Source organism: Neptunicella sp. (assembly GCF_048268085.1).
Taxonomy (GTDB): domain Bacteria; phylum Pseudomonadota; class Gammaproteobacteria; order Enterobacterales; family Alteromonadaceae; genus Neptunicella.
This window is the reverse complement of record NZ_JBLWWF010000002.1, coordinates 115343-230685: the sequence shown is the minus strand read 5'-3', so window position 1 is coordinate 230685 and position 115343 is coordinate 115343. Positions and strand designations below refer to the sequence as shown.

Annotated in this window: 96 protein-coding genes (2 of these 96 running past the window's edge); 45 read left to right on the top strand and 51 right to left on the bottom strand. The window is 44.3% G+C overall.

The genetic code is table 11. The features are described from left to right. Window positions 1-1819: the final stretch of a phosphoribosylformylglycinamidine synthase gene (purL, locus tag ACTD55_RS02410; protein ID WP_438862706.1), read on the top strand. 2060 nt of this gene lie to the left of the window's left edge; only the last 1819 of its 3879 coding nucleotides appear in the window; its start codon lies off the left edge, out of view; its stop codon occupies window positions 1817-1819. 406 nt (window positions 1820-2225) lie between these two features. Then, window positions 2226-2369: a hypothetical protein gene (locus ACTD55_RS02405; RefSeq protein ID WP_438862705.1), complete on the top strand. Its 144-nt coding sequence runs from the start codon at window positions 2226-2228 to the stop codon at window positions 2367-2369. 93 nt (window positions 2370-2462) lie between these two features. Here ACTD55_RS02405 and ACTD55_RS02400 read toward each other — a convergent pair whose 3' ends face one another. Continuing rightward, on the bottom strand, window positions 2463-3341 hold the full coding sequence (locus ACTD55_RS02400; RefSeq protein ID WP_438862704.1) for a discoidin domain-containing protein: 879 nt from the start codon (window positions 3339-3341) through the stop codon (window positions 2463-2465). 157 nt (window positions 3342-3498) lie between these two features. Here ACTD55_RS02400 and ACTD55_RS02395 point away from each other — a divergent pair, with 157 nt between their 5' ends. Together ACTD55_RS02395 and ACTD55_RS02390 are read left to right on the top strand one after the other, a co-directional pair. After that, window positions 3499-3663, top strand: a complete 165-nt coding sequence (locus ACTD55_RS02395) for a hypothetical protein (protein ID WP_438862703.1) — start codon at window positions 3499-3501, stop codon at window positions 3661-3663. A 27-nt stretch (window positions 3664-3690) separates the two neighbouring features. Continuing rightward, complete coding sequence (locus ACTD55_RS02390; protein ID WP_438862702.1) at window positions 3691-4614, top strand: diguanylate cyclase; 924 nt, start codon at window positions 3691-3693, stop codon at window positions 4612-4614. Window positions 4615-4752: 138 nt separating this feature from the next. On the opposite strand, the gene ACTD55_RS02385 is transcribed toward ACTD55_RS02390, so the two are convergent. Both ACTD55_RS02385 and ACTD55_RS02380 read right to left on the bottom strand, forming a co-directional pair. Next, window positions 4753-8895, bottom strand: coding sequence for a PAS domain S-box protein (locus tag ACTD55_RS02385; protein ID WP_438862701.1), 4143 nt, complete (start codon window positions 8893-8895; stop codon window positions 4753-4755). A 141-nt stretch (window positions 8896-9036) separates the two neighbouring features. After that, window positions 9037-9651: an arylesterase gene (locus ACTD55_RS02380; RefSeq protein WP_438862700.1), complete on the bottom strand. Its 615-nt coding sequence runs from the start codon at window positions 9649-9651 to the stop codon at window positions 9037-9039. A gap of 19 nt (window positions 9652-9670) precedes the next feature. Here ACTD55_RS02380 and ACTD55_RS02375 point away from each other — a divergent pair, with 19 nt between their 5' ends. Genes ACTD55_RS02375 through ACTD55_RS02365 form a run of 3 tightly spaced genes read left to right on the top strand, consistent with a single transcriptional unit; the run spans window position 9671 to window position 13112 of the window. After that, window positions 9671-10363: an ABC transporter ATP-binding protein gene (locus ACTD55_RS02375; protein WP_438862699.1), complete on the top strand. Its 693-nt coding sequence runs from the start codon at window positions 9671-9673 to the stop codon at window positions 10361-10363. After that, window positions 10332-12860, top strand: coding sequence for an ABC transporter permease (locus tag ACTD55_RS02370; protein WP_438862698.1), 2529 nt, complete (start codon window positions 10332-10334; stop codon window positions 12858-12860). The genes ACTD55_RS02375 and ACTD55_RS02370 overlap by 32 nt, the downstream gene beginning before the upstream one ends. A 30-nt stretch (window positions 12861-12890) precedes the next feature. Continuing rightward, complete coding sequence (locus ACTD55_RS02365) at window positions 12891-13112, top strand: penicillin-binding protein (RefSeq protein WP_438862697.1); 222 nt, start codon at window positions 12891-12893, stop codon at window positions 13110-13112. A gap of 34 nt (window positions 13113-13146) precedes the next feature. Here the strand turns inward: ACTD55_RS02365 and folX are convergent, their stop codons facing one another. Next, window positions 13147-13512, bottom strand: a complete 366-nt coding sequence (gene folX, locus ACTD55_RS02360) for a dihydroneopterin triphosphate 2'-epimerase (protein ID WP_438862696.1) — start codon at window positions 13510-13512, stop codon at window positions 13147-13149. Between the two features lie 110 nt (window positions 13513-13622). Here folX and ACTD55_RS02355 point away from each other — a divergent pair, with 110 nt between their 5' ends. Then, entirely contained in the window at window positions 13623-14672 is a 1050-nt protein-coding gene (locus tag ACTD55_RS02355) for an AI-2E family transporter (RefSeq protein WP_438862695.1), read from the top strand. Here ACTD55_RS02355 and ACTD55_RS02350 read toward each other — a convergent pair. The 6 genes from ACTD55_RS02350 to ACTD55_RS02325 form a co-directional block, all read right to left on the bottom strand. Next, window positions 14650-15966, bottom strand: coding sequence for an ATP-binding protein (locus ACTD55_RS02350; RefSeq protein WP_438862694.1), 1317 nt, complete (start codon window positions 15964-15966; stop codon window positions 14650-14652). The genes ACTD55_RS02355 and ACTD55_RS02350 overlap by 23 nt on opposite strands. Further along, complete coding sequence (locus ACTD55_RS02345; RefSeq protein ID WP_438862693.1) at window positions 15963-16637, bottom strand: response regulator transcription factor; 675 nt, start codon at window positions 16635-16637, stop codon at window positions 15963-15965. The genes ACTD55_RS02350 and ACTD55_RS02345 overlap by 4 nt, the downstream gene beginning before the upstream one ends. After that, complete coding sequence (locus tag ACTD55_RS02340; RefSeq protein ID WP_438862692.1) at window positions 16637-16930, bottom strand: PepSY domain-containing protein; 294 nt, start codon at window positions 16928-16930, stop codon at window positions 16637-16639. Before ACTD55_RS02340 ends, ACTD55_RS02345 begins: the two co-directional genes overlap by 1 nt. Window positions 16931-17009: 79 nt before the next feature. Further along, window positions 17010-17537, bottom strand: coding sequence for a glycine zipper 2TM domain-containing protein (locus ACTD55_RS02335; RefSeq protein WP_438862691.1), 528 nt, complete (start codon window positions 17535-17537; stop codon window positions 17010-17012). 93 nt (window positions 17538-17630) lie between these two features. After that, window positions 17631-18167, bottom strand: a complete 537-nt coding sequence (locus ACTD55_RS02330; protein ID WP_438862690.1) for a hypothetical protein — start codon at window positions 18165-18167, stop codon at window positions 17631-17633. 140 nt (window positions 18168-18307) lie between these two features. Then, entirely contained in the window at window positions 18308-18748 is a 441-nt protein-coding gene (locus ACTD55_RS02325; protein ID WP_438862689.1) for a hypothetical protein, read from the bottom strand. A gap of 239 nt (window positions 18749-18987) precedes the next feature. On the opposite strand from ACTD55_RS02325, the gene ACTD55_RS02320 reads away from it, so the two are divergent. After that, complete coding sequence (locus ACTD55_RS02320) at window positions 18988-19638, top strand: 1-acyl-sn-glycerol-3-phosphate acyltransferase (RefSeq protein WP_438862688.1); 651 nt, start codon at window positions 18988-18990, stop codon at window positions 19636-19638. On the opposite strand, the gene arfB is transcribed toward ACTD55_RS02320, so the two are convergent. The 9 genes from arfB to ACTD55_RS02275 form a co-directional block, all read right to left on the bottom strand. Then, window positions 19635-20048 (bottom strand): alternative ribosome rescue aminoacyl-tRNA hydrolase ArfB, encoded by a 414-nt coding sequence (gene arfB, locus ACTD55_RS02315; protein ID WP_438862687.1) that lies wholly within the window; start codon window positions 20046-20048, stop codon window positions 19635-19637. The two genes, ACTD55_RS02320 and arfB, sit on opposite strands and share 4 nt — an antisense overlap. A 5-nt stretch (window positions 20049-20053) precedes the next feature. Beyond that, window positions 20054-20353, bottom strand: a complete 300-nt coding sequence (locus tag ACTD55_RS02310) for a YciI family protein (RefSeq protein ID WP_438862686.1) — start codon at window positions 20351-20353, stop codon at window positions 20054-20056. A gap of 2 nt (window positions 20354-20355) precedes the next feature. Then, entirely contained in the window at window positions 20356-20919 is a 564-nt protein-coding gene (locus ACTD55_RS02305; protein ID WP_438862685.1) for a septation protein A, read from the bottom strand. Window positions 20920-21012: 93 nt separating this feature from the next. Beyond that, window positions 21013-21846 carry a tryptophan synthase subunit alpha gene (gene trpA / locus ACTD55_RS02300; RefSeq protein ID WP_438862684.1) on the bottom strand — a complete coding sequence of 278 codons (834 nt, stop codon included), beginning with the start codon at window positions 21844-21846 and terminating at the stop codon, window positions 21013-21015. Then, window positions 21821-23017, bottom strand: a complete 1197-nt coding sequence (gene trpB / locus ACTD55_RS02295) for a tryptophan synthase subunit beta (RefSeq protein ID WP_438862683.1) — start codon at window positions 23015-23017, stop codon at window positions 21821-21823. Before trpB ends, trpA begins: the two co-directional genes overlap by 26 nt. Before the next feature lie 7 nt (window positions 23018-23024). Further along, window positions 23025-24398 carry a bifunctional indole-3-glycerol-phosphate synthase TrpC/phosphoribosylanthranilate isomerase TrpF gene (gene trpCF / locus ACTD55_RS02290; protein WP_438862682.1) on the bottom strand — a complete coding sequence of 458 codons (1374 nt, stop codon included), beginning with the start codon at window positions 24396-24398 and terminating at the stop codon, window positions 23025-23027. Next, window positions 24391-25398, bottom strand: a complete 1008-nt coding sequence (gene trpD / locus ACTD55_RS02285; protein WP_438862681.1) for an anthranilate phosphoribosyltransferase — start codon at window positions 25396-25398, stop codon at window positions 24391-24393. Before trpD ends, trpCF begins: the two co-directional genes overlap by 8 nt. Window position 25399: 1 nt before the next feature. After that, a complete protein-coding gene (locus tag ACTD55_RS02280; protein ID WP_438862680.1) occupies window positions 25400-26002 on the bottom strand; it encodes an aminodeoxychorismate/anthranilate synthase component II in 603 nt (200 codons plus the stop codon). Further along, window positions 25995-27605 carry an anthranilate synthase component 1 gene (locus ACTD55_RS02275; RefSeq protein ID WP_438862679.1) on the bottom strand — a complete coding sequence of 537 codons (1611 nt, stop codon included), beginning with the start codon at window positions 27603-27605 and terminating at the stop codon, window positions 25995-25997. The genes ACTD55_RS02280 and ACTD55_RS02275 overlap by 8 nt, the downstream gene beginning before the upstream one ends. A 367-nt stretch (window positions 27606-27972) precedes the next feature. Here ACTD55_RS02275 and rnm point away from each other — a divergent pair, with 367 nt between their 5' ends. Genes rnm through rluB form a run of 5 tightly spaced genes read left to right on the top strand, consistent with a single transcriptional unit; the run spans window position 27973 to window position 31863 of the window. Further along, window positions 27973-28833 carry an RNase RNM gene (gene rnm / locus ACTD55_RS02270; protein ID WP_438862678.1) on the top strand — a complete coding sequence of 287 codons (861 nt, stop codon included), beginning with the start codon at window positions 27973-27975 and terminating at the stop codon, window positions 28831-28833. Next, complete coding sequence (locus ACTD55_RS02265; protein WP_438862677.1) at window positions 28830-29450, top strand: L-threonylcarbamoyladenylate synthase; 621 nt, start codon at window positions 28830-28832, stop codon at window positions 29448-29450. The genes rnm and ACTD55_RS02265 overlap by 4 nt, the downstream gene beginning before the upstream one ends. 40 nt (window positions 29451-29490) lie before the next feature. Continuing rightward, entirely contained in the window at window positions 29491-30300 is an 810-nt protein-coding gene (locus ACTD55_RS02260; RefSeq protein WP_438862676.1) for a segregation and condensation protein A, read from the top strand. Further along, the gene (gene scpB, locus ACTD55_RS02255; RefSeq protein ID WP_438862675.1) at window positions 30301-30900 is read left to right on the top strand and encodes an SMC-Scp complex subunit ScpB; all 600 of its coding nucleotides are present in this window, start codon (window positions 30301-30303) and stop codon (window positions 30898-30900) included. Between the two features lie 3 nt (window positions 30901-30903). Further along, a complete protein-coding gene (gene rluB / locus ACTD55_RS02250) occupies window positions 30904-31863 on the top strand; it encodes a 23S rRNA pseudouridine(2605) synthase RluB (RefSeq protein ID WP_438862674.1) in 960 nt (319 codons plus the stop codon). 146 nt (window positions 31864-32009) lie between these two features. Here rluB and ACTD55_RS02245 read toward each other — a convergent pair whose 3' ends face one another. Then, entirely contained in the window at window positions 32010-32747 is a 738-nt protein-coding gene (locus ACTD55_RS02245) for a YciK family oxidoreductase (RefSeq protein WP_438862673.1), read from the bottom strand. Between the two features lie 308 nt (window positions 32748-33055). On the opposite strand from ACTD55_RS02245, the gene ACTD55_RS02240 reads away from it, so the two are divergent. Together ACTD55_RS02240 and sohB are read left to right on the top strand one after the other, a co-directional pair. Next, window positions 33056-35599, top strand: coding sequence for a VolA/Pla-1 family phospholipase (locus ACTD55_RS02240; RefSeq protein ID WP_438862672.1), 2544 nt, complete (start codon window positions 33056-33058; stop codon window positions 35597-35599). A 120-nt stretch (window positions 35600-35719) separates the two neighbouring features. Continuing rightward, window positions 35720-36751: a protease SohB gene (sohB, locus tag ACTD55_RS02235; protein ID WP_438862671.1), complete on the top strand. Its 1032-nt coding sequence runs from the start codon at window positions 35720-35722 to the stop codon at window positions 36749-36751. A gap of 68 nt (window positions 36752-36819) precedes the next feature. On the opposite strand, the gene ACTD55_RS02230 is transcribed toward sohB, so the two are convergent. Next, window positions 36820-38166 (bottom strand): dicarboxylate/amino acid:cation symporter, encoded by a 1347-nt coding sequence (locus tag ACTD55_RS02230; RefSeq protein ID WP_438862670.1) that lies wholly within the window; start codon window positions 38164-38166, stop codon window positions 36820-36822. 127 nt (window positions 38167-38293) lie between these two features. Here ACTD55_RS02230 and ACTD55_RS02225 point away from each other — a divergent pair, with 127 nt between their 5' ends. Then, on the top strand, window positions 38294-40501 hold the full coding sequence (locus tag ACTD55_RS02225; RefSeq protein ID WP_438862669.1) for an Ig-like domain-containing protein: 2208 nt from the start codon (window positions 38294-38296) through the stop codon (window positions 40499-40501). Window positions 40502-40592: 91 nt separating this feature from the next. On the opposite strand, the gene astB is transcribed toward ACTD55_RS02225, so the two are convergent. Further along, window positions 40593-41933, bottom strand: a complete 1341-nt coding sequence (gene astB / locus ACTD55_RS02220; protein ID WP_438862668.1) for an N-succinylarginine dihydrolase — start codon at window positions 41931-41933, stop codon at window positions 40593-40595. Between the two features lie 266 nt (window positions 41934-42199). Between astB and topA the strand changes: the two genes are divergently transcribed. After that, complete coding sequence (gene topA / locus ACTD55_RS02215) at window positions 42200-44842, top strand: type I DNA topoisomerase (RefSeq protein ID WP_438862667.1); 2643 nt, start codon at window positions 42200-42202, stop codon at window positions 44840-44842. A 2-nt stretch (window positions 44843-44844) separates the two neighbouring features. Further along, a complete protein-coding gene (locus tag ACTD55_RS02210) occupies window positions 44845-45396 on the top strand; it encodes a DUF2058 domain-containing protein (RefSeq protein ID WP_438862666.1) in 552 nt (183 codons plus the stop codon). A gap of 36 nt (window positions 45397-45432) precedes the next feature. Here ACTD55_RS02210 and ACTD55_RS02205 read toward each other — a convergent pair whose 3' ends face one another. From ACTD55_RS02205 to ACTD55_RS02185, 5 genes are all read right to left on the bottom strand, one after another. After that, window positions 45433-45843 carry a hypothetical protein gene (locus ACTD55_RS02205; protein WP_438862665.1) on the bottom strand — a complete coding sequence of 137 codons (411 nt, stop codon included), beginning with the start codon at window positions 45841-45843 and terminating at the stop codon, window positions 45433-45435. A 108-nt stretch (window positions 45844-45951) separates the two neighbouring features. Continuing rightward, window positions 45952-46719 (bottom strand): 3-hydroxybutyrate dehydrogenase, encoded by a 768-nt coding sequence (locus ACTD55_RS02200; RefSeq protein WP_438862664.1) that lies wholly within the window; start codon window positions 46717-46719, stop codon window positions 45952-45954. After that, window positions 46716-47702, bottom strand: coding sequence for an extracellular catalytic domain type 2 short-chain-length polyhydroxyalkanoate depolymerase (locus tag ACTD55_RS02195; RefSeq protein ID WP_438862663.1), 987 nt, complete (start codon window positions 47700-47702; stop codon window positions 46716-46718). The genes ACTD55_RS02200 and ACTD55_RS02195 overlap by 4 nt, the downstream gene beginning before the upstream one ends. Window positions 47703-47704: 2 nt before the next feature. Next, on the bottom strand, window positions 47705-48898 hold the full coding sequence (locus ACTD55_RS02190; RefSeq protein ID WP_438862662.1) for an E22 family MetX-like putative esterase: 1194 nt from the start codon (window positions 48896-48898) through the stop codon (window positions 47705-47707). Between the two features lie 14 nt (window positions 48899-48912). Further along, window positions 48913-50208, bottom strand: coding sequence for a GntP family permease (locus ACTD55_RS02185; protein WP_438862661.1), 1296 nt, complete (start codon window positions 50206-50208; stop codon window positions 48913-48915). A 272-nt stretch (window positions 50209-50480) separates the two neighbouring features. Between ACTD55_RS02185 and ACTD55_RS02180 the strand changes: the two genes are divergently transcribed. Together ACTD55_RS02180 and ACTD55_RS02175 are read left to right on the top strand one after the other, a co-directional pair. Continuing rightward, window positions 50481-52769 carry a TonB-dependent receptor gene (locus tag ACTD55_RS02180; RefSeq protein WP_438862660.1) on the top strand — a complete coding sequence of 763 codons (2289 nt, stop codon included), beginning with the start codon at window positions 50481-50483 and terminating at the stop codon, window positions 52767-52769. 134 nt (window positions 52770-52903) lie between these two features. Then, window positions 52904-53542, top strand: a complete 639-nt coding sequence (locus tag ACTD55_RS02175) for a response regulator (protein WP_438862774.1) — start codon at window positions 52904-52906, stop codon at window positions 53540-53542. 12 nt (window positions 53543-53554) lie between these two features. Here ACTD55_RS02175 and ACTD55_RS02170 read toward each other — a convergent pair whose 3' ends face one another. The 5 genes from ACTD55_RS02170 to betT form a co-directional block, all read right to left on the bottom strand. Then, window positions 53555-53902 (bottom strand): GFA family protein, encoded by a 348-nt coding sequence (locus ACTD55_RS02170; RefSeq protein ID WP_438862659.1) that lies wholly within the window; start codon window positions 53900-53902, stop codon window positions 53555-53557. Continuing rightward, window positions 53892-54599 carry a 2'-5' RNA ligase family protein gene (locus ACTD55_RS02165; RefSeq protein WP_438862658.1) on the bottom strand — a complete coding sequence of 236 codons (708 nt, stop codon included), beginning with the start codon at window positions 54597-54599 and terminating at the stop codon, window positions 53892-53894. The genes ACTD55_RS02170 and ACTD55_RS02165 overlap by 11 nt, the downstream gene beginning before the upstream one ends. 41 nt (window positions 54600-54640) lie before the next feature. After that, window positions 54641-58000, bottom strand: a complete 3360-nt coding sequence (locus ACTD55_RS02160) for a PAS domain-containing hybrid sensor histidine kinase/response regulator (protein WP_438862657.1) — start codon at window positions 57998-58000, stop codon at window positions 54641-54643. Window positions 58001-58035: 35 nt separating this feature from the next. Further along, window positions 58036-59022, bottom strand: a complete 987-nt coding sequence (locus ACTD55_RS02155) for an NAD-dependent epimerase/dehydratase family protein (protein WP_438862656.1) — start codon at window positions 59020-59022, stop codon at window positions 58036-58038. A gap of 288 nt (window positions 59023-59310) precedes the next feature. Next, on the bottom strand, window positions 59311-61284 hold the full coding sequence (betT, locus tag ACTD55_RS02150; RefSeq protein ID WP_438862655.1) for a choline BCCT transporter BetT: 1974 nt from the start codon (window positions 61282-61284) through the stop codon (window positions 59311-59313). Between the two features lie 284 nt (window positions 61285-61568). Here betT and ACTD55_RS02145 point away from each other — a divergent pair, with 284 nt between their 5' ends. The 3 genes from ACTD55_RS02145 to ACTD55_RS02135 all read left to right on the top strand — a co-directional run bounded on the left by ACTD55_RS02145 (window position 61569) and on the right by ACTD55_RS02135 (window position 66768). Next, complete coding sequence (locus ACTD55_RS02145; RefSeq protein WP_438862654.1) at window positions 61569-64229, top strand: TonB-dependent receptor; 2661 nt, start codon at window positions 61569-61571, stop codon at window positions 64227-64229. A 119-nt stretch (window positions 64230-64348) separates the two neighbouring features. After that, entirely contained in the window at window positions 64349-66358 is a 2010-nt protein-coding gene (locus ACTD55_RS02140; RefSeq protein WP_438862653.1) for a sulfotransferase, read from the top strand. Between the two features lie 68 nt (window positions 66359-66426). After that, window positions 66427-66768 carry an FKBP-type peptidyl-prolyl cis-trans isomerase gene (locus ACTD55_RS02135; RefSeq protein WP_438862652.1) on the top strand — a complete coding sequence of 114 codons (342 nt, stop codon included), beginning with the start codon at window positions 66427-66429 and terminating at the stop codon, window positions 66766-66768. Window positions 66769-66780: 12 nt separating this feature from the next. Here the strand turns inward: ACTD55_RS02135 and ACTD55_RS02130 are convergent, their stop codons facing one another. From ACTD55_RS02130 to ACTD55_RS02075, 12 genes are all read right to left on the bottom strand, one after another. Beyond that, window positions 66781-67449, bottom strand: coding sequence for a peptidoglycan recognition protein family protein (locus ACTD55_RS02130; protein WP_438862651.1), 669 nt, complete (start codon window positions 67447-67449; stop codon window positions 66781-66783). Between the two features lie 107 nt (window positions 67450-67556). Further along, a complete protein-coding gene (locus ACTD55_RS02125) occupies window positions 67557-68033 on the bottom strand; it encodes an FKBP-type peptidyl-prolyl cis-trans isomerase (RefSeq protein ID WP_438862650.1) in 477 nt (158 codons plus the stop codon). A 34-nt stretch (window positions 68034-68067) separates the two neighbouring features. Beyond that, window positions 68068-68877 carry a lysostaphin resistance A-like protein gene (locus tag ACTD55_RS02120; protein WP_438862649.1) on the bottom strand — a complete coding sequence of 270 codons (810 nt, stop codon included), beginning with the start codon at window positions 68875-68877 and terminating at the stop codon, window positions 68068-68070. Then, complete coding sequence (locus ACTD55_RS02115) at window positions 68877-69125, bottom strand: type II toxin-antitoxin system RelE family toxin (protein WP_438862648.1); 249 nt, start codon at window positions 69123-69125, stop codon at window positions 68877-68879. Before ACTD55_RS02115 ends, ACTD55_RS02120 begins: the two co-directional genes overlap by 1 nt. Next, window positions 69112-69345: a ribbon-helix-helix domain-containing protein gene (locus tag ACTD55_RS02110; protein WP_438862647.1), complete on the bottom strand. Its 234-nt coding sequence runs from the start codon at window positions 69343-69345 to the stop codon at window positions 69112-69114. The genes ACTD55_RS02115 and ACTD55_RS02110 overlap by 14 nt, the downstream gene beginning before the upstream one ends. A gap of 194 nt (window positions 69346-69539) precedes the next feature. Beyond that, complete coding sequence (locus ACTD55_RS02105; protein ID WP_438862646.1) at window positions 69540-70208, bottom strand: hypothetical protein; 669 nt, start codon at window positions 70206-70208, stop codon at window positions 69540-69542. 636 nt (window positions 70209-70844) lie between these two features. Beyond that, on the bottom strand, window positions 70845-71747 hold the full coding sequence (locus tag ACTD55_RS02100) for a hydroxymethylglutaryl-CoA lyase (RefSeq protein ID WP_438862645.1): 903 nt from the start codon (window positions 71745-71747) through the stop codon (window positions 70845-70847). 8 nt (window positions 71748-71755) lie between these two features. Next, window positions 71756-73771 carry an acetyl/propionyl/methylcrotonyl-CoA carboxylase subunit alpha gene (locus ACTD55_RS02095; RefSeq protein WP_438862644.1) on the bottom strand — a complete coding sequence of 672 codons (2016 nt, stop codon included), beginning with the start codon at window positions 73769-73771 and terminating at the stop codon, window positions 71756-71758. Next, entirely contained in the window at window positions 73771-74562 is a 792-nt protein-coding gene (locus ACTD55_RS02090) for an enoyl-CoA hydratase/isomerase family protein (RefSeq protein ID WP_438862643.1), read from the bottom strand. The genes ACTD55_RS02095 and ACTD55_RS02090 overlap by 1 nt, the downstream gene beginning before the upstream one ends. A 9-nt stretch (window positions 74563-74571) precedes the next feature. Beyond that, window positions 74572-76179: a carboxyl transferase domain-containing protein gene (locus ACTD55_RS02085; protein ID WP_438862642.1), complete on the bottom strand. Its 1608-nt coding sequence runs from the start codon at window positions 76177-76179 to the stop codon at window positions 74572-74574. 33 nt (window positions 76180-76212) lie between these two features. Then, window positions 76213-77382: an isovaleryl-CoA dehydrogenase gene (locus ACTD55_RS02080; protein WP_438862641.1), complete on the bottom strand. Its 1170-nt coding sequence runs from the start codon at window positions 77380-77382 to the stop codon at window positions 76213-76215. 53 nt (window positions 77383-77435) lie between these two features. Next, a complete protein-coding gene (locus ACTD55_RS02075; protein WP_438862640.1) occupies window positions 77436-77831 on the bottom strand; it encodes a MerR family transcriptional regulator in 396 nt (131 codons plus the stop codon). Window positions 77832-78039: 208 nt separating this feature from the next. On the opposite strand from ACTD55_RS02075, the gene ACTD55_RS02070 reads away from it, so the two are divergent. Then, the gene (locus ACTD55_RS02070; protein ID WP_438862639.1) at window positions 78040-79218 is read left to right on the top strand and encodes a thiolase family protein; all 1179 of its coding nucleotides are present in this window, start codon (window positions 78040-78042) and stop codon (window positions 79216-79218) included. A 21-nt stretch (window positions 79219-79239) separates the two neighbouring features. On the opposite strand, the gene ACTD55_RS02065 is transcribed toward ACTD55_RS02070, so the two are convergent. Further along, complete coding sequence (locus tag ACTD55_RS02065) at window positions 79240-80946, bottom strand: response regulator (protein WP_438862638.1); 1707 nt, start codon at window positions 80944-80946, stop codon at window positions 79240-79242. A gap of 260 nt (window positions 80947-81206) precedes the next feature. Here ACTD55_RS02065 and ACTD55_RS02060 point away from each other — a divergent pair, with 260 nt between their 5' ends. The 10 genes from ACTD55_RS02060 (at window position 81207) to ACTD55_RS02015 (ending at window position 95452) form a co-directional block, all read left to right on the top strand. Further along, a complete protein-coding gene (locus ACTD55_RS02060; protein ID WP_438862637.1) occupies window positions 81207-82697 on the top strand; it encodes a CoA-acylating methylmalonate-semialdehyde dehydrogenase in 1491 nt (496 codons plus the stop codon). An 11-nt stretch (window positions 82698-82708) separates the two neighbouring features. Further along, the gene (locus tag ACTD55_RS02055) at window positions 82709-83866 is read left to right on the top strand and encodes an acyl-CoA dehydrogenase family protein (RefSeq protein ID WP_438862636.1); all 1158 of its coding nucleotides are present in this window, start codon (window positions 82709-82711) and stop codon (window positions 83864-83866) included. Window positions 83867-83873: 7 nt separating this feature from the next. After that, window positions 83874-85001: an enoyl-CoA hydratase/isomerase family protein gene (locus ACTD55_RS02050; protein WP_438862635.1), complete on the top strand. Its 1128-nt coding sequence runs from the start codon at window positions 83874-83876 to the stop codon at window positions 84999-85001. 30 nt (window positions 85002-85031) lie between these two features. Further along, a complete protein-coding gene (mmsB, locus tag ACTD55_RS02045; RefSeq protein WP_438862634.1) occupies window positions 85032-85928 on the top strand; it encodes a 3-hydroxyisobutyrate dehydrogenase in 897 nt (298 codons plus the stop codon). Between the two features lie 3 nt (window positions 85929-85931). Further along, complete coding sequence (locus tag ACTD55_RS02040) at window positions 85932-86693, top strand: SDR family oxidoreductase (RefSeq protein ID WP_438862633.1); 762 nt, start codon at window positions 85932-85934, stop codon at window positions 86691-86693. 233 nt (window positions 86694-86926) lie between these two features. Continuing rightward, window positions 86927-90964: an EAL domain-containing protein gene (locus ACTD55_RS02035; protein WP_438862632.1), complete on the top strand. Its 4038-nt coding sequence runs from the start codon at window positions 86927-86929 to the stop codon at window positions 90962-90964. A gap of 71 nt (window positions 90965-91035) precedes the next feature. Then, a complete protein-coding gene (locus tag ACTD55_RS02030; RefSeq protein ID WP_438862631.1) occupies window positions 91036-91863 on the top strand; it encodes a putative RNA methyltransferase in 828 nt (275 codons plus the stop codon). Continuing rightward, complete coding sequence (gene gmhB / locus ACTD55_RS02025; RefSeq protein ID WP_438862630.1) at window positions 91860-92390, top strand: D-glycero-beta-D-manno-heptose 1,7-bisphosphate 7-phosphatase; 531 nt, start codon at window positions 91860-91862, stop codon at window positions 92388-92390. Before ACTD55_RS02030 ends, gmhB begins: the two co-directional genes overlap by 4 nt. A gap of 54 nt (window positions 92391-92444) precedes the next feature. Further along, a complete protein-coding gene (locus ACTD55_RS02020) occupies window positions 92445-93467 on the top strand; it encodes a LacI family DNA-binding transcriptional regulator (RefSeq protein WP_438862629.1) in 1023 nt (340 codons plus the stop codon). Between the two features lie 359 nt (window positions 93468-93826). Beyond that, a complete protein-coding gene (locus ACTD55_RS02015) occupies window positions 93827-95452 on the top strand; it encodes an alpha-glucosidase family protein (protein ID WP_438862628.1) in 1626 nt (541 codons plus the stop codon). Between the two features lie 53 nt (window positions 95453-95505). Here ACTD55_RS02015 and ACTD55_RS02010 read toward each other — a convergent pair whose 3' ends face one another. The 3 genes from ACTD55_RS02010 to ACTD55_RS02000 are packed head-to-tail and all read right to left on the bottom strand — an operon-like array spanning window position 95506 to window position 97629. Continuing rightward, the gene (locus ACTD55_RS02010; RefSeq protein WP_438862627.1) at window positions 95506-96027 is read right to left on the bottom strand and encodes a DUF1993 domain-containing protein; all 522 of its coding nucleotides are present in this window, start codon (window positions 96025-96027) and stop codon (window positions 95506-95508) included. Further along, on the bottom strand, window positions 96024-96926 hold the full coding sequence (locus ACTD55_RS02005) for a ketopantoate reductase family protein (RefSeq protein WP_438862626.1): 903 nt from the start codon (window positions 96924-96926) through the stop codon (window positions 96024-96026). The genes ACTD55_RS02010 and ACTD55_RS02005 overlap by 4 nt, the downstream gene beginning before the upstream one ends. Next, the gene (locus ACTD55_RS02000) at window positions 96919-97629 is read right to left on the bottom strand and encodes a TIGR01621 family pseudouridine synthase (RefSeq protein ID WP_438862625.1); all 711 of its coding nucleotides are present in this window, start codon (window positions 97627-97629) and stop codon (window positions 96919-96921) included. The genes ACTD55_RS02005 and ACTD55_RS02000 overlap by 8 nt, the downstream gene beginning before the upstream one ends. Before the next feature lie 250 nt (window positions 97630-97879). Between ACTD55_RS02000 and ACTD55_RS01995 the strand changes: the two genes are divergently transcribed. The 3 genes from ACTD55_RS01995 (at window position 97880) to ACTD55_RS01985 (ending at window position 103393) form a co-directional block, all read left to right on the top strand. Continuing rightward, complete coding sequence (locus tag ACTD55_RS01995; protein ID WP_438862624.1) at window positions 97880-100750, top strand: M16 family metallopeptidase; 2871 nt, start codon at window positions 97880-97882, stop codon at window positions 100748-100750. Window positions 100751-100880: 130 nt separating this feature from the next. Further along, window positions 100881-102494: a glutamate--cysteine ligase gene (gshA, locus tag ACTD55_RS01990; protein ID WP_438862623.1), complete on the top strand. Its 1614-nt coding sequence runs from the start codon at window positions 100881-100883 to the stop codon at window positions 102492-102494. Window positions 102495-102745: 251 nt separating this feature from the next. After that, the gene (locus ACTD55_RS01985) at window positions 102746-103393 is read left to right on the top strand and encodes a hypothetical protein (protein ID WP_438862622.1); all 648 of its coding nucleotides are present in this window, start codon (window positions 102746-102748) and stop codon (window positions 103391-103393) included. Window positions 103394-103397: 4 nt separating this feature from the next. Here ACTD55_RS01985 and ACTD55_RS01980 read toward each other — a convergent pair whose 3' ends face one another. Next, window positions 103398-106307, bottom strand: coding sequence for a diguanylate cyclase (locus ACTD55_RS01980; protein WP_438862621.1), 2910 nt, complete (start codon window positions 106305-106307; stop codon window positions 103398-103400). 167 nt (window positions 106308-106474) lie between these two features. After that, a complete protein-coding gene (gene smrB / locus ACTD55_RS01975) occupies window positions 106475-107002 on the bottom strand; it encodes an endonuclease SmrB (protein WP_438862620.1) in 528 nt (175 codons plus the stop codon). Between the two features lie 69 nt (window positions 107003-107071). Between smrB and prmB the strand changes: the two genes are divergently transcribed. The 6 genes from prmB (at window position 107072) to ACTD55_RS01945 (ending at window position 112410) form a co-directional block, all read left to right on the top strand. Beyond that, window positions 107072-107986, top strand: a complete 915-nt coding sequence (gene prmB, locus ACTD55_RS01970; RefSeq protein ID WP_438862619.1) for a 50S ribosomal protein L3 N(5)-glutamine methyltransferase — start codon at window positions 107072-107074, stop codon at window positions 107984-107986. 13 nt (window positions 107987-107999) lie between these two features. Next, window positions 108000-109100, top strand: a complete 1101-nt coding sequence (gene aroC / locus ACTD55_RS01965) for a chorismate synthase (protein ID WP_438862618.1) — start codon at window positions 108000-108002, stop codon at window positions 109098-109100. Between the two features lie 2 nt (window positions 109101-109102). After that, window positions 109103-110293, top strand: a complete 1191-nt coding sequence (locus ACTD55_RS01960) for an MFS transporter (RefSeq protein WP_438862617.1) — start codon at window positions 109103-109105, stop codon at window positions 110291-110293. A gap of 114 nt (window positions 110294-110407) precedes the next feature. Next, complete coding sequence (locus tag ACTD55_RS01955; protein WP_438862616.1) at window positions 110408-110986, top strand: elongation factor P hydroxylase; 579 nt, start codon at window positions 110408-110410, stop codon at window positions 110984-110986. Next, window positions 110970-112103 (top strand): ATP-NAD kinase family protein, encoded by a 1134-nt coding sequence (locus tag ACTD55_RS01950; RefSeq protein ID WP_438862615.1) that lies wholly within the window; start codon window positions 110970-110972, stop codon window positions 112101-112103. Before ACTD55_RS01955 ends, ACTD55_RS01950 begins: the two co-directional genes overlap by 17 nt. A gap of 19 nt (window positions 112104-112122) precedes the next feature. After that, window positions 112123-112410, top strand: coding sequence for a YfcL family protein (locus ACTD55_RS01945; RefSeq protein WP_438862614.1), 288 nt, complete (start codon window positions 112123-112125; stop codon window positions 112408-112410). A 3-nt stretch (window positions 112411-112413) separates the two neighbouring features. Here ACTD55_RS01945 and mnmC read toward each other — a convergent pair whose 3' ends face one another. Then, window positions 112414-114390, bottom strand: coding sequence for a bifunctional tRNA (5-methylaminomethyl-2-thiouridine)(34)-methyltransferase MnmD/FAD-dependent 5-carboxymethylaminomethyl-2-thiouridine(34) oxidoreductase MnmC (mnmC, locus tag ACTD55_RS01940; protein ID WP_438862613.1), 1977 nt, complete (start codon window positions 114388-114390; stop codon window positions 112414-112416). Between the two features lie 164 nt (window positions 114391-114554). On the opposite strand from mnmC, the gene fabB reads away from it, so the two are divergent. Further along, window positions 114555-115343, top strand: partial view of a beta-ketoacyl-ACP synthase I gene (gene fabB, locus ACTD55_RS01935; protein WP_438862612.1) — the 5' portion only. Its footprint extends 426 nt past the window's final position; only the first 789 of its 1215 coding nucleotides appear in the window; it begins with the start codon at window positions 114555-114557; the stop codon falls past the right edge of the window.

Below are 115343 nucleotides of genomic sequence, written 5' to 3'. Positions count from 1 at the left end.
TGATACTTATCATGGTGAAGCCATGGCAATGGGAGAACGCACACCTATTGCTTTACTGGATTATGCTGCGTCAGCGCGTATGGCGGTGGCCGAATCCATTACCAATATTGCGGCGGCTGATATTGGCAATATGAAACGCATTAAGTTATCAGCGAACTGGATGGCGGCCGCCGGTCACCCCGGAGAAGATGCCGGTTTGTATGCCGCGGTTAAAGCGGTAGGCGAAGAATTATGTCCCGCTTTGGGGCTTACTATTCCGGTGGGTAAAGACTCCATGTCGATGAAAACCCAGTGGGATGACACCGCCGTAACGGCCCCGTTATCCTTAGTGATTACTGCCTTTGGCCGGGTGGAAGATGTGCGTAAAACCGTTACTCCGCAATTACGCACCGATAAAGGTGATACCAGCCTTATTCTGATTGACCTGGGTCAAGGGAAAAACCGCATGGGCGCGTCTTGTCTGGCGCAGGTATACAAGCAGTTGGGCCAATCAGCACCGGATCTGGATAAACCCGAATTGTTGAGCGGCTTCTTTAATGCCATTCAACAATTAATCGCCGAGCAAAAACTATTCGCCTACCATGACCGTTCCGACGGTGGTTTGTTTGCCACAATCGCCGAAATGGCTTTTGCCGGTCATTGTGGTGTAGATATTGAACTGGAAGGATTGGGTGACGACATTCAAGCGTTATTCAATGAAGAATTGGGAGCGGTAATTCAGGTCAGTCAGGCTGAAAAACAATATGTATTGGATGTTTTGGCGGAGCAAGGTTTATCAGCTTGTAGTCATGTGATTGGTCAGTTAAATGATACCGATCAGGTACGCTTTAGCCGCAACGGTAATGAGGTACTGGTGAATAGTCGTACTTATTATCGTACGGTGTGGGCTGAAACCACTTATCAGATGCAGGCATTACGGGATAATCCGGATTGTGCCAAACAAGAATTTGATGCCAAGTTTGATGATAAGGATCCAGGCTTGAGCGCCAAACTCACTTTCGATATTAATGAAGATGTGGCGGCGCCTTATATTGTTAAGGGGATTGCACCTAAAGTTGCCATTCTGCGTGAGCAGGGGGTTAACTCTCATGTCGAAATGGCGGCCGTATTTGACCGTGCAGGTTTCAGCGCCATCGACGTACATATGAGTGATATTTTGTCCGGTCGTATCAGTCTGGAGCAATTCCAGGGACTGGTTGCCTGTGGTGGTTTCTCCTACGGTGACGTACTGGGTGCCGGTGAAGGCTGGGCCAAGTCTATCCTGTTTAACAATTTGGCCAGCGATCAGTTTGCTGCGTTTTTTAACCGCGACAATACGTTCTCGTTGGGAGTGTGTAACGGTTGTCAGATGATGTCGAATCTGAAGTCGTTAATCCCGGGAGCGGATTTATGGCCGCATTTTGTGGCTAACCAATCAGCCCGATTCGAGGCACGATTCTCCATGGTTGAAGTGCAAGAAAGCAAATCTGTATTGTTTAGCGGTATGCAAGGTTCCAGAATGCCAATAGCCGTGTCACATGGTGAAGGGCACGCCGAGTTCAGTTCTGCTGATGCGTCGCAAACAGCACTGCAACAACAAGCTGTAGCGCTACGTTTTGTCGATAACTACGGTCAGCCTACCGAACAGTATCCGGCTAATCCGAATGGCTCAGTGGCCGGTATAACCGGGCTAACCAGTGCTGATGGTCGAGCCACTATTATGATGCCGCATCCGGAACGGGTATTCCGCGCAGTGACAAACTCCTGGCATCCAGAAGAATGGCAGGAAGATAGCCCGTGGGTGAGAATGTTCCGCAATGCACGAGTATTTGTAGGGTAGAAGCCTGAATTGAAATGATTTTTTCGGTGTGGCGGTCTAGTTCGATTAACAAGGCTGCCCATTGAGATAATTTGCTCAATGCTTCTGTTTTGTTAATTCCCTTCGAGCGGGATGCTCATTTTTAATCGGTGCCAATGGCACCGATTTTTTTATATTGGCTTATCAGTTGTTGTTGACGAGCCAATAATAACTATCCTAAGCAATTTTCTCAAAACAGCAAAAAAGCGTTAAAAACCGATTATTTAGCGCTTTTTTGGCATTTTTTTGATTTTTTATTTGATTTTTCGTCAATTGTGTCTATACCAGTGTTGTAATATTACAAAATGCTGGTTAGTATCTGAGCAATAACGAGTTTTTTGATTTGTAGCGCATAACAACAATAATAATTAAAACAAAGAGAGTGTTTATGAATCGTAATGCAAAAGGTTTTGGGTTGTACGGTGTGTTTTTTGCGGTGCTATTGCTGATTGTTTCAGCGGTATTTGGTGCCAAAGCCGAATCAGCCGAGTTAACACCTTCATTATCTTCACATCAGTCAAATTATCTTTAATCTAAATTAACCTCAAAGATAACACTGACACTGCAATAGGTATCATTGTCATGATGATGCCAGTGTTATCGGTTCTTGCTGTCCTATAGCCCTTTAGTCTGAGAACAATTCCAGTTCATCGATTTCAATAAACTTGTCACCATAGTTCGATACGACTTTAAGTCTTAATTGTTTTAGGTTGATAGCGGTGTTGAAATTAACTCCCTGGTCTTCAGCTTCGATTAATTGAACTGATTGCATATCGGCAAAGTTAACACCATCGGTGGACGCCTGAATTATCACGTTTCTGGGCAGTCTCCCCAAGCCTAAAGATTTACTGTTGATCATGATCCGCATACCGGTGATTTTTACTGTATTTTGGTAAGAGATCTGTAGCCAGTTGTCTAACGCCATATTGGTATTGGGATCAGTCTCTTTTTTCACTAACCAGATACCGCGGCTGACGGGACTATCCGCGTCTTCATTAATTTGTTCAGAGTAGGTATAACCGTCAAAAGCGCCTGCGGCAATATCGTCACTGTAATGATTACTGGCGCTAAAACTGGCTTGAGTCAACCCATTGGTATTAATTAATGCCACGTTGCCGAGAGAGCCGGTGCGCACCATCGAATCTAGCGATCCACCACCTGAAGCGACTCCGTCGTCAGCCATAATGGCCAGATATTCAATACTACAATTGTTTTCATTACTGGGGGTATATCCTATGCGCAGTGTACTGCCATAATATTTCGCCTGAAATACCAAGTCTAACCAGCTATCTGAATAACTTTCTCCGGCTGGAAAATACATTGGCCAACTTGAATCTGCGCAGCTGATATAGTCATCTTCGCCTAATTCAATGCCAATTTTAACATTACCGGTTTTACCCAGAAAAACGTTGGTAATTTTACCGACATATTCTTCTGTGGTTGACTCACTAGCATGTGATGAAAAAGCCACTATGACGGCTAAACTAAGCAGTTTTTTTAACATAGGATTCCCTTGTCACGAACATAGTTAAATCCATTTCACCGGATCCAAATCATGATCATTTATCTATTGATGGTTAACACAACACAAAAGTATGTGAGCAAAGAATGTGCCTAAACTGATTATTGGGATAATATTGTTTAAATAGTGCGTAGACTGGATGATGTTAACGATATCTGACGTGATAGTTGCCACTATTGCAGTCACCTGTATTGCCGTAGGCAAGCTTTTGCCGGTTAATTGTGGCTTAAACATGAACCATGGCATGCTACTCACGATTGACGGTGTTTGGATGATTGACAAAGTAGTGATGAGTGCAGTTTAAATAACAATAAAATGGGAGTAATCACTATTGAGTGACGATGAGTTTTGGGGAGAGGTTAAAGACCTGTCTCAAGCAACAATATTAATTGTCGACGATCAGCCGATCAATATTGAGTTACTTAAAGGCATACTCGAAGATGATTACCGTATTATGACCGCAGATTCTGGCCTTAAAGCTCTGCAATGCTGTCAGGAAATGATGCCTGATCTCGTTATTCTTGATGTGGTTATGCCGGAGTTAGACGGCTTACAAACTTGCCATATTCTTAAATCAGATCTTAATACGTCTAATATCCCAATCATTTTTGTTACCGCAGTCACCGAGCAACATGAAGAAAATGCCTGCTGGGATGCCGGAGGGATCGATTTTTTGAATAAACCGGTCAATCCCTTAACCCTGCATCATCGGGTCAAAGCGCAATTAACCATTAAATTGCAAAGTGATTTACTGCGCGCCCAAGCCTATATGGATGGATTAACTCATATTTATAACCGCCGCTATTTTGATGATTATTATGCAAAACAGCAGGTGCATGCTAAACGCAGTGGCGAAGCCCTGTGTATTCTATTAATCGATATCGATTTCTTTAAACAATACAACGACCATTTTGGCCACTTACACGGTGATATATGTTTAAAACGTGTGGCATCGATATTAAAAGCGACGTTAAGCCGTCCCTTGGATATCGTTGCCCGTTATGGTGGTGAAGAGTTTGTATGTATATTGCCCGCTACCGATATACACGGAGCATCAGTGGTTGCCGAGAAGTTACTTGTGGCAGTGCAACAGTTAAACATGCCGCATCCTGCTTCTGAACATAATGTATTGACCATTAGTATTGGTGTTGGTTGTTATAAAAAAGCCATTGAAAATGCCGATACACTCATGCAGCTAGCCGATAAAAATTTGTATATGGCCAAGACTGCGGGTAGAAATCGCTATTACGCCTGAATTCAATAACCTAACTAACACAAGACTGTCAGTTTTTTGTTCAGGGTTGTTGTGATCTGAAGCGACCCGTTAGGGCTCAATCGTAATATTCTCAATCGGTTATTTGACGTAGTGCTTACGGGCAGAGTTAAACGGGTATTATTCCTCTTGGGTAATAAAAGTCTGTAGTAGCGGTAACAACGCCGCTAAGTGCCGCTCAAAGTCGGTTAATAACGCCTTTATCAATGGTATATCCTGTTGTTTGGCAGCGGTTTCCATATCGACACACACCTGATGGATATTTTGTGCTTCCAGTTGTGCGCTCACTCCTTTTAAATTATGGGAAATAAATTGGATTTGGTTCAAATCCTCCTGTTCGATGGCGAATTTAAGTTGGCTGGCTTGTTCCGGCAATTGCACCGTAAATTGTGCCACTAATTTGCGTAATAACGCCGGCTTATTGATTGTTCGTTTTAAGGCTTGGGCATAGTCCCAGTCTTTAGGAGCATTGGGCCTGCTCGTTCCAGTGTCGATCGTCCGACTGTTCTTGTCGTTGGTGAACCATTGCTGTAGCTTTTGGCGAAGGGTCTCCAAATTAATCGGTTTGCCCAAATAATCATCCATGCCTGCATCAAAACACAACTGTGCATCGCCGGACATCACGTTTGCCGTCAGAGCGATAATGGGAATGCTTTTACCGGCCTCGCCAGCAACTCCCTGTCTTAATTGTCGAGTCGTTTGATACCCGTCCAGAACGGGCATTTGGCAATCCATCAGGATCAAATCAAAATCAGCAGCGGTTTGGCTAAATAATGACAGTGCAATTTGGCCATTGTCAGCCAGTACCACCGTCATATTAAGCTCTTCCAGCAACGCCATCGCGACTTGTTGATTAACCTTATTATCTTCTACTAACAGGATCCGTTTACCTTGTAGTTTATCCATTGGATGAGACGTTTGAGGGAGACCGGTCACCGCACTGCCCCTATCAAATTGCCCGATACCATTGAGTAAGCCTTCATGCAGTTTATTTAAGGTGACTGGCCAATATAAGCAATTTATCCCGGTGGGTAAGTTGGATGAACTCTGTGCAACAGCCTTAATGATGAATAGTGAGGCATGATTCTGTTGGCACGCGGAGTTTATGCTGGTTAACGTTTCTGGATTAAAGTCTGCCAGTGCAGTGTCGATGAATACAATAAGTTTCGCGTGGTGCTCTATATTAGTTAATGATTGGATAACGTCGCTAAGGCAACCATATTCAACGATATTTATGTTCCAATAACCTAATTGTTGCAGCAGATTTTGACGTCGGTGAGGATCGGCAATCGCGACGATGACCTGACTAGATAAATACGGTTCCGGTAAGGTTTCTATTGGATTGCTGGCTTGAGTGGGATTCAACCTAACGCTGAATTCAAATTGACTGCCACTACCATATTGGCTGCTAAAATGAATATCCCCTTGCATTTGCATACACAGCTTTTTACAAATAGCCAGACCGAGCCCGGTGCCGCTGTATGCGCGTGTCGATGAATTGTCAGCCTGTACAAAAGGTTCAAATAATTGATCTTGTTGCTCCGATTTGATGCCTGTGCCGCTATCACTAATTTGTACTCGTAACAGCACGTGCCGCTGCTCCAATTGGGTGTCGCAGACCAGTTTGATATACCCTTGTTCGGTAAACTTGATCGAGTTACTTAATAAATTAATCAATATTTGGCGTAACCTGCCAGCATCTCCAATCATGTTTGCATGTTGAATACCTGTCATATCGACGGTCAGTGCCAGCTGTTTTTGTTCGGCTAAATAGGCCATGCTACGAATGGTTTCATCAAAAAGTTCGAACAAGTTAAATTCAACACTGGTTAGAGCGAGTTTACCTGTGTCTATTTTTGAAAAATCCAGTATGTCATTAAGCAGCATGAGTAATGATTTTGCGCTTTCAGAGGCAATATTGACCTTACGTAGCGTATCTTCTGCCAACCTGTCCCGTTGGAGTAAATCGAGCATTCCGATAATACCGTTCATTGGCGTGCGAATTTCATGACTCATCATGGCCAAAAAGTCACTTTTGGCATTAGCTGCGCTTTTGGCTTGCTCAAGGGCAATGCTGATGTCCTGTTTGGCTTGTTGCAGTTGGTGTGTCGCATATAAACTACCAAGCAAAGTTGATATCGTGCTGGCGAAGAGTATTTCCGGACGGTCCCATTCCCGGGTGGACTGGGTATTTTCAATACAAATTAAACCACTGATACCGTCTACACCGGGAATAATGGCATCCAGCATGGCTTGAATATTTAATGGCTTAGCATAATTTTCGGTAAATTCAGCGGTGGCCGGATTATCTTGAATCGAATTAGCCACAATAATGGATTGTTGACTCAACGCATTAAAATAGGCTGGGTAGTCGTGTCGCTTAATTTGACCACCTTGAGTGAACTGATCGAGAGACTTTATATATAAGCTAACGCAATCCATTTTGTCCCGATCGAGATTAAATAACCACAAACTACAGCGCTCTACGTCCAATTCATTAGCAATCTGTTTGATAATCATCTTATAGGCTTGTAGCCAATGATTATTGATCACATCGGGATGAGTAATAATTTGAGTGAGTGCATGGTTCAATTGCAGCGATTTTTCATCGATTTGTTGGGCTTTTTTCTGTTCTGTTATATCCAGATGGGTCCCGACCATGCGAATCGGACTGCCATCTTCATTCCATTCGACAATTTTGCCACTATCCAATACCCAGACCCAATGACCATTCTTGTGTCGCATGCGAGACTCGCAGATATAGTGCGCATTATGACCTTGAATGTGTTGCTCTAAAAGCTGGTTTGACTGCTCTAAATCTTGCGGATGAACAAATTTTTCCCAGGTATGAATATCGGTGGGTTGTAATTCTTCCAGGGTGTAGCCAATGATTTGTGCCCAGCGCGAATTAAATTGAATATCATCAGTAATAATATTCCAATCCCAGATTCCTACTGCAGTATTTTCGATGATTAACTCAAGACGCTTTTGTTGTTCTTCAAGGGCTGTTTCACTCGCCTTGCGGGCAGAAATATCTTCGATCATGCTCCATATAAGTTGCTTGCCATTAATATCTTTAATGACAATCCCGTTATGTAACACCGGAATTAAATGGCCATTTTTATGGATAAATTCTTTTTCGAATGGACCATATTGACCGGTACGAAGCATCGCATCGAGTTGCATCGCTTCTTGTTGTTGATATTTTTCCGGAGTAATTTCCGCAAAACTTAAATTGCAAAAATCGTCTTTATTCGAATAACCGGTAAATGTTAGTAAGGTTTGATTCGCGTCGATAAAAGCCCCTGTTTCGAAATCATTTAATGCAATTCCTATGGGAGATAGCTCGAATAATCCTTGCAGGCGATTTTCATTGACCCGTCGGGAGCGTGACAAATAAGTTAAATAGCACAGCAATCCGAGAATAATCACTGCGCAGGAAAGGATAATAATCGTGGTGATAGTGCTGTTTGGGGCCCTGTTTGCCCAACCATTAATGGGCAAAGCGGCTATTTGCCAATGTCCATTAGGCAAACTAATTTGCATGGTGACAGGTTGTTGGTTAAATATGTCCGCATCACCGTAAAAGTTCTCTCCGTTTTCACCTAAGCCATCTCGACCACGAATGGCGATTTGAAGCTGACTGGAAAGCGCATGCAAGCCCGAGTCTTGATAATATTTGTCAATATCAATCACCGCTGATATGAGGCCCCAGAATTGATTATTACCGGTATGTTCCTCATCAATAAATACCGGTATCCGACTAATTAAACCGGTGCCCCCCTGAATAAGTTGGAGTGGACCCGCCAGTACCATCATGCCTGAGTCTCTGGCGCGTTTGGCCGCATCTGACTGGCCTGGAATGTTATTGTAATTCATGCCGATAATTTTCTCGTTACCTTGATAGGGGTAAACCATCGACAGAACCATATTGGGGGCAGCTGCAATATTACGTAATTGATGTTCAGTGTGGAAAATATGTTGGGCAATTTCACTAAATTGTTCTGATGAAATGTCAGGTTGGCTTTGTATTACTGCAACCAAGCCCCGCACGGTCTGTAAATTGGCACTCATCATGCCTTCCAACCTGGCTCGAGTTACACCGAGTTTATCCAGAACCGTATTATGTTGCTGTTGTATATAACTTTGCTTATTGATGTGCAGTACGTATTGTAAGGCAAACAAACTGGGGAGCATTATTGCGGCCAGAAGGACTAAATAAATTGAATATGAAGAGAACCAACGCCACAAAGTTTGTTTCATAAAATATTTATTACTGACCGTATCTAAGGAGTGTCACCTTACATATTAAGTCAGTCCTGTTAAATAGGTGAGATTGCACTCTATTACATTCACCGCAATAGAGTCTAATTTAACCGTCACCAGGGTTAATTTAAATCAACACTAGTGATCTTGGATTAGCGGTTGTAATTGCTGCTGCATAAACTCACTTATTTGCGGTTGAGCTTTAGCGTTGGGGTGAATGCTATCCCGTTGCATCAAGGCTGGGTTAAGTGCGATATCTTGCAATAAAAAGGGGATCAGGGGGATTTGATATTGCTCGGCCAACTGGACATAAGTTTGTTCAAATTGCTTGGTATAGCGCGCGCCATAATTAGTTGGGATGCGCATTTGTTGTAAGAATACCTGGATATGTTGCTGTTGCGCCAATTCAATCATTGCTGCCAAATTTTTGCGCATATTGTTAATCGGGTAGCCTTGCAGACCATCATTGCCACCGAGTTCGATGAGTAAATGGGTGGGCTCGGTTTGTTGCAGCAAACGCGGTAACCTGCCTAGCCCACCATCGGTGGTATCGCCGCTAATTGCCGCGTTAACAACATCGATATTTTGCTCTTTCCATGCATTTTGTAACAAAGTTACCCAACCTTGTTCTTGCTTCACCCCATAGGCTGCACTTAGGCTATCACCAAGAATCAGTAATTTATGTTGCGCCGCTGACAATTGAGTAGACATTATCAGTAAGGGCAATAGTAAAAAAACAACTTTGAAACGCATTAACAGGATCCTCAGTTAGATGATAGAGACCAGAGCTTTAAGCAAAACAGTAACAACTTCAGAAGGCAGTTTGCAAATTCTTCAACCTATTGATGTGATTGTTAAATCAGGGGAATCTGTTGCCATTGTCGGTGCTTCAGGATCCGGAAAATCGACGTTACTGGGATTGTTAGCCGGATTGGATACAGCCACTAGTGGAGAAATATACCTTGATGGCTTGGCGTTGCATAGCATGGATGAAGAACAGCGTGCGCGTTTACGTGGTGACAAAGTGGGGTTTATCTTTCAGAGCTTTATGTTGGTACAAAGTTTAACCGCGCTGGAAAATGTGTTGTTACCAGCGCAAATTAGCGGTTTAACCGATGCCAAACAACGGGCTGATGAAATTCTTAGTTTGGTAGGGCTGGCCCATCGTGCCAATCATTACCCCAATCAACTCAGTGGTGGTGAGCAGCAGCGAGTCGCCATCGCCCGGGCATTTATAACTCGGCCAAAAATTCTGTTTGCTGATGAACCAACGGGTAATTTGGATGCTGCCAATGGTGAGAAAATTGAAAACCTGTTGTTTCAACTCAATCAAGAATCCGATACGACCCTGATTTTAGTCACTCATGATGCCGATTTAGCGGCCCGTTGTGAACGTCAGTTGCATATGCATGGTGGTGAATTAACGGAACCTGATGCAGTGGGAGAGAAAATCCGTGTGGGCTAGTTTAGCGTGGCGACTGTTTCGTCATGAGGCGCGGCGCGGCGAGCTGACTATTATTTTAGTCGCCATTACGTTGTCAGTAGCAGCGGTATTGTCGTTGTCGATGTTTAGTGCTCGGCTACAAGCAGCCTTAACCGAAAAAAGTGCCCAGTTTATGGCCGCAGATCGGGAACTGAGTTCTTCCAAAGCGGTTGATCCTAGCTGGATCAGCGAAGCTGAGGCTCAGGGACTTAAGCATGCCCAGCAACGGGCAATGCGTTCCATGGTATTCGCTAACGATAAAATGGTATTGGCCGATGTGCGCGCGGTAAATCAACATTACCCCTTAAAAGGCAAGATCAAATTTAGTCAAAAACCCTTTGAAATTGCGCAGGAAACCAGCCAATTACCGGCCAGTGGTGAAGTGTGGATTGACTCACGGCTTTTTCAAGTGCTTGGCGTAGAAATCGGCGACAAGCTGGAAGTGGGCGATGCGCTGCTGACGATAAGCAAAGTGGTGGCTGATATTCCTGATCGCGGATTTAGCGTATTTGGTAACGATCATTTGGTGTTAATGCGACTGGTTGATCTGGAGTCGACACATATTGCTGGACCGGGCAGCCGTGTTGGTTACCGCTATTTTTTTAGTGGTGACGAAAATGTACTGAATGATTATTACGACTGGCTGGAACCCAAACTTAATCGGGAATTGCAGCGCTGGTATTCGGTTGCCGATGATGATTCGGCTATTGGTCGTTCGGTACGTCGCGCAGAGCGTTATTTTTTGTTAGCCAGCTTATTGGCCATTGTTTTGGCGTCAGTATCGATAGCGGTTGCCGCCCAACGTTATAGCCAGCGGCACTTTGATCCTGTTGCCATTATGAAAACCCTGGGTGCCAGTCGGGCATTGGTGCAGAAAGTTTATTTATTACAGATATTTTTTATTACCTTATCCGGCATATTGTTAGGTGTGTTATTTGGTTATCTGATTCAGCAAGGGGTGATTCTGGCCATTGCCGAACAAGTGCCGGTCAATATGGATTCGTGGTATTGGCGACCAGTGTTAGTGGCGGTATTTACCGGCTTTGTGTGCGCGGTACTGTTTTCTCTTTATCCGTTACTAAAGTTGTTCTCGGTTCCCCCGTTACGAGTGCTGCGCCGTGATATGGGAGCCAACCTCAGTTCCCGTTTTGTTCAGTTTACCGCTGCCGGTGGCGCAATTTTATTGCTGATGTGGGCCTATAGTGGGGATATAAAGATTAGCTTGATTCTGTTTGGTTGCGGGATTGTGTTAGTCGTTCTGTTGTTGTTAGTGACAATGGGATTGATTCGTATCGGACGTAAATTGGGGCAGGGCAGTATCGGCGCTTGGCAACTGGCGTGGGCCAGAATCCGTCGCAGGGCAATGGACAATGCGGTTCAACTGATCAGCTTCTCGATTACATTATTACTGCTATTAGTGGTATTGGTGATGCGCAACGATATGGTCAGCCAGTGGCGTGATCAGCTGCCCGAGGGGACGCCTAATTATTTTATGGCCAATATTACCCAGCAGCAGTTGCCCGAGCTAAAACAGCATTTTAGTGATTTACAGGTTGAAATGGGCAATCTGTATCCGATGATCCGTGGACGTCTATCGGTTATTAATGGAGAACGGGTTAGAACGGCTGTGTCAAAAGAGGATGATAATGGTCAAAATGAAGGCCGTGCAGGATTAGGCCGGGAAGCCGCGTTAACGTGGATAGATCAGGTCCAGGAAGGCAATAAAATTGTTGCTGGTCAATGGTTTGGACAATCAATAGGTGAAATCAAAGAAGTTTCAGTAGAACAAAAAATAGCTGAGCGACTGGATATTCAGCTTGGAGATAGGCTGACCTTCAATATCGGAGGGCAGATATTAGAAGCCAAGGTTACCAGTTTACGAGAAGTGAACTGGCAGAGCATGAAGCCCAATTTCTATTTTATATTCCAGCCTGCCGCCATGAGGGATTTTGTTGCCACTTATATCACCAGTTTCCATTTGGATGAGGCGAATAAGCCAACTTTAACGCCATTAATGGCTCCTTTTTCCAGTGTCAGTTTATTTGACGTCGATGCCAGAATAAACCAGTTGCGCGATATTGTTGACCAAGTGTCGCTGGCGGTTGAGTTTATTTTAATACTGGTGTTATGTGCAGGTTCTCTGGTGCTGATTGCACAGGTTCAGGCCAGTATGGATGAACGCTTGCAGGAGCTGGCAATATTAAGAACCCTGGGCGCAAAAGGCAGTTTGATCCGTTTTAGTGTTATTTTTGAATTTGTCATTATTGGTGTGGTTGCGGGGGCAATGGCAGCTTTGGCAAATGAATTGACGTTGTATTTGTTGCAAAGCCAAATATTCAATATGGAATTTACCTTGCATTGGCCGTTTTGGATACTCGCCCCGTTGATTGGCGCGCTGGTGGTGGGAATATTGGGGGCCATCAGCTGTTGGCGCCTGTTATCTCTTAATACCAGTCAGTTATTGCGTAATATGGTGTAAATTAATCAATTCAGATAATAAGGTAAATGCATGAGCGATAAACTCAATGACGAAGCTCTGATGGCGTTAAAAATTGCCTTTAGCTATATGCCTAAGGCAATAGAAGTCACTAAATATGAATATGGGGACAATTATCAGCATGTTCTTCAGCATATCGAGACGGTACGCGAAGTGTTGCTGCTTAATGACGTTGACCCCGATGAAGTGGATGGTGAAATTAATCCCGACACATCACCTAATTCCTGTTATTAGTGCGGATATTTAAGGTTTTGCTATTGGAACAAAATTAGTTTTTAGAACAGGATAAACATAACGATACCGAATCAGCGAATCGTAACGCATGTGGCTTATCTATTTCTACTTCAGCATAGGTAACCCATTGATGTTCTGACGCTATTGCTAATACTTCAGCAGTGAGCTTTTCCAGCAATGAAAATCGGTTTTGTTCGACTAGTTCTATAATGCGTTTGGTGATTGTGCGGTAGTTGAGCGCATCTTGAATATCTTCAGAATTGGTGGCTTGTTCAGCGTGATATTGAATTTTAACATTGACCACGACATCTTGTTTATTTTGGATTTCATCCTCTTTAATACCGATAAAAGTGCGTAAACGCAGATTCTTAATACGAATTGTTGCCAGATCCATATTCATTGATGGTGATCCTAAAGATTGTCAGCTTATTATTTTTCAATGGTACTATACAAATCTGCCAGTTTGGCAAATCACATTTAATTTAATTGCTGGTAAACAGGGAAATATGTATGAGTCAGTCGGTTCGAATTTTATTAATACTCGCGTCTATAGTCATTATTTTGGCCGGGATTAAAACCGCCAGCGCCGTATTAGTGCCTTTTTTATTGTCGATTTTTATCGCTATTTCCTGTTACCCGATTGTTGAGTTTGCTGCCAAATATCGGGTGCCTCGCTGGTTGGCGATCATTTTGGTCATTGTCTTGATTGTCATTATGGGTATGTTTCTGGCTGGATTAGTGGGGCAGTCGATGAATGATTTTTCTGCGCGGTTGCCTCAATACCAAGCCCAGTTGGGTGAAAAAATGGTATGGCTGACCAATCAATTGCAAGTTTTGGATATTCGTATCGATAAAAAACAGCTGCTTTCCCATTTTGATCCCGGCATGGCGATGGGGCTAGCCAGTAATTTACTGTCCGGATTGGGTGGGGTAATGGCGAACTTTATGCTGATATTGTTGACTGTGGTGTTTATGCTCTTTGAAGCAGACAGTTTCCCGCGCAAAGTTCATATTGCGATGGATGATCCGGATATGAAAATTCAACATATTGACCGGTTTTTAGTGTCAGTAAAAAACTATCTGGCCATTAAAACCGGAGTGAGTTTGGCCACCGGCATTTTAGCAGGGTTGTTGTTATATGTGCTCGGTGTCGATCATTACATGTTGTGGGCGGTATCGGCTTTTTTACTCAATTATATTCCCAATATCGGTTCGATTATTGCCGCGTTACCGGCGGTTTTATTAGCGTTGGTGCAATTGGGGCCGAGCACCGCCGGGTTGGTGGCGTTGGGCTATTTTATGATCAATATGGTAATGGGTAATGTGATTGAGCCACGTTTTATGGGGCGAGGCTTAGGGTTATCTACATTAGTGGTATTTTTGTCGTTAATTTTTTGGGGCTGGTTATTGGGAGCGGTAGGGATGCTGTTATCGGTGCCGCTCACGATGATAGTTAAGATTGCGTTAGAAAGTAACGAAGACAGCAGTTGGTTAGCGACGTTACTCGGTTCGGAAAATATAGAGCCGAATGAAAAGACTAATATTGAAATTGCAGAGTGATATTGGCACCGCCTAAATCAGAAGTCGTAATGTCAATCTGGCCATCGTAAGCGAATAATAAATCGGCCACGATGGCCATGCCAATACCTTGTCCTTCACCGTAAGTATCCAGGCGTGAACCTCTATCCATAATGGCTTCTCGCTGATGTTGCTCGATACCGGGACCATCGTCTTCAATACTGATAGTGAGTTGTTTGGCCGCGAGCTTAAGGCTAATGCGCACTTTGTGGCGGGCGGCTTTGCAGGCGTTATCTAATATATTCCCCAATAACTCCATTAAATCGGTTTTATCACCGACAAAGGTTGCCTGATTGTTAGCGATTAGTTCTATATCAAGGGCTTTGTCCCGGTACACTTTCTGCATTGCGGCAATCAATTGTTCGGCAATTGGGGAGATCGCAATCGCTTTTTGCCAACCACTGCCTTTACCTCCTACAGCGCGTTTTAGTTGACGGTCAATCTGATTTCGAATTTGACTCAACGGAAGGTGGGCTTCATTGGGTAAGTGTTCCAGGCCGTTAAGCACTGCCAGCGGGGTTTTAAGGCTATGAGCGAGATCACTGAGACTATGCTGATAGCGTTGACGTTGCTTGGTTTCGACGTCAATTAAATGATTAATACTGGCTTTTAGCTTTTCCAGCTCGGCGGGATAATGACTGCCAATACGTTGTGCCTGGCCTTTTTCCACTTGTTGTATTTGTTTAATTAAATGGCTAATGGGGCGCAGTGCCGCTGAAAGACTGAATAGAATTAATACCACCAGTAACAAAGCGATTAAGCCTAGCCAGTACCATAGAGTGCTGCGAAACTGACTGACTTCAGTATTAAATATCTGTTTGTCTTGTAATACATGAAAAGTGACTGGAAATAACATGTTGTTATCTTCAAACTGAGCCGTATAGCTAAACTGAAAATACTCTTTACCTTCAATTTCTAAGGTGCTGCGTAATTCTTCACCAATATTGGGGCGGGCAAGGGCTGGCGGAGAATGCCATTCCACCGCAGATGAGGATTGCCAAGCAGGGATTAAATGCATGGCAATAAACGCATAGGTACCGGAACCGGGAATATTGAACTGTTCATTAAACAAGTGGGAAGGCATATGGATTTCGCCATTGTTTAATTCAAATTCTGAAATAAGCCCTAAATCCTGAATGTTGAGCTGTTCATACATGGATTGGGTTAAACTGCTAACAAAGGCTTTTTCCAGCGTTAAGGCCGTTAGTGGAATAAAAATTAATACCACTAGCAGAGCAGCAATGGAACTACGCCGGGTGAGTGATAGTTTGCTCACAGTTGACGGTTAAGCCGGTATCCGCGTCCACGCAACGTTTCAATCGGATTAAATTGACTATCAGGATCCAGTTTGCGTCTCAGACGACCCACAAAGACTTCAATGACATTACTGTCCAAATCAAAATCCTGATCATAAATATGTTCGGTCAATTCGGTTTTCGACACGATCTTGTCCGGGTTTAGCGCCAAATATTCGAGTACTTTATATTCATAGGCGGTTAAATCAATAGTCACATCGTTAACGCGCACTTCTTCAGCGCGTGTATCCAATACCATTGGCCCTTTTTCGATAAGTGGACTCGATTGCCCGGCTGAGCGGCGAATTAAAGCGTTGACTCGGGCTAATAATTCTTCGTTGTGAAAAGGCTTGGTTAAATAGTCATCGGCACCGGAATCTAGCCCTTCGACTTTTTCCTGCCAGCGATCTCGGGCGGTTAAAATTAAAATAGGGCAGCTGACATGATTTTTGCGGGCACGTTGAATGAGTTCAAGACCATCTATTTTAGGTAATCCAATATCAACAATGGCTAAATCGTATGGGTATTCCTGAATTAAAAACAGTCCGTGTTCGCCATTATCGGCTAAGTCGATGCTGTAACCATTTTGCCGTAACATTGCGTCTAATTGCATTAATAGACGGCTATCATCTTCAACTATCAATATTCGCATTAACGATTATCCCGTTCTTTGACGTTGCGGGGTTTAACGATTTTTCCCGATTTTTTATCCACATCGACAGATACAACACGGCCTGACTTTTGTAGTACTTTCACCTTGTATTGATCTTTATTTTGATTGACCTTTAATACTCGGCCTTGAGTATTCTGTTTAACTCTTTCAATGGCTTGAGCTTTATCTATCGGTTCTTTTTTATCCTGTTGTGCCAATGTTGTCATCACTGGCAACACCAGTAGACTGATTAGGATCCTTAATTTGTTTTGTGTTAACCAACGGATGAACATAAGTCCTCTTTTATAGGTTGGGGTGTTTTGACTAACTTGCCAGTTTCATATTAGCCGCCATACAAGTTAGTCTACTCTGTTATGAGCTTGACATAAAAGCCGGAGTGACTTGAATTTTAAGTTTAATTTTCTTCCCCGGATGTTGATGCATAAACGTGGTGTAATGTTGGCCATGATAACGATAGGTGACGTTGTAACCTGTTAACTGACGTTGTCTAACAACAGGTATCCTATTCGTGCATTGCGTCCTGACAACCATTGATGGTTGTTGCCGAGCGACATCTTGGCCAATTGCTCCGCCTAATATCACTCCTGCAAGGGTGCCAATACGTTTATTGGTTTTATTATGCCCTATCGCATTACCCACTGCGCCACCTATTATGGCACCTAATACGGTGGGAGTCGCGGAGTCGCGTTGTACCATCTGTTCACGGCAAGTAAGCTGAGGCTGATTATATTGGGGAACGTTAACCAGCTTATAAACAGCGCTTACTCGTTCGACTTGAGCATAAGCGTAGTTAAAACTGGATGTGTGCTTAGCCAATGCTATTGAAGGTAAGGCTAAGGTTGGCAACAGGATTAAGGTTTTAACGAGTAAATTTCGCATCAGAATTCTCCTTACTTTATTGCTAGTAAGAATAAGTCTGGGCAAATGAATCGGGGCTGAATTAAGAATTAACCCATGACCGTCGGATTTACTTTATTCGTAGCTCACTTGCATGCCGATGGATTTAGCCGCTGTGGCTATCTTGTTTAAATAGTCATCTTTTTCAGCTGGTTTTAATTTACCGGAACCGATAGTCAGATTACACCAACTGGGATTACATAAATTATCTTTCTCTTGCGGGTTAAATTCACAGCGATGCTTGCTGGTGGGGTGAAACACCATTTGTACTGCCCACATGGCACCTAATGTACGAAGCTTTATTTTGATTTGCTTGGGATTATTAACAGTACTGATGGTTTCACCATCCTGCCATGCTGGGACATCGCCATCCATAAAGGATTTACCCTGCTCATGGAAAGTATCGGAGACACTGTTATCCTGATTAATATGACAGACTCTGTAGGTGTTAACGTGATCGGGGCGAGTTTGCTCTACACTACGTAAAAATTGCCAAGCTTGTTGCTCTGGATTATCGCTGTTTAATGACTGGGTTAATGAAGACGATGATTGGCGAGGACTCTGACAGCCAGTCAGTATTAATATGCAAATTAGCATTGATAATCGTTTCATTCATATTTTTCCGTTGCCATGTTGTTCTGCAGTGTGCCTAAATTAGACATTATCTTCAATATTAAGTCTCTGGTTAACAAGTATAAAAAAAGGGCCGAAGCCCTTTTTATTCTAACAATACTAAAGCAGCCTAAACCTCTTTACGCCAGAGGATTACGACATTGAGTATGTACGCCTTCACGATTACCATCGGTGTACAGATGCACATTTAGGGTAATGTTATGCAACTGTTGCCACAGCATCAATCTATCCGCACCGGGACAAATGGATACTTGTAAATATTGTTGCAGATTGACCTTGCTCATACCTAACTCACCGGGAACTTCTATGTAGGCGTTAATTGTGCCGTTAAATGCGCGGGCGCCCTTATAATACCAATCGCCACGGGTCAGGGAGGTATAAAAGACCCCGTTGACAATTTTTAGCGTATTATCAGAGACGGATGTTGAGGGAACATCGCCATCGCTGGTCGCAGCAAAGGTTTGTCCTTGCATGCAGCCGGTTTGAGTTAACAAAGCAACTATGATGGTCAGCAGCATCGCTACCGATTTTCCTGCTTTAATTGGGAATGTTAATGCCACAGCTACACCTCTTGCTACTCTCGATATAGCTATCGGCCATGTGTAATAAAACTTAAGTAATATTGATTCAGAATCAATTGCACTTTTGTTAGGGACTGATTTATATATAAATGTTGAATTATAATCGCATTTGTTTATTCGATAACGGTGACTCGTCAGTCAATTTACGCGTAAAATAGTGCGCTTTATTTGAGGATTATTATCACAGGCCTATGTATAAATTTTTCAGTTTTCTATTGATGGCAAAAGTGAAACTGCTGTCGCATATATTTTATCGGGGCAGTAAAACGTGGCTTAGCGAAGAGCAGGAAGAGGCATTTTCAGAAGTTAAATTGATTGTGTTTTTGAATCATACCAGTTTGTTCGAACCTCTTTTTATTCGTTTCGCCAGTTGGCGTCTGGTGTGGGATATCGCTCACAAAGTGGTAGTGCCTGGTGCTGATATTACCATGCAGCGTCCGTTAGCCGGTAAAATATTGAAAGCATTGTTGCCTGGTGCGATTCCCATTACCCGTAAAAAAGATGAATCTTGGCAGCATTTTTTATCTCATGTGAGTGATGATGTTATCACGGCGATTTTACCTGAAGGACGTATGAAGCGACCCAATGGTTTGGATAAGCATGGTAAACCGATGAATGTACGGGGCGGTGTCGCTGAGATCCTGGAGCGGCTGGACAAGGGAAAGGTTTTGTTTGTTTACAGTGGTGGCCTGCATCATATTCAATGCCCCGGCGACAAATTACCGCGAATATTTAAAACCATTTCGGCCAACCTCGAGATGGTCGATATTGCCAAATACAAACAACAGTTGGAACAGCTTGCAGAGAAAAGTTTCAAAGCCAAAGTGATGGCTGATATGGACAGACGATTACTGGATTGTGTGCCCTAAAAATCGACTTTTTTACGTAGTTGTTTTTTTTGACCGGACTTGGTTTTACTATCCATCCGCTTGATCTGGGAAGACTTGCTTGGCTTAGTCGGACGACGTGCTTTTTGGGTTTTACCGGCTTGTAAAATAATTTCAACTAAACGTTGTTGGGCATCCAAACGGTTCATTTCCTGAGTCCGATGCGCCTGCGCTTTGATAATAAAAATACCATCTTGGGTTATTCGGCTATCTTTCATTGCCAATAACTTTTGTTTGTAAAACTCTGGTAGTGATGACCCGTTAATATCAAAACGAAGATGGATTGCCGAGGAAACTTTATTAACATTTTGGCCACCCGAGCCTTGGGCACGGATAGCCGTCATGTCTATTTCATCATCTGCTAGCTGGATAAACTCGTTGACTCTGAGCATTTGAACTAGGGGAGAACCTTTTTATAAGGTTTAACCGTGACCTTTGCGTAGACGCCTGCCTCGATATAGGGATCCTGATCAGCCCAGTGCTGGGCTTCAATTAAGCTGTTAAATTCGGCTACGACCAATGAACCGCTAAAACCGGCAGGGCCGGGATCGTCACTATCAATGGCTGGGATCGGACCTGCTATCAGCAACCGTCCTTGCTGTTTAAGTTGTTGTAATCGTTCCACATGGGCCGGACGTGCCTTCATTCTGGCATCCAGCGAATTTTCTACATCTTCAGCGTAAATCATGTACCACATTGCTATTTATTTTCCTGCTCATTAGGTTCTTTAGGTGTGTCTTCTGTGGGAAGGTAGCGATACAGATAGGCTATGGTCAATACCGTAAAGACCAAACTGGCCGCAGTCATCCAGAATACTTTAAAATTAACCCACTGTTCTTGGGTATATTCGTACGCGACTAACAAATTAACTGCCGCGGCTAATAAGAAAAATATTCCCCAGGCAATATTGACCCGGCTCCAAATGTTGTCGGGTAATTGAATCGCAGATTCCATCATCTGTTTCAGTACGGGACGTTTAAGCACTTGGCTACCCAATAACACTCCGGCAAAAATTAAATACACTACCGTCGGTTTCCACATAATAAAGGTTTCATCGCGCAGAAACAGGGTAAACCCACCAAATATCATTACGATGGCGTAAAAGATCCATTGTTGTTTGGTGATTTGTTTTTTGAGTACGTAGGTAACAATAAGTTGTAAGGTAAATGCCACCATCAGAGCGCCGGTGGCCCAGAAAATGTCATGTGTTTTGTAAAACACAAAAAATATTAGCAGCGGTAAAAACTCGACTAAAGCCTGCATTTGGATCCTCTAGTTATTAACCAAATCGGAAATCGGTTCGGATACTAACACAGTTTGACTCGCTGGTTAGCCATCCGTTCCGATAACTTTGTATCACCTTGTTGCGGCTTTCATCTGCCGCACAAATTCGGCCAGTTTGGCATGTAAGGTGGTTTTATCGGCTAAATTATCATTGATAATATTAACTGTAGCTGAACCTGCAATGGCACCTGCTGCACCTGCGGCAATAGCCGCTTTAACATGCTCAGGTTTGGAAATACCAAAACCGATGACGGCCGGCGCAGCATTATAAGGACTGAGTTTTCCCACCAGTTCTGCAACCGGTGTGGTGGCGGTCGATTCGGTACCGGTGACTCCCGCTCGTCCTAATAAGTAGGTGTAACCTTCAGTATGGCGAGCGATGTCAGCTAATGCGCTATCACTGGCGTTAGGTGGAGCAATCAATATTTGCTTAATGCCATGTTGGCGAGCGGCTTGACGAAAAGGCTCACCTTCGCGCAGCGGTACATCTGCCAGCAGTATTGAATCCACCCCATGTTCTGCGGCAGTTTGGTAAAATGCGTCAATTCCACGCTTAAATACCAGATTACTATAAAGTAATAAGCCAATCGCGATATTGGGATACCGTTCCCGTACTCGTTTAATGATGGCAAAACAGTCATCCGGACAAATATGATGTGCAAGCGCCCGAATACTGGCTAACTGAATAGTTGGGCCATCTGCTATAGGATCCGAGTAGGGGAAACCCAGTTCCAGTGCATCAGCGCCGTTATCTACCAGAGTGCAGATAATCTCAAAACTGGTATCAATATCGGGATCGCCTAACATCACAAACGGCACAAAGGCACCTTCATTTTTGGCTTTTAACTGACTGAATAAATCGCCATACCGGTCCACGTTATTATTCCCCACCTTGTTTTTCTCCATTTAAAATACGTTGAACATGATCAATATCTTTGTCGCCTCGACCAGACAAATTCACCACAATGATGGTTTCTTTATCCGCTTGTTCGGCCATTTTTAGTGCATGAGCAAGCGCATGAGAGGATTCCAGTGCCGGAATAATCCCTTCCTTGCTGGCTAATAACTGAAAGGCTTCTAACGCTTCATCATCGGTTACCGAGGTGTACTGGGCGCGGCCAATATCATGTAAATGGGCGTGTTGTGGTCCTACTGCCGGATAATCCAGTCCGGCGGAAACCGAATAAGACTCTTCAATCTGGCCATCTTTATCCTGCATGATATAACTGTGCGCCCCGTGCAAAATGCCGGAACTGCCAGTCGCAATCGCCGCACCATGTTGATTGGTGTTAATGCCTTTACCGGCAGGTTCAACACCAATTAACGCCACTTCCGGGGAGTCAATAAAATCGGCAAAAATACCAATCGCATTGGAACCGCCACCCACACAGGCGACAATTGAATCGGGTAGACGTCCTTCTTTTTGCAATATCTGTTCACGCACTTCTTCACCAATCATACGATGAAATTCGCGCACAATAGTCGGGAAGGGGTGAGGGCCGGCTGCGGTGCCGAGTAAATAGTGAGCATTTTCATAACTGCCAGACCAGTCACGCAAGGCTTCATTTACCGCGTCTTTTAACGTTCCGGAACCTGAATCCACCGGAATCACTTCTGCGCCCATCAAGCGCATCCGAAATACATTCGGTGCTTGACGCTCTACATCTTTGGCTCCCATATAAATTCGTGCCTTTAAGCCTAACAAGGCACAAGCCAACGCCGTGGCTGTGCCGTGTTGACCTGCACCCGTCTCGGCAATCACATGGGTTTTACCCATGCGTTTGGTCAATAATGCCTGACCTAAAACCTGATTGGTTTTATGTGCCCCCCCGTGTAATAAATCTTCGCGTTTTAAATACAAGGAGACCTTAGGGTTGGTGACAATATTTCTGACCTTGGTTAAAGGAGTCGGTCGCCCGGCATAATCTTTTAACAGACTGATGAATTCTTGTTGAAATTCTGGATCCTGTTGAGCGTCGATAAACGCTTGTTCAAGTTGATCGAGTGCCGGGATTAATAGTTCCGGTACGTACATCCCACCGTACTGGCCAAATTTGGGATCGAGTTTATTGCTCATGCTGTCCTCAGTATTGTCTTAATTCGGTAAATAATGCGTTTATTTTGTTGGCGTTTTTGTGGCCTGGCTGACTTTCTACACCGGAATTGACATCCAGCATTGCGGCCCCGACATTAGCGGCTGATTTGATATTATCAGGCGCCAGTCCGCCAGCCAGTATCAGTTTGGATTTATCTTCCACAGGGGCGAGTAAGTCCCAGTTAAATCGTTGTCCGGTTCCACCGGTTTGTTGGCCGACTTGGCAATCTAACAAGAAATAATCCACCTGGTCTTCGGTTAAATCGGGGAGACAGTCGCTAACCCCTTTAGCTTTAATTATTTCACAGTGGTCAGGCAGTTGCTGACGCAGTGCATTGATATAGTCCTGATCTTCATTGCCATGTAATTGTACCGCAACCAAGTTTAACTCGGTGGCCGTATTGACCAGCATTTCGAGTGGTTGATTGACAAATACACCCACATAGTAAAAAGGAACAGCTTGTGTAATTTGTTTGGCTTGTTGTAGCGTAATACAGCGCGATGATTGTTCGGCAAAAATCAATCCGGCTAAACTGGCCGGGGACTGTTTGACAACTTGAGCATCATCGCTGTTGGTGATGCCGCAAATTTTAACCTTGCCATACAGTAATTTTTGCACTGCGTTGGCGACATTCTGTTCGGCCATCAGACTGCTGCCCACCAGAAAACCTTTTACGACGGGAGCCAACTGGCGCACGTCTTTATTGGAATAAATACCAGATTCACTGATTAAAATACTGTCTTTGGGTAACAAGGGAGCCAATTTGAAGGTAGTGGCTAAATCGGTGCTTAGGTCACGTAAATTGCGGTTGTTTATACCGATAATTTTGGCACCCAAACGGCAGGCACGAAGCGCTTCTTCCTCATTACTGACTTCGGTCAGTACATCCAGTTGATATTGCTCCGCCAAGGTTGCCAGTTCGGTATATGTGGCATCATCCAACACCGACAACATTAGTAATATGGCATCAGCGTTATGGTAGCGGGCCAGATGAACTTGATAGGGATCGATAAAAAAGTCTTTGTTCAATACCGGTTGGGTGACGCGTTCACGCACATAACGTAAATAATCAAAACTGCCAGAGAAATACTTTTTATCAGTTAACACTGAAATCGCCGCGGCATAAGGGGAATAAGCCTGAATAATTTCATCCAAATCGAAATTTTCTCTGATGAGTCCCTTGGAAGGCGACGCTTTTTTACATTCCAGTATAAAGCCGGCATTAGGTTGATTAAGGGCATCGTACATGCTGCGATCAGACGGGGTTAGCCGATTTACAAAACTGGCCAGAGGTAATTGCTTTTTTTGTTCAATTAGTTCTTCAGCTTTATTCGCGCAAATTTTTTCTAATACATTAGCCACGGCTGATCTCCGCTGCTTGATTGATGGTTTGTATCGCTTTAGCTGAGCGAATGGTGTCCAGTGCCATATCGGTACCTTGTTTCAGATTATCTACCTTGCCGGTGAGTTTGAGTAGCATCGCCACATTGGCCGCAACCGCTGCATTATGCGCATCTTGTCCTTTACCGGCCAAGATGGCTTGGATCAGCTGCTTGTTGTGATCCGGTGAGCCGCCTTGAATGGCAGCTAATGGATATTCCTGTAACCCAAACTCTTGTGGATAAATGGTTTCAGCATTCATTTCTCCGTCTTGCAGTGTGACGATTTCAGTTGGGCCATGCAAAGCTACTTCATCCAATCCACTGCCATGCACAATGACGGCATTGTTGTAACCTAATAATTTGAGTGTTTGGGCAAAGGGCATTAATAAATCTGCGTGATAAACGCCAATCATAATGTGACTTGGGCGAGCCGGGTTCACCAAGGGACCTAATAAATTAAAGATGGTACGACTTTTCAATGTTTGTCTGACATTCATGGCGTGTTTGATCCCGGCATGGTAACGGGGGGCAAACAGAAAACATAAGTTAGATTGATCCAGACATTGTTTAGCGGTATGCGGCTCCATCATCAGATTAAGGCCAAAAGCCGAGAACAAGTCGGCAGAACCTGATTGACTGGAGACACTGCGATTACCGTGTTTGGCGACTTTTACACCACAAGCGGCAGCAACGATGGCGGAAGCGGATGAAATATTTATAGTGTTATGCCCATCTCCTCCGGTCCCGACAATATCAGCAAAGTCATAATCAGGCCGGTTAAATGGGGTCGCATTATCAATTAATGCGCTTGCTGCTCCAGCCAGCTCTGCTGGAGTTTCGCCCTGGAATTTAAGGGCGGTAAGCATGGCACTCAAAATAATATCGTCCACTTCACCTTGTACCACTTGGTTGAAAAAGTGCTGGCTTTGTTGCTGTGAAAGCGGTTTACCCTGATAGAGTTGTTCAAATAAATTAGACATATCATGCGTCCTTGGCGAGAAATTGAATACTTTGACTGAGTAAAATACTGCCCTGACTGGTTAGAATCGATTCTGGATGGAACTGGAATCCGAGCATTTTATCCTGTGTCTGATAGACGGCCATGGGAATATCGGCAAAACGAGCTAAGGTTTGCAAGTTGTCCGGTAATGAGGTCGCCATTAATGAATGATAACGCGCCACAGGCAGTGGCTGCTGCAATCCGGTAAACATTTTGTCTGCACAATGTTCAACTAAAGAGGACTTACCGTGGATCACCTCAGATGATTTTCCTACTGTACCACCATAATGTTCCACTATGGCTTGATGACCCAGACAAATTCCCAACACCGGGAATCGACCTTGCACCTGTTTAAGTAATTCCGGCATACACCCTGCGGCTGACGGGGTTCCTGGCCCCGGAGACAATATCAAAATAGCTTTACCGTTAGTGTGTTGCATTTTTTCAACAATTTTATCGGCACTGACATTGTTGCGGTAAACCTGCATGGCATAACCAAGTTTGCGCATTTCATCTACCAGGTTGTAACTGAATGAATCAAAATTATCTAGCAAGAATAAGGTTGGAGTATTGTGTTTAGTCATTTTGAGGCTCCCCAGCATTGGGGGTTGATGGGGAATGTGCCGCAACAATAGCGCGAATTACCGCTTGTGCTTTACTGCGAGTTTCGTTGGCTTCAGATTGAGGATCCGAGTCATACACGACACCTGCGCCCGCCTGAATATGTGCCATACCATTTTTGACAAAGGCAGAACGGATTACGATGCAGGTATCCATATCGCCTTGTCCATTGAGATAACCCACCGCACCGCCATAACTCCCGCGGCGTTGCTTTTCCACCTGACGAATTAATCCTGCCGCACTGACTTTAGGTGCACCGACTAAGGTTCCCATATTCATACATGCCTGATAGGCATGTAAGGCGTCTAGGTCATGGCGTAACTGACCGACCACTCTGGAGACTAAATGCATTACCTGAGAATAACGATCGACCTGCAGCAGGTCACTGACATAACGGCTACCGGGTTCACAAACGCGGGCTAAATCGTTACGGGCCAAATCGACTAACATAATGTGTTCAGCTTTTTCTTTCTCATCCTGACGTAAATCCAGCTCTATGCGACTATCCAAGTCGGGATCAATGTTTCCCTGATGGTTAAAGCCCCGTGGACGAGTGCCAGCGATAGGATAAATTTCGACCTGATTGGTGCGACGGTGATATTTCAATGCAGATTCAGGTGAAGCACCAAACAGACAAAAATCTCCATCTTGTAAGTAAAACATATAGGGACTGGGATTTTGCAGTTTGAGTTGCTGATAAGCCCGATAAGGATTAGGACAGGGAAGGCTGAATATGCGCGAAGGTACTACCTGAAATATATCACCGCATAAAATATGGTCTTTTAATAAGGTAACATCCTGTTTGTATTGTTCATCGGTTTTATCTATTCGCAACTGGTCGATTGTGACGGTTTGTTCGGGAGTATCATTAATTACATTAAGCTGTGAAATTTGCTGTTGTATATATTCTAGACGTTGGCTGACACTAAAGTATTGATTGGCGACGTCGGCTCCGCTAAATACACTGCCAATAACTTCGGTCTTTTGTTGTTGGTGGTCAATAAGGATTAATGTTTCAGCCAGATAAAATACGAAGTCAGGGCAAGTATTCAGACTATCTGGTACATACTCCAATTGCTCGAAGGTGGCCAGCATATCGTAGGCAAACGCTCCCCCTAAAAATAACGCATCAGGATGATCCCGTAGTGGCTTAATTTGTTGAATAAGATGCCGTAATGAATCAAATACCGATTGGGCTTTTAGGCGGGAGTCTTCATCTAAGTCAGTTTCAATTGCTTTGAAAGTTAAAACTAATTTGTTGTCGGTTAGTTCGGCAGTAGCATTAGTACAATGTTGTTCTAATAGCGGTAACACTGCCATACCGTTATCCGTTAACGCACTGGCAGTCACTTGATTACCATTACATTCCAGCCTGAGTGCGGCATCCACTAATATCAGGCTTTGTAGATTATCTTTGCTGTTAATCTCTGCCGATTCGAGCAATAGATTATGTTGCCGACCAGCACAGAGCTGACGATACAAGGTCAGTGGCTCGGCAACATAAGGCACTGAACGGATCAGGCTCTCTACTTTACCGGGCTGTTGGCTTAACTGGGATAAACTCATTGTACATCTCGTTGTTATTTTAATTAAAAACTGAAACAAAAAAGGCTCGCATGATGCGAGCCTTGATACCTTTTTAAACACAAAAGCATACTACCCGCTAAGACAGGGAGTGCCACCACCAGATAGTTAACTGTGAAAAGTTTGTGTTTAAGTTCATCTTCGTTGTTCCGAATCAGGTATAATACGTTGTCAATATGATGTGCTATAGAAGAATTCATATTCGATTCAAAGTCAATAGCCAGTGTCGAAATTAGCCTAATTCAATAAAGTCGATTTGGCATAAGTTATAATTTTGTCGTGTAATAACGCTTTATTTATCTGTTTTTTCTATAAATTTTATTATCAATATTAAGGTATTAGACTCCAAATGAAGATTGATCTGCATTGCCATAGTCACTATTCCGATGGGCACTTAACCATCCCGGAGCTGATTGATCGTGCCCATAATATGCAGGTTGATGTGCTGGCAATTACCGATCATGACACCGTGGATGGCATCGCGGAAGCGATGGCTTATCAGCAACAACAAAAACGCCCAATGACAATTTTATCCGGAGTGGAATTATCTACGGGATGGCATGGTTTTGATATTCACATATTAGGCTTAAATGTGGATCATCAGGATCAAACATTTTTACAACGCTTAGGCCAACAAGAGCAAACGCGACTGGAGCGGGCGCAAAAAATTAGCGATAAATTAGCTAAAGCCGGAATTGAAAACTGCTTTGAAGATGCCCGCAAACTTGCCGGTAGAGGGCAGGTCACCCGCGCCCATTTTGCCCGGGTGTTAGTTCAGCGTGGAGTGGTCGATACGATGGATAAAACCTTTAAAAAGTATTTGGGTAAAGGTCAGCGGGCTCATGTAAAGCCGATTTGGATCAGTATTGAGCAGGCCATAGAATGGATCCATGATGCTGGGGGCAAAGCGGTTTTAGCCCATCCCGGTCATTATGATTTATCGGCCAAATGGTTACGCCGTTTGATTGCTGAATTTAAGCACTCCGGTGGTGATGGCATGGAAGTCATCCACAGCCACTTATCCCCGCAAGCTAAGCAGCAGATGCGTGATTATAGTATTGAATATGATTTACAAGCCTCTGCGGGATCCGATTTTCATTTTCCTAACCGTTGGACTGAACTGGGCAAAAATCTTTCGCTTCCAGCGGATGTTGTGCCAATATGGGCTAACTGGAAATTTCAACCTATTTCAAATCAGGAACCTGTGTGAGTCAGTTTTTTTATATACATCCAGATAATCCTCAACAGCGTTTATTACGCCAGGCGTGCGATCTCATCCGCAATGGCGGAGTGGTGGTCTATCCTACCGATTCCGGCTATGCCATTGGTTGCCAGATGGACGATAAAAATGCCTTGGAACGTTTGTGCCGTATTCGTCAGATCGAGAAAGAACACAAATTTACCCTAATGTGCAAGGATATGTCGGAGTTGTCTATTTATGCCAAAGTAGATAATCAGGCATTTAGACAAATAAAAAATAACACCCCTGGGCCTTATACCTTTGTGTTGAAAGCGACCAAGGAAGTACCTAACCGGCTGCAAAATCCCAAGCGAAAAACCATTGGTATCCGGGTTCCGGCAAACAATATTGCCCTGGGTTTATTGCAGGAGTTTGGTGAACCGTTAATGTCTACGTCGCTGATCTTACCGGGAAATAATTTTGCCGAATCCGACCCGGATGAAATACGTGACAAGCTTGAAAAACAAGTAGATTTGATTATCCATGGTGGCTTTTTAGGTCAACATTTGACGACGGTAGTAGATATGTCAGAAGGTTATGCCGAAGTGATCCGACATGGTTCAGGTGATGTTAGCGTATTTGGTTAATAGCTCTAGATGCGCAGATTAGGCTAAATGGACATTAACGATGACTGAAACCGATACGCTAATCCAGATCCAGCAACCTTTGCCCTTGGCTTTTATTAATGGTGAAGCGTTACTGGAAAAACCGGAAGATTTATATATTCCACCGGATGCATTGGAAGTTATTTTAGATGCCTTTGAAGGGCCTTTGGATCTGTTGTTGTACTTAATCCGTAAGCAAAAATTTGAAATCGTCGATTTACCGGTATACCAGATCACTCGTCAATATATGGAATATGTTGAGCTGATGAAGGATATTAAACTGGAATTGGCCGGTGAATATTTGTTGATGGCGGCTATTCTGGCCGAAATAAAATCCCGCTTGTTATTGCCCCGTCACAGCGAAGATGAAGACGACGAAATTGACCCAAGGGCTGAACTAATTAGGCGCTTACGGGAATATGAAGCAGTCAAACAAGCGGCTGAAGAGTTGGATCTATTACCTCGTGAAGAACGTGATTTGTTTGTGGCTAACGCGCAAACTCACGAAAGTTGTCAACCAGCCAAAATTTTACCAGAAATAGCCTTGCAAGAGCTGGTGTTTGCCATGCAAACGGCGATGCGTCGTGCTAGTGCCTTTGAACATCACCATATTGCTGCTGAAGTGTTATCTACTCGTGAGCGAATGTCAGCTATTTTGGAGCAAATAAGTCACACTGAGTTTTGCCGATTTCAGCAATTCTTTAGCCACGAAGAGGGAAAGGCTGGAGTAGTGGTCACCTTTTTGGCGATATTGGAATTGGTCAAAGAATCATTGATTGAATTAGTACAGGCCGAGCCTTTTGCTGATATTCACGTTAAAATGGCAGGTTAAATGGCCAAGATAAATGACGATCAACTTAAACAATTAGTCGAAGCAGCAATATTTGTTGCTGAGCAGCCCGTGACCATCGACCGTCTGTTGGAGACGGTTCTTGATGGTTTAGAGGTAACCAGAAAACGATTGATAACCATACTCGAAAAGTTGCAACTGGATTACCAACCTCGAGGGATTCAGCTTGTACAAGTTGCCTCCGGTTATCGTTTCCAATCGCTGGATAGTTTAAGCCCATGGTTAGCGAAAATGTGGCATGAACAGGCTCCGCGTTATTCCAGAGCATTACTGGAAACGTTGGCACTGATTGCCTATCGACAACCCGTAACCCGCGGGGATATTGAAGATGTTCGCGGTGTTTCAGTGAGTAGCCATATTATAAAGACCCTCAGTGAGCGAGGGTGGATTAAAGTAGTCGGTCACAAAGAAGTGCCCGGCAGACCTGCGTTATACGCGACTACAAAGGAATTTCTGGATTATTTTTCCCTTTCCGGACTGTCGGAATTACCTGATATTGAAGCATTTGATTATCAGGTTGAGTCTGAAGTACAAACAGAATTGGTTATCTCCCCAGAGCCTGATGAGCAACAAGTACATTAAATTATGAGTGAAAAATTACAAAAAGTACTGGCCAATGCCGGTGTCGGTTCCAGAAGAGAAATGGAGAAGTGGATCGAGCAGGGACGTATTTCGGTGGATGGTCATATCGCCACGCTTGGTACTCGAGTCGAAGGTAGCGAACAGATTCGGGTTGATGGTCATTTACTGGACAAGAGCAATCAAAAGCAAATTTGTCGAGTGATCATGTACAACAAACCGGAAGGTGAAATGTGTACGCGTCATGATCCGGAAGGGCGACCAACGGTATTTGACCGAATTCCACGGATTAAAACCGGCCGCTGGATAGCGGTTGGGCGGCTAGACATCAACACCAGTGGTTTATTGCTGTTCACTAATGACGGAGAGTTGGCAAACCGTTTAATGCACCCCAAGCATGAAGTGGAACGTGAATATGCCGTGCGGGTGTTTGGAACGGTGGAACCTGCCATGCTGACTAAGCTGAAAAAGGGCGTCAAGCTGGAAGATGGTGAAGCCAAATTCCTGACTATTCGTCCCAGACCGGCTGATGATGAAAGCTTAAACCAGTGGTATAACGTGACGCTAACAGAAGGACGTAACCGGGAAGTCAGACGTTTGTGGGAATCACAAGGTTTGCAGGTGAGTCGTTTAATCAGGGTACGTTACGGTAATCTGGAATTGGAAAAACGTTTACCCCAAGGTGCCTGGTTAGAGCTGGATCTGGAGCAACTAAACTATTTACGCAAGTCGGTTCAACTTGATGTTGAAACAGAAACCATGCTGGACGAGAGAAAAACCAAATTGGATCACGTTCGCATTAGCCGTATGCGTCGCTCAGTTAAAAAGCATAAAGTCATTCAAAGCAAGGGCGCAGCGGTACATAAAGCCGAAAAAGCGGCAGCGGCCACAGCCGCCAAACCTGCCACTAAACGCAAACCCAGAAAAGGGCCTAAACCCAAGGCCAGAACCCGCGAAGGTCAGTAGTCAAGTCGCCACGAGTGGCGAGCTAAAATATTATTGGCTTCGCCAACGCCATTCATGGGTTTTTCGTACCGCATCCCTGCGAGTTACAAATGGCATGGATGCAGTTGGTGAAGCCAATTTAAGACTTTTTACTCGAAACTAATATCCTATTCCTGTGCTTCGATATACTCGCCATTGGTACCAATGCTGTCATCGGCCATCAAGTACAAGTAGGCAGGCATAATGTCTGCTGGAGTGCATAGCGTCTTGCTGTCTTCTGCGGGATACGCTCGGGTACGCAATTTAGTATGGGTCGGCCCAGGGTTAATCGAATTAAAACGGATGGTACTATTGGCATACTCATCAGCTAAAACTTGCATCATGCCTTCAGTGGCAAATTTGGATACCGAATAAGCCCCCCAATAAGAACGCCCTTTTTTGCCTAACCCCGATGATGTAAATAATACTGAGGCATGATCTGCTTTGGCTAATACGGGCAGTAATGCTTTGACCAGCAAAAATTGGCTATGGACATTGATTTGCATTACTTGCTGCCATTCCTGCTCAGGAATTTGTCCAAAAGGACGCAGGGTTCCCAGTACGCCAGCATTTAACAATAATCCATCTAGTACACCGAATTGCGCTTCTATGGTGCTGGCCATATCGATATAGTTTTTTTCGGTTGCCCCCTGTAAATCCAGCGGTACGATGGCGGGTTGTGGCCAGCCGTTTTCAACTATTTGATCATAAACCGCTTCCAGTTTGGCAACGGTGCGGCCGAGTAAAATAATGGTTGCTCCTTGCTCGGCAAACGTTAGTGCAGCTTGTCTACCAATCCCATCACCGCTGCCGGTAATTAAAATTATTTTGTTTTTCAAGGTATTAGGTTTTATGGAATAGTTCATTTTATTACTTTTACAATACTTTATTGACGACCGATTCTATCATTAGCGGAAGATAGGGTATGCAAATTTTTTAGCGATTTAGCGGCGCTTATCAATAGAATCAGCGAGGTAATAAATTAAGGTGTGAATTACTATTACAAATTATTAACAAACCTTTGCAATATAGTCATAAAGCCAATAATATTGGTCTATCTCTAACTGGTCGTACATGTTGTGTTTTGTCGATAAATCAGTGCGGTATGGGTGTAGCAACGGTTTGTACTCTACAAGTATGGCAAATAATAATAAAAGAATTTTTAGGAGTCGTAATGAAAAAATTATTAATCAGCTCAGCGATTGCAGCAGTGTTAGGTTTGACTGGCTGTGGTGGTGAAAAGCTGAAAGATGTTCAGGAAGACGCTGCGACGAGTCCAGCAAAACCCTATGCTCGAGTGGTATTTGATCCGGCTACCAGTAACGTTAATATTCCTAATGATTTATTAATGGTGCCTAAGGGTAACCTGTTTGATTTTACTTTAAATATACTCGGTGATGATGTTATCGATCCTGCCGACCCGCAATATGCTTTAGGTGCTCTTGACGGTTGGTCAACACATCATCCTTTTGTAATCAATGTAGATGTTCCTGACGGAATAGAAATTGATGCTGCATCTGCCTCAGCGGAAGGTTCAGTACGTTTGTATGAGGCCGAGCAGGTGCTGGAAAGCGATGCGCCTATCTGTCAGGCAATTGCCGCTGAAGTACAAGCGCCAGGATTGCCCTGTTTACTCGGACCCGAATTACAGTTTGGTGTTGACTTTTTCACACAAAAATCGGCGGCCGGAGTGATAACCGTCGTCCCGACAAAACCACTTAAACCAGGTCAAGGCTACATGTTAGTGGTAACCGACCAGCTTAAAGATTCTGAAGGTCGCTCGGTCAAAGGTTCAACGACTTGGGAGCTGGCAACGCAAGATCCGGAAACCCACCCACTAGGTTCAGCCGATCAAAAGCAACTGCAAAGCATTCTTGATTTTTTCGTAACTTTACTTAAAGGCGAAGGGCTGGATCGGGATAATGTTTCTTATGCTGCCTATTTCTCAACCCAATCAGCGGGAACTGTGTTAAGTACGGTTAAGCAGTTGCAAGTTGGTCCATTTGCCCAAGCTTTTGCTACTGCAATGGCCCAAACTGGTGGTGATATGGCCGCCTCTCAACAAGCCGCTGCTGCATATTTACCGGCTGTGACCATTAACGATGCAGCCGTACCGGATGTGTTTACCGCGTTTAAAGCGACCGGTGTGATCAGTGCCGAACAAGTGGCTGGTTTAACACAATTAGGCTTAAATGATTGTGCTTCAGTGGCAGCAGGTACTCAGTCGAGTAACCCTGTAGTGGCCGGAACCGCGGCCCAAATGGTGGGCTTTTGTGCCGCTAATCTCAAAAAAGGTAATATTACCTTACCTTATTATTTGAGTACGACTAATCCACTTGGTGATTGGTGGCGTGGCGCTTGTACTGGTGGTTCGGTACTGCAATCTTTGGGCGCCGAAGTGGTAGGCAACTTAGTCGCCAATGGTGCGGTTGGTAGCAATAACGACTTGTGTCAGGCCGCTTCTGACGGGCAATTAATGGACCTTAATTTGGCCGCAATCGGTATTAACGACCCGCGTAACCTGACCAAGTACAGCCCAATTCCGGCAACCAATTCAATGCAAACGTTGGATGTTCAAATTACTGTGCCGAATGAAATGATTGTAGGTATGACCAAGCCTGCTGCCGGTTGGCCGGTCGTGATTCTGCAACACGGTATTACCTCTAAGAAAGAAGACATGTTAGCAATATCGGGCGCGTTATCTGCAGCCGGTTTTGCGACGGTGGCAATTGATCATCCTTTACACGGCAGTCGTGGAATGGTGATTGATGGTCAGGTGATAAACGCTTCCGGTGGTTTTGGTGGTTCGGCAACTGATTATTTGAATTTGTCGAGCTTGCTAACAGCGCGAGATAATTTACGTCAAAGTATTGCCGATATTCTTGGCTTACGGTTGGGTTTGAATGCCAATGTGGATATGAATAATCCCGCTAATCATCTGTTGGATGGTACGAATGTTTCTTTTGTCGGCCATTCGTTAGGGGCGATTGTGGGGACAGGTGCGGTTGCGCTGGCTAATAGCAGTTTGGGAGGGCAGTTGGCTGCTTTCGATAACATGTATGCCCTAAAAGCGGCGACTTTAGCTAATCCGGCCGGTGGGATTGGTGGCTTCTTGCTTGAATCGAATGCGTTTGGCAATTTGGTGAAAGGGAGTCTGATGGCGGCGTCGTCACAAGACTTTGTTGCTGCATTGACACAATATATGCAGGCCAATCAAATCCCTGAGGCCACTGGTGACGTATTGGCTGGATTCTTCCCAGTGTTTTATTCGCAATTAACTGAAGCGCAAAAAGCTGAAGTGGATGCTACATTTGCACAGTTTTCCTTTGCTGCTCAAACGGCTATTGACGCAGGTGATCCGAATAACTATGCGGGTGTGATTAAAGCTAATGGCACGCCGATTCATATGATTGAAGTGGTTGGGGGCAACCCGGATGACCAAGGTGGTACTTTCCTGCCTGATCAGGTTGTACCTAATTTCACTAGTGTACCGTTAGCAGGGACTAATCCATTGGCAGCTTTAATGGGATTATCTCCGGTTAGCAGTACTAGCCAAGGTGGTGGATTAGTGATGTTTCTGGAAGGTGAGCATGGATCATTGTTGAATCCGGCGTCTAGTGCCGCAGCCACTACCGAAATGCAAAAAGAGACTGCCGCCTTTATGGCGACAATGGGTGGCACTATTGTCATTGAAGATGCGGGTGTTGTGGCCCAGTAGTTTTCAAGCAATAGTAAAAGCCAAGCTAAGTGCTTGGCTTTTTTTTGCCTCAAAGCTGGAATTTAGGTTTATCATCCCCATTTAGGAATGATTATTTTTATGTCGTTGGAGTAATGTAATTTGGAATTTTTATACGAATATGGATTATTTTTAGCAAAGGTCGCGACTTTTGTTATTGCCATTTTATTGCTGGTTGGTGGTGTGGTTGGCTTAGCCAGTAAGCAAAAACATAAGAAAGGTGAACTTGAGATCACCTCGTTATCAGACAAATTGTCTGACGTCACTGATATGTTACGCAGTTTTATTCTGGACAAAGACCAACTAAAAAAGCTGGAAAAAGACCAAAAGAAAGCGGCAAAAGTTGAAAAGAAACAGAAGAAACAAGATAGCCAAACCGACAAAGGCAATTTGTATGTAATTGATTTTGATGGTTCGGTTGATGCTCATGAAGTGGATAGTCTGCGCGAAGAAATTACGGCGATTTTGACCATCGCTACTGATAAAGATGAAGTATTGGTACGGTTAGAAAGTGGTGGTGGTGTTGTGCATGGTTATGGACTGGCCGCGTCACAATTACAGCGAATTAAAGACAAAGGTATTAAGTTAACCATTGCGGTTGATAAGGTTGCTGCCAGTGGGGGCTATATGATGGCTTGCGTGGCAGATAAAGTGTTGTCAGCCAAATTCGCCATTATTGGTTCAATTGGGGTGATCGCTCAATTGCCAAACTTTAACAAGTTATTGAAAAAGAATTATGTGGATTTTGAACAACATACAGCTGGTGAATTTAAGCGCACCTTGACTGTTTTTGGTGAAAATACCGAGCAAGGCCGTGAAAAATTCCGCGGAGAACTGGAAGAAGTGCACCAAATGTTTAAAGCATTTGTGCAATCTAATCGCCCTAATTTAGCTATTGATACTGTTGCTACTGGTGAATATTGGTATGGCAGCAAAGCTTTGGAACTGGGATTAGTAGATGAAATCCAGACGTCGGATGATTTCCTGCTTAAGGCAAATGAAGACAAAGAAATCTATTCGGTTAAATATACTATTCGTAAAAATATCGCCGAAAAATTTTCGTTAGCAGCGCTAAAGTCGGTCGAAGCACGATTAATGAAATGGTGGCAGAAGTCACAATTAATTGGTAAATAATCTGGGTTAAGTTTAGCGATAAAAAAAGGGGATCATGTTGATCCCCTTTTTTTGTGATGATGTTCCGGTTAACTGTTGTTTTTAAAATGCTCAAAATCAACATTTTCTGATTTACTACCAGCATCGGGATTGTTAAACACATCCAAGTCCATTTCGCCTTCACTCTTGCCGACAATACATGCCACCATGGAGTCACCCGTCACATTGACCATGGTTCTGGTCATATCTAACAATCGGTCAACACCAATGATTAAGCCAATTCCTTCTACAGGTAAATTAACTTGTTGCAGTACCATTGCCAGAGTAATCAAACCAACTCCAGGTACACCTGCGGTACCCACTGAGGCCAGTGTGGCGGTTAAAATAACCATTAAGTAATCGGTCACGCTTAAATCGACACCGTAAACCTGAGCAATAAATACCGTTGCTACACCTTGCATGATAGCGGTGCCGTCCATATTAATGGTTGCCCCTAAAGGCACGGTAAAAGAAGCTACAGAATTTTTAACCCCCATTTTTTTAGTTACGGTTTCTAGTGTCACAGGTAAGGTGGCGTTGCTACTCGACGTACTAAACGCAAAGATGCAGGTGTCGCGCATTTTGGCTAAAAAGGTAATTGGATTAAGTCTGGTAAATAACTTGAATATAATGGGATAGCTGACTAGTCCGTGGAAAACCAGTACAAAAGCAACTAAAAAGAAGTACTTCAGTAAATTGTAGAAAACTTCAAAATCAATAGTGGCTGCCAGTTTTGCCATCAGTGCAAATACACCATAAGGCGCCAGACTCATTAATATCATGACCAAACGCATAATAACGCTATTAACATCTTCGAAAAAATCACCGAGTCGCTCACCGGCTTTGCCGCTCATCGCCATTGCAATCCCGAATAACACTGCAAAGACGATTATTTGTAACATGTTACCTTCAGCCATTGATTGAATTGGGTTGGAAGGAAACATATTGATAATGATCTGTGCTAAGCCCGGTGGGGTATTGGCTTCAAAGTTGGCAGAGGTTGCCATAGTGATACCATCGCCGGGATTGACCAGTAGGGCAAAAAACATCGCCAGACTAATCGCAATGGCGGTAGTACCTATATATAAACCCAAAGATTTTCCACCCAGCCTGCCGAGTTTGGACGGATCACTTAATTTACAGGTACCACAGACTAATGAGACAAAAATTAACGGCACAACTAACATTTTCAAGCTGGCAATAAAAACCTTACCGATGACGGTAAATATACCTTCTACTAAAACTTCATACGCAGATATGCTGGCACCGAATACACTAACGGAATAATCTCCGCTATCATCAAATAACCATTTTAGTAATGAGCCGACCAGTATTCCGGCAATCATGCCGATAAATATTTTGGTAGTTAGGCTATATTTTTTAGATGAAGCGCTCATCAATGATCCTATTTATATTTATTGTGAGGCGTAGACTAACAATATTGTTTAAGAAGCTGAATAAAAAATTCCAGACAATATGATAAGTAGGGTAACCAATTCGTTAATTTAACAGGCAGGAAGTAAAATGAAGGTAGTGTTAAAAAACCTGATATTGATACCACTTATAGCGTTATTAGCCGCTTGCGGCAGCGGAGGTGGGTCATTGAGTAGGGATGATAATGGCGGAAATAATGGCGGTGGTGGCTCAACACCAGATGTCACTTATACAATTAGTTTGAGTATTGTAGATACGGTTACTGGTGAAGTCAGTAATCAGCTTAGTACAGATACACCTTTAACTGTTAATGCTACCGTCACTAGTTCTGATGGCTCATCTACTGAAGGTAAAGTGGTCTCTTTCAGTTTCGACGATGACAGCTTGGCGACCTTTGGAGTTGAAAATGGCCGAGTAGCAGTGGGTTCCAACGGCGTTGCATCGATTGACTTAGTTGTCGGTGATAAAAGTGGAGCGGGCTATGTAATTGCCTCCATAGATACCTACAGTGTGCAACTAGGGTTCAATTCAGTAGGTACAACACAGCAAACAACGCAGCCTGTTTATTTGGATTTATATGCCAGTACATTACAGTTAGCCTCAAGTGGGAAAGATAAAATCGAGCTAACTGCATTGGTAAAAAATGCCAATAATGTGGTGATGAAAGACGTAGAAGTATCGTTTTCGGTTTCTAATGATGCGACTTTGACTGACGTTCAAAGTCTTACATCAGAATACGGTATTGCAAGAGCCATGCTATCGACAACAAATAAACCTGAAAACCGCACAGTTACAGTCAAGGTTGCAACGGGTGGGACGACTAACCTATCGAAAACTATTGATATTGATATTATCGGTACTGAAATTCAAATTGGTGGCGCCAGCTCTGTTATTTTAGGGGATACGGCTCCACTAACCATTAAAATTGTGGACTCTGATGGGGTGGGAATTAAAAACCAGCCCGTTACTTTATCTGCTCAGTTAGGTGAATTAAGTAATTTAACTCCAATCACTCATAATGATGGTTCAGTTGAAGTGGAGTATAAAGCCACCACTGCTGGTGAAGATGTTATTACCGCCACTGCATTAAATGCGACCGGTCGTTTTGACATGGATGTACAGGAAGATGACTTTACTTTTACAACTTCACCGACAGCAGATGTTCCGCTGGGTACGCCAACTACATTAACCGTTACATGGAAAAAAGGAAATGTGGCTTATGCCGGTGGTACGGTTACATTTAAGTCTTCTCGTGGTGACGTGAGTGTGCCACAAAGTGTGGTGACTAATGCAATGGGGCAAGCGAGCGTTACCGTGCAAGCGGATAATGCTGGTGTTACTTCCATCTCTGCAGATGGAGTTGATGCTGATGGTAATGCGGTAAGCGCCAGAACACAGTTTGAATTTGTGGCAGTTAACGCGGCCAGTATAATAGTCGATGCTACGCCCGATTCTATTGGTCCTAATGAACAAACCAGTACCATAACTGCGGTGGTTCGTGATGCGAATGATAATCTGGTAAAAGGTAAGTTTGTTGATTTTAAAGTTGAAGATGTCAGTGGGGGAACGATTACTAATACTAGTGTGCTAACTGACAGTAATGGTTTAGCTAGCACCGTATTTACTTCCAATGCGGTATCCAGTAATGAATTGATTCGAGTGTATGCCACTGTTAGTGACACTCCTGCAGTTACCGATTTTACTACATTAACTGTGGCAGATAGACCTTTTGATATATCGATTGGTACTGGTCGTTTAATTGAGTCTGCAGATAGTTCTAGTTACCTAAAAGAGTTTGCCGTTTTTGTCAGTGACTCAGACGGCAATCCTGCACCAAATGTCAACCTTACTGTTTCTATGGGACCTGTAAAATATAATCAAGGTGGTGTATTTAGAAAAGGCTATTGGGTATGGGATGATGACAACGATATTTGGGTAATTGTTGTTACCGCAACCTGTGATAATGAAGATGTTGACGATAACGGTATTTTAGATAGTGGTGAAGATACTAATGGCGATACCTTTTTAACCCCTGGGATTGTTGGCACAGCGCAACTAAAAGGTGGTATTACAAATACGGATGAAAATGGACAGGCAACAATGGAAATTCGCTATCCGAAAGCATTTGGGGCATGGACAGACGTTTCAGTCAAAGCTCTAGCTCAATCTTCAGGTAGCGAATCTGCACAAAGCCAAAAATATACGTTGTCGGTGGCGGCTAGTGATCTAACTGATGATGCATCGCCACCTCCTTCAAGCCCCTTTGGTATAGGGACAAGTTGTACCGATACCAACTAGTGTTAATTGCTAACATCGTTAACCAGACAACAAAGCCCGGTCAATAGACCGGGCTTTTTATTTACAAAAATGGCAACAATAGCAAAGAAGTTTAATCTTGCTGAAACGGATACACCGAACCCAGTTGCATAATTTGGGTTAGTTCGTCTAGCGCAGTGCGAGATTCAATTAATAGTTGTGGATCGTGTAGATCAGAAACTAATAATTGATCGCGGTAATGCTTGTCTATCCAGTTATTTAATCGTTCAAACTGGGTGTCGCTTAGCAAGGTATTCGGGTTAACCGCGGCAAGTTCCTGATCATTCAATGCCACTCGCAAACGCAAGCAAGCCGGTCCACCACCATTGCGCATACTTTGTTTCACATCAAAATAATATACGTGCTTAATCGGTGTGTTAAGCGTGACAAGTTGACTCAAATAGGCTGATACGGCTGCATTTTCCTGACATTCAACGGGAGCAATAATTGCCATTTCACCGTTGGCTAAGGTAATGATTTGGGTATTAAATAAGTAGGATTTGACCGCGTCTTGTACTGAGACTTGCTCAGTATCGACTTTAATAAAGTGCACTTGCTGCTCGCCAAACTTTTGTTGGATCTCCGCGAATGCCTGTTGCGTATTTCGAAACGCCTGTTCGTGATAAAATAGGACGTTCTGATTGCCTACTGAAATGACGTCGTTGTGAAAAACGCCCTGATCAATTACATCGGGATTTTGCTGAATATAGACTACCCCTTCATCAGACAAACCATGTAACCGTGCAATGGCTTGGCAAGCCTCCAGCGTTTGGCGTGCCGGGTATTTTTTGGGGGCAGGCTGAGTGACATCAAAGGCATGGCGACCATAAGCAAATATTTCCACACCGGCATGACCATAATTGCTGCATAATCGAGTATGGTTGGCCGCGCCTTCATCACCAAAAAATTCGTTATCCGGCAAATGAGTATGGTGGTTAAAATATTTCTCGTGATCAAAGGTGGCCTGTAAAATTCGCCCGGTAATTTGTGGCTCCAGTGAGCGGTGAAATTTATTGGTTAAATTGGCCGGGGTAAAATGCACTTTTCCATCAACGGTATCTGCGCTGGGAGATACCGTGGCTGCATTGGCAGTCCACATACTTGACGCTGAACAACAGGCTAGGAAGACCTGTGGGGCTTGTTTAGCCGCTTTTTCTAAAACCTGAGCATCGGTTCCTGAAAAGCCCAATCGGCGTAATGTGAGCACGTCAGGGCGCTCTTGAGGGGCTAATATGCCCTGTTTCATTCCCATATCGGCAAGAGCTTTGGCTTTTTGTAGTCCCTGTTTGGCCGCTTGTTTGGGATTACTGCAACCATTCGCATTGCTCAGTGAGGCCACATTGCCAAATGACAGTCCTGCATAATTATGCGTTGGTCCAACTAAACCATCAAAGTTAACTTCAAAATGCTGCATATTTATTCCTTTTAATTGCCAAAAGCCTTAATATATAAGGGCTGTAAGGGATATAGTTATGCGTCGCATTATACGTTGGTAAGTTTAATTTGCATGTTTTTTAAAGGTCGTTTGAATTTTAAACGATTTGTTTTGCATAAAAAGATTTGCTTGTTTTCTCGTGTATTTATCGATATACCTAAAAAAGTTCAGAACCCTTATATAATAGGCTTATTGCCCAAGTGTTCATCATAAATTTAATAAATTCAAGGAATTAGCTAATTCTTATGGGAAAGTCTCTGGTAATTGTCGAGTCCCCGGCCAAGGCCAAAACCATTAATAAATATCTAGGCAAAGATTTTATTGTTAAATCCAGTGTTGGACATGTGCGTGATCTTCCAACTCGCTCATTAGGTAAAGTTGCTCCTAAAAAACCGGCCAAAGAACTTAAATTACTTCCCGAGTCAGAACAGCAAGAGTACTTGCGTCAATATGAGTATTTAAAGCTGGTTGATCGCATGGGAATTGATCCACAAAACAATTGGAAAGCCCATTACGATATTCTTAATGGTAAAGAAAAAGTTGTTAGTGAACTGAAGAAGCTGGCTAAAGATGCCGACACAATCTATCTCGCAACGGATTTGGATAGAGAAGGAGAGGCGATTGCCTGGCATTTACGCGAGATTATTGGTACCAAAGATAAAAAGTATCAGCGCGTAGTCTTTAACGAGATTACCAAAAAAGCGATTCAGGAAGCCTTTTCCGCACCTGGTGAATTAAATCAGGATCGGGTGGATGCACAGCAAGCCCGGCGTTTTCTTGATCGCGTGGTGGGCTTTATGGTTTCACCTTTATTATGGAAAAAAGTCGCACGGGGTTTATCTGCGGGGCGGGTGCAATCTGTTGCGGTGCGTTTGGTGGTTGAACGTGAGCGTGAAATTAAAGCTTTTGTTCCAGAAGAATTTTGGGATGTGCATGCCGATCTGAATACTCAAAAAGCACAGCCATTACGCATGTTGGTGGCTAAGCAAAATGGTCAAACCTTTAAGCCCACTAATAAAGCGGATACACAAAAAGCCTTGGATGTGCTGAAGGACGCATCTTATAAAGTGGTTAGCCGTGAATCCAAACCTACTCAAAGTAAGCCTTCCGCTCCTTTTATTACCTCGACATTACAGCAGGCTGCCAGTACCCGTTTAGGTTTTGGGGTGAAAAAAACCATGATGATGGCGCAGCGTTTGTACGAAGCGGGTCATATAACCTACATGCGTACTGACTCCACCAATTTAAGTACCGAAGCGGTAGAAACGTGCAGAGAATATATTAATAAAAACTTTGGTGATGCTTACTTACCAGCCAACCCGTTAAAGTATGGCAGCAAGGAAAACGCGCAGGAAGCCCACGAAGCGATTCGTCCATCCAATGTGATTGTTAAATCTGATTCACTGACTGAAATGGAACGCGATGCGCAGCGTTTATATGAATTGATTTGGCGCCAATTTGTGGCCTGCCAAATGACGCCAGCCCAATATGATGCCAGTACCATTCGTGTTCAGGCCGCCGATTTCGAATTAACCGCCAAAGGCCGAGTGTTGCGCTTTGACGGTTGGACTAAAGTACAAACCCAAGTGCGCAAAAAAGGCGAAGAAGACTTGTTGTTACCGGATGCCAAAGAAGGTGACATCCTGAATTTACAGCAGCTTGATCCTAAACAGCACTTTACTAAACCTATCGCACGTTTTAATGAAGCGTCATTGGTAAAAGAGTTGGAAAAACGTGGTATTGGTCGTCCGTCAACCTACGCCAGTATCATTTCGACGATTCAAGATCGGGGGTACGTCCGAATTGAAAATCGTCGTTTCTATGCAGAAAAAATGGGTGAGATAGTTAATGATAGATTAGTTAATAATTTCAATAACTTATTAAGTTTTGATTTTACTGCCAACATGGAAATGCATCTGGATGAAATTGCCGAAGGTAAACTGCAATGGAAAAAGGTGCTGGACGAATTTTACAAAGATTTTTATAGCCGCTTGTTACAGGCCGAAAAACCGTCGGAAGAGGGCGGAATGCAGCCTAATCAGGCTGTGCCTACCGGGATAAAATGCCCCAAATGTGCACGGGACATGATGTTACGTACCGCCAGTACTGGCGTGTTTCTTGGTTGTTCCGGATATAACTTGCCACCCAAAGAACGTTGTACCCAAACAATGAATTTGGTACCCGGTGAAGAAGCCGTAAAAGTGGATGATGAAGAAGAACTGGAAACGGAAATACTTCGTTCCAAACATCGTTGTCCTATCTGTGAAACCGCGATGGATAACTATCTAATTGACGAAAAGCGCAAATTACATGTTTGTGGTAATACGCCGGATTGTCATGGTACTGAAATCGAGCAAGGCACCTTTAAAATTAAAGGTTACGACGGGCCGTTAATTGAATGTGATCGTTGTGGCTCGAATATGGAACTTAAAAACGGACGTTTTGGCAAATATTTCGGCTGTACTAATGAAGAATGTAAGAATACCCGTAAGTTACTCAGAAATGGTGATGTTGCCCCACCTAAAGAAGATCCGGTTGATTTACCAGAGTTAGCATGTGTTAAATCCGATGCCCATTTTGTATTGCGTGACGGCGCCTCAGGAATTTTCTTGGCTGCGCATAACTTCCCTAAATCTCGTGAAACTCGTGCACCATTAGTGGAAGAACTGGCTCGATTCCGAGATCGCTTATCCAGCAAATTTTATTATTTAGCTGATGCCCCACAGCAGGATCCCGATGGTAATGCCACCTTGGTACGTTTTAGTCGTAAAACCAAGCAGCAATATGTGATGTCGGAAGACAAAAACGGTAAAGCAACTGGTTGGTCTGCCTGGTATGAAGGTGGTAAATGGAAAGCCGATGATAAACGTAAAGGTAAAAAGAAATAACTATGGCATCGTTACAAGAGCAATTGCTTAAAGCCGGGTTGGCCGATAAAAAGAAGGCCAACCAAATTAGTAAAGAAAAGCATAAACAAAAAAAAGCCCAGCAGCATCACAAGATTGAACTCACTGACGAAGCCAAATTACTGGCCGCGCAGCAGAAAGAGCAAAAAAGGCTTAAAGATCAGGAGTTAAATCAGCAAGCCAAGGCTAAAGCCGAGCAAAAAGCGATTTTGGCGCAAATCAAGCAACTGATTGACGTAAACAAACAGCCTAAAGGACGCGGTGACATCGCCTGTAACTTTACTGACGGTACTAAAGTTAAACATATGTATGTTGATGCTAAAACCCAAAAACATATCAGTCAGGGGCGATTAGCGATTGTTAAGTTTCAGGGCGGCTATGAACTGGTACCTATGCCAGTAGCTGATAAAATTGCTCAGCGTGATGAGTCATTGGTGGTATATCGCTCTGATAGTATTGAAGAGTCAACCAATCTTACCGAGCAAGAGCAAGACTGGTACGCTGACTATGAAATACCTGATGATTTGAATTGGTGATACACGGGAATTGGCTTAATCCGTTCTGCCTGATTGTTATTTCAGGCGGGAATTAAATAAGTAGATCATTAAGCCAAGCAGGGCACCGAGAATAAAGGCCAGCGGATTTTGTAGCATGCGCGCTGGCACGTCGATTAACTCAGCCAAGTTAACAAAGTATTGTTCTATTACGGGATGATGGATATTGCTCAGCAATAACAGACTAAACAAACCACCCGATAAAATATACCGTAAACGAGAGGAGCCGATGCGGGATATTTTGAACGACTTGATTAACACCCATACCATCCAAGCCACCCCGGCAGAAGTCACCGATGTGAGCAGGATTGACAGTAAACTTCCATAAGCCCCGGTTAATATAAACAGAATTGCGACAAGCAATGACAGGCCTAAAAAGCTGAGGAAGCTGCGTAAACTGGGTTGGGGGGCTTTTAGCGTGATTAACATAAACAATCCTTGTTGATTACAAACTACACCCACAACCAATCCGGTTGTGGTAGTCGCTAGGATCTTATAAATATTAATCGATGGCAAGTCTGTTGTTGATGATTTTATTTATCGGGCGACCCAACCCCCATCTAACACTAAAGTCTGTCCGGTAATATTTTTGGCGCCACTCGTTAATAAAAATGCAGCTGTTTCGGCCAATTCATCAATACCAATAAAGGCTTTTTTAGGCATAGGTTCGAGCATAATCTTATTGACTACATCTTCCTCACTGAGGTTATTTTCTTTGGCCTGAGCGGTAATTTGCTGTTCAACCAGCGGGGTTTTAACGTAAGACGGGCACAATGTGTTTATTGTAATGTCATGCTGGCCTGTCTCTAAAGCGACTACTTTGGAAAAACCCAGTAAACCATGTTTGGCGGCCACATAAGCTGATTTAAACGGTGATGCTACCAACGAATGGATCGAGCCTACGTTGATGATACGACCAAAATTACGTTGTTTCATGCCGGGTAAAAAGGCTTGTGTCAGCATCGCTGGCCCCACCAGCATAATATTGATAAGTTGCTGCCATTTCTCAGCGGGAAAGTCTTCTAAGCGCGCAACATGTTGAATACCGGCATTATTGACCAATACGTCGATAGATAATTGACCTAATTGTGCGGGGAGGGCAGCAATCTGTGTTGCGTCAGAGACGTCAAGCGCGACAGCGGTGGCTGTAATGTCGTGTTGTTGTAACAATTCGACAGCCTGTTGAGCCGCTTGAAGATTAATATCGGCCACCACGATATGATGACCCGCTTTTCCCAAGTGCTCGCCAATACCTAAGCCGATACCGCTGGCGCCCCCGGTAATAAGAACGGTTAATGGGTTCATGATTGACCTCCGGCGAGTGCTTCTATCATATTGTGAATCGCTTGAATCTGTTGACCTTGACGAGTGGCATAATGTTCGTCGGTATAGCCCCACCAATCCCAGCAAGCCTGTGGATTTAATGGTAATAAGGTACTTTTTTTAGTTTGAGGATATAACACCACCGTATTGTGTTGGAGTGCCCACTGGTTAATGCCGGTTAGAGTGGCATAGTCTTTACCCACCGCTTCGGCATTTTGATTACAACCGTGAAAGCTGACATGTAATTGACAGCTTTGCCCTTGCTGGCATTGTTGTGGTACATACACATAACCTGTGTCGGCCAAGCTAACCGCCGCTTCGCCCCCCAATTGTTGTTGGTTAAATTCGAATAACTCACCTTTTTCGCTACGGTTCTTAGCTGCCGGGCTAATATAATTGAGCATTTCAGAGGCGGCATCGTAGTCACATTTACCAATAAAAGGAGCAACTGATTCAGTACAATCTGTTCCTTGATTGATGGTGGGGAAAAGATGCGCGAAAGGTTTGTCATTGACATAGTTAACTCTGTCACTGCCAACCCAGTTTTGATACTGCTGCACAAGCTTGTCACTGACACCACTTAGCACTTTGTTATCCTCTGTGCCGTGCAATATCCAGATATGATCATGTTGCATGGCTTGAGTGGGGGCAATCAGATTTTTGGCTCTCCAGTCATCCAATTTTTGCTCGATAGTCTCCAACGATATGGGATGCTCGAGTTTGTTTACACATTGGGAAAGGGCGGTAAAAATACTGCCTTGGGCACAAAAGTATGGACCGCCAGCAATCAGCCCTACACCACTGACTTGTTCAGCATGGGCAACGTGATACTGCCCCGCCATGTAGGCTCCACTAGATAGACCGGATAAAGTGATTTGTTCCACATCCAGATTCAATTTAGGTAACTCAGTGGCAAATGATGATGTAGCAAAAAAAATAGATAAACAGATAAAAGTGGACTTCATAATTAATCCTTGTCGGCTAAAAAAGCGGCGATAGTGGCGCGTTGTTGACTGATGCCGGTCACCCCGTTGAGATGTCCCATTGGACCGGATATTTCTGCAAGTTTGGCCGATTTTCCGGCTGCTATTAGTGCTTGTTGCAGTTCTTTAGCCATATAAGGCATCAATAATAAATCGTTATCTGACGGTAATAATAAACATTTGGCTTTAACTCGTTTCATTGCCTGTTGAAGCTTGTCATGATGTCCGGCAACAAACAGCTGGTTAGCGCGCACCAGATACAGTAAATGATTGGCATCCATGATTTTGGCTCGTGCTTGTGCGGCACCTTTTAACCAGTTAACCACTTGGTGGGACTGGTTAATATCATTAAGTGGCGCAGGCTCCAATGGCCAATGTTGTGGGTTAAGTGCATTAATATAGTCCGGGTGCATGGCTTGTTGGGTAATCATCATCAGCGAGGCCGTCAATCCATCAAGAGGTGCCTGTTGCTGATAGTAATTGCCATTATTCCAGTGCTGATCGAGGCGTATTGGGGTTGCCCATTGTTCCAGCGTTAAGGTTGTCCAGGCATCGGCCTGACCCACACCAATGACCGAAATCATTCGTTCAACCCAGTCAGGGTAAGCAGTCGCCCATTCCAATGCTTGCATTGAACCCATTGATGCGCCGATTACCGCATGCAGCTTACTAATTCCTAAACTCGTTAACACGGCCTTTTGCACATTCACAAAATCACGAATGGTGACCACCGGAAAGGTTAATCCGTAGGGGTTTCCCGTATCCGGATCAATGCTGGCCGGGCCCGTGGTAATCACATGGGGATCATGAACCCCGAGGTTAACCAGACTATCGACACTGATCACAAAATACCGATTCGTATCAATGGTTTTTCCTGGGCCGATGATGCTATCCCAGTAGCCGGGTTTGGCATCATCCTGGGAATATTTTCCGGCGGCATGGGAATTGCCGCTAAAATAATGTGTCACCAATATCACATTGGACTTATCTTGATTGAGCGTACCGTAACTTTCCCAGCCAACCTTAACTTGTTTAATCGTTTTACCGCCAAAAGTGCTGAAATTTTCCATTTCAAATGATTGTTTCTGCACCAGTAAGGTTTCTTGCGCCCAACTAAGTTGAACGGAACAACATAAGATTAGGGCAAGTTTCCCCAATAAAATAATATAATGACGCATCAGGACACCCTTGTTTAGAACCAGTTAAATAATAAAACCGCCATTCCCAGTCCAATTAACGGGATCACCACGGTTAATGCTCCCACCGCCCAGTAGGCCTGTTGATGGGTTTCATTGCAAATGGCGCGAATCGTTGTTACCACGTAACCATTGTGGGGAAGTGAATCCAGTGCACCGGACGAAATAGATACAATGCGATGCAATTCTTCCGGATTCACGCCTTGATCAAGATAATGAGGCGCAATTAACGGCAGTGCAATGGCTTGACCGCCGGATGCTGAACCGGTTAATCCCGCGATAACACTTACTGCCACTGCCGCCCCAAGTAATTCGTTACCGGGTAATTGCGTCATCACTTCGACCGCTTGCTGAAACGCGACGGTGGATTTGGCGATAGTACCAAAACCCACTACAGCAGCAGTATTGCCGATAGCGACGAGTGCTCCTGTAGTACCTACTGAAATGGCATTATTCAGATTATGGAAATATTTGAAATTGATTATCAGTAAGCTAAGAACGCCTCCACCAAGTGCCACAATAAGTGCCAGCTGTTGTAAGTCGTCATGTAATAAAAACGACAGCATCAGTACCACAATTAAGGGAAGTAATCCGGTTAATGGGTGGGGATAGTCTCGGTCAGGAATGGCCGGATCTTCTGCGCGATGTTCAAATTTTTCGCCATTGGCAATGGCTTTGTTGATCATTCTTTTTAACCACCAATAGCCGAAGCTAGCCATAAAAATTGCTACCACTAAACTGACTTCCCAACCGGCAAAAGGCGAGGTTCCTAAATACTTTATCGGGATCCAGTTTTGGATTTCCGGTGAACCGGCTGAGGTCATGGTAAAGGTGACCGAACCAAAGGCGAGTGCAGCGGGAATGAATCGCCGGGGTAAATTAGCATCTTTAAACAAGCTTAACGCCATGGGATAAACCGAAAAGGCCACCACAAACACGCTGACGCCACCGTAAGTGAGTAACGCGCAGGCCAACACCACTGCGGCAACCGCGTGTTTCATGCCTAATTTATTAACTATCCAGCGAGAAATCGAATCGGCCGCTCCGGTATCTTCCATAAATTTGCCGAACAATGACCCGAGCAGAAACATAAAAAACCATGAAGCAATAAAACCGGAAAAACCGGCCATATAGGTGCTAACAAAATTAGTGTCACCGATAAAAACCGGAATATTGCTGGTTAGAGCGACAATCAGGGAACACAACGGCGCAGCAATAAACAGATTCATGCCACGAATGGTTAACCAAATCAGTAGAACTAATCCACCGACCAGTCCCAGTAAACTCAACATAGTAATTGTCCTTCGCGTAAAAATTATTTAGATCAACTGTTTGATTCATAATGAAAATATTAATCTAGTTGATACCGCTTTGACCGAAGCTAAACAAATGCGTGGACCTTTCCGGTATTCACCGGTGAAAACAATAATGCGTCATATTAATGGGTCAAGACCATAGTACTATGGTACAGCATACCTTTTGTTAATAATAAGTTAATGTGTTTGCCGACCGTACAAAACAAGTGCCAAAAAATACAACAAAATACAGGTATTGAGGAAAGATCATGACGAAGCCTAATTTTACAAAAACAATATGTGCATTAGCAGTAACGACTGCATTTACCAGCCCAATCCTGCTGGCACAAGAGCAGTCAGCGGACAAAAAGGGACTGGAACGTATTGAAGTCACTGCACGTAAAACCGTAGAAAGCATTCAGGAAGTACCCGTTGCCGTAACGTCTGTTGGAGAAATTGAACTGACTGAAAAGGGCATTAGCGATGTGACCGAAATTCAGCAGATGTCGCCCAACACAACGTTGCAAAAAAGTCGTGGTACCAACTCGACCTTGACTGCGTTTATTCGCGGTGTAGGACAGGAAGATCCATTATGGGGTTATGAAGCCGGTGTCGGTATTTACGTGGATGATGTATATCTGGCGCGTCCACAGGGCGCGGTGCTGGATATACTTAACGTGGAGCGCATCGAAGTATTGCGGGGACCACAAGGCACCTTGTATGGAAAAAATACGATTGGTGGTGCGATTAAATATGTCACTAAAGCCATGTCTGGTGATACGGAATTATCAGTTAAAGGTACGGTAGGCAGTTACGGCCAAAAAGACGTTAAATTAAGTGGCCAGATCCCGCTGATGGATGACAAATTATACTTGGGTTTTGCTTATGCCAATTTAAATCGTGATGGTTTTGGCAAGTTTTTAACCTCTGCATTGGATGGGCAGGATCGTGAAAACTATAACAAGGATCTGCAAGCTTACCGATTGACCCTGGAATATCGTCCGTCAGACGATGTGTTTATGCGGCTTAACTATGATAATACCGAAGACAAATCCAATTCCAAAGGGGGCTTCCGGTTATTACCCAGTATTCTGACTGATGCACCGGTTCCGGATAGTATTTATGATTCCTACACCAGTTTGCCTACCTGGAATAAGGTTGAAAATGAAGGCTTAAGCCTGACGGTCAACTGGGATATTAATGAAAACTTTATGTTTAAGTCGATCACGTCCAGTCGTGAAGGGTATTCACCCACCAATATTGACTTTGACAATACCTCCTTGCGGATTTTTGATGTACCGGCCATTTATGACGATGAACAGTTTACCCAGGAATTCCAGCTAAATTATCAGACCGATGGGGTAAAACTGGTGTCCGGTTTGTACTATTACAAAGGGGATTCTTGCGGTCAGTACGACGCAATTTTGGATGTTTTGGGCAATGCCTTGGGATTACCGGGTTATACCAGTGAAGTCGGGGGCTGCAGTAATAGCAAAAGTACCGCAGTTTATATGCAAGGCTCCTTTGATCTAACTGATAAGTTGTCCTTAACCGCTGGCGCGCGTTACACCAAAGAAGAGAAAGATGCCCAAGTCTTTAACGCGGTTTATTTTGGTACGATGTACCCTGAATCGGGTTGGGTTCCAGGTTTTGTTCGTGATGAAACGTTAGTCAATGCCAGCCAAAACGTGGTGTTGGACAATAATGCTGACTGGTCACGTTTTACGCCTAAACTAGGCATGGAATATCAATATAGTCCCGACATGATGTTATTTGCCAGTTATTCTCAGGGATTTAAGTCTGGTGCATTTAATCCAAGGGCCACAACCAATGAGCCGGCGGCGGATCCGGAAATTGTTGATTCATTTGAAATTGGTATGAAGAGTGACTGGAACGATACGGTTCGCTTTAACGCCACCTTGTTTATGCTCGACCATAAAGACCGCCAATATGTGACCCTGATACCTGATCCGGACAACTTGGCAATTAACAATCAACGTTTAGGTAACGTGGGTAAATCTGAAGCCACGGGTGCTGAAGTGGAATTAACCGTATTGGCGACTGATAATTTTGAGTGGTATGCCACTTTGGGTTATATCGATTCCAAGTTTAAAGAGGTTAAATCGGTAACACCAGATGGCACACCGATTGATATTACCGATCAGTTCAGTATTACTAATACCCCAAAAACGACAGGTAACCTTGGTTTTAACTACACTATTAGTTCCTCTGTAGGCGACTTTATTGTCAATGGTAACTATTACTATCGCAGTAAATATTCGTTGGTGGAGAAAGGTAACTTGTTGACTCAGGACGGTTATGGTCTGGTTAATTTCGGGGTGAACTGGTATAGCGAAGATGGGCAATGGACCGTTGGATTGCATGGTAAAAACCTAACCGATGAAGAATATTTGGTAGGTAATTATCCTTTTGTTGATGTCACTACTCCTCCGTATTCCACTGAAAATCCAGGCCCTGGAACCGGTGGGGATACCACATTGATTGGCTATTATGGTGATCCACGTACCATTAGCTTAACCGTTGGATATAAGTTTTAAAACCTAGTGAGTGTGGAGGCGGCTTAGGCCGCCTTTTTTGTTAGTCGGGTGGAGTTAATTTTATGTTATCCAGTCTTGAACATTATCAGCGCTTGCCGGATAGTAACGGAATTCATTCCATTACCAGAGAAAATATGTCTGCTCGCGTCATTATTGCTGATGATCATCCCCTGTTTCGCGCAGCGATGCAGCACGCTATTCAATCTGTTTTAGGCAGCGATATTCTTGAAGCGGCTGATTTTCCCAATACGCTAGCACTGCTTGAAAGCAACAACAGTATAGAATTGGTCTTTCTGGATTTAAATATGCCAGGAAATCAGGGGCTTACCGGACTATCTACCATTCGTAATAACTTTCCCGGTGTGCTGGTGATTATGGTTTCGGCTGAGGAAAATCCGGCTATTATTCGACGAGCGATCGATTTTGGTGCCAGTGGCTACATTCCCAAATCGGCACCACTGGATTTAATTGCTGAAGCCGTGCAACAAGTACTGGATGGTGAACAATGGTTGCCAGAGGATATCAAACCGTTAATTGACAACACGGATAACGAGCAAGACAAATGTTTTGCGCGTAAATTGGAGCAACTTACCCCACATCAATTTAAAGTGTTAAAACTGCTGGCCGATGGCTTGTTAAATAAACAAATCGCCTTTGAGCTCAACGTACAGGAAACGACCATTAAGCAGCACGTTTCCGCCATATTACGCAAGCTTGAGGTCATTAATCGTACTCAAGCCGGGGTGGTATTTCGACAGATCATGGGGGAATAAAGCATTTATATATTAAAGACTTTTTCCATCAAAATGATTGATTTTAAATTCCGATAAATCTACATCATCTGCACAACGGGCATTAATGGCTGCCATTTCGTTGCCTTTACCATCACTGCCAATACCAAATGGGGCACAGCCGCATTTAGGACAAAAATAGTGTTTTATTTTATGGGTGTTAAAGGTATAGCTCTGTAGATCCTGTTCCGGAGTTGAAATGGTTAATTGTGGACGGGGAATAAACCACAGCAGTGCGCCGCGCTTACTGCAGATTGAGCAGTTACAGGAAAGTAAATCGCCAAATTCACCTTCAGCCTGATATTTTATATTGCCGCAATGACAACTGCCGTTAATATTCATAGTCGTTCCCTAATGATGCGTGGTGTAAATCAAACGTTTTGATCAATGTAACCTGCTTTTTACGGTGATACCAGTCTGTTCCCACGAGCTCTATTTGTGCGATTTCACATCGGCCAAAATCTGTCTCTCTGTAGTCCTGTAGAATCTGGATGAATCGCTCAGGATTGTTGAGGGGGTGACGAAAACGCATAAGGGTGGAATGCGCAGTTTGCAGAATATAGCGAGCGTCGACGGATTGCTGCAATGTTGAGTGTTTTAAGTTGTGACGTAAGTTTTGCCGACATTGGTTGAGGGTGTCTTGATGGTTGAAGCCTTGCAACATGACTCCGGCGTTGGATGTGGTAATACCTTTAAAATCGAGTTGAAAGGGAGAAATACACTGCACGCTTTGGTTAATGATTTCGATGTAGTTAGATAGGTTAACTTGTTGCAACTGAAAACCGTCGTAGCAAGATATTATTGAAAGCAGCGTAATATGGATATCCTCTGCCGGGTAATAATATTGTTCTGGCTCAAATTGCCTTAATGTTTGCAATAATAGCTGGCATTGCTGCTTGATTTTATCACTAGGCCTAAGTACCAGTGTCAGTCCATAACGTTGGTCCTTGGGATCATCAATGAGTCCATCCAGTGCCAGCTGGTTATTGCGAATGCTGGGCAGGCTGTCTCGCCACATTGTCTGATAAATAGATTTCATCCATTAACTCTGCTTTTTCAGTTAGTGCGATTCTGGCGTGGTTATTCCAACAGCTTCTTGATTAAGCGTTTTAATGCGCCGGATTTAACCGGTTTATGCAAAAAGGCAAAGCCGGCGTCAATTGCCTGTTCTCGAATAGTATCGGAGTAGTCGGCAGAATTAACGATAGTCGGAATGGTTTTCTGCCATTGTTGCTGCAAAGTGCGGGCAACCTCAATGCCGATCTCGTTGTGATCCAGATGATAATCCACCAACATCAAATCGGGTATATCAATGTCAGGTGCGAGCGCTTGTGGTAAGTCCATTGCGGTTTGTACGTCGGCCCCCCATTGGCTTAACAACTGGCTCATAGCGTTGAGTATTTGTGCTTCATTATCGATAATCAATACCCGTTTATGCCGCAGGAATACGGTTTTTTCGCTGATTTCTATGGGTTTGCTCTGCTGTGGTGGTGGGGGAGTGGTCGCGACAGGCATACACACTGAAAAACAGGTTCCACGGCCTAATTCCGAACGAATTTTAACTGGATGATGTAACAGCGTGCAGATCCGCTCCACAATAGTTAAACCCAGTCCCAAGCCTTGTCTATTATGCTGGTCGAGTTGATGGAACTCGTTAAAAATTTCCTGTTGTTGATGCTTGGCAATACCGAGCCCGGTATCGCATATTTGTACCTGTAACTGTTGTTTCGAACGTCTGACACCAACTAACACTTTGCCCTGCTGGGTATAACGGATGGCATTTGATAGCAAATTTTGCAGCACCCGACGTAAAAGCTTTTTGTCCGATTGCACATACACTTGGGTCTTAACATAAATTAACGCTAACCCCTTTTGTTGTGCCAGCAATGAAAACTCCCGGACCAGTGGCTGTAATATATCATCCAGTCGAAAGGGCTGAATATTGCTGGTTAGAACACCCGATTCCAATTTGGTCATATCCAGCAACATTCCGAGCAGTTCCTCAGCATTGTTCAGAGATTGCAACAAGCTACTGGCCATGGTTTTAATTTGCGTATCACCACTTTGTTGCTCAATCATACTGCCAAACAAAGTGGCGGCATTAAAAGGTTGCATGAGATCATGCCCGGCAGCGGCCAAAAATTTGGTTTTACTATCATTGGCTTTTTCGGCATCTTGCTTGGCCAGTTCCAATGCCTGATTGACCCGTTGCAACTGCTCGGTGCGCTCAGTTACCCGAACTTCCAAATGGTCTTTGGCCTCTTGCAATTGTTGCTGGGTTTTTACGTAATCGGTCATATCGCTATAAGTGGTAACAAAGCCGCCACCGGGCATGGGATTGCCTTGTAGTTCAATGACCCGTCCATCAGGCTGGCTGCGCAGATATTTATAGCTGCTACCTTGTTGCAGATACTCAATGCGTTTTTCTACTTCTTGTTCAACATTTTTATTAGTGCCGAATAGTCCTCGCTGAGCATTAAAACGCAGCAGTTCCTGTATCGGTAATCCGGCTCTAATAAACCCGTCAGGATAATTAAATAGTTGAATATAACGCTGGTTCCATGCCAGTAACTTGAGGTTGCGATCTACCACACTGATCCCCTGATCAATATGTTCGACGGATGATTGCAATAACTCATGATTAAACTGATAACTTTGACTGGCTTCTTCCACCAGCCCAACCAGTTGTTCTAATGGTACTTGCTGTTGCTCGGTGATGGCCGATAACAAAATTCGCGCACTAGCGGTTCCGACGTGAGCGGCTAGTTCAATTTCTATTTTGCTAATCAACTGATCACTGGCAAAGCCGTTCAAATCGTCTTGGCTGATTTGGTCTTGTAATTTTTGTTGTTGTTCAGCAGCGAATACTTTTTGAGTAATGGCCAGTAACGCCGATATTTTAATCGCCGATAGCAGGGGCGGCTGATGTTCATCTGTGCCAAACGACTTATCTTGCGGGCGGGTAAACGCAAGTATGCTAACCAGTATGTGACATAGCGTATTAACCGCAAGACTTAAATACACTCCCTGACTTAACGCCAGATCAGTAGGAATGTCTTCAAAATAGTAGGTAGATTTAACACTGGGCCACAAAAGATAAACGCACCAACAGACACAACCGGTAATAATGCCACTGATAGCAGCAGACTCGCGGCTTCGCTTCCAGTACATGCCTAACAATAAACTGGGGACTAATTGCGCCAGTAACGCCATGGCAATGATGCCGCTATTAACCAGTGGTGCTGTACGACTTAGATACTGATAATACAAATAGGCAAGACCGACTACCAATAACACCGTAGTACGACGGATATTTAACAGACTGTGTTTGGTTAATACTTGTTGTTGATCTGCTCTAAAACGCCATTTTAGCCACAATGGTGTAATCAGGTTATTGGCCATCATAATACCCATCGCTAATGTGGCGACGATGACCATACTGGATGCCGCAGACAATCCACCAATAAAGACTGTCATTGCCATCCAGGGGTTATCGGATAGCATGGGTAAAGCCATTACGTAACTGTCTGGACTGGCATCAGCGAGTAATATTTTTCCGCCTAATGCGATGGGTAACACAAACAAATTGATCGCTAACAAATAAACAGGGAACAACCAGCGTGCGGTGCGCAGTTCCTGTTCACCATTATTCTCGACATAGTTGATATGAAATTGGCGAGGCAAGCAGAACATCGAGCAAAAACCTAACAGCATGTGGCTTAAATACACCCAAGGCGCAGAGGCATTGGATAATACTTGTTTTGATTCGGTATGGAGTTGTGCTTTGCCAAGTAAATCCAGTACGCCGTCAAACAGAAAGTAACAGACAAATAAACCGATGATCAAAAACGCCAGTAACTTAACTATCGACTCAAAGGCGATTGCCAACATCAATCCAGGATGTTTTTCAGTCAGGCTTAAGCTACGGGTTCCAAATAAAATGGCAAATATCGCCATCAATACCGCCACATAAAAACTCACACCACCCGGCCATTGGGTTTCATTGGTGGTCAATACGTTAACGCTGGCAGTCACTGCATCGAGCTGTAATGCGGTATAAGGCAGTACCCCAATAAAACAAATCAGGGTAACAAATGCCGCAATAAAATGAGATTTACCATATTGATGGCTAATAAAATCGGCTACTGAACTAATATTATGTTGCTGGCATAAACGAATAATCTTTTGCAGTATCGGATAGCCAAACACAAACAAGGCAATACTGCCCATATAGGTCGGCGTAAACGCCCAGCCATAAGTGGCCGATTGGGTGGTGGTGCCGTAAAACGCCCAGGATGTGCAGTGCACACCGAGCGCCAAGCTGTAAATAATAGGCCGTTGTCGTGTTGTGGGATGAAAGCGGTCACCCCAAAACCCAATGGCAAATAACATGACTAAAAAGCCGACAGCCACTAGCGTGAGAGACCAGATGCTAAACATTGTTATGGCTTCCTGGCAGCATTATTCAGGTAAAATTAACCGCATTTTTGATAGGCCTGAATAATACGCTCCATTCTGGCTTCAGTGTGCGGGTTAATTATCTGTCGATCCGGTTGTTGCTTAAACCACTCAATGGTTTGTTTAATTCCTTTGGCAAAGGGAATGGTGGCGCAAAACTCCGGTACAAATTGTTTGATTTTGCTGTTATCAAAAATCACGCTATGTGATTTGTCACCCAATAAGGTACCGGCATAGTCGGGATCAACTCGGGCAATAAAATCAGACGGGATATGCAATAGATTAGGTGTTACCCCTACTGCATCGGCCAATGCGAGGTTGATTTGATCCCAGCTCAAACTTTCATCGCTGGTAATGTGAAACGCATGACCAATGCTCTGCGGATGACCCAATAAACCGGTAAAACCTTTAGCAAAATCACTGGCATGGGTAATTGTAAACAGCGAAGTTCCATCACCTTGGACAATAATCGGTTTTCCCTGCTTTAAACGTTCGACCACATTAAACTCCGTCCAGCCACCAAAAGGCACAGGAATTACCGTGTCGTAAGTCAGAGATGGGCGGACAATACACATCGGAAAACCCTGTTCTCGATACGCTTTTGTCAGGGCGTCTTCACCTGCAATTTTATCCCGCGAATATTGCCAAAATGGATTACACAGTGGCGTTGATTCGGTAATAAACGGCGAAGTGCCCGGTTTCTGGTAACAGGACGCTGAACTGATAAAAACATATTGTTTGGTGCGCCCACTAAAGAGCTGAATATCCTGTTCGACATCCTGTTGGGTGAAGGCAATCCAGTTAACCACCACATCCCATTGATAGTCTGCCAGTTCCGTTTGGGTTTGAGGGCTGTTTATATCCCCGACGATAAAGTGTGCACCGGACAAGTTAACCTTGCGTTGTCCGCGATTAAGTAAATACAGTTCGTGACCCTGTGCAACACAGGCTTGGCTAACTGCCATACTGATATTGCCGGTACCACCAATAAACAGGACTTTCATGGCTCATTACATTGACAAATAAACATGTGCCTCAGCATAACTTTAAAGCTGTTGAGTTACAAAAAACTTAAGCTATTACAACTTGTTGAAGGTTATAGGGGCTGGGAATAATCAGTAGCGAATGAGGGATAACCCAACTGCTGAAAACCAGTTTTAGCGGTTAATATGAGGAACGAAAGATCGAAACATCAATCTTTCGATCATTCGTCCCTCAATATTAAAGTTAACGAAGAATATTAGCCTTGTTTTTCGCTGTATGCTTGGTGTCGCACAGGATGGCTAATGTACTCAACGTAATAAATGTAAAAAATGCAGGTGCTTTTGATATTGCTCCAGAATATCGTTGATCACTTCAATTTTTGACCAGCCCATCAGATCGTAGTCTTGACCACCTTCTCGCAGATGTACTTCAGCACGATAATATTTTGAGTTTACATCAGCGTTGTCATCAGGATTAATATAATCAGGCTGAAGATGTTGTTGGCAGTATACGCCATAGGTAAAATCAATCTCATCACCATGCATTACCTGCAATACACAGCTTTGCTCGTCAGGCATATTGACCTCAACGGTCAGTCCTTTTTTCTCCAGTTCGCTGGCAACATCACGTAACGCCGCCTGAACAGTATGTTGAATAAATTCTTTTACTGCATTATGGGCAGGGAAATCGACGATATTATTGAGCCGTTTTCGCCAGTCTTGTGTCGTTACCGCCATCCCATGGGCGACACTCGTTGCGCTGAGACTGTTGCGTTTAAATACGTCAATACGCAGTGCTTTAAATAAGCCAACCAGTCCTAACATTAGTACTAACGTAAAGGGCAGGGCACTGGCGATAGTCATGGTTTGCAGGGCTTCCAGACCATCGGCTAACATCAGGGCAATGGCGACAATCCCTGCTATTGAGGCCCAGAAAATGCGCTGCCAAACCGGAGTATTGGTTTCACCGTTCGAACACAACATATCGACAACTAATGAGCCAGAATCCGCCGAGGTGACAAAAAATACCATGACCATCAATATGGCAATACCGGATAAAAAGCTAGCCATGGGAAAATATTCTAAAAAATGGAATAACGCGGAGGCAGTGTCGTTTTGTACCGCTTGACCCAACTCGGTGAAGCCTTGATTAAAAATTAATTCAATAGCCGAATTACCAAATACGGTCATCCACAATAAGGTAAAGGTGGTGGGTACGAGTAACACACCTAAAATAAATTCTCTAATGGTGCGACCGCGGGAAATTTTAGCAATAAACAATCCCACAAAAGGCGCCCAAGCTAGCCACCAGCCCCAATAGAAAATAGTCCAGCCGCCTATCCAGTCGGTTTTATCATAAGCAAATAAATTAAAGGTATTACTGACTAAATTTGACAGATAAGCGCCAGTATTTTGTACAAAAGCTTCTAATAAAAATACCGTACTACCCAAGGCTAAAATTAATAAAACCAGTGCAGCTGCAAGCACCATATTTAATTCAGAGAGTCGTCTTACTCCTTTATCCAGACCAGATGCCACAGAGGCTACCGCCATTAAGCTAATCAGGATAACAATCATGATCTGCATATTAATATTGATTGGCAGGTTATACAGATAATGTAAGCCTGAATTAACTTGGGCGGCACCAAACCCCAATGACGTTGCGACACCAAATACTGTACCAATTACGGCAAAAATATCGACCATATGCCCAATGGGGCCATATATTTTTTCCCCAATTAATGGGTAAAGTGCAGAGCGTAATGTGAGTGGCAGATTATGTCGATAAGCAAAAAATGCCAGCATTAATGCGACGACTGCGTAGATCCCCCACGCATGTAATCCCCAGTGAAAAAATGTCATTAACATGGCCTGACGGGCGGCTTCAAGAGTTGCAGGATCTGCAGTCGGCGGGGATAAAAAGTGCATGACTGGCTCCGCGACCCCAAAAAACATCAATCCTATCCCCATTCCCGCAGAAAACAGCATGGATAGCCAGGTTAGCTGGTTATATTTGGGGGTGGAGTGGTCCGGTCCCAATTTAATTTCTCCATAGCGAGAAATACCCAGATAGACCACTGATACCAGAATGATTGCCACGCTGAGCACATAAAACCAGCTGGCATTGCTAATTATCGTGGCCTGAATCGTGGCAAACAGGCTTTTAGCTGTATGTGGAAACAAGGCGGCAAATAAACTCAATAAAAAAATAATCATCGCAGCGGGATAAAACACCGCTGGATTGAGTTTGGCTTTAGACGTTTTTACTACGGAGGATTGCATACGCTTTTATGTCACCTATCTGTTGTATTGGCTCTAAAAATAAAATGAAACCTGTCTACTACTATTAATACGTTAATAATAATTAGTGTACAAACAATTATTTATGTAGCAAAGTAGTTTGGGGGAATAGTGCAACCCTAACTAATGCATTAATTAATTGGTGTTTTCTATTGTTAGTGTATTTTGTTGTAGGAAATTAATTTCCATAAAAAAGTAGTTCACTAATGAATGGAGGGCATCCAACTTACCAGGAGAGCATCATCTTCAAACAACAGGTGTCTATTATGTTTCATAAAAATAAGCTTAGCTCCGCAATAGTATTAGCCATGGCAACTAGCAGTTATGCCATGGCCGCGGAAGAAAATGTCGCCCCGGATGGCGGAAAAAGTAAAATTGAAACCATCCAGGTCACTGCAACAAAACGGTCGGAGTCCATTCAGGACGTGCCGGTATCCATAAGTGCTCTAAATGGCAAGCAGCTGGATAAGCTGGGGCTTGATAACTTTAATGAGTATGTCGAGTTTTTACCCAATGTGGTATTTCAGGGCACGGGCCCTGGTCAAAATGAAGTCTATATTCGTGGTGCGGCGACCACACAAACCAATATTTCTGTATCAACTGTTCAGGCATTGCAGCCCTCGGTGGCATTCTATTTAGATGAGCAGCCGGTATCCATGCAAGGCCGAAATCTGGATGTCTATGCGACAGATATGCAACGCGTAGAAGTGTTACCCGGGCCCCAAGGAACCTTATTTGGTGCCAGCTCTCAGGCGGGTACTATTAGAATGATCACGAAAAAGCCGGATCACTCCGGATTTTCGGCAGGGTTTAAGACCAGTATCAGCTCCACCAAGGGCGGTGAGATGAGCAATTCCGTTGAGGCTTATCTCAACATAACGCCCACCGATGATTTGGCACTTAGGGTTGCAGCCTACAATGATCGGCAGGGAGGCTGGATTGATAATATTCTTAATGATCCAGACAATGGCGGCTATCGTGGCAGTGCTCAGGTCATCAGCCGTATTTCTGGCGGTGTCCTTGCCGATCCCGCTAACACACCTATTGTGGTTCCCAAGAATGATTCGTTAGTCAAAGATGATATTAATGATGCCATTTATTCTGGTGCCCGATTCAGCGCGTCTTATCATATAAATCCGGAGTGGGATTTACTGGTACAACATACCCAGCAAACGTTGAATACCGAAGGTGTGTTTGCCTACGATCCCAACTTGGAGGGTGAAAGCTCCGTCAACCGTTTTCAGCCGGAAACCAATGAAGATGATTTTGGTTTGACTACCTGGACATTGGAAGGACGTTTAGCCAAATTGGATGTCGTATACACCGGTGGGTATCTGGATCGTGAAATCAATTCGTTGATAGATTACACCGGTTACACCAATGGTGGCTTGTTCTCTGCCTATTATGTCTGTAGTTATTACGGTTTACCGGCAGAAGAACAGAAGTGTTTGGATCCGACCAAATTCTATCATGAAGATACCGATACCAGCCGTGTAACCCATGAGCTGCGCTTTAATACCCCGGTAGAAAACCGCTGGAGACTAACGGCAGGGGTGTTCTATGATGATCAGGACCTGTCTACAATTGGCTCTTTCAAAATCCCCAATACGGATTTATTCCCCAATATGGCGCGCACTCTGGTGGGCAGTGAGGGAATTAATAGTGACGGAGGACCGTTCCCCTCGGAAGTTGGTTTTATCAATGATATTACTCATACCATAGAGCAGATTGCTGTGTTTGGTCAGGGGGAATATGATCTGACCGATACCGTCACTCTGACATTGGGAGCACGTTGGTATCAAATTGATGATACCTATAAAGGCTCCACTTCAACCGTGGATGTCAGTGGTCGTTTGCGCGCCTTTGGTGATGGTAGTGATCAGGCGCTAGTCGACTTTTTCGGAGACGATGCGCAGGGATATATTGATGCGATTGATAGTGGCCAGTTAGATATCAGTTTGCTGGATGATAACGGTACCGTTAGTGTCGATGATGTCATTTACAAGGCGTCAGTGGACTGGAAGATGAGTGAAGACGTATTGCTCTTTGCCACGTATTCTGAAGGATTCCGCCCGCCAGTGACCAACCGTGTTGGTGGTGGAGCGGCAGCTAAACCCGAAGGTGCATTTGCCAATTTCCGTATTCCGGTTTATTCCACGACAGACACACTGGATAACTATGAATTGGGCATAAAAGGGGATTTCCTGGAGCAGACATTAAGAATTAATGCGACTGCGTATTACTCGGAAATCACCGATCTGCAAACCTCCCGTTTTGATCCCACCAATATTAGCTTTTTGGTATTTACTGATAATGTTGGAACCGCTGAAATCAAAGGTCTTGACGCGGACTTCCAGTGGTATGCCACTGATAATTTGGTGATTAGCGGCGCCATGAGCTGGCTGGATACCGAATTGACGGAAATTAATACGGAGTTACAGGGGATTGCACCACCGGAAGGCAGCCGTTTACCATTTTCGGCTAAATTTTCCGGAAATTTACAAGCCAGTTATTTCTATATGTTGGAAAACGGCTGGGAAGGCTATGTTAACGGTGCGATTAACTATACCGGAGATCGTCTGGTCGGCATGACCATGGATGCTTATGTTATGGAAGATGCAACGCGCTTAATTTACGGTACCGGCAGCGGTCTGAAGATACAGCAGGAAGCGGCGACCTTTGATGGAGTTAGTTACACAGATGAAGCTGGTAATACCTTTGCCGGTGGACGTTATGTACAAGAAGGCTACACCGTCGCGAATATTGCATTCGGGGTCAGAACCGATCAATGGAAAGCGGAACTGTATATCGATAACATCACCGATGAACGTGGTGATCAGTATATTGATACGCAGCAGTTCACCCCTAAAGTAGTGAGCAGCCGTCCTCGTACTATCGGCATGCGTTTCTCTTACGATATGTATTAAATCCGCATAATGAATGGGCTTGTCAGCCCTTAAAAATAAAGGCAAGCTGTTAGGGGCTTGCCTTTTTTATTGACAATGAAGGTCGACAGACCCTGGTACAGTTTTGGAGAAATGTAGATTTGAAGGATGAACAGAAATCGACTCAACAGCAGAACGGAGATTGTCAGGCACGTCTGCACGGGATTCAGCAACAAATTCAACAAGCCAACTTTTCCGCCGCAATCGATTCTGCCCAGCAAATGCTTCAACAGGAAGTCACTGACAGTGAAACTCAGCAGCTATTGTATCTACTGGGCGTTGCCCAGCGCTATGATCAACAACTTGCGGCAGCACTCAAAACAATAAAACAGTTACTTGCCAAGAATGGAGGGCATGCCCGTGCCTATCAGGAAATGGGTTATATACATCTTGGGCTGCAACAGGCTGATCGCGCTATCCAGTCTTTTCGCTGGGCCACCCAATTAAACCCGGCTTTACTCGCCAGTTGGCAACAATTGGCTCAGCTTGAGCAACAGCAGGGTCAAACTGAGTCATCTTTGCAAGCAATGCAGCAATATCAGTTTTTACAACAATTACCTGCGCTATTGCTGGGGGCGCAGGATCTGATGCATGAAGGAAAGTTGCATAAAGCCGATCAACTTTGTCGCCAATTCTTGCAACAAAATAAACATCACATCGAAGGTATGTGTTTATTGGCTGAAATTGGTATTCGTTTGCGTGTATATGACGATGCCGAATTTTTGCTGGAAAGCTGTGTTGAACTTGCGCCGGATCATCATCGAGCTCGCAGTGAGTACCTTGGGTTATTGTTGCGTTTAGGCAAATTTAAACCCGCTTTAGCACAGGTCGAGATTTTGTTGCACAACCAACCAGATAACCCTGCATATCAGATGGCGATGGGCAATGTTCAGGTGGGATTAGGCAACACACAAGCTGGTATTGAGCTTTTTAATCAGGTATTGAAGCACGATCCGCAACGGGCAGGGCTGCAAATTCAACTGGGACATGCCTATAAAGCCAATGGTCAGTTAGATCTGGCTGTCCAGGCTTATCAACGGGCTTATCAGATTAAGCCCGCTTTGGGCGATGCATACTGGAGTTTAGCCAATACCAAAACCTACCGTTTTAGTGATGCAGAACTCACTCAAATGAGACAATTTGAAGCGGATCCGCAAACCGAATCCGAAGATCGCATTCATTTGTGTTTTGCCGCTGGTAAAGCATACGAAGATAGGCAGGAATATGGGTTGTCTTTTGATTATTATCAACGAGGTAATCAGCTTAAACGCCAGCAGTCGGGGTATTCTGCTGATAAAACCGATGCGCAAATAGATGCACAAATTCAGCACTGCACGGCAGAGTTATTTCAGCAACGCGGCCATTTAGGGTTAGACGATCTGGCACCTATTTTTATCGTCGGTCTACCCCGTGCCGGATCGACCTTGCTGGAACAAATACTGGCTTCCCATTCAATGGTGGACGGCACCATGGAATTACATAATATTCTGGGGTTGGCCATGCGATTGTGTGGCAGAGTGGTTGCTGAAGAAGCGCGTTATCCGGCCAACTTATGGGAGTTGGACGACAGTTATTTTAAACGCTTTGGTCAGCAGTTTATCGACGATACCCAAGTTTACCGTGACGGCGCTGCTTTTTTTATCGATAAAATGCCGAATAATTTTATGCATATTGGTTTGATTAAACTGATATTGCCCAAGGCTAAAATCATTGACGCCCGCCGCCATCCGATGTCCTGTTGTTTTAGCGGCTTTAAGCAATTGTTTGGTGAAGGGCAGGATTTCAGCTATGACCTGGATGACATCGCCCGTTATTATCAGTCTTATGTCAAATTAATGGATCACTGGGATAATGTTTTACCCGGCTTTGTATTGCGGGTGCAACATGAAGATGTGGTAAATGATCTGGAAGGTCAGGTGCGCCGTATGCTGGATTTTTGTGGGTTGCCCTTTGAACAAAGCTGTGTCGATTTTCATCAGACCAAACGCAATATCAAAACCCCCAGCTCTGAGCAGGTTCGCCAACCGATTTATACCTCGGCTCTGGAACAATGGAAAAACTATGCAGACAATCTTCAACCGTTAACCACTCGGTTTCAGGGTGGAAAGTGAATTTTAGATTGCATGGCTGCGTGCTTTTGGTGACCATAACCACAAGTTAACGATTCGAGAATAGGTCAATGCACCAACAGGTTAAAATTGAAGATATAGTTGAAGGAACCGGAAAAGCCGCCGAACGTGGTGCGTTGATTACTGCCCATTATCGTGGCTGGCTGGACGATGGTAGCGAGTTCGACTCATCCTATACCAAAGGTCAGCCATTTCAGGTGGTATTAAGTCAAAAGCGGGTAATTCAAGGCTGGATCCTGGGGCTAAACGGTATGAAAGTGGGCGGCAAACGCAAACTTTGGGTGCCGGCCGAACTGGCCTACGGCGAGCGTCAAATTGGCACCATGATCCCGCCGAATAGCAATCTGATCTTTGAAATTGAATTGATCGAAGTCTTAACCCGCGATGGTTGATTTGGCTCAGCGTTAATTGGGCAAGGGCTTAAGGTTCAGGTGAGTTAAACGGCTACGCAACTTTTGCATAAACGCGGCATCCGGATCGTCCTTTTCGGTCAGGTAATTATCGTCTTTTTCCTTCCATAGCGGTGTGCCCTTAAAGCGCTGATACTCGCTATGCCCAAAGACATAATCAATAGGGTACTTCTTGGCCAGATATTTAATCAGTTTTGTATTCGCTTCCAGCTGTGCGTCGGTCATGGGCAAGCTGTTACCGTCAGCAATATTCTCGATTCCAATAGCGGTATAATTTAAACCGATAACATGACGGGCCATGGTAGTTTCCGGCATTAACTGGTAAATGGTGCCATCGCGATCTATCACAAACTGACTGGAGACATTCAACGCTCCCGCTGTACTGATTTTGCTGCGAGCTGCTGGCAATGTAGCGGTATTAAAGGCGTTAATGGTTTTTTCAAAGGTAGGAATCACCGTCCAGTGCACCGTCACCATGGTGGGGTTGATGGTCGGTTCATCCTGAATAATACCGTAATGCTCCTGCATGTACTCTAGTGTGAGTTCTTTGCGTTGCTGATCGAACAAAATGGGTTTTTGAATAATCTTGAAATCAGGTGTGATGCCTTCAACCGCGAGGGTTTGAAAACTAAGTGCTATCAGGCATATAAGTAACTTTTTCATCGGAAAACCTATAGGATTAGGAAATTGCAAACACAGCTGTTCGACTATGCTAGATTTTATACTAACGTTAAAGCGCTAGCTTATCGTGCTAAATGACCACTAACAAGTTACTGGATTTTCAACAGTTCCAAATCAAACATTAATGCTTCATCGTAGCCGAATTGCTGAGGTTGGGCTTTGCAGCCGTAAGCTAACTTAGCGGGAATATATAACGTCCATGCATCACCAACCACCATTTCACTCAACGCCAGTTTCCAGCCGTCTATCACCTTGGAAACCGGCAGTGCTGCACTGTAACCACTGTCGATTACCGTCCCATCCAATCGGCGGGTCACATAATTGGCGATGACCGTATCGCCGGAATCTGGATGGAGTTTGCCGTTACCACGTTGCAGTATTTTGTATTGGTAACCATGAGGGGACTTTATTACCCCATCCTTTTTGGCATTTTGAATAAAGAAAACCTGCTCCTTAACTTGATTAAGCGCGGCCCCCGGTTTAGTGCATTCACCGGAAGTTGAAGCACATCCCGTCATAATGGCGGAGACTAAAATAACCACACTCAGTTTGTTTATATACGTCATTAATTGTTTACCTGATATTGGATAGTTTGCACGATTATAAAGATGACTGACCGGTTTTTGACGTCTTTCTAAGATAAATTTCAATCACCACCACGCCAAGTACCAGCAGAAAAAGTTGTAATCCCAGTCCGAGCGTTTCAGTGGAGAGTAAACCATTATCCTCTCCCGGCGCTATGCTCCAGATTGAACTGGCGTATTGCAGTTTCATGCCAACAAAACTTTGCAGCCAATTTAACCCGAAATGCAGTCCAAGTGGTACCGCGATGCCTTTAAATGCAATGGCAGAAATAGCAAAAAACAAACCCCACACGCCCGGACCCAACAGGTTCATCGGGCTTAATCCGTGATACAACGCAAAAAATAGGGAAGTGATGTAAATTGCAGTGCGAACCCCGAAAACCTCGGATAAGCGAAATAAGGGGTAGGTTCTAAAAGCGATTTCTTCCATAGCGGCCAGTGCAAATAACACCAGCGCCGAATAACCGATAGCATTCCAGTAATCAGGGGCAGGGGCAAGCTCGATAGAAATAGCGCTAAATCCAAGTATGATAAAAAGCATTATCGCCATCACCAACATGCCGCACAGTGTTCCAATCATAAATTTGGCAACGGATTTCGCGTTCCAGCCCAAGCCAATATCAGCCAGTGACTTGCGCTCTTTTTTAACTAACAGCGCGGCTAATATAAAGGACAAACCCGCAATCACCGACGCCACCAGTAAACTCATCCATTCCTTTAAAAAAGGGACGGATAAAGCCCTGAAGATAAACAGCACTAGCCAAAAAGCACCCCAGAATAAGGCCACTTTGAATAGGGGTTGGGTTTTACGATTGATTGTTTTCATTAAGCGGATCGGTGTCCAATTTTTATAACCTGTACAATTAATTCGTTATCTCTGATCTCGTAGATAATCCGGTAAAGCCCTTGGCGAATACGGTGCAGATCTTGGCCACTTAGTTTTACAGCGCCTTCACATCTTGGGTTGTCAGCGAGGCTATCAATCTTGAATAGAATCTTTTTGATATCAGCTTTTGGTACAGACTTGAGGTCTTTACTTACAGACTTTTTGAACGTGATTTTATATTTTGCCATCAGCTTGTAAACTATTTATAAGCGTTTCATAACTGATTTCTGGCTCATCTACCCTTTGCCTGATAGCCGCCAGATCTTCCTGATCTTCACGCATCATTAAACGCACTGCTTCATCAATTAATTCAGAAACTGACGAATCAGAAGCCGCTGCTTTAAGTTTTAGTGCGTTGTGTATTGCTGGCTCAAAATACACCGTTGAGCGTTTAGAAAGAGTACTCATAGTCAGCTCCAGATGAATTATCAAATAACATTATAGCGTTACAACGTTATAACGCCAAAGTATTCATAATGAGCCAAAACTGGAAACTCAACGTTTTTTGATATATTTCCGAAATACTTCAGAGGCAGGTACTGTTTTTAGGTTCCCGATTCAATTGAATCAATTCTAGCTTCAGCTTCATATGGTTCTTTTATTTATGAAGTTATTACATCTTCTTGAACCATCTTGATAAGATAGAAAAACTTTGGAATCAACCTATCATGACACTCTGTCATAAAGCTTTCGACTTTTAATTTACTGGCGAAAACTTTCATACCTCCGTACTCGAACGTGAAATCTTCAAATATTAGCTCTTTAAATGTATTTTTTATTCGAATAGGGTATTTATGTTTTCCATGGTTTGAATATCCTTTAAGCTGGCAAAAGGTTTCATTCTCAAAAAGAGCCTGTAAATACGAGAAAAAATTATAACGTTTATAGTGCTTAATGAATTCCTTGTTCCAGCCAACCTGCCTTGAATCGACATCATTAAATTTTTGATAGATTAAATTTAATGTGTATGGAAATGAATCAATCATGGCATGTAAACTTTGCAAAAATGCGATTGAATTAGCTTCGTATACGTCCCTCACAGACAATTCTTCATAAGACACCTGTTCAAGCCTGTCTTTAAGTAATGCTACCGAGGATGTGCTCTCTTGAAAAAGGGAAAAGTGGTATTGACAATATTTTTTTCGTTTAGCGATGGCTTGTAGGGAAATGTTTAACCTATCTAAGATAGGCTTTTCATGCACTAAGTAAGTTTGTACAGCAGCTAGCAGCTCGGAAATATTAAAATTTATCCCAATATCATGCCCAGACATATGATTCCATCGACCTATAACGATTCAATTTAGGTAAATTACAATTGCGTTGCAATGAATTTGCAGCAAGTAGTTTTCCCATGCTAGCAAGCTGGCTGTGCAACGCTGTCTTATTATGCTTACCTGCAAACATCTTTTTAAAAACATACAGGCAAGCATACCTTCAAAAACTTTAATTTTTACATCCATTCTTGTCACAAGTGATTTTTTCTGACGAAGAAACCCAGTGGCTTGAATGAGCTTTTGTATCTACGCCACAACCTGTGTGGCCACCTTTAGTACCAGAATGAACGATACCAGTAGGAGTATGTTTAACAGCCATTTTTAAATCCTCAAAGTTAAGTGTTTTAGTGATCAAAAAGTTGACCACATATTAAACAATATAATTTTATTAATGACTGGTCAAATAATCAGTATTTATTTGTACAGTGGTTGTGAGCTGTTCGAAAGCATGACGTTATTTAGATTTTGTCTTTTCTTAAACCAATACGTAATTGATTTGGCCTCTGGCTGTCCTTGTTTTACCTAGCGACTCTAACTTTCCCCCTCTTTTGGTGCTTCAAAAGGGGGTTGGGCCGCATGGATGCGGCACGAAAAAAGCTCAGGGATGGCGGTTGGCGAAGCCAATTAAATTAATCAGCCTGCGGCTAACATCGCTTTAGCCACTTTTGACTGGTTAGTTTTACCCAGTGCTTGGGTAATGGCATCACCAGCGGCGATTAACTTGTCCAGATCCACGCCAGTCTCGATTCCCATGCCGTTGAGCATATACAGCACGTCTTCGCTGGCCACATTACCGGAGGCGCCTTTGGCATAAGGGCAACCGCCCAAACCAGCGACTGCACTATCGATTACCGCGATACCCATTTCCAGTGCTTTGAGAATATTCGCTAATGCCTGTCCGTAGGTATCATGAAAGTGTACTGCCAGTTTTTCAATTGGCACCACTTTGATTACAGCACTTAACATGGCTTCGTTTTTTAGCGGGGTGCCGACACCAATGGTATCGCCTAAGGAAATTTCATAGCAGCCCATATCCAGCAGGGCTTGACTGACTTCGGCGACTTTTTGCGGGGCAATCTCGCCCTCGTAAGGGCAGCCTAATACGCAGCTAACATAACCACGTACTTTGATGTTCTGCACTTTGGCCGCCGCCAGCACGGGGGCAAATCGTTCAATACTGTCGGCTATTGAACAATTAATGTTTTTTTGGGTAAAACTTTCCGACGCGGCACCAAAAATGGCTACCTCATCGGCACCTGCAGCCATGGCGGCTTCAAACCCCTGTAAATTCGGAGTTAACGCCGAATAAGTGACGCCGTTTTTGCGCATGATATTGGCAAACACTGCGCTACTGTCGGCCATTTGTGGTACCCATTTGGGTGATACAAAACTGCCGGTTTCTACCATACCTAAACCCGCGTCGGCCAGCTGTTCTACCAGCGCGACTTTGTGTTTCAGGTCAATCAGTGCCTTTTCATTTTGCAGTCCGTCACGGGGGCCAACTTCGACCATTTTGACTGTGCTTGGGTAATTCATGGTTATTATTACTCCCCTGTGTCGGCCTCAAAGCTAAGCAATTCGGCACCACCGTCTACCAGTTCACCGGCTTGAAAGAAAAACTCAGTTACCGTACCGGCTGCCGGTGCTTTGATGCTGTGTTCCATTTTCATCGCTTCCATAATCAGTAACGGCTGATCTTTTTCCACTTTGTCACCCGCATTAACCAGTAGCGCGACCACCGTGCCATTCATCGGGGCGCTGAATCCTTGTGGATGGTCATTACTATCCTGTAAGCCAAAATCCGGTTGAACATGGCTAAAATGCAGCGCATGTTCACGGCCAAAGATGGAATAGTCGTGATTATCCTGATGCACGCTGGCGCTGATACGATGGCCATCGACCACTGCGATCAGGGTGTTGTTATGCAATGAACCACTGGCCGTGACCTGACGTTGACCACTGTCGATCAGGAAATAACGGTCATCGCCACGCCCTATTTGTTGTATCGACACCGGATAATGCTGTTGGTACAGCGCCAGCTCAAAGACTTGTTTATGCACTTCATTAGCGCGCCAGGCCGAATGGCTATTCCATGGTGAGTAACGATCAGCGCAACCGTCGCTGGTTAATTGGGCTTGCTGTTCCTGTTGTAACAACAAATATAAGGTGGCTAATGGCAATGCAGCCTGAATATCCTGACTGGAATCCTGAAAAATCTGTTGATGGTTTTTTTCAATAAAACCGGTATCCAAGTCAGCTTGCTGAAAGGCGTGGGTGTTACTCAGGTTGTATAAAAAGTTGATATTGGTGGTAACACCTTTAATGCGGTATTCCACCAAGGCCTGGGATAAACGTTGCAGAGCTTTGTTGCGATCTTCATCCCAGACCACCAGTTTGGCAATCATCGGATCATAATACACCGATACCTGGTCGCCCTGACGCACCCCGGTATCCACCCGAACGTGGGCTGATTCCTGTGGTGGCTGGTGATAGCTTAATAATCCTGTGGCTGGTAAAAAGTCATTGTCGGGGTCTTCGGCATAAATACGCGCTTCAAAGGCATGGCCGTTAATTTTCAGTTCGGATTGTTGCAAGGGCAGCGGTTCGCCAGCGGCAACCCGCAGTTGCCATTCCACCAGATCCTGACCGCTAATCATTTCGGTGACCGGATGTTCCACCTGCAAACGGGTGTTCATTTCCATAAAATAGAAACTGCCATCGGCATCAAACAAGAATTCGACCGTACCGGCTCCCACATAACCGATGGCTTCAGCGGCTTGCAGTGCCGCTTCGCCCATTTGCTGGCGTATTTGTTCACTTAACCCGGGAGCAGGGGCTTCTTCAATCACTTTTTGGTGACGACGTTGTACCGAACAATCCCGTTCAAACAGATACACACCATTGCCTTGGGTATCACAAAATACCTGAATTTCTACGTGGCGCGGTTGGGTTAAGTATTTTTCCACCAACATCAGATCGTCACCAAAACTGGATTGGGCCTCCCGCTTGGCGGCCGCCAGTGCCTCGCTAAACTCTTCGGCTTTCCAGACCTGACGCATACCTTTACCGCCACCACCGGCGGCGGCTTTGAGTAAAACCGGATAACCCATCTGATCGGAATGCTGTTTTAAAATAGCTTCAGATTGATCGTCGCCGTGATAACCGGGGACCAGTGGCACCCCGGCTTGTTGCATAATATTTTTTGCTGCTGATTTGGATCCCATGGCTTCAATGGCGCCGACTGGGGGACCGACAAATACAATATTATTGTCGGCACATAAACTGGCAAATTTGGCATTTTCAGATAAGAAACCGTAACCGGGATGCACGGCATCGGCGCCGGTTTGTAAGGCCGCATCAATGACCTTTTGGGCTTGCAGGTAACTGTCCTTGGAAGGCGCGGCGCCAATATGCACTGCTTCATCAGCCAGTTGCACGTGCAAGGCGTTTATATCTGCATCGGAATACACCGCAACGGTACTAATGCCCATTTTACGGGCAGTTTTAATGATACGGCAGGCGATTTCGCCACGATTAGCAATCAATAATTTAGTCAGCATTATTGTTCTCCACGCCAGTTAGGGCGGCGTTTTTGCAGAAAGGCATTCAATCCTTCCTGACCTTCTTCAGATACGCGAATTGCCGCAATAGTCCGGCTGGTCATATCGATAAGATTTTGGTCGATAGGGTGGTTGGCTACCTGGCTGATCAGTTTTTTAGACGTCGCGACGGCTTTAGGACCATTGGCCAAAATAGCTTTAACCAAAGCATTAAGCGTATCATCCAGCTCTTCTTCGGTGACTGATTCGCTAATTAAGCCTAAGCGACGGGCACGACGAGCGCTAAACAGCTCGGCAGTATTAAAATAGCGTCTGGCCGAGCGGGCTCCAATGGCTTCTATCACATAAGGGCTGATGGTGGCCGGAACCAGACCCAGTTTGACTTCGCTTAAACAGAATTGACTCATTTTGGTCGCTACTGCCATATCACAACAGGCGATTAATCCTACGGCACCGCCATAAGCTGCGCCCTGAACACGGGCGATAGTAGCTTGAGGCAGGGTGTTTAATGTGTGCAGCATTAGTGCGAGTTTATTCGCATCGGCCAAATTTTCATCATAGTTGTAACTGGCCATGCGTTTCATCCAGTTCAGATCGGCTCCGGCACAAAAGCTTTTGCCGTTGGCGGCCAGAATCATCACGCGAATATCCGGGGTATTAGCTATTTTCTGGAATAACTCAGTGAGTTCACTAATCAACTGGTCATCAAAGGCATTGTGTTTCTCCGGTCGATTCAGGGTGACCGTAGCCACCCCGTTGGGATCCACTTGGTAAAGTATCGAGTCAGACATGATGCTTCCTTACATACGGAAGACACCGAACTTGGTGTCCTCGATGGGTTTATTCAGTGCCGCTGAAATCGACAAACCTAATACAAAACGGGTATCTGCCGGGTCAATAACCCCATCGTCCCATAAGCGAGCTGATGCATAGTAGGGATGTCCCTGCTGTTCATAGGTATCGATAATCGGTTGCTTGAATTGTTGTTCAGCGTCCGCTGGCCAATCTTCACCGGCAGCTTGTTTCTGATCCCGTTTCACCTGAGCCAGAACACCCGCAGCCTGTTCACCACCCATTACTGAAATACGGGCATTGGGCCACATAAACATAAAACGTGGATCGTAAGCCCGGCCACACATACCGTAGTTACCGGCACCAAAACTGCCGCCAATTAAAACGGTAAATTTGGGCACCTGTGCGCAGGCCACCGCCGTGACCATTTTGGCACCATGTTTGGCAATACCGGCGGTTTCGTATTGTTTACCCACCATAAAGCCGGTGATATTTTGCAGGAACACCAGCGGAATTTTTCGCTGGGCACACAGTTCGATAAAGTGCGCGCCTTTTTGTGCCGATTCGCCGAATAAAATTCCATTATTGGCGACAATGCCTACAGGATAGCCGAAGATGCGAGCAAAACCGCATGCCAGTGTAGTGCCGTACAAGGATTTGAATTCATCAAATTCGGAACCGTCCACAATCCGCGCAATCACTTCGCGCACATCGTAAGACTGGCGACTGTCTTTAGGGATAATCCCGTACAGCTCCTTGCTATCAAACAAGGGTTCAACCGGCGGTTGAATATCCAGACTCATTGGTTTGCTGCGATTGAGTCTGGCTACCGCATCACGAGCCATTTGCAAGGCATGATGATCGTTATTGGCCAGATGATCGACCACGCCGGACGTGCGGGCATGGACGTCACCGCCACCCAGATCTTCGGCGCTGACCACTTCACCGGTGGCCGCTTTAACTAAAGGCGGTCCGGCTAAAAAGATGGTGCCTTGCTCTTTTACGATAATCGATTCATCGGCCATCGCCGGTACATAAGCGCCACCGGCGGTACAGGAACCCATCACCACCGCGATTTGCGGAATGTTTTGTGCAGACAAATTGGCCTGATTAAAGAAAATGCGTCCAAAGTGTTCCCGATCCGGAAATACTTCATCCTGACGGGGCAGGTTCGCTCCACCGGAATCTACCAGATAAATGCAAGGCAGGTTATTTTGTTCGGCAATGGTCTGGGCACGAATATGTTTTTTAACGGTCAAGGGATAATAACTACCGCCTTTGACCGTGGCATCATTGGCCACAATCATGCATTCCTGACCCGATACCCGGCCAATACCGCAGATTACACCGGCCGCTGGCACATCGTCCTCATAGACATTTAACGCGGCCAGTTGTGACAGCTCCAAAAATGGCGAACCGGGATCAAGCAGGGCGCTGATACGATCACGGGGTAATAATTTTCCGCGGCTCAAATGCTTGGCGCGGTATTTTTCACCGCCACCCTGTTTAATCTGTTCAATCTTGCTGCATAAGTCATCTACCACGGTTTGCATGGCGGAGGCATTATCCAAAAAAGCCTGACTCTTGGAATTGATTTTTGATTCGATACGAGGCACAGAGATTTCCTTACTGAACGCAGTCAGAATAACTTAGCGAGACTCGTTAAATAGTTCGCGACCAATCAACATACGACGAATTTCTGAGGTGCCGGCACCAATTTCGTACAGTTTGGCATCACGTAATAAACGTCCGGTGGGAAATTCGTTGATATAACCGTTACCACCGAGTAGCTGAATCGCATCCAGCGCCATTTTGGTCGCCAGTTCAGCGGCATATAAAATAGCACCAGCTGCATCTTTACGAGTGGTTTCACCCCGATCACAGGATTTGGCGACGGTATAGACATAGGCGCGGGCGGCATTCATTTGAGTGTACATATCGGCGACTTTACCCTGCACTAACTGGAACTCACCAATGGATTGGCCAAATTGTTTGCGATCGTGAATATACGGCACCACGGCATCCATACAGGCCTGCATAATGCCCAATGAGCCACCGGATAACACCACGCGCTCATAGTCTAATCCGCTCATCAGAATTTTCACCCCGTCACCTTCATTTCCCATCATGTTTTCGGCCGGGACTTTGCAGTCTTCAAAGACCAGTTCACAGGTATTGGAGGAGCGCATGCCCAGTTTGTCGAGCTTTTGGGCCTGAGTGAATCCGGGGGTGTCTTTTTCGACGATAAAGGCACTGATGCCACGAGAACCGCCTTTAGGATCGGTTTTGGCATAAATTACAAAGGTATGGGCATCGGGACCGTTAGTGATCCACATTTTGTTGCCGTTAAGTACATAATGATCGCCTTGTTGGTCAGCTTTTAGTGTCATGCTAACCACATCAGAACCGGCGTTAGGTTCACTCATCGCTAACGCACCGATATGTTCACCGTTGATTAGCTTAGGCAGGTATTTTTCCCGCTGAGCGTCATTACCGTTACGGTAAATCTGATTCACGCATAAGTTGGAGTGAGCCCCGTAACTGAGGCCAATCCCGGCCGACGCACGGCTAATTTCTTCCATCGCCACGACATGGGCCAGATAACCCATATCGGCACCACCGTATTGTTCAGAAACCGTAACGCCTAATAAACCCATTTCGCCTAATTTGGGCCATAGCTGGTTAGGAAAGGCATTGTCAATGTCGGCTGATTCAGCCAGTGGAGCGACTTCTCCCTGGGCAAAGGCGTAAACGTGCTCGCGTAGCATGTCTACGTCTTCGCCCAAGTTAAAATTTAATGTAGGGTAAGAGGTATTCATAGTATTAGTCCTGATATTGGAATGAGTGTGATTGGCTAACCGCTAATTCGGCACTACACTTTTTCAGATTCAAGTTCGGATAAATCTTCACGACAGCGCTGTTCAACTTCATCCAGCTCGGTCATTAATAAATTAATATCTTCCAGCTGTTGGTTGAGTATGGCTCGTTTTTCATGAGTCATGGCTAACATTGCCTGTAACTGTGCCGCCGAGTTCTCATGGCTGTCGTACAAATTAAATAGGGTTTTGGTTTCTGCCAGAGAAAAGCCCAGACGTTTACCGCGCATAATTAGTTTGAGTCGCACCCGATCTTTTTTATTGTAGATACGGTTTTGACCGTTACGCATGGGGCTAAGTAAGCCTTGTTCTTCGTAAAAACGGATTGAACGGGTGGTGATGTCAAATTCTTTTGCCAACTCGCCAATACTGTAAGTTTGTTGTTTAGTCATAATTACTTTACGTTTACGTAAGTGTTAGGTTAACGTAAAGGTAAAGTAACCTTGCGAAGTCGTCAATATAACTTTTTAAGCTGGTTGACAGTTTTTTGTTCAAAAAGCTGTACGTTAGTTTTATATCCAGTCATGTGGACAACCTTTAAACTTTGGTTATATGGTCAATCCGATTTAGCTATTTTAAACCTGTTAGGAAATACTCGTTATGCAACAAGATTCTGTAGTGATTGTTAGTGCCAAGCGCACACCGATGGGCGGATTTATGGGCAGCTTGTCACCGTTAACCGCCACTCAATTGGGCGCTAATGCCATTCAGGCTGCGATTCAGAGCCAAAATAATGTGACAGTTGATGAAGTCATAATGGGTTGTGTACTACCCGCTGGATTAGGTCAATCGCCAGCTCGTCAGGCAGCCATTGCAGCCGGATTACCCTTATCTGCCGGTGTGACAACCATTAACAAGGTCTGTGGCTCAGGCTTAAAAGCGGTGATGTTAGCTCACGATTTGATTAAGGCGGGCAGTGTACAAAGTGTGATCGCTGGTGGTATGGAAAGCATGAGTAATGCACCCTATTTATTGCCCAAGGCCCGTGGGGGGTATCGGATGGGGCATGGTCAGACGCTGGATCATATGATGCTCGATGGCCTGGAAAACGCTTATGATGGTAAAGCCATGGGCTGTTTTGCTCAGGATACCGCTGATGCAGAAGGTATTAGCCGTGAACAAATGGATGCCTTTGCATTGAGTTCATTATCTAAAGCAAAAAAAGCCATTGAGCAGGGCGACTTTGATGCGGAGATTTCGCCGCTAAGCATTGAGACTCGCAAAGGGAAAATCGACATTACTACCGATGAAGGACCGGGTAATGCGATGCCGGAAAAAATTCCCGGTTTACGTCCTGCCTTTAAAAAAGACGGCACTATTACCGCGGCGAATTCCAGTTCTATTTCCGATGGTGCGGCGGCACTGTTAGTGATGTCAGAAGCCAAAGCACGAGAACTGGGATTGCAGCCGCTCGCGCGGATTGTGGCCCATGCTACTCACTCCATTGAGCCTGAAAACTTTACCGTCGCGCCAGTGGGCGCGATGCAGAAATGTTTGGCAAAAGCCAATTGGTCTGCGGATGAAGTGGATTTATTTGAAATTAACGAAGCCTTTGCGATGGTGACCATGCTGGCTATTCGTCAATTACAATTAGATGAATCCAAGGTCAATATTCACGGTGGTGCCTGTGCACTAGGCCACCCTATAGGTGCGTCGGGAGCCAGAATACTGGTGACACTGCTTCATGCGCTGAAACAGAAAGGTTTGAAAAAAGGGCTGGCGTCGTTGTGTATTGGCGGCGGTGAAGGTACCGCGCTGGCGGTGGAACTGATTGACTAATAGCCTGAGTATGCTTTCCGGTTAGGATTTGCCGGAAAGCAATTCTGCTTGTGATTTGGCCTTGTCACTCTTTTCTTGTGGGGCGTCAACTTTTGCTTCAGTGGGTGCTGGACGGTGAATATTAATATCCGCTTGTAACTTGGTTTTAATATCGTTAAACCGTTTCAGGTTACTGTCGGATAACTTGAATTCCTGCAATTTACGATACATGCCGATGGAATCGACTTTCTTATAAGTAGGGACTTTGGCTTCGACCATGCATTGGAGTAAGTGAATTAAAAAAGCCGGTTCTTTAGGGAACAAGATATGTGCCTGATAGAAATCATCGATGGCTTGTTCAAACTCCCGTTTATTAAATAAAGCTAACCCACTCTTATTAAAATTTAATGCACGGGTTTTTTTATCTCCTATGATTTCCTCATTTTTGAGGATCATCAGGGATGAAACGGTTTTTTCGTTTTCATCTTGCAGTTGCGCCATTTTTTCTTCGCATTCTTGCATTATTTCTGACGCAATAGCCGTTTCACCTACACTCATCCAGGCACTGGCGGCATCAGCCAATAAAGCGGAGTCCGCATTTTCAAATTCCATCATGCCATCTTGCTTGAGTATTTCTAACGCGCGATCTTCGTCATTTTCCATGACGGCTACCAGTGCACTCATATAGTTACGTTTTAGGCTAAGTTCTTCATCGACTGCACGACGGCCTGCGCTGCCAATTAACATGCGAGCGGACTGAAGGGCGTTTTCACGTTCTTTATCGGTGGTTTTTTCTGCCACCATTAAATGACAACGAGCTAAATCCATCGTCAATTCGGCGAAGCGTTCACGAGACTCACGATTAGACTCGCGTTTCTTTTCCAGCAGCGCGATAGCATCCTGCATATTGTCTTGAACCTGACACAGATGTACTTTTAAACGGGCTGCCGAGATGGACAGGTCACCTTCACGGATCATATCAATAAAGTTTTGAGCACGTTCATATTCGGTTTTTTGAATATTGATCCGGGTCAGCCATTCACAGGCTTTGTCTTTGGTCATATGGGTATTAAGCATATTTTCCAGGTCGGCTTCACTGCCGGCTATATCTCCGGCCATATAGCGACTTAGTACCAGTCCCCATTGCGCCCATACAACTTTGTCAGATGCTTGTAGAATTTTTTCGTACAAGGCAGTTGCTTTGGAGAATTGACCGGCTTTAATCAGGAGGCGGCCCCTAAGCTTTGTTAGTGCGGTGGTATTTTTAGCTAACTTTTTACTGGCAATCACGGTTTCCAGCAAGGCCAGTGCTTTGGAATATCTTTTGTTATCCAATTCTCGATAAACCGGGCGCAAGGCTTCGCGAAATTGCAAGGTATGGATCACGGTTTTTTCTAAATTACGAATGGTATAAGGTTTGAGTACTACCACATCTGGATGAATATCGACGATTTGACCCAATACCATTGGTACGCTATCAGCGGTGAGAAAAATGACCGCGGTAGACGGCTTTAAGGTACCTGCCTGTTGCAGTTCCTGAATAACTTCGACGCCATTTTTATCTGCACCCAGATGATAGTCGATCAAAATAATATGGAACGAACGCTTGCGCATGGCGTTTCGAAGTTCTCTGCCTTGAGAGTAGCAACCAATGTCTACGAAGCCCATACTCAATAGATGATTACGCAGGTTGATCCGGGCAGCCCCGTTATCTTCTACTATTGCTACATTTATATTCTCAATACCCATGTATTTAGTTTTACTTCCTTTTTGAACCAAGTTATTTGGCAAATATGGTTCGGATAATACCAATAAACAACGCCATTAATGAACATTTGTTTATACAAATTCCTGTCTGTTAGTTAAGGGTTCACAAATATGTACAGCAATAATGCAAATTAGTGGAAATTTATTTGACCTTAACGTTAACGTTAAAGTAAAAAATTTGTTAATGTATTGATAATAATCGAAGACCCAAATACAAGTGGTCAAAAGTAAGTGGAAACCCTATGAAAAATATCCCTTTATTTATTGATGGTGAATTTAAGACATCGTCATCCAAACAACATATCGATCTGACTAACCCGGCCAGCAATAAAGTCATTGGGCAGGTACCATGTGCCACCGATGCGGAGATGCAAGCGGCCATTGCCAGTGCAAAAAGCGCTTTTAATGACTGGCGTGAAGTGCCGGTTTCCGAACGGGCACGGGTGATGATGCGTTACCAGCATTTGCTTAAAGAAAACCACGATGAAGTGGCCGAAATTCTCAGTCAGGAGACCGGCAAAACCTTTGCTGATGCTAAAGGTGATGTATGGCGCGGCATCGAAGTAGTGGAGCAGGCGGCTAACGTACCGGCATTGATGATGGGAGAGACGGTTGAAAACGTGGCGCGCGGGATCGATACCAGCAGTTATATTCAGCCATTGGGTGTGTGCGCCGGGATTACCCCGTTTAATTTCCCGGCGATGATCCCGTTGTGGATGTATCCCTTAGCCATAGCCTGCGGCAATACCTTTGTTTTAAAGCCTTCTGAACAGGATCCAATGACGCCCACTCGACTGGCTGAATTGTTTGTTGAGGCTGGGTGCCCGAAAGGTGTATTGAATGTGGTGCATGGCGGTAAAGAGCAGGTCAATACGTTGCTGACCCACGAAGATATAAAAGCTGTTTCTTTTGTAGGCTCAGTGCCGGTTGGGCAACATATTTATAAAACCGCTACCGATAATATGAAGCGCGCGCAGTGTTTTGCTGGCGCTAAAAACCATTCGGTGATCATGCCCGATGCTAACAAGGCCCAAGTGATTAATAATCTGGTGGGCTCCAGTGTTGGGGCTGCCGGACAGCGTTGTATGGCGATTTCGGTAGCCGTGTTTGTGGGGGACTCCAAGCAATGGATTGAAGAGCTCGCCAGTGAAATCGGCAAAGTGAAACCGGGATTGTGGAATGACGACAGCGCCGGTTTCGGTCCGTTAATTAGTCCGCAAGCCAAAGCCAAAGTGTTGTCATTGATTGCGGAAGGCAAACAGCAAGGTGCCGACTGTCTGGTAGACGGTTCTGACTTTAGCTTGGCCGGTTACGAACAGGGTAATTGGGTGGGTCCTACCGTATTTAGCTCGGTGACCGAACAAATGAGTATCTACCAGCAGGAAATTTTTGGTCCGGTGTTGTGCTGTATGTGTGTGGATACGTTGGAAGAAGCCATTGCGCTGGTCAATCGTAATCCTTATGGCAACGGTACCTCTATATTTACCGCCAGTGGCGCTGCCGCCAGAAAATATCAACACGAGATTGAAGTGGGGCAAGTAGGAATTAATGTGCCAATTCCAGTGCCGCTGCCATTTTTTTCCTTCACCGGCTGGAAAAATTCCTTTTACGGTGATTTACACGCGTACGGTAAACAGGCCATTCGTTTTTATACCGAAACCAAAACCGTCACCTCGCGCTGGTTTGAAGATGATATTCCCAGCGGCCCTAATCTGACCATCAATCTGGGTTAAGGAGCGTTTTAATGGATTTTAATTTAACTGAAGATCAACAAGCGTTTGCCGATATTGCCCGCCAGTTTGCTGAACAGGAATTGGCACCCAATGCGGCCAAATGGGATAAGGAACACTATTTTCCCAAAGAGGTTATTCAAAAAGCCGGTGAACTGGGTTTTTGTGGCCTGTATGCACCGGAAGAAGCCGGTGGACTTGGGCTGAGTCGTCTTGATTCCTCAATTATTTTTGAACAGTTATCCATGGGCTGTACGACTACGACGGCGATGATGACCATTCATAATATGGCCACCTGGATGATTGCCAGTTGGGGCACCGAAAAAATAAAACAACAATGGTGCCCCGATCTGGTAATTGGCCAAAAACTGGCGTCTTACTGTTTGACTGAACCGGGCGCCGGTTCTGATGCCGGTTCGTTGCGCACCACTGCCGTAAAGGATGGTGAACACTATGTTTTGAATGGCTCTAAAATGTTTATTTCCGGTGCCGGTGAAACCGAAGTATTGGTGGTGATGGTGCGCACTGGAGAAGCTGGGCCTAAAGGGATTTCTGCAGTGGTGGTGCCTGCCGATGCCGAGGGCATTATTTATGGTAAAGCCGAAGAAAAAATGGGTTGGAATGCCCAGCCCACTCGTTTAGTGACCTTTGATAATGTCATAATTCCGCTGGATCATTTATTGGGCGAAGAAGGTCAGGGTTTTACCTTTGCCATGAAAGGGCTGGATGGTGGTCGAATTAATATCGCAACCTGTTCTATCGGTACCGCTCAACAGGCGTTAAATACCGCCAAAAATTATATGCAGGAGCGGGAGCAGTTTGGTAAGCCTATCGCTGCATTCCAGGCACTGCAATTCAAACTGGCTGATATGGCAACCGAACTGGTTGCGGCAAGACAACTGGTCCGTCTGGCCGCCTTTAAACTGGATAATCATGATCCAGAGGCCACCGCATACTGTGCTATGGCGAAACGCTTTGCTACTGATATTGGTTTTCAGGTATGTAATGAAGCGCTGCAACTGCATGGTGGTTACGGCTATATTCAGGAGTATCCATTGGAGCGTCATGTACGTGATGTCCGGGTCCATCAAATTCTTGAAGGTACCAATGAAATTATGCGCTTGATCATTGGTCGAAGGATACTATCTGCCGACGCTGGCGATTTACTGTAGGGAAGTTATGACAGATAAAGTACTTTTTTCGGAACTGGATACTCACAACGGCAAGAAAATAGGTTATGCCCGTTTAAATAAAGTCAAAGCACTCAATGCGCTGGATCTGGATATGATCCGGTTACTCATGCCGCAATTATTAAGCTGGCAAAACAATGACAATATTGTTGCTGTCATACTGGATGGTGAGGGAGATAAAGCCTTTTGTGCCGGTGGTGATGTGGTTGCCATGCATCAGGCGATGCAAAAAGAGCCGGGTATTATTCCGGCTACAGTCGAAACCTTTTTCAGTGAGGAATATCGACTGGATTACCTTATTCATACCTTCCATAAGCCTTTTGTGGTGTGGGGTAACGGGATTGTTATGGGCGGAGGTCTGGGACTGATGTGTGGTGCCAGTCATCGGATTGTAACCGAGAGCTCCCGTATTGCTATGCCGGAAATCACTATCGGTTTATATCCGGATGTCGGTGGCAGCTGGTTTTTGAATCGTATGCCAGATGGTGTTGGCCTGTTTTTAGGGTTAACCGGAGCCAGTATCAATGCCATGGATGCGTTGCATATTCAGTTGGCTGATCATTTTATCCCGGAACAACATAAACAGTCGTTTATTGAACAGATGCAGGACATTTCCTGGGGGGCAATTCAAAGTCTCAATCATCAGAAACTTACTGATTTATGTCATCAGTTCCATCAGGATCATCGGGCACTGCTGCCCCAAGGCAATATCAAACCTCATCAGGAAAAAATCCGCCAAGTGACCGATTTTGACACCATTGACCAAGTGGTTAATGGGATTGCCGGGATCTCAGCGCAACAAGATAAATGGTTAACTCGGGCGCAATCGACATTAGCTAAAGGCTCAGCATTGACCGCCTGTATCTTGTTCGAGCAGCTTAAGCGCAGTGCCAAGATGACGTTACCGGAATGTTTTCGTATGGAACTGATGTTGTCCTGTCGTTGCGCATCGCTAGGTGAATTTCAGGAAGGTGTCAGAGCCTTGTTAATTGACAAAGATAATCAACCGAACTGGCAATATAAAACGGTGCAGGATGTGCCCGCAGAGGTGTTGGATAAGTGTTTTACCTCGCCCTGGAATGAGCAATCTCATCCGTTAACAGGACTGGGTAAATAAACGCCGGTTGGGGACAGTTAGGAGCAGAATATGACACAAAAAATAGGTTTTATTGGGCTAGGCAACATGGGAGGGCCAATGGCGGCTAACCTGGTTAAGGCCGGTCATCAGGTCAGAGTTTTTGATCTACAGCAAAGTGCCATGGACAGTTTGGCGGCATTAGGGGCAATTAAAGCGGAGTCAGCCCGAGAGGCGGCACAACAGGCAGACGTGCTGATTTCTATGTTGCCTGCAGGTAAACATGTTCAAAGTTTGTATTTAGGTGATAACGGCTTGTTTGAGACCTTATCAGCGCAAACCTTAGTCATCGATTGCAGCACTATTGATGCAGAAACAGCGCAGCGAGTTGGTCAACAACTGGCACAAAAGGGCATCGCATTTATTGACGCCCCGGTATCGGGAGGCACTGCTGGTGCTGAAGCCGGTACCCTGACTTTTATTGTTGGGGGGGAACAAGACGCATTTGAACTGGCCCAACCGATACTGCAATGCATGGGTAAAAACACCTTTCATGCCGGTGGCCATGGCGCCGGACAAATTGCCAAAATTTGCAACAATATGCTGTTGTCAGTCTTGATGGCTGGAACCGCTGAAGCGTTACAAATGGGCATTGATAATGGTCTGGACCCTAAAGTGCTGTCGGATATTATGCTACAAAGTTCCGGGCGCAACTGGACACTGGAATTGTATAACCCATGCCCGGATGTCATGCCGAATGTGCCTTCGTCCAAAGGTTATCAGGGCGGCTTTATGGTCGATCTGATGAAAAAAGACTTGGGACTGGCTATGGATACGGCTAACAAAAGTCAATCGACGACACCAATGGGAGCGTTGGCACAGAGCCTGTTCAAGTTGCATAGTTTGCAGGGCAATGGACAACTGGATTTTTCCAGTATTTTTAAACTTTATTCCACACATCAGGATTAAATTATGGATCTTACCAATAAAGTCATTGCAATTACGGGTGCGGCGCAGGGGTTAGGCAGGGCAATGGCCGAGTCACTGGCAGAGCAGGGCGCGCATATAGCGTTAATTGATATGCAACCGGATGCGCTGCAGCAAACCGCTAAGGAACTACGCGAAAAAGGGATCCAAGCCGAATGTTTTGTGATTGATGTGACCGATGAAGATGCAGTAGAAAAGGGCTTTGCTAATATCGCCAGTACTTTTGGCCAGTTAAACGGCTTGATTAACAGTGCCGGCATTATGCGTGATGGCATGTTACTCAAAGTGAAAGAGGGCAAAGTAGTCGATAAAATGTCACGTCAACAGTTCCAGTCGGTGCTGGATGTGAACGTAACCGGCACCTTTTTATGTGCCCGCGAAGCGGCAGCGCAAATGATTGAAACCGCCAGTGAAGGGGTGATCATTAATATTTCTTCGGTATCTCGTGGCGGTAATATGGGGCAGAGTAACTATTCAGCATCAAAATCAGCGGTAGCAACCATGACCGTGACCTGGGGAAAAGAATTGGCACGATATGGTATTCGCACCGGTTGTATTGCCCCAGGTTTAGTCAATACGGCCATGGCGGCACAAATGCGACCTGAAATGCGCGATAAATTTTTGCAAACCGTACCATTGCGCAGACTGGCAGATGTCAGTGAACTAGGCCATGCCGCCAAGTTTATTTTTGAAAATGATTATTTTACCGGCCGCACTATTGAACTGGATGGCGGTACCAGAGTTTAACCAATTCCACTAACCCTCATTGCCATTGTTTTGGCAATGAGGGTGATAAAATGACGCTGTTCAGCAAGCCCCCTGTGATAATTCTTTTTAATAAAAATACATTTGTGTTGTTTTATGATGACTAAATATGCTTTTTTATTAATTAAATATGTTAACGTTATGTAAATCATCTCTATTTGGTGTGAGTATTGTGTTTCTACTCGCGTATTACAATCAAGATGGGAAATAACGCAATGTTTGAGAGGCTGACAAGTTTAAATATCGGAGTTCTTGTTGTTTTTACCTCGCTGCTGTTTTGTGTCAAAGCTGCCCCTTCGAATGATCTAGTTCGTCCTGCCAATCTTGTTAATTATTCGTTAAATGTACATAACCTGTATTTACAAGATGGCTTGCTGGATGATGCGGCTTATTCCACTGTTACAGATAAACAAGGTTTTCTATGGATAGGCACTGATAACGGTTTGCGCCGTTATGACGGCTATAAGTTAAAGCATTTCACTCATGATCCTGACGACCCAACTAGTTTAGGGAGTAGTCAGGCAGAAAAATTATTGATCGATCATAACGATGTGTTGTGGGTGGCCGGTAAAAAGTTAAGTCAATATCACCCCGCAACGGAATCTTTTACGGTCTTTAATGTAACCGATTTTAGAACGATTCATACGCTGTTTGAAGACATCGATGGACTGCTCTGGTTAGGCGGAGACGGATTTGGTCTTAAAGCGTTAGATCCTCAAACAGGCAAGGTTGTCCGTCAGTTGTTTGAAAGCGATAGTGGCTCTCATGATCGCGCCGTTATACAGCAAATCATTCAAGACAGTAATCCTGATTATTTATGGATCGCTTCAGGTGGAGGGTTGTACAAGGTTAATCGTGTGACTCTTGATTATCAGCGTTATTCGCTTCCCGGTGATATGGAAGCCGGAGTTAATAGTATTCGGGATTTGTTGATTGATGATAAGGGAACATTGTGGATCGCCTCCCATGAAGGCGTGATGGCAATGAACAGGGAAACTCGGCAAGTTAAACGTTATCGTGCAGGGGACGTAACTAAAGGACAATTAAGTTCGGACTCTATCTGGTCGATTTTTCAAGATTCTAAAGGACAGATTTGGTTTGGTACTGACAAGACCGGAGTGCATCGATATAACCCATCGGGGGATAATTTTATTTATTACCCGGCGTCCAATTCGGATAAAAGAGCATTGCCCGCCGCTTCGGTGTTTGACATCTATGAAGATCGACAAGATTCATTATGGTTATCATTTAACAATTTTGGAGTACGTCGAATTTCTCCCAGCATGGAAAAATTCTCAATTCTTCAACATAAAGATGGTGTTTCCAATAGTTTGGCATTGAACAATGTTCTGGATTTACACGAAGATGAGCATGGTCATATCTTCATTGCTACGGATGGTCAAGGACTGGACAAATTTGATCCTGTCACGGGCCTATACACCCATTATGTTCATGATCCCAACGATCCAAATAGTATTAGCAGTGATTCTGTCTTAGCAATAGCCGACGACAATCTGGGGCGAATATGGATTGGTACCTGGAACGGTGGCATCAATATTTTCGATAAGCAAAAGGAAACATTTAGCCATATAAAACGTGACTTTTCCCTTCCCGAGAATAAGCGGCTGGACAATAACAATATTTTTCGTATCGAGCCGATGGCTGATGGTCGCATGCTGTTAAGCGTGTGGGCTAGCGGTATGCAGATATATGACCCTGAAACCGGTACTTTTGAGTCGTATTTTCCTAGCAGTACAGGGAGTGAAAGTGGTGCTAAGAACTCGATGATTAATGATTTTGTTGCTGATGGAAAAGGTCATTACTGGGTTGCAGGGAATGGCGGATTACAGCTGTTTGATCCCGATAGCAAAACCTTTAAATCGTATGCCAATAGCAGCTTGTTTGACATTATTTATGATGTATATCCAGAGCCGTCAGGGGCATTATGGATTGCATCATCACAGGGTTTTTTCCATTTCGATCCGGTGACTGAAAAATTAGTGGCTTATTCAATGGAACAAGGCATGAGCGATAATTTTGCGGTTTCGATTGAAAAAGACGATGAAGGCTATATTTGGTTGGGAACCCGCTCAGGATTGAACAAATTTGATCCTAAAAGCCAAACCTTTGAAGTGTTTGATAGTGGCGATGGATTAGCCGGAATGCAGTTTAATCGTTATAGCCATTTACATACCAGCAAGGGAGAAATGTATTTTGGCGGGACGGCCGGAATAAGTCGTTTTAATCCCAATCATTTACCCCGTAACAGTTTTAAACCGGATATTGTTTTTACCGGCTTGGAACTGTTCCAAAAAACCGTAGTACCGGGTGAAAATGCACTGATACAACAACCGATCAATGAAATAAGAAAAGTGGTACTGAATTATGATCAACGAGATATTACCTTTGAATTTGCCGCACTGAATTTTATTTCATCGAATAATAATAAATATCGCTATAAGTTAGAGAAACTGGAAAATAGCTGGACAGAAGTAGACAGTAATCGACGCAGGGTGAGATATACCAACCTCGATCCTGGTCATTATACGTTTATGGTGGTTGGCTCAAATAATGATAATGTCTGGAACCCCACCCCTGCCACTATCGCTTTAACCGTCCTGCGCCCGTGGTGGATGACGTGGTGGGCGAGAACGCTATTTGCACTGTGTATATTATTGGTCACCATTATGTTTTTACGGTGGCTGTCATTAAGTAATGAGCGCAAAAGAATATTACTGTCAAAAATGGTGGTCGAAAAAACCCGCGAACTGGAAAAGGCCAACAGTACGGTACTGGAGTTGAATGCGGAGCTCGAATCCCGAGTCGAAAAACGTACCGCTGAACTTAATATTGAAATAACAGAGCGACGTACCGCAGAAGCTAAGCTTTTCCATATGGCATTTCATGATGCGTTAACCGGACTGCCCAACCGCTCATGGCTTATTCAACATCTGCAAGATTTAATCGAAAAAAATCAGGATCAGCAAGGTCCGACATTCGCCTTAATGTTTCTTGATGGTGACAAGTTTAAACAAATTAATGATTCTCTCGGCCACTCTGTTGGTGATCAGGTGTTAATAGCGGTGGCGCGCAGACTGGAATATTTGCTGCCTGAACCTTACCACGCAGTGCGGCTGGGTGGGGATGAATTTACCGTTATTGCCCAAGGTAATGTGACTGACAGAAACGTAAGGATGTTGGGAAAATCTATCGTCAATGCCTTTGAAACACCACTTGAGGTCAATGGACTGAAAGTACCATTTAGGCTCAGTATTGGCATGGTAATGGGTGGTCAACAATACACTAAACCGGAACAGATTCTGCGGGATGCGGATATTGCCATGTATAAAGCCAAGGAAATGGGGCGAGGCAATTGTCAGTTATTTGATAAAAGAATGCGTGAACAAACGATGGAAACCATCGAACTGGAAACCGATATTGCTCAGGCAGTCAGCAAGGGGCAAATGTTTGTGGTTTACCAACCAATTATTGATATGCCGAGCGGTAGATTAGTGGGTTTTGAGGCATTGCTCCGCTGGGAACACCCGCAAAAGGGATTTATCTCTCCCGAGAAGTTTATTCCGATTGCCGAAGAATCAGGACAAATTAATGAAATCGGTTGCTGGGTATTGGAGCAGGCTTGTTTGCAGTTAAAAGCGTGGCAGGATGATCCCGCTATAAAAACTCCCTTAACTATGTCGGTGAACATATCAACTAAACAGCTGCGTGGCGGTGAGCTCATCCAGCAGGTGAGTGATATTCTTGATCATATTGGCGTCTCGGGCGATTTCCTCAAGTTGGAGATTACTGAATCCGCCCTGATGGAAAATGCAGATACCGTCCGTCAGACATTAGAGTCATTGAATCTGTTAGGGATTGAATTTGCTATAGATGATTTTGGTACCGGCTATTCTTCACTCGCCTATTTAGAACAATTGCCGGTTCAGTTTTTAAAAATTGATCGGATGTTTGTTGATGCAATTACCGCAAACTTGTCAGAAAAGGGGGGAAATGCGTCTGAAATTGTGCGCGCTACCGTCTCTTTGGCGCATAATTTAAATATTAAAGTGGTCGCGGAAGGTATTGAAACCGAGCAACAAAGGGGTTTACTTGAACAATTTGGTTGCGATCTTGGTCAGGGCTTCCTGTTTGCTAAACCCTTACTGGCAGATAGCGCCAGACAGTTTGCCCTGGGGAATGTGGATAATGTATCGACATTGGTGACATTTACCAAACGCCGAGTCAGAAAATAGTCAGGTGGTTTTGCATCAAACGTTGCGGGTTGATATTCTGCCGACATTAAAGATGTTCCGAGAAAACTTCCATGTGGATCTGTCCTGCTTGCCAATTACCACTTACCCGGCATGCTCAACAATGGCAATGCGATAATCGACACAGTTACGATATTGGCAAGGAAGGCCATGTCAATTTATTGCTAGCCAATCAAAAAAACTCCAAAGATCCCGGTGATAATAAGGATATGATCAATGCCCGCCGGGCTTTTCTTGACGGCGGCTATTATCAGCCTTTGGCACAGCATTTGGCTGATTTGATTAGTCAATTTAGCCGTCAATATGAACTGAATGTATATGATGCGGGTTGCGGTGAAGGTTATTATTTAAATTTTGTATCCCGGCAATTAACTCAGGGTGGTTTTACTATTCATCCACAAGGCAGTGATATTGCCAAAGTGGCCATTCAAAAAGCCGCTAAAAAATATCCCAATGCTAATTTTTCAGTGGCCAGCAGTTTTCATTTACCGGTTTTGTCGTCTTCACTGGATGTGATTATGGAGATATTTGCTCCGGTTGATAGCGCTGAAATGCAGCGTGTTTTGAAGCCTGGCGGGTTATGGTTACAAGTTAATCCAGTTGGTCAACATTTGTGGCAGTTGAAACAGGCGTTGTATCAAACACCCCAAGTCTTTAGTCTGGATCCGGTCATCGCAGACGGGTTTACATTACTGGATCAGCAATCGTTGCAGTTTGAATTAGCCATCAATGAACTCGCTCAACGGGAGAACCTGTTGAAAATGACCCCCTATTATTGGTCTACTCCGGTGGATAAAAAAGACGCCGTACTCAACGCACTAAAACAGGTTAGTATTGAGTTTTCGGTTAGCGTGCTACAAAAATCAGAGGGAACTGAATGAAAAATAAGGCCGTATTTTTAGATCGCGACGGCGTAATCAATGTTGATCATGGTTACACCATTAAGATTGATGATTTTGAATTTATCGACGGTGTCTTTGAAAGTTGCAAAATATTGCAGGAGTTAGGCTATTTATTAGTCGTCGTGACCAATCAATCTGGTATTGCCAGAGGGTTTTATAACGAACAGCAATTGGCTGAATTACATCAGTGGATGGTAGAACAATTTCGCCATAATGGAGTTGATATAGCGGGGGTATATTACTGTCCTCATCACGCCCAGCATGGAAGTGGGGAATATTTACAAGCCTGCGATTGTCGTAAACCTCAACCCGGAATGCTGTTAAAAGCAGCGGCAGAACTGGATATTGACTTAAGCCAGTCAGTTATCGTTGGCGATAAAGAATCGGATTTACAAGCTGGAAAAAATGCCGGATTACAGAGTTTGGTTTTAGTCGGTGATAAAATCAGTCATAGTCGTTTAGCCGATGAGCAACATGTTAGTCTTGGCGATTGGTTGCTTGGCTGATTTGTATTTTCTGGGGTAAGATGTTGTCTAAATAGTCGTCAGAGCTGTACATTCATGAAATCCAGAGCCACTTCTTTTGATATTGCCTATCAAGCCGGTGTATCCCAGTCCACCGTTTCCCGAGCGTTGAGGGACAGTCCTCTAGTCAATCTCGAAACACGGCTTAAAATTCAGCAAATCGCCAAAGAGTTAAACTATAAAGTCGATAAAAACGCCAGTAATTTGCGCTCGCAACATACTGGAACTTTAGCGTTATTGTTGTTTGAAGATCCCACCAGTGATGACTCCCAGATAAACCCGTTTTTTCTATCCATGCTAGGCAGTATTACCCATGCCAGTGCCCGCCATGGTTATGATTTATTGGTGTCATTTCAGCAATTAAGTAATGACTGGCACGCCGATTATGAAGACAGTCATAAAGCCGACGGACTGATTTTACTTGGTTATGGCGACTATGTGGAATACGAAGAAAAATTGCTTAAGCTGGTGGAACAGAAAACCCATTTTGTCCGCTGGGGTGCTGTGCTGGAAGGGCAACCTGGTACCTCAATTGGTTGTGATAACTTGTTAGGTGGCTACCAAATGGCTAGCCATTTATTAGCCTTGGGTCGTCGAAAATTTGCCTTTCTGGGTGGAGCCTCGAGTCATTGTCCTGAATTTCTGGAGCGTTTTGAAGGTATGAATAAAGCCCTTGCCGAGCATTCTGGTCATCCGGCTTTGGTTAAACAAATTGATGCTATTAGTACCGAAGAATCAGGATTTGAGGCAGCTCAACAATTATTAGCCAGTGATGTTGCATTTGATGCTATCTGCTGCGCGAGCGACCTTATCGCAATGGGGGCTATTCGAGCCTTACGGGATAACCACATCGCAATACCACAACAAGTCTCAGTGGGCGGATTTGATGATTTGCCCATGGCCAGTTTTTGTAATCCGGCTTTAACGACTATTCAGCAAAACACGAAATCCGCTGGTGAAGTCCTTGTAGCGAATTTACTGGCGATGATTAAAGGGGAAGAAGTTAAACCACAACGTTTACCCACTTCATTGGTGGTGCGTGACTCTTGTGGTGGGTAATTAACAACAGTTACATACGTATTCAGGCCATCATTTCAGGCTTAAAATTCCAGTAATATGCTTTGATTGGTTACACTGTTGCAGTTAATTATGTGACCTCAAAAATGCGATAAAATTAGTGTAATTATATATAAATCAATAAGTTAAAGTTTAAACCTGTACTTTCTCCCGCGCTGATTTCACTCCGTAACGGCCTTCCTTTTGTGGTTAAAACTTGCTTACAAATCATTAATATACTGCATACGTATGCATATCCCGTAAGGGATTTAATTTGTCTGTAAGCGTGCATAATACGCTCATTAGTATTCCGACATTGTTATCAACGCATAACAAAAAATATGGATTAAGAGGTTGTGAGCATGGCAGAAACATCATGGTGGCGTGGAGCCGTTATTTACCAGGTTTATCCGCGTAGTTTGATGGATAGCAATAATGATGGTGTGGGTGATCTTCAGGGGATCATCAGTAAGCTGGATTATATTCAAAGCCTTGGTGTGGATGCGATTTGGATTTCTCCCTTTTTTAAATCCCCGATGAAAGATTTTGGCTATGACATCAGTGACTACCGTGACATTGAACCGGTATTCGGTCAATTGGCCGATATTGATGAGCTGATTGCCAAAGCCCATGCAAAAGATATTAAAATCATTATCGATCAGGTGCTTAGTCATACATCAGATCAACACGCGTGGTTTGAACAAAGTCGTCAATCTACTACTAATGATAAAGCGGATTGGTATGTTTGGGCCGATGCCAAACCAGATGGTACGCCCCCAAATAACTGGTTATCTATTTTTGGCGGGGGCGCCTGGCAATGGGATCCCCGTCGCCAGCAATACTATTTGCATAACTTTTTAACCAGTCAGCCAGATTTGAACTTCCATAATCCAGAAGTGCAAAAGCACGTGTTGGATAATGTGGAGTTTTGGTTGAAACGGGGAGTCGATGGTTTTCGTCTGGATGCGATTAACTTTTGTTTTCACGATCAACAACTGCGCGATAACCCGCCTAAAGCCGAGAAAGATCGAACCGGTCGGGGCTTTAGTCCGGACAATCCCTATGCGTTCCAATATCATTATTACAATAATACCCAGCCAGAAATGCTCGGTTTTATCGAAAAATTACGCAGTTTAATTGACCGTTATCCTGATAAGGTGACCTTGGGAGAAATATCTTCTGAAGATTCACTATCAACCATGGCCGAATATACAGAAGGTCAAAATCGCCTGCATATGGCTTACAGTTTTGAATTGCTAACCGATGACTATTCAGCGGATTATATTCGCAATACTGTTGCAACATTGGAAAAACAGATGTCCGATGGTTGGCCGTGCTGGGCAATTGGTAATCACGATGTGTCACGGGTTTTGTGCCGTTGGGGAAAAGGCAAGGGCAATCTGGACATGGCCAAAATGCTTAATACCTTATTGTTCTCATTACGGGGCAGTGTATGCAGTTATCAGGGGGAAGAACTAGGCCTAACCGAAGTTGAGATAAGCGAATCGCAGTTGCAGGATCCCTTTGGTATTGCGTTCTGGCCTCGGTTTAAAGGCCGGGATGGCTGTCGTACGCCATTGCCCTGGGACGAAAACCAGCCCAATGCCGGTTTTAGTCAGGCAGAGCCCTGGTTGCCTATTCCTGCCGAACATAAAAGCAAGGCGGTTGCTAATCAACAAGGTGTAGAAGATTCAGTGTTAACGGCTTATCAGCAATATCTGGCATGGCGTAAGCAGCAGCCCGCAGTGCGTTGCGGCAGTATTGAGTTTATTTCCACTGACGAGCCCGTACTGGCATTTTATCGGCAGTTTGAGGATCAAAAGTTTATCTTTGTGTTTAACCTTGAAAACGACCCGCTAAATTACACATTGCCTGAAACCGCTACCGCTGACTATCGCGTACCGGCCATGCAAGCTCAATGGGCCACGTTGCAAGATAAGCAACTTCACTTACCAGCTTATGGCGTGTATATCGGCAAAATTGCTTGAAATAGGTCCCGCCAGTGAACAGAGCAATGGCAATTTGACCTCATAATCCGCTGTTAGCGGTGAGTGTTTTCAAAACTAAACCCATCCGGATAGTGATGATAGCCGTCAAAATCTCCTTTACTGAGCGGCACCCCTTGTTGCCTCGCAATGGCGTATACCATGCCAAGGTGGAAGAAAAAGTTTGGTTGGGCGTAATACGTCAAAAACTCTTCCGCAGGTAAATTTAGTGGGTTAAATCCGGCTTTATCCTGAATGGACAGGCCGATTTGGGGAACCCTTGAAGACGCATTAAGTAATGTCAGGTGCTCCAGTGTCTGGGCAATTTGTTGATGTAATCCGGTAAAAGAATCAGTCTTGTTTTCAAAGGTGACGGGGTCTTGGCCATATAGCGGGCAACATGCCCGCAAAGCAAAATTTGCCGTGGTTCTCACCTGATTAATCAATGGCAACATATCCACACTCAATCGGGCATGCAAAATATCACTGTCGCCCTGTTCAAATTGTTCAATTTTCCACAGCAGTTTATCTAGCTGATGTAAATAATAAATAAAGACAGGGATCGGCTGGTAGGTCATAAGGTTTTGTTACCTCGATTGTTTTGTATAGCAAGGAGTTGCTCCATCAGTTGCTTTATCACCGGAATATTGATGGCTAACTTTTCCGCCTGCTGGACTATATAGCCATTGATGTAGTCAATTTCCGTTGGGCGGCCTTCGACAATATCCCGATTCATCGATGAAAAGTTGTCGGCAGTGGCGGCAATAACACGATCAATTTGCTGGCGTAAATTGTCGCTTGTTTGGCACAGTCCCGTTTTATTCATAACCGCAGCAACTTCCTGACAGATGGCACTGATGGTGGGGGAGAATTGCGGATCTTGCAGTTTGCCATTAGGAATATTGTGAATCGCCGTCAGAGGATTGATTGCGGCGTTGATGGCTAACTTATTCCATAACGCCAGTTGAATATTGTCCTGCCATTGGCAAGGCCCCAGAATCTGATTAAAAAGTGATTGTATTGCGGATTGAATGTCCGCATCAGGATGGCTAATCCAGCCTAACTGAGTTGTGCCCTGACCGGTTTCGATAACCGAATGGTTGGCTGGTTTAAACGCAGCATAGCTGGTAATGCCGGCAATAATTGGATTGTGTGCAAAGTGCCGTTTGACCTGTTCGATGGTGCCCATGCCATTATGCAGTAGTAATATGGTTACATTGGCTGGCACATCCAGTTGCTGCAAACAGGACAATATGTGGTAAGCCTTAAGTGGCAAAACCAGTACATCATTAGCTTGGAATGCCGACAGGTTAGGTGGGGTGAAATCCCATTGCCGTTTGTTGGCTTGATGGACGTATTTAATGTTTTTAGGCTGGCCTGAACGGGGAATTACGGCATAACAACAGCGATGTTGTTCACAGTGAGCGGCCAATAGGGAGCCTATCGCGCCTTGTCCGGCAATGACGAGTCTAACCATGATGCAGTTCTGCGTTGTGTGAGGGTTTTATTTTAGGCCAGGCGAGTAATTGTGGCTGGTCAAAAGGGGCAAGCAATTGTTGCTGTGCCATACGGATATAGTGTTCGCCTTGCTGTGGCTGACAAGATAATTCGATATGTTGGCCTTGATACACAAAAGCTAACGCATAAGCATGTAAATAAGTACGATCACTATCCAGCCCACCGTAAAGTGTGTCACCTAAAATAGGGGCGCCTAAACTTTTTAGCATAACTCTGATTTGATGGGTTTTACCGGTACGGGGTTTAATTATAATTAAGCGCTTGCCGTCAAATAAGCCCTGACTAAAAAACTGACTGATGGCCGGGTTGGTTTGGCTGGTGGTTAATATCCATTTGCCGTCTCGTGACTTCTTCATCTCGCCACTGACCGTTCCCTGTTTTTTAGTCGGTTTTTTGGCAGTAATCGCCAGATAATATTTGTCAATTTGTCTCTGGGCGAATAGCTCACCAAAAACCGCCGCGGCCTGACTATTTCGGGCCAAAATCAGACAGCCTGAAGTCAGTTTATCCAGCCGGTGAACTAACCATAATTTATCGATTTGTAATTGCGCGTAAAGTAGCGGCAAAATGCCATCGTGCAGTTGATCTTTATGCATACCGATGCCGGCTGGTTTATCGATAATATAAAAATCAGGGTGGCTGTGCAGAATGTCAATTTTCAAGTTTGATTGGTTCGCTTGGCGATTAGTTAGCGCCAGATTTTAGCACTATAGGCTTGGTATTTAACAATTAGATACAATTTATCCACCTAAAAAGTCACTAACATCAGCTCTTTATAAGGTAAAAATAGGTACATTCATCACTTTGCTGTGAACCCAATAGTGTTACTCTTGTCACATTGTTCCTGTAAACCCGCATCTGTTGTCAATGATGTAGGCAATATTAGTTAAAAGAAATTAAGGAAGGAAAAACATGCATAAAAGGAAGATCTTCTTCTGTTTGTTACCTGTTGTGTTATTGGCAGCCTGTCAACCGGCAATAGAGCAGCCAAGCGTTAAGACTGAAACACCATTACCCGATGGCATTACATTAATTAAAGAGCATGATGCGCTACCCGATCAGGTCAGTATCCCTTATAAGAAGTATCAGCTTGCCAATGGCTTAACCGTGGTATTGCATGAAGATCACTCGGATCCATTAGTCCATGTTGACGTGACCTATCATGTTGGATCCGCCCGTGAAGAAGTAGGAAAATCCGGATTTGCCCACTTTTTTGAACATATGATGTTCCAAGGTTCGGAACATGTTGAAGATGAAGAACACTTTAAATTAGTGACAGAAGCAGGTGGTACCATGAACGGTACTACCAATAAAGATCGCACTAATTATTACGAAACGGTTCCCGCAAATCAGTTAGAAAAAATGCTCTGGTTAGAAGCCGATAGAATGGGCTTTTTATTGAGTACTGTGACTCAGAAAAAATTTGAAATCCAACGGGAAACCGTAAAAAACGAGCGCGGTCAAAGCTACGATAACCAGCCGTATGGATTGCGCTTTGAACGCAATGCCGAAGCGCTTTATCCAGTCGGACATCCTTATTCATGGCAAACCATTGGCTATATTGAAGATTTGAACCGGGTCAATGTGAATGATCTTAAAGCCTTTTTTCAGCGTTGGTATGGCCCCAATAATGCGGTGATCACTATTGGCGGTGATATAGATCAGCTACAAACCTTAACCTGGATCAACAAGTATTTTGGACCGATTCCCCGCGGGCCTGAAGTACACAATGCCGATAAAGCGTTGGTTAAACTGCCAGACACTCGCTATATCACCTTGGAAGATCGCGTTCATTTACCCTTATTGCAAATGACCTTTCCAACCGTGTATGTCAGACATGCTGATGAAGCCCCGCTGGATGTGTTGTCCAATATATTGGGGGGCGGTAAAACCTCGTTATTTTATAAAAATTTGGTGAAAGAAGGATATGCGGTCAATGCCTGGGTAAGTCATCCATGTAGCGAGCTTGCTTGTGAATTTCAGTTAGCCGCATTGGCCAATCCAGCCAAGGCCGCTAATTTGGCCGAATTGGAAAAAATATTTAACGCCACTCTCGATGAGTTTGAGCAGCGGGGTGTGCAGCAAGATGATCTGGATCGGACAAAAGCGTCGATTGAGTCGAGTACTATTTTTGGCTTACAAAGTGTCTCGGGTAAAGTGTCTACTTTGGCATCAAACCAAACTTTTGATGATGAGCCCGACAAGGTTCAATATGACCTAGACCGTTACAATAACGTTAGTAAAGAAGATGTGATGCGGGTTTATCACCAATATATTAAAGGCCATCACGCGGTGATTATGAGTATTGTGCCCAACGGTCAGGCACAATTGGCTGCCAAGCCAGCCAATTTTGTATTTGGTGAACGGCAGGTGCCGGATTATCAACCGATGACGGCTGATGATTTGAAAGTGAGCAAAATTGTAGATAATTTTGATCGTAACAAAATGCCTGAAGCGGGCGTTAACCCAGCGGTTCCGGTTCCTGATTTTTGGCAACAAAAATTCGACAACGGCATGGTCGTCGCAGGGCATCAAACCAGTGAAACCCCAACCGTCAGTTTAACCATCAGCCTCGAAGGTGGTCCGCTGTTAGAAACGTCCCAACAAGCTGGTCTGGCATCAATGACTGCCTCGATGATGAACGAGTCGACCCAAAATTTCAGTAATGAAGAAATGTCTAATCAGCTGGCGTTATTGGGCAGCTCGATTAGCTTCAGTGCCGGTGGTCGTAATACGGTTATTAGTGTTAGTAGTTTGCGTAAAAATTTGGACAAAACATTGGCATTACTGCAAGAAAAATTGTTTTCTCCGGCGTTTGCCGAGGACGACTTTGAGCGGTTAAAACAACAAACCATCCAAAGCTTGCAGCAAGCGTTGAAGAATCCCTCTGTATTAGCCAATCGTGCGGTATCCGAGGTTTTGCTAGGGAAGAAAAATCGTATCAGTTTACCTGATTCTGGCACCATGGAGACGGTGCAAGCTTTGACACTGGACGATGTTAAGCAATTTTATCAGCATTATTATTCCCCGGCTAAAGGCATGTTAGTTGCCGTGGGGGATATAGATCAGCCAACATTATTGAAAAAACTGGCGTTTATTCAGCAATGGCAAGGTGATGATTACAACATTCCTGATTTAGGTGATTTTCCAGTTGCTGAAACACCGAGTATTTATTTGGTAGACAAACCCGATTCTGCACAAGCGGTGGTGCGCATTGTTAAGCCTGATTTAACCTACGACGCCACCGGCGAGTATTTCCGTGCTAATTTGATGAATTTTGCCTTAGGTGGGATGTTTAATAGTCGTATTAACCTAAATTTACGGGAAGATAAAGGCTATACCTATGGTGCGTGGAGTAAATTTACCGGTGGTAAATATCTGGGACGCTTTCAGGCCGGGTCGAATGTCAAAATTGATGATACGGGCAATGCGCTTAAAGAATTCTTTCAGGAAATAAACCAATATCAGGCTAACGGCATGACCGAAGCCGAACTGGCCATGACGAAATCGGCGTATACCCAAAGCGACGCGTTAAACTACGAAACACCAGGTCAAAAGGCGGGATTTATCTACAAATTACTCACTTACGGGCTGGATAATTCGGTGGTCGCTGAGCAACAGAAAATTATTGATAATATTACGGTGGAAGAACTGAATGCGGTAGCCGCTAAACACCTTAAATTAAATCAAATGCAGGTGATTGTAGTCGGAGATAAAAACAAGTTAATGCCTCAATTGAAAACGCTGGAACGCCCCATTGTTGACTTGGAGGTCTCACTGTAGCGTCTTGATGACACCGGACGGTGCCTGTTATGGGTGCGGTTCGGTGTTTTAAAAAGTCGCTATATTTTTAGGCGATAACGGGCTTGAATCTGTTAGACTTTGCCCCACATTAAATGCTTATGCCCATTGAATGGAAAATCTCTTGCCGAATTCACAATCTGATTTGAAACAACGCATTAACCGACTCGCTACTCCTGAACTGGCTCAGTTATTGACTGGGATACGACATGGTATTGAACGTGAAGCTTTACGTATTAATCCCAATGGCAGTTTGGCACAAACTCCTCACCCCAAGTCCTTGGGTTCGGCCTTAACTCATGACTGGATCACCACGGATTTTTCTGAATCCTTGATGGAATTTATTACTCCAGCGGAAACGGATCCTGAACTGACCATGGCGCAATTATATGACATTCATAAATTTGTCTACGCCAATTTGGGAGAGGAAAAGTTGTGGCCGATGAGTATGCCTTGTTTTATTCAGCATCAGGACCAAATCCCTCTGGCCCAGTACGGCAAGTCGAATGTCGGGCAGATGAAAACGTTGTATCGGACCGGGCTTAAGAATCGCTATGGCAGCATGATGCAAGCCATTGCAGGAGTGCATTTTAATTTTTCATTGCCGACTGAGTTCTGGCAAAAGTGGCTGGCCACTGACCAACGTACTGACGTAAGTCAGGATGATATATCCGCAGCCTATTTTGGCATGATCCGTAACTATCGCCGCTTTTGCTGGATGATCCCTTATCTATTTGGTGCCTCACCAGCGTTATGCGGTTCATTTATCAAAGGTAAAAATACCACATTACCGTTTGAAACCTTAGGCAAGGGAACGGTGTATTTACCTTATGCGACATCGCTAAGAATGAGTGATTTAGGGTATACCAACGATGCCCAGTCTGGTTTGTCGATTTGTTATAACCAGTTGGATAAATATATCGCCTCATTGCGCAAAGCTATCCACACTCCATCGAAGAAGTTTGAACAATTTGCAGGTAAAGTTGACGGAAAACTACAGCAATTAAATGCCAATGTGCTGCAAATAGAAAACGAGCTCTATTCACCTATTCGACCCAAACAACCCACCTTGCCATTGGAAAAGCCGACCGATGCGTTAGCTGCCCGCGGGGTGAGTTATATCGAGGTGCGAGCATTGGATGTGAATCCGTTTAGTCCAGTGGGGATTGAAATTGAGCAGTTTTATTTTCTCGATGTATTCTTGCTGTATTGTTTAGTGTCTCCATCAGCCGATTTAGATAATCAACAGTTTCAGGAGACGGATATTAATTTGCGTACTGTGGTGGAGCGGGGACGTGAGCCAGCATTGAGCTTATTGCGTGATGGACAATCGGTTGCGATGCACGATTGGGCAAAACAAATGTTTGAGCAGTTTAACCATATTGCGGCCATATTGGATGAGGTTCATCAGAGTAATTCGTTTAGCCGTTCAGTCGAATTGCAATGGAATAAATTTGTTGATCCGGAACAAACACCTTCAGCGCGGATTTTATCCATTCTCAAGCAGCAGGAATTAGATAATGCACATTTAGCATTACAATTGGCGCAACAATATAAACAGCAATTACTGCAAACTGATTATCAACGTTATCAGCCTGATTATTTTAATCAACAGGCCGCGCAGTCGATGCTAAAACAGCAGGAAATCGAATCGCAGGACAAATTATCTTTTGATGATTTTCTGGCGGATTACTTTGCAGAAAATACCGCAAATATGGCAAGTTAGGGCGTTATCGATAGGCAAAAAAAAGCCTGATTAAACAATCAGGCTAAAGATACGACCAGGGAAAACACAACTAATACGTATGATATGAGTCGGCTTAACCGATTAAGTTCCAATAAAAATGTATTTTTTTTGCATAATTGCTCATGTCGCTGAAAGCCATTAATTTGCGGGCAAAAAAAAGCCTGATTAAGCAATCAGGCTAAAAATACGACCAGGGAAAACATAACTAATACGTAGGGTATGAGTCAGGCATGGTAGGAAAGTTCAACTTCTTAAATAAAATAGATAAAAAAAAGACGGTACTAGGTTTTTTAATACTTGGCCTGACAGCTTGTGCTGTAGCTCCTCCGCGCGACACCTCCAATATATGTGAAATTTTTCGAGAAAAGTCAGACTGGTACGATGCGGCGGTCGATATGAATGAGCGTTGGGGAGTGCCTATTCATGTCCCGATGGCGATGATGTATCAGGAAAGTTCGTTTAAATCTCATGCCTTGCCTCCACGGGACTATATTTTCTTCGGTTTAATCCCGTGGGGAAGGGTCAGTTCCGCCTATGGATATTCACAAGCCAAAACGCCCACATGGGAAGATTATATTCGCGAGACCAATAATGGTTGGGCGTCACGCAATGATTTTGACGATGCTATTGATTTTATGGGCTGGTTTATTGCTAAAACATACAAAATTAATGGTGTGTCAAAATGGGATGCTTATTCGCAGTATTTGAATTATCACGAAGGCTGGGGAGGATATCGGCGTAAAAGTTATAATAAAAAACGCTGGTTAGTGGCAGTGGCTAAAAAAGTGAATACCCGTTCGCAGCAATATGCCAGTCAATTAAAATCCTGTCAGGAAGAATTAGGTCACGGCTGGTTATGGAAGTTGTTTTTTGATTAACGGCTTAACTGGTTTCTTCAATATCAGCGAGTGGTTGAAACACCCTTACGCAGTTACGTCCGTCCCCCTTGGCTTGATATAACGCTTTGTCAGCGGCAAATAACACGTCGGTGGGCTCGGCCTCTATATCATTGAATGGTGCGACACCGAAACTGGCGGTAACCGCTATTTTTAACTGACGAGTAATACTTAACGGATGATTAGCGATTTCATCGCATAGCTTGTTGGCCAGGTTGAATGCTTCATCAATATTGGTTTCTCGGGTAAGAATCGCAAATTCTTCACCGCCCAAACGGCCAAATAAGTCAGATTTACGAATACATTTTGTGATGATGTCAGTAACGTGACATAACATTTTGTCGCCAACTTCGTGGCCGTGTTTATCATTCACCGATTTAAAGTGATCAATATCAACAATAATTACCGACGCGGTTAATTGTGAGTGGCGAATATACAAACTCCATTCTTGCTCAAGATGTTGAATAAAGGCGCGACGATTAGCGATGCCGGTTAGTTCATCGGTTAATGCCTGATTTAAAAATTTAATCTCAAGCAGCTTACGCTCGGTAATGTCCTGAATGGTTCCTTCCAGAATAATATCGTGACCAGATTCGGTTTTGGCGGTGTTGGCTAAATGGTGGATCCAGCGTTCACTGCCATCATTACGAATAATGCGGTGTTCGACATTGAGTAAGCCGGTTTGCTTGGCATTATTAAGCTGTTCACTCAACAAACTAATGTCTTCTTGATGGGTGATCGACAATAGACTGGATAACTTCATTTTCTTTAACGAACTCACGCCTAAAATATCGTAGATAACATTGGCGCAATAGATGTCACCGGAATCTAAATTAATCGACCAATAACCTATACGCGCGACTTGTTGGGCGGTTTCCAGTCGATTGTTGGCTTTAAGTAAATTTTCTTCTAGTGATTTACGTTCGGTAATATCGGTTAAATAGCAGTGCCATACGACGCTGCCATCATCCATTTTTATTGGTTTAGCATGATTTTCTCGCCAACCAAACTGTGGTTTTATTACTCGATACTCGCCTCGCCAAATATTTAAAGTACGGCGGGAGTCGAGAATACTTTTTTGCACTGATTTTAAGTCATCGGGATGAATCGCGGTGTTGACTAATTCAGGATCGATTTGTAATTGGGTCGGGGTCAAGCCATACATTTTTCTAATCCCGTCATTTAAATAGGGAAAAGAAGGCTTTAACTTTTGATCCAGTTTGAATTGATACATGGCTCCGGGAACTTGCTCTGAGAGTTGCCGCAGTAAATCATCCTGTTCATCCAGTGCCTGTTGGGCTTTATGAAACTCGGTAATATCACTCTGGGTCGATATAAAATGGGTCGTATCGCCGGATTCATTTCTAACCGGATCAATGCTTATTTTATTCCAGTAGGAACAGCCATCTTTACGGTGGCTTTTTAATACCGTATCGAAAGACTCTGCTCGCTGCATATGGTCACGAAGTGCCAGTAATTCAGCTTGTTTGTCGTCATCCTCACTCAGGAAATCATAGGGTTTGCCAATGATTTCGTCACGCCGGTAACCGGTGATTTTTTCAAATGCCTGATTGACATATTTAATAGGAAAACCCGCGTCACTGCTGGTAATGATTAATCCGGTACGGGCTGATTCGATGGCGCGATGCATCAGCTTTAGTTCCATTTCGTTTTTTAACTGGTTGGTAATATCGATATGGGTTCCGCAGATACGTATAACATGACCATACACATCGCGTTCGATAATCGCGCCGGATGATACGATGGTGCGCCACTCGCCATCGGCATGTTTTAAGCGGATGTGAACGCGATAGGTATTAGAGTAACCATTGAGGTAGTCGTCCATACTGTTGTGAGTAAGGGCAATATCATCGGGATGCAGTAAATATTCAAACGTTTTTATATTGTGTACCATGGATTTAGGGTCATAACCCAACATGGTGAACCAAGTATTGTTAAAGAAATATTCATCCGTATCGACATGCCAGTCCCAGGTGCCAATGTTGCTGGCGTCGATTGAGTATTTCATTTGTTCTGCAAAGCGTCGTGATTCAGAAAAAATTACGGCGGTAAACAATGAGACCAAGCCCATACTAATTATGTAGACCCAAATGCCAATATAGGGATTGGCTAAATTACTGAAGGCGCCATAATCATAGTGGGCAGAAAAGGCCGCAATGGCGGAAAAGGCGAGAATCACTACCGATGTTGTGGCCAGATTACTGCGCATAGCAATCCAGAATACCGACAGCATGGGGACTAAAATCATTGCTAACGCAAGGCCACTGCTATTAAACCAGAGTATTTCAAGACCACTCAATAACATAATCAACAGAGCGAGTATGATTGAAGGACGTGCTAATGGGATTAACGACGTACGGGTTATGGTTAGCAGGGGCGTTGCAAACACTAAAATACCGGTCACATCACCCAGCAGCCAGCTTAACCAGCTGTCTAACAGTTGTTCACTGGCTAAGGCGTTATTGAAATATAAGGTAAAAATCCCTAAGACGGCAGCAACAATGGGCAGGGTAATAATCCCTGTCTTTAAATATAGATACAGATCTTTTTGACGTTGTAATTCGGGCTTAAAGTTCAACTTTGTTAAGGTCAATGCGGTGATATAGATGGAAATCGTGGCACTAAATACCAGTCCTAACGCCTGTGTTAACGGTAGTTGCTGTTGCAAATAGGTAGAAGCAAAGCTAGCTAGTGTGATGGCTGGCCATAAACTAGTGCCCCATCTAATCAATAACGCTAATGCGATGCCAATGGGAGCCCAGCTAAGTGAGACGTGTTGATTTTCAGCGGTGAAGGCAAGACTAATGTAACTAAAAATAAGGTATAAACTAGACAATAAAAGAAATTTTATGGCGTAGATAAATCCTTTACGCATAGCGATGCCTGATGTCCTTTTTATTTATCAATAACCCTTTTTTACAAATGCACATAAATTTATAAATCGATTGGTTTCGATAACTTATTGATTTTTTATAGTGTTTGAAGTTTATACAATTCAGCTTAATTGAGCTAGTGAAAACAGTTTGTACCAGTTGCTAAAAATTATATATGCCGTTTAAGCAACACCAGCAACGCCCCTTTGCCACCCCATTCCAGCGGAGCCTGGTGAAAACCTAGGACAGATGGGTGTTGAACTAGCCAGCTAGGTACCGCCTTTTTTAATACATGAGAACCAATACCGTGCACAATACAGACACATTCATAATGGTTCTGTCGGGCGCAACGAATTAGGGCAGCAATCTCCATTTTAGCCTGCTCTTTATTTAAACCATGTAAATCCAGAATAAGATCGGGAGGCATTTCACCTCGACGCAAACGTTTGACTTCATGGCTGTCAGCGCCAGGTTGGGTATACTTAAGTGGCCCATCCAAATCAAAATGGGCATGAAACTGATCCGAGAAGAAAAACTCAGCCTGATTCTGTTTGTGTAATTCGCTACCGGCGCTTTTTTTTTGCTTGCTGGGCAAGCGCTTAGGCTGTATTTTGTCTTGCTTTAAAGGCTTGACGCCTTCAATCTCATCACGAAACAAGTGTATATCGGCAAGGGATACAGGTTTTTTTTTCGTCATGGTTCAAACGATTCAGCGTTAAAAAGTGGCCGCATCATACCCTAAATTGCACTCTACAGGCATAAGACAATGACAGATAAATATAACCTTGAAGAACCCGTTCAGGACTTGCACAGCATTTATGACTTTGTACGCTGGTCAGTTAGTCGCTTTAATGGTGCGGGTTTGTACTTTGGTCACGGCACTGATAATCCATGGGATGAGGCATTGAGTTTGATTCTGCAGTTATTGCATTTACCCCCCGATGGAAATGAACAATTATTACAGGCGCGCCTGACGAGCAGTGAAAAGCAGCTGATTGTCGAAAAAGTGTTGAGCCGCATTCAGTTGCGTATTCCGGTCGCCTATTTAACCAATCAGGCGTGGTTTTGTGGCATGCCATTTTTTGTTGATGAGCGGGTGTTGGTGCCTCGTTCACCTATAGCCGAATTGATTGATAAACAATTTACCCCTTGGTTGGATAATGAACCGGCTACTATTCTGGATCTGTGTACCGGCAGTGGATGTATCGCAATTGCTTGTGCCATGGCGTTTCCAGACGCTCAGGTGGATGCCGTCGATCTGAGTGAAGAGGCATTGGCGGTGGCAGAAATAAACATTCAGGAATATGACCTAAGCAATCGGGTATTTCCCATTCAGTCTGATTTGTTTAACAATCTCACCGGTCAACGTTACGATTTGATTGTGACCAATCCACCTTATGTGGATGCAGAGGATATGGGGGATTTGCCCGAGGAATTTCATCATGAACCGGAATTGGGCTTGGCCGCAGGTCATGATGGTTTGGATTTGGTGCACTTAATTTTAAAACAGGCGCCCCAGTATCTGCAGGATAACGGCTGGTTGATTGTGGAAGTGGGTAATTCACAGGTACATATGCAGCAACAGTATCCTGAACTACCTTTGCAGTGGATAGAATTCGAGAATGGTGGTCACGGAGTATTCGCCATCAGTAAAGAAGCATTAATTAAATATAATAAGTAGGTAAAACAGAGACATGTCTGGCAATAGTTTTGGAAAAATTTTTACACTTACCACCTTTGGCGAAAGCCACGGCCCTGCCATTGGCGGGATTATTGATGGTTGTCCTCCGGGACTCGAGTTATCAGAAGCGGATATGCAAGTGGATTTGGACAGGCGCAAGCCTGGGACGTCACGATATACCACTGCACGACGTGAAGAAGATGAAGTGAAAATTTTGTCAGGGGTATTTGAAGGTAAAACCACCGGTACTTCAATTGGCTTGTTGATCCAAAATACTGACCAACGCTCAAATGATTATGCCAATATCAAGGATCGTTTCCGTCCCGGTCATGCTGATTATACCTATCAGCAAAAATACGGTGGTCGTGATTATCGTGGTGGTGGCCGTTCATCTGCTCGGGAAACTGCAGTGCGGGTTGCCGGTGGCGCCATTGCCAAGAAGTATCTTAAACAGTTTCACGGAATAGAGATCCACGGTTACTTGTCCCAATTAGGCCCCATTAAAATGGAACAGGTGGATTATTCGATTGTTAATAGTAATCCATTTTTTTGCCCTGATGCCTCCAAACTGGAGGCCTTGGACCAGTATATGCGAGATTTAAAAAAACAGGGCGACTCGATAGGAGCTAAAGTGTCGGTGGTCGCCACGGGTATGCCGGTAGGACTGGGAGAACCGGTTTTTGATCGACTGGATGCCGAACTCGCTCATGCCATGATGGGGATTAACGCGGTTAAAGGTGTTGAAGTCGGTGATGGATTTGCTGTCGTGGAACAAAAAGGTAGCGAACATCGTGACGCCATGAGTCCGGACGGATTCAGAACCAATCATTCCGGTGGTGTGTTAGGTGGTATATCGTCCGGTCAGGATCTAGTTGTACATATGGCGCTTAAACCCACATCGAGTATTTCTGTGCCCGGTGAAACCATTGATATTGATGGTAATACTATCGAGGTGGTGACGAAAGGGCGCCATGATCCTTGCGTCGGAATTCGAGCGGTACCTATTGCTGAAGCAATGATGGCCTTGGTATTAATGGATCATTTATTACGCCATCGGGCGCAAAATCTTAACGTCAATTCTGACACTCCGGTTATTCCCGGCCATATCGGCTAGTCGTGCACCATCCTGCCTTTACTAACGCTAATTTGTTTCGATTAGCGTTAGTTTATTTTTTATATTTTGGTCAACTCGGTATTCTGACTCCCTATTTAGGCGTTTTTCTCGATGGCCGCGGATTTAACTCGGTGGATATCGGTACGTTAATCGCGTTAATTACCTTAACCCGTATCTTAGGCCCTAATTTATGGGCCGCCATGGCAGATAAAACCGGACAGTTACTGCTAATTTTGAGGATTGGCAGTGCGTTGTCGGTACTCGCCTTTTTACTGTTATTCGGCTTTGATGATTTTTGGGGGATAGCACTGAGTCTCGGTTTGGTGATGATGTTCTGGACCGCAGTGTTGCCTCAGTTGGAAGTGATTACCTTAAATGTTGTGCGTAGTGATTCGGGAAAATACAGTAAAATTCGTTTATGGGGCAGTATTGGTTATATCGTTTGCGCAGTCCTGCTCGGTAAGACCTTAGATATATTCAGTTCTGAAGCGGTAATTTGGGCAAGTGTATTGGTGCTGTCGGCACTAACTGTTGCGACACTGTTTATTCAGCAACCCCCTTACCAGTCTCAACAAGATATGCCGGGCACTATTTGGCATAAATTAGCCAAGCCCGTCTTTCTATGCTTTATTCTGTCGGCCATTTTATTGCAGATTAGTTTTGGACCTTTTTACGGCTTTTTCGCCCTGTACATGCGCGACTTGGGTTATAGCGGTCAGCAAACAGGCTGGCTGATTGCACTTGGAGTGATGGCGGAAGTGCTATTGTTTCTGGTTGCCGGGCGTCTTATCCATCACTTTGGGGTAAAACGCATTCTGTTTTGCTGTTTATTAATCGCCGCTTTACGCTGGGGCTTATTGGCGACCTATGCGAATTATTTCGCGGTGTTAATTCTGGTACAGCTGTTACATGCCGCCACGTTTGGGTTGGCTCACGCTGCGTCTATGCAATTTTTACATGGTTATTTTGGATTGAAATACCAAAGTCGAGGGCAAGCTATTTATGTCAGTGTGGCGTTTGGTGGCGGTGGCGCGATAGGCAACTATGTTGCTGGTTATTTGTGGCAGCAAGGGGCAGGATCCTTGAATACATTTATGTTCGCCTCAGGGGCGGCTGCATTGGCCTCATTGGTTGTTTTATGTATGCCAGCCAACGATGTTGAGTCAGACAAAAGCGCGTCTGTCGTGGCGTAAGTGGACGCAGCAAAATATAGCTTTACCTCATATCAATAAAATCTAATGTTTGCGATAAATAGCGCGAAACTGACTTGAGTTAGACCGCTTTTGGCAGTTAGAATGCGCGCCGTTATGAATAGTATCATTCCCCGTTTAAAAGTTTATCCTTACAAAGATGAGCATCATTATCAGGATCTCGTCCTGCTATTTGATCAACTTTTTGCTGAGGCTTTTAATACCCGTTTAATTAAAGGTGATGGCGAACCTGTCTATTTACCAGCCGGTGCGGGACAGGAATATGCCCAGGTGGTGTTTGCGCACGGTTTTTATGCCAGTGCATTACACGAAATCGCCCATTGGTGTTTAGCCGGTGAAAAACGGCGTGAGCTGGAAGATTATGGCTACTGGTATTGTCCGGACGGACGTAATCAACAGCAACAAGACGCTTTTGAACAGGTTGAAGTAAAACCTCAGGCTATTGAATGGGCATTTTGTCTGGCTGCGGGTAAATCCTTTACAGTCAGTACCGATAATCTGGATGGCGTTGAACCCGATCGCCAGCAATTCCAAAACAAAGTACAGCAACAGCTTAAAGATTATTTACTATTCGGTTTTCCACCCCGAGCCCAGCAATTTATTGATGCATTGCAGGCATTCTATCAATCCAGGCCTACTCCCACTTTACATATCGATCATGCCGAAGCGCTTTAAACTTGGTTTAATTATTAATCCTTGGGCAGGTATTGGCGGCGCATTCGCGTTAAAAGGCAGTGATGGCGAACCTATTCGCCAGCAAGCCTTGCAAATGGGCGCTATTCCTCAAGCTAACAATCGGATGAAACAAGCCTTAGAGGTCCTGCAATCATTAAGTGACCAAATTGAAGTTATTAGTGCCGATGGTGATATGGGAGCCGATTTAGCCAGGCAAATGGGCTTCAAAGTACGAGTCATATATGCGCCGCAACACCAGCCAACTGAAGCTATTGATAGTGAAAACGCGGCGCAACTTATGTTGAATGAAAAGGTTGATTTACTGCTGTTTGCCGGAGGAGACGGTACCGCCAGAAACATTTGCCACGTGGTAGGCGAGCAAATTCCGGTCTTGGGTGTCCCGGCAGGCTGTAAAATTCATTCAGGTGTTTATGGCGTAACGCCAAGAGCCAGCGGTATGGTGGTTGAAAAACTGGTTAAAGGCGAGTTAGTGAGCCTCCAACATGCAGATGTTAAGGATATTGACGAAAACCTGTTTCGCCAGGGCAAGGTCATGGCAAAACATTATGGTGAAATGCAGGTTCCTGCTGAATTGCAATATGTGCAAGCCACCAAAATGGGCGGACGCGAATCCGAAGAGCTGGTGTTAAATGACATTGCTGCTTATTTGATTGAAGACATGCAGGATGAGCTGTATGTGATGGGGTCCGGCTCCACTGTCGCGTCGGTGATGGAGGAGTTAGGGCTGGAAAATACCTTGTTGGGGATTGATCTTATCCAGCATCAGCAATTATGTCAGTCTGATTTAAATGCATCGTCGTTGTTGTCGGCCATCCAAGGACAGGACTGCCGTTTAGTGATCACGCCTATAGGGGGACAAGGTCATATTTTGGGACGAGGAAATCAGCAATTAAGTCCAGCCGTAATCCGTGCGATTGGAAAATCACATATTCGAATTATTGCCACTAAAGCTAAATTACAGGCGTTGAATGGACGTCCCTTACTGGTTGATACCGGCGACAGGACGTTGGACGCCGAATTGTGTGGTCTGATGCCAGTTATCACCGGTTACCGGGATCAGGTACTTTATCCGGTTGCATCTCCAGGCAATGAATAACCCAATATTGAGATACGTTATGCCAGATAGTTTTCAGATATTTACTAATGCCATTCAGCAACGTCTAGATGATGCGGTGGATAATGGTTGTGATGAGCAATTGTTTTTTTCCGGTTATTTAAACGGTCACTTTTCTCTAGTGGTCAGTCAGGCATTTCTGGAACAGGATTTTGATAAACAACATCTTCAACAACGCATGACGGCAAGCCTTGAGCGCGCTTTTGCGAATAAGGAACTGGAACCTGATGATCAACAAAAAGTGATGCAGTACTGGAACAATATTTACTCTGCGGTTTTAGCCGAATAGCAATTACCGTTCTCTACGTTGTAGTGATCTGATCAAAAATCGGTTGGGGTTGAGACTATCTAATAAGGTTTGACTCAAAGGCAAAGGTTGGCCACTGATTTGGCAGGCTAACGTTTCTGCCAATAGTGGCGCGGTGCATAACCCTCTGGATCCCAATCCGGTTAAGCAAAATAAATTGGCATGATTCATTGGTAATGGATAATGCTGCAAGGGCAGTGCTTTATATAAATCTTGATATTGGTGTTGTTGCTCGCTGAATTGCGGTACCTGTCCCATGATGGGTAAATGATCTGGTGTACTGCAACGAATAGCTGCCCGACCTTGTTGCTGGGTTTTAAGAGCGGATGCCCATTCGCAGTCTGCCAGTGCCTTATTTAACACTTTCAGATTGAGTGTTTCTTCCTCTTTTCGATAGTCACAGTCTGAATCATTCTTGATATAGGTGGAGCCCAATGTATGTTGGCCTTCAAAAGCCGGTGTTAAATAGCCTTTGTGACAAACTACGCTGTTAAGTTGATCCAATGGAGACTGGCTGGGGATATGCTCCACTTGGCCGCGGACGTTGCGTAGCGGTAAATCATTGAATTGGGCTAGTTGATGACTCTGGTGTCCGCACGCTAACACCACAATATCAGTCTCAGTTTTCACGCCGTTTTGCCAGTGCAGTTGCCAACCTTTAGGCTTTGGAACGAGCTCGATTAGCTGTTGTTGGCAGTTAACGCTAATGTCGGCGTCGGCAAACAACGCCTGAATTAATTGAGGTAAGTGGATCCAGCCACCATCAGGAATGTGTACTCCAGAATAGTGTAGAGGAATACCCGCGAGCTGCTCTGTCTGTTCGGCACTGACAGGATAAATTAACGCATTAGGCCAAGCCTCGTTATCCCGCATTTTTTGATAGCGTTGTTCGATTGCATCGGTAAACGCCAGTTGCAGCACTCCACAAAATTGATGTGCGTATTGATGTCCGTTTTTAAGCAACTGCCAATAACGACGTAAGGCAAAGCCAAAACATTGGGCTTGCAATAAACTGGCATTATTCTGTTCTACATGTAACTGCGGATAGAAACCGCCTTGACGATTCCCCGACGCTCCTTGCGCCATATTGTTATCACTGCAGTAGACAGTGACTTGATAGCCCTTGTTTTTCAGGGACAGTGCTAAATTAGCTCCGGCTAACCCCGCTCCTATAATCGCGACCGTTTTTCCCTGTGCTGTGCTGCGTTCAAAATAAGGCGCATGACGAGAAGATTTTTGTTTGACCTCTAGCTGACCGGCTAACATCTCTCGTTTACTGCCAAATCCCGGTACTTTTTGTACTTTAAAACCGGCTTGTTGCAAGCCTCGACGAACAAATCCTGCCGCAGTAAAAGTGGCAAAGGTACAATCCTGCTTAGCCAGTTTAACCATCTGCTCAAATAATGAGTCGGACCACATCTGAGGATTTTTACTTGGCGCAAACCCATCTAAAAACCAGGCATCAATCAGTCCCTCAGATGGGCAATACCATTGCGGTAATGTCTGTGTCACATCACCAAACCACAGATCCAGCGTAACATTATCAAATGATAAACGATGACAGCCATCAACCAGATGGGGATATTGTTCCACCAAGGCGTCACTAAATTCGGCCAATTCAGGCCAGCATTTTAATGTTTCAACCAAATCATTTGCGCTTACAGGATATTTTTCGACGCTGATAAAGTGCAGTTTAGGGCACGCATTGGAACCATACTGTTGCTGAACTTGTCGGAACAATTGCCAGCAGGCAAGAAAGTTTAAACCCGTACCAAAACCGGTTTCGGCGATGACAAAACACGAAGTATCGGTATTGAGCCAGCGTTGCGGTAACTGATTGTTTTTTAAAAATACAAACTGGCTTTCTAACAATCCGCTTTGGTTCGAAAAATAAATATCGTCGAATTGATTGGCAAAGGGGGTGCCATGCTGATTAAATACGATTTTTGCCGGTTTGATCATTAAATTACAACGTTCGATTAGTGTGATAGGGATATTGTACGTTGATTTATGCCGCAGCTGTACTTTACGCAGCACAAATAATTGATTGAAATCATCAAAGAGCAGACCAGTTGCTGGATGAAAATCATTAACATGTGCGTCAATTTTTTAGAATAGGGTTTTATATGAAAAGAGCAGTCATTACTGGTATTGGCATTGTGTCCAGTATTGGAAATAATCAGCAGGAAGTCCTCGAGTCACTTAAAAAGGGTAGCAGTGGTATTAGTTATTCGGAGGAGTTTGCAAAATTAGGACTGCGTAGTCATGTGTGGGGCAATATTGATCTTGATGTTAGCCAACACATTGATCGTAAAGCCTTGCGTTTTATGGGTGATGCAGCAGCGTATGCGCATATTTCCATGCAACAGGCGATTGATGATGCGGGACTAAGCGAAGAACAGGTATCTAATCCACGTACGGGCTTAGTCGCAGGTTCTGGAGGCGCGTCTTCCAAACATCAGGTAGAAGCGGCAGATATTTTACGCGAAAAAGGCGTTAAACGAGTAGGTCCCTACATGGTGACTCGCACTATGAGCAGCACGGTATCGGCGTGTTTGGCGACACCATTCAAAATCAAAGGGATTAATTATTCCATGAGTTCTGCGTGTGCAACCAGTGCACATTGTATTGGTCATGCTGTGGAACAGATTCAGCTAGGTAAACAGGATATTGTATTTGCCGGTGGTGGTGAAGAAGTCCATTGGACACTAGCCATGGAATTTGACGCTATGGGCGCATTATCAAGCAAATACAATGATGCACCAGAAACCGCATCGCGCACTTATGATGCCGATCGGGATGGTTTTGTCATCTCTGGTGGTGGCGGTATGGTTGTGGTTGAAGAACTGGAACATGCGCTGGCACGAGGCGCTAAAATTTATGGTGAGATTATCGGCTACGGCGCCACTTCTGAT

Coding starts and splice junctions, on each gene's coding strand:
- ACTD55_RS02020 (WP_438862629.1), top strand. CDS start 92,445: ATGAAATCCAGAGCCACTTCTTTTGATATTGCCTATCAAGCCGGTGTA.
- ACTD55_RS02260 (WP_438862676.1), top strand. CDS start 29,491: ATGACTGAAACCGATACGCTAATCCAGATCCAGCAACCTTTGCCCTTG.
- ACTD55_RS01980 (WP_438862621.1), bottom strand. CDS start 106,307: ATGCGTAAAGGATTTATCTACGCCATAAAATTTCTTTTATTGTCTAGT.
- gmhB (WP_438862630.1), top strand. CDS start 91,860: ATGAAAAATAAGGCCGTATTTTTAGATCGCGACGGCGTAATCAATGTT.
- ACTD55_RS02380 (WP_438862700.1), bottom strand. CDS start 9,651: ATGCGTTTCAAAGTTGTTTTTTTACTATTGCCCTTACTGATAATGTCT.
- aroC (WP_438862618.1), top strand. CDS start 108,000: ATGTCTGGCAATAGTTTTGGAAAAATTTTTACACTTACCACCTTTGGC.
- ACTD55_RS02395 (WP_438862703.1), top strand. CDS start 3,499: ATGATGTTAACGATATCTGACGTGATAGTTGCCACTATTGCAGTCACC.
- ACTD55_RS02110 (WP_438862647.1), bottom strand. CDS start 69,345: ATGAGTACTCTTTCTAAACGCTCAACGGTGTATTTTGAGCCAGCAATA.
- gshA (WP_438862623.1), top strand. CDS start 100,881: ATGGAAAATCTCTTGCCGAATTCACAATCTGATTTGAAACAACGCATT.
- ACTD55_RS02225 (WP_438862669.1), top strand. CDS start 38,294: ATGAAGGTAGTGTTAAAAAACCTGATATTGATACCACTTATAGCGTTA.
- ACTD55_RS02165 (WP_438862658.1), bottom strand. CDS start 54,599: ATGAAATCTATTTATCAGACAATGTGGCGAGACAGCCTGCCCAGCATT.
- ACTD55_RS02115 (WP_438862648.1), bottom strand. CDS start 69,125: ATGGCAAAATATAAAATCACGTTCAAAAAGTCTGTAAGTAAAGACCTC.
- mnmC (WP_438862613.1), bottom strand. CDS start 114,390: ATGATCAAACCGGCAAAAATCGTATTTAATCAGCATGGCACCCCCTTT.
- betT (WP_438862655.1), bottom strand. CDS start 61,284: ATGCAATCCTCCGTAGTAAAAACGTCTAAAGCCAAACTCAATCCAGCG.
- mmsB (WP_438862634.1), top strand. CDS start 85,032: ATGACACAAAAAATAGGTTTTATTGGGCTAGGCAACATGGGAGGGCCA.
- topA (WP_438862667.1), top strand. CDS start 42,200: ATGGGAAAGTCTCTGGTAATTGTCGAGTCCCCGGCCAAGGCCAAAACC.
- ACTD55_RS02345 (WP_438862693.1), bottom strand. CDS start 16,637: ATGCGAATATTGATAGTTGAAGATGATAGCCGTCTATTAATGCAATTA.
- ACTD55_RS02035 (WP_438862632.1), top strand. CDS start 86,927: ATGTTTGAGAGGCTGACAAGTTTAAATATCGGAGTTCTTGTTGTTTTT.
- ACTD55_RS02050 (WP_438862635.1), top strand. CDS start 83,874: ATGACAGATAAAGTACTTTTTTCGGAACTGGATACTCACAACGGCAAG.
- ACTD55_RS02335 (WP_438862691.1), bottom strand. CDS start 17,537: ATGCGAAATTTACTCGTTAAAACCTTAATCCTGTTGCCAACCTTAGCC.
- ACTD55_RS02375 (WP_438862699.1), top strand. CDS start 9,671: ATGATAGAGACCAGAGCTTTAAGCAAAACAGTAACAACTTCAGAAGGC.
- rluB (WP_438862674.1), top strand. CDS start 30,904: ATGAGTGAAAAATTACAAAAAGTACTGGCCAATGCCGGTGTCGGTTCC.
- ACTD55_RS02105 (WP_438862646.1), bottom strand. CDS start 70,208: ATGTCTGGGCATGATATTGGGATAAATTTTAATATTTCCGAGCTGCTA.
- ACTD55_RS02030 (WP_438862631.1), top strand. CDS start 91,036: ATGTGGATCTGTCCTGCTTGCCAATTACCACTTACCCGGCATGCTCAA.
- ACTD55_RS02090 (WP_438862643.1), bottom strand. CDS start 74,562: ATGTCTGACTCGATACTTTACCAAGTGGATCCCAACGGGGTGGCTACG.
- ACTD55_RS02205 (WP_438862665.1), bottom strand. CDS start 45,843: ATGTTAATCACGCTAAAAGCCCCCCAACCCAGTTTACGCAGCTTCCTC.
- ACTD55_RS02055 (WP_438862636.1), top strand. CDS start 82,709: ATGGATTTTAATTTAACTGAAGATCAACAAGCGTTTGCCGATATTGCC.
- rnm (WP_438862678.1), top strand. CDS start 27,973: ATGAAGATTGATCTGCATTGCCATAGTCACTATTCCGATGGGCACTTA.
- ACTD55_RS02065 (WP_438862638.1), bottom strand. CDS start 80,946: ATGGGTATTGAGAATATAAATGTAGCAATAGTAGAAGATAACGGGGCT.
- ACTD55_RS02330 (WP_438862690.1), bottom strand. CDS start 18,167: ATGAAACGATTATCAATGCTAATTTGCATATTAATACTGACTGGCTGT.
- ACTD55_RS02190 (WP_438862662.1), bottom strand. CDS start 48,898: ATGCGTCATTATATTATTTTATTGGGGAAACTTGCCCTAATCTTATGT.
- ACTD55_RS02185 (WP_438862661.1), bottom strand. CDS start 50,208: ATGTTGAGTTTACTGGGACTGGTCGGTGGATTAGTTCTACTGATTTGG.
- ACTD55_RS02080 (WP_438862641.1), bottom strand. CDS start 77,382: ATGAATACCTCTTACCCTACATTAAATTTTAACTTGGGCGAAGACGTA.
- ACTD55_RS02245 (WP_438862673.1), bottom strand. CDS start 32,747: ATGAACTATTCCATAAAACCTAATACCTTGAAAAACAAAATAATTTTA.
- ACTD55_RS02405 (WP_438862705.1), top strand. CDS start 2,226: ATGAATCGTAATGCAAAAGGTTTTGGGTTGTACGGTGTGTTTTTTGCG.
- ACTD55_RS02275 (WP_438862679.1), bottom strand. CDS start 27,605: ATGAGTTTATCCCAGTTAAGCCAACAGCCCGGTAAAGTAGAGAGCCTG.
- ACTD55_RS02305 (WP_438862685.1), bottom strand. CDS start 20,919: ATGCAGGCTTTAGTCGAGTTTTTACCGCTGCTAATATTTTTTGTGTTT.
- ACTD55_RS02060 (WP_438862637.1), top strand. CDS start 81,207: ATGAAAAATATCCCTTTATTTATTGATGGTGAATTTAAGACATCGTCA.
- ACTD55_RS02230 (WP_438862670.1), bottom strand. CDS start 38,166: ATGAGCGCTTCATCTAAAAAATATAGCCTAACTACCAAAATATTTATC.
- ACTD55_RS02070 (WP_438862639.1), top strand. CDS start 78,040: ATGCAACAAGATTCTGTAGTGATTGTTAGTGCCAAGCGCACACCGATG.
- ACTD55_RS02365 (WP_438862697.1), top strand. CDS start 12,891: ATGAGCGATAAACTCAATGACGAAGCTCTGATGGCGTTAAAAATTGCC.
- ACTD55_RS01955 (WP_438862616.1), top strand. CDS start 110,408: ATGAATAGTATCATTCCCCGTTTAAAAGTTTATCCTTACAAAGATGAG.
- astB (WP_438862668.1), bottom strand. CDS start 41,933: ATGCAGCATTTTGAAGTTAACTTTGATGGTTTAGTTGGACCAACGCAT.
- ACTD55_RS02095 (WP_438862644.1), bottom strand. CDS start 73,771: ATGCTGACTAAATTATTGATTGCTAATCGTGGCGAAATCGCCTGCCGT.
- ACTD55_RS02135 (WP_438862652.1), top strand. CDS start 66,427: ATGCACCAACAGGTTAAAATTGAAGATATAGTTGAAGGAACCGGAAAA.
- ACTD55_RS02195 (WP_438862663.1), bottom strand. CDS start 47,702: ATGAAGTCCACTTTTATCTGTTTATCTATTTTTTTTGCTACATCATCA.
- ACTD55_RS02100 (WP_438862645.1), bottom strand. CDS start 71,747: ATGAATTACCCAAGCACAGTCAAAATGGTCGAAGTTGGCCCCCGTGAC.
- trpD (WP_438862681.1), bottom strand. CDS start 25,398: ATGTCTAATTTATTTGAACAACTCTATCAGGGTAAACCGCTTTCACAG.
- ACTD55_RS02175 (WP_438862774.1), top strand. CDS start 52,904: ATGTCTGCTCGCGTCATTATTGCTGATGATCATCCCCTGTTTCGCGCA.
- ACTD55_RS01950 (WP_438862615.1), top strand. CDS start 110,970: ATGCCGAAGCGCTTTAAACTTGGTTTAATTATTAATCCTTGGGCAGGT.
- ACTD55_RS01985 (WP_438862622.1), top strand. CDS start 102,746: ATGGTAGGAAAGTTCAACTTCTTAAATAAAATAGATAAAAAAAAGACG.
- ACTD55_RS02125 (WP_438862650.1), bottom strand. CDS start 68,033: ATGACGTATATAAACAAACTGAGTGTGGTTATTTTAGTCTCCGCCATT.
- ACTD55_RS02040 (WP_438862633.1), top strand. CDS start 85,932: ATGGATCTTACCAATAAAGTCATTGCAATTACGGGTGCGGCGCAGGGG.
- ACTD55_RS02280 (WP_438862680.1), bottom strand. CDS start 26,002: ATGACTAAACACAATACTCCAACCTTATTCTTGCTAGATAATTTTGAT.
- ACTD55_RS02155 (WP_438862656.1), bottom strand. CDS start 59,022: ATGAAAGTCCTGTTTATTGGTGGTACCGGCAATATCAGTATGGCAGTT.
- ACTD55_RS02320 (WP_438862688.1), top strand. CDS start 18,988: ATGGCAAAAGTGAAACTGCTGTCGCATATATTTTATCGGGGCAGTAAA.
- ACTD55_RS02200 (WP_438862664.1), bottom strand. CDS start 46,719: ATGAACCCATTAACCGTTCTTATTACCGGGGGCGCCAGCGGTATCGGC.
- ACTD55_RS02010 (WP_438862627.1), bottom strand. CDS start 96,027: ATGACCTACCAGCCGATCCCTGTCTTTATTTATTATTTACATCAGCTA.
- trpA (WP_438862684.1), bottom strand. CDS start 21,846: ATGGAGAAAAACAAGGTGGGGAATAATAACGTGGACCGGTATGGCGAT.
- ACTD55_RS02075 (WP_438862640.1), bottom strand. CDS start 77,831: ATGACTAAACAACAAACTTACAGTATTGGCGAGTTGGCAAAAGAATTT.
- ACTD55_RS01945 (WP_438862614.1), top strand. CDS start 112,123: ATGCCAGATAGTTTTCAGATATTTACTAATGCCATTCAGCAACGTCTA.
- ACTD55_RS02400 (WP_438862704.1), bottom strand. CDS start 3,341: ATGTTAAAAAAACTGCTTAGTTTAGCCGTCATAGTGGCTTTTTCATCA.
- ACTD55_RS02180 (WP_438862660.1), top strand. CDS start 50,481: ATGACGAAGCCTAATTTTACAAAAACAATATGTGCATTAGCAGTAACG.
- ACTD55_RS02370 (WP_438862698.1), top strand. CDS start 10,332: ATGCAGTGGGAGAGAAAATCCGTGTGGGCTAGTTTAGCGTGGCGACTG.
- ACTD55_RS02240 (WP_438862672.1), top strand. CDS start 33,056: ATGAAAAAATTATTAATCAGCTCAGCGATTGCAGCAGTGTTAGGTTTG.
- scpB (WP_438862675.1), top strand. CDS start 30,301: ATGGCCAAGATAAATGACGATCAACTTAAACAATTAGTCGAAGCAGCA.
- ACTD55_RS02310 (WP_438862686.1), bottom strand. CDS start 20,353: ATGTGGTACATGATTTACGCTGAAGATGTAGAAAATTCGCTGGATGCC.
- ACTD55_RS02170 (WP_438862659.1), bottom strand. CDS start 53,902: ATGAATATTAACGGCAGTTGTCATTGCGGCAATATAAAATATCAGGCT.
- ACTD55_RS02005 (WP_438862626.1), bottom strand. CDS start 96,926: ATGGTTAGACTCGTCATTGCCGGACAAGGCGCGATAGGCTCCCTATTG.
- ACTD55_RS02340 (WP_438862692.1), bottom strand. CDS start 16,930: ATGTTCATCCGTTGGTTAACACAAAACAAATTAAGGATCCTAATCAGT.
- ACTD55_RS02210 (WP_438862666.1), top strand. CDS start 44,845: ATGGCATCGTTACAAGAGCAATTGCTTAAAGCCGGGTTGGCCGATAAA.
- ACTD55_RS02130 (WP_438862651.1), bottom strand. CDS start 67,449: ATGAAAAAGTTACTTATATGCCTGATAGCACTTAGTTTTCAAACCCTC.
- arfB (WP_438862687.1), bottom strand. CDS start 20,048: ATGCTCAGAGTCAACGAGTTTATCCAGCTAGCAGATGATGAAATAGAC.
- ACTD55_RS02120 (WP_438862649.1), bottom strand. CDS start 68,877: ATGAAAACAATCAATCGTAAAACCCAACCCCTATTCAAAGTGGCCTTA.
- ACTD55_RS01995 (WP_438862624.1), top strand. CDS start 97,880: ATGCATAAAAGGAAGATCTTCTTCTGTTTGTTACCTGTTGTGTTATTG.
- smrB (WP_438862620.1), bottom strand. CDS start 107,002: ATGACGAAAAAAAAACCTGTATCCCTTGCCGATATACACTTGTTTCGT.
- folX (WP_438862696.1), bottom strand. CDS start 13,512: ATGAATATGGATCTGGCAACAATTCGTATTAAGAATCTGCGTTTACGC.
- ACTD55_RS02355 (WP_438862695.1), top strand. CDS start 13,623: ATGAGTCAGTCGGTTCGAATTTTATTAATACTCGCGTCTATAGTCATT.
- ACTD55_RS02385 (WP_438862701.1), bottom strand. CDS start 8,895: ATGAAACAAACTTTGTGGCGTTGGTTCTCTTCATATTCAATTTATTTA.
- prmB (WP_438862619.1), top strand. CDS start 107,072: ATGACAGATAAATATAACCTTGAAGAACCCGTTCAGGACTTGCACAGC.
- ACTD55_RS02015 (WP_438862628.1), top strand. CDS start 93,827: ATGGCAGAAACATCATGGTGGCGTGGAGCCGTTATTTACCAGGTTTAT.
- ACTD55_RS02160 (WP_438862657.1), bottom strand. CDS start 58,000: ATGTTTAGCATCTGGTCTCTCACGCTAGTGGCTGTCGGCTTTTTAGTC.
- ACTD55_RS02145 (WP_438862654.1), top strand. CDS start 61,569: ATGTTTCATAAAAATAAGCTTAGCTCCGCAATAGTATTAGCCATGGCA.
- trpB (WP_438862683.1), bottom strand. CDS start 23,017: ATGAGCAATAAACTCGATCCCAAATTTGGCCAGTACGGTGGGATGTAC.